The organism is Pseudomonas sp. MONT-RG-20F-20-E-7-02, assembly GCF_022662395.1.
Lineage (GTDB): Bacteria > Pseudomonadota > Gammaproteobacteria > Pseudomonadales > Pseudomonadaceae > Aquipseudomonas.
The window spans coordinates 109,650-224,992 of record NZ_JAKNQN010000006.1; the positions used below are offsets into that span (position 1 = coordinate 109,650).

Here is a 115,343-nt window from a genome sequence, read left to right on the forward strand (position 1 = left end):
TCCAGTCGGCAAAGTGCGGCCGGGCCGGTGCATTGCCGCTGTCGCCCAGTTCCTGCTGGATGGCGCGAGCGCCATCGAGCGCATTGGGCATGCCCTTAAGGCTGAGTTTGCGGCTTATTTCTTCGGACCGCAGCCAGCGGCCATCGTGCAATTGGGCGATGGCGGCGACTAACGCCGGGGCGTTTTGATCAAAGCCGTAGCCGAGCACATGAATGGTGGCGCCGCCCCAGGTGCAGGACAATTCCACGCCATTGACCAGTTGCATGCCCAGGGCCTGGGCCGCTTCGCGGGCTTCATCGAGGCCTTCGAGGGTGTCGTGGTCGGTCAACGACAGGACTCGCACGCCTTTTTCAAACGCACGCGCAACCAGTACCGCGGGCGCCAGGGCGCCGTCGGAGGCCGTGCTGTGGCAGTGCAAATCAACATTCACGGGAGTGTGTAACCTCAAGTCAGCTGGCGCTTTCGCTACCAAGGATGTTTGTTATTATGCCGCCACATCCAGCTTCTGGCTCTTACTGTGAAACAATTCATCGACTTCATCCCGCTTTTGCTGTTTTTCATCGTTACCAAACTCGACCCCAGGGTCATCGATATCGCCGGTCACGAACTGACGTTCGGGGGCATCTACAGCGCCACCGCCGTGCTGATCATCAGCTCTATCGTGGTCTACGGCGCCATCTTCATCTCCCAGCGCAAGCTGGAAAAAAGCCAATGGCTGACCCTCATCGCCTGCCTGGTCTTCGGTGGCCTGACCCTGGCCTTCCACAGCGAAACCTTCCTTAAATGGAAAGCCCCGGTGGTGAACTGGCTGTTCGCGCTGGTGTTTATCGGCAGCCACTTCATCGGTGATCGCCTGCTGATCAAGCGGATCATGGGCCATGCACTGACATTGCCGGACCCGGTGTGGACGCGTTTGAACGTGGCCTGGATCGTGTTTTTCCTGTTCTGCGGCGCCGCCAACCTGTTCGTGGCCTTTACCTTTCAAGCCTACTGGGTCGACTTCAAAGTCTTCGGTAGCCTGGGCATGACCGTCTTGTTCCTGATCGGCCAAGGCATCTACCTGTCGCGCCACCTGCATGACACCGCCCCTACCACGCCGAAAACCGAGGACTGACATGCTCTACGCCATCATCGCTACCGACGTTGCCAACTCGCTGGAAAAACGCCTGAGCGTGCGCCCGGCGCACCTCGAACGCCTGAAAGAGCTGCAAGCCGAAGGCCGTCTCGTACTGGCGGGCCCGCACCCGGCGGTCGACAGCAATGACCCGGGCGCGGCGGGTTTCACTGGCAGCCTGATCGTTGCCGAGTTCACCTCGCTGGCGGATGCCCAGGCCTGGGCCAAGGCCGATCCGTATATCGCGGCGGGTGTCTACGCCGATGTGGTGATCAAGCCGTTCAAGCAAGTCCTGCCTTGAACGCGCTGTCTTTAATAAAGCCGCGCCGAACCTAATCGGTTCGGCGCGCTCCTAATTGCTCATTATTCTCGGTAACCTGCCGACAACGTTCTGAATATTCGTGTGGAATCAGGAGTTCCGATGCGCTTACGTCAGTTGTGTCTGTTGGCAGTGTTAACGATCGGGGCTACGGCCCACGCTGAAGAAACCTCGAACACCGGCAGTTCCACGCCCCTGTCCTTGAGTGCCGGCAGCCAGATCACCGAATTGCAGCAGCGCTTGAAAGAAAGCGAACGCCTGCGTGAAGAACTGAGCAAGCAACTGCAAACTGCAGACGCTGCCCGCGAAAGCGCCCAACTGAGTCGCTTGCGCCAAGAGAACCAACGCCTCACCCAGCAACTCAAAGAAACACAGGGCGGCGCCTTGACCCGCTGGCTGACCGAACAACAGCAATGGTTTGTCACCGGTGGCGCCGTTGCACTGATCGCGTTGCTGTGCGGAATCTTCGCCAGCGGTGGGCACCGTCGCCGTCGACAATGGCTAAATTGAGTGAGTCATGAGCGAGCTGTTACTGATAGATGATGACCAGGAGCTCTGTGAGCTGCTGACCAGTTGGCTGAGCCAGGAAGGTTTCCAGGTGCGCGCCTGCCACGATGGCTTGAGCGCGCGCAAAGCCTTGGCCGACAGCGCCCCGGCGGCCGTGGTACTCGACGTGATGCTGCCCGACGGCAGTGGCCTGGAGTTGCTCAAGCAATTGCGCAACGACCACCCGGAACTGCCGGTGCTGATGCTCTCGGCCCGTGGCGAGCCACTGGATCGCATCCTCGGGCTGGAACTGGGCGCCGACGACTACCTGGCCAAGCCTTGCGATCCACGCGAGCTGACGGCGCGGCTGCGCGCCGTATTGCGCCGCAGCCACCCGGCTGCCGTGTCGACGCAGCTGGAGCTGGGTGACCTGTGCTTCAGCCCGGTGCGTGGCGTGGTGACGATCGATGAACAGGAGTTCGCCCTCACCGTCTCCGAAAGCCGCCTGCTCGAAGCCCTGCTGCGCCAGCCCGGCGAGCCGCTGGACAAGCAGGAACTGGCGCAGATCGCCCTGGGCCGCAAACTGACACTCTATGACCGCAGCCTGGACATGCACGTCAGCAACCTGCGCAAGAAAATCGGCCCACACCCGGATGGCCGGCCACGGATCGTGGCGCTGCGCAGTCGCGGCTACTACTACAGCCTCTAAACACAACACTATAAAGATGGTTCCCACGCTCCGCGTGGGAACGCCGCCTGGGACGCTCCGCGTCCCGTTGCGCATGGGTGACGCAGAGCGTCACGGTATGCATTCCCACGCGGAGCGTGGGAACGATCACCGGAGCGTGGGAACGATCAACTCACCCGTCTTGAAAGTTTTGTCAGCGCCCACCAAAAACCTCTTTACCCAAGCTTTACCCACACCTGACCGCCGCTGACCTTGATCTCCGTAATCTACTCACATCCGGACTCACCGGAATAGAGACAGGAGAATCACCATGCGCAAGACCCTTATCGCTTTGATGTTCGCCGCTGCCCTGCCCACCGTTGCCATGGCCGCAGCGCCAGAAGGCCCAGGCCCGATGGGCGGCCCTGAAGGCCACATGATGGGTGGCCCGGGCCACGGTGGTGAACACGGTCCGCGTGGCAAAGGCGGCCCCTTCAGCCAGCTCGACCTGAGCCGCGAACAACGCGAGCAAATCGGCAAGCTGATGGGCGAACAATGGCACGGTCGCAAAGAGATCGTCCGCAAGTACCTGGACAAACTGCCCGCCGCTGACCAGCAAGCCATGAAGAACGAAATGGCTGCCGCCAAGCAGAAAACCCAGTCTGACATCCGTGCCGTGCTGAAACCCGATCAACAGAAGAAATTCGACGAGATCGTCAAGAAACAAGCCGAGCGCCGTGCCGAGTGGAAGGAATTCCAGGCCTGGAAAGCCCAACAGCCGCAAAAAGCGCAATAATGCGTTAGCTTCACTCCCCAGCCCAGTGGCTTACGCCGCTGGGCTTTTCCTGCTTGAGGGTTTCCTGTGCGTTCATTGTTCTGGCGCATCCTGGCCAGTTTCTGGCTGGCCATCGCCCTGGTTGCCGGGTTGTCGATCCTGCTGGGGCATATGCTCAACCAGGACGCCTGGATTCTCAGCCGCCACCCTGGCCTCAACAACCTGGCGCAGGAGTGGACGCAACTCTACGAAGCCCAGGGCGAGGACGCTGCCCAGGATTTGCTGCAACAACGCAAGCGCCAGTACCACATCGACGTGCAAGTGCTGAATGAAAGCGGCGATCCGGTGGTGCGCGGCACCTTCCCGCGGCGTGCTGCAGCGTTTGAGGCCCGGCAGAATGACAGCAAGGACGGCCACCTGCCCTGGCGCCGCCTGACCGCTGAGTACACCAGCGAAAAAACCGGTGACACTTACCTGCTGATCTACCGCATCCCGCACCCGGAGCTGGACGAATGGCACCGCAGCAGCCTGACGTGGCCGTTGAGCGCGCTGGCGATTGCGCTGGTGGTGTTGACGCTGTTCAGCCTGCTGGTGACGCTGTCCATCACCCGCCCGCTCAGCCGCCTGCGCGGCGCGGTGCATGACCTCGGCCAGGCCACCTACCAGCAAAACAGCCTGGCGAAGTTGGCCAACCGGCGCGATGAGTTCGGCGTGCTGGCCACTGATTTCAACCGCATGGGCGCGCGCCTGCAAAGCCTGATCGGCAGCCAGCGCCAGTTGCTGCGCGACGTGTCCCACGAGTTACGCTCGCCGCTCGCCCGGCTGCGCATTGCCCTGGCCCTGGCCGAACGCGCCAGCCCCGAAGAGCGCGAACGACTCTGGCCACGCCTGACCCGCGAGTGCGACCGCCTGGAAGCGCTGATCAGCGAAATCCTGGTGTTGGCCCGCGTCGATGCCGACAACGCCAGCGCCGAAGACATCGACCTCAACCCGCTGCTCAAGACCCTGCAAAAAGACGCCCAGCTCAGCGCGCCGGAGCAGGTGGTGCAACTGAACGCCGAGGCCGACCTGCACCTCAAGGGCTGGCCAACCATGATCGAGCGCGCGGTGGATAACCTGCTGCGCAATGCCCAGCGCTTTAACCCGCCGGGGCAGCCGATAGAAATGCACGCCCATCGCGCGGGTGAAAGAATCTTCATCAGCGTGCGTGACCACGGCCCAGGCGTTGACGCCGAACACCTGAGCCAACTGGGTGAGCCGTTTTACCGCGCCCCCGGGCAAACCGCCCAGGGCCACGGTTTGGGCCTGGCCATCGCGCGGCGCGCCGCCGAACGTCATGGCGGCAGCCTGATCCTGGCGAACCATGCCGAGGGCGGTTTTATCGCCAGCATCGACTTGCCGTTGGTGCCGGGAGTTGTCACACCGGTGTGACGATCTTCTATAGTGGCCCTTCTCTAAACGGAGGGCCTTTGATGACTGACCTGCTGACTCCCATCCAAGCCGCACTCGATCTACCGCACACCCCGCTGACCTTTACAGAAGCCGGCGCCCTGCCCTCGGCCTTTGCCGTGACCGAACTGGCCAGCGCCAGCCTCGGTGCCGCCGGCCAAGCCGTCGCTCAACTGATCCAGCAACAGACCGGGCGCTTGCCCAGCGTCAGTGTCGACCGGCGCCTGGCCTCGTTCTGGTTTTCGTCCTCGCTGCGCCCGGTAGGCTGGCAAACGCCGCCGCTGTGGGACCCGGTAGCCGGCGACTACGCCTGCGCCGATGGCTGGATTCGCCTGCACACCAATGCGCCACACCACCGTGCCGCCGCCGAGCGGGTGCTGGGCAAGGTCAATGACCGCGCCGAGATGGCCAGCAAAGTTGCGGCCTGGAATGCCGCCGAACTGGAGCAAGCGATTGTCGATGCCGGTGGCTGCGCGGCGCAGATGCGTTCGTGGCAAGCCTGGCAAACCCACCCTCAAGGGCTGGCGGTGAACGCCGAGCCGTTGGTGCAGCGTGAGACCTTCGACACCACCACCGACAAACCCTGGCTTGGCTCGGTGGCGCGGCCACTGGCCGGCATCAAGGTGCTGGACCTGACGCGCGTATTGGCCGGTCCCGTTGCCAGCCGCTTCCTCGCTGGGCTCGGCGCCAATGTGCTGCGCATCGACTCACCGAGCTGGAACGAACCCGGCGTAGTGCCGGAAATGACCTTGGGCAAACGCTGCGCGCGCCTCGACCTGAAAAGCCCCGAGGGCCGAGAGGTGTTTGAAAGCCTGCTCAAGGACGCCGACATTCTGTTCCACGGCTACCGCGCCGACGCGCTGGAGCAACTGGGCTACACCGCCACGCAGCTGCAAACCCTCGCCCCCGGCCTGATCGACGTGAGCCTCAATGCCTACGGCTGGAGCGGCCCGTGGCGTAACCGCCGCGGCTTCGACAGCCTGGTGCAGATGAGCAGCGGGATAGCCGACGCGGGCATGGCCTGGAAGCAGTCGGATAAACCGGTGCCGCTGCCACTTCAAGCGCTGGATCACGCCACCGGGTATTTGATGGCGGCCAGCGCGCTTCAGGCATTGAGCGAACGCTTGAAATCCGGGCGTGGCGGGTCAGCGCGGTTATCGTTGGCGCGTACGGCGAAGTTATTGGTGGAGGCCGGGCAAGTGCCGGAGCAGCCAGCGTTGCGCGCCGAGGAGCCGGGCGATCAGGGCTTGGTGGTGGAGCAGACGGCCTGGGGCCAGGCCCATCGCCTGCTGGCGCCGGTGAGCATCAGCGGTACGCCGTTGCAGTGGGATTTGCCGGCGGGGGAATTGGGCTCGCATCGGGCTCAGTGGTGACCTGAAAACCGCAATCGCAGGCAAGCCAGCTCCCACAGTTAACCGAGTACCGTTCAAACAACTCAGTCAACTGTGGGAGCCGGGCTTGCCCGCGATGAGGCCCTCACAGGCGCTGCGCCGCTAAAAAGCCCAGCATCGCCGCCCAGTCATAGGGCAGCTGATACGCCAATCTCACAACGACAACACCCCGCTATACAGCCCATACGCCGCCAGCCCGGCGCCTGCGACCACGCAACTGAAAATGCCTTTTTCCAGGTGGGTGAACAAGGGCTGGCCCTGCTCGCGCTTGGCCAGGGCGAACAGGATCACGCCGGGCGCATACAGCAGCGCCGAGAGCAGCAGGTATTTCAAACCGCCGGCGTACAGCAGCCAAACGGCGTAGCCAAGCGCGACCAAGCCGACCAGTAAGTCCTTGCAACGTTGGCGCTGGGCGCCGTCATAGGTTTCGCCGCGCCCGCTGAGCAGCACCGCATACGCCGCCGACCACAAGTAGGGCACCAGAATCATCGACGAGGCCAGGTAGATCAACGTGGTGTAGGTGCTGTGGGAAAACAGCGTGATCACCAGAAAGATCTGGATCATCACATTGGTCAGCCACAGCGCATTGACCGGCACGCGGTTGGCGTTTTCCTTTTTCAGGAAGGCCGGCATGGTCTTGTCATGGGCGGTGGCGTAGAGGATTTCCGCACACAGCAGCGCCCAGGACAGCAAGGCGCCGAGCAACGACACCGCCAGGCCAATGCTGATCGCCATCGCCCCCCAAGGCCCGGCGATATGCTCCAGCACACCGGCCAGGGACGGGTTTTGCAATTGCGCCAGTTCCGGCTGGCTCATGATCCCCAGCGACAACACATTCACCAGCACCAGCAGCGCCAGCACACCGAGAAAGCCGATCACCGTGGCGCGGCCGACGTCCGAGCGTTTCTCGGCGCGCGCCGAATACACGCTGGCACCCTCGATGCCGATAAACACGAACACGGTGACCAGCATCATGTTGCGCACCTGATCAACCACACTGCCGAACTGTGGATTGCCCAAGCCCCAGATATCGCGGGTAAAGACATCCGCCTTGAACGCCACGGCGGCGATCACGATAAACATCAGCAACGGCACGATCTTCGCCACGGTGGTGACCTGGTTGATGAACGCCGCCTCCTTGATCCCGCGCAGCACCAGAAAGTGCACGGCCCACAACAACAGCGACGCGCAGCCGATGGCCACCGGCGTATTGCCCTGGCCGAACACCGGGAAGAAGTAGCCGAGGGTGCTGAACAGCAACACGAAGTAACCCACATTGCCCATCCAGGCACTGATCCAGTAACCCCACGCAGACGAGAAGCCCATGTAATCGCCGAAACCGGCCTTGGCGTAGGCATACACCCCGGAATCCAGCTCGGGTTTGCGGTTGGCCAGGGTCTGGAACACGAACGCCAGGGTCAGCATGCCGACGGCGGTGATCGCCCAGCCGATCAATATCGCGCCCACTTCGGCACGTGCGGCCATGTTCTGCGGCAAGGAGAAAATCCCCCCGCCGATCATCGAGCCCACCACCAGCGCTATCAGCGCGCTGAGCTTGAGTTTTTGGGCCGGTTGGGACATGAAGACTCCTGATAAAAATAGTTTGAGCTGACAACCGTGCACTCAACTAATTAATTCAGCGAGTGTAGCGTTTATTAAAGGCAGCGATAAAACCGTCACGCTCATAACGCAATGGCATGACACTTTATAAAGTTTAGGTTTATTTAGAATTTAAATAGGCAGGCACTTTGCCAGCCTTCGTCTATTTAGCGGCGCGTCCCGAAATAGTTTGCACATTCATTAAAAAGGGCTAGTTTCAAAGTCCACCCAAACGCACCAAACAATTAGCCACAACGCAGAGCCGCTCTGGGACGCGACTTTGCGAGGAACAGTATCGCCCGCGAATCTTACCCCTAAGTCATTAATTCACAATGGAATGTGCCAATGAAGTGATCTGAGTCAGCTGTTTGATTAGCGCACAGACTTATTCTGTGGTCTCTCTTCTCCTGCATTGGAGTCATGCAATGTCTGAATCTCCCGGAAAACTTCGATTAGGCGCGCTGGTTGCACTGGTCGTGGGCTCAATGATTGGCGGCGGGATCTTCTCACTGCCGCAAAACATGGCCGCCAGCGCCGATGTGGGTGCGGTGTTGATCGGTTGGGTGATTACCGCCATCGGCATGCTGACCCTCGCGTTCGTGTTCCAGACCCTGGCCAACCGCAAACCCGACATCGACGGCGGCGTGTACGCCTACGCCAAGGCCGGGTTCGGCGACTACATGGGTTTCTCGTCAGCCTGGGGCTACTGGATCAGCGCCTGGCTGGGCAACGTCGGTTATTTTGTGTTGCTGTTCAGCACCCTCGGTTACTTCTTTCCGGTTTTCGGCGAAGGCAACACGCCGGCGGCGGTGATTGGCGCGTCGGTACTGCTGTGGGCCGTGCACTTTCTGGTGCTGCGCGGGATCAAGGAAGCCGCGTTCATCAACCTGGTGACCACCGTCGCCAAAGTCGTGCCGCTGGTGCTGTTCGTGTTGATCGCGGTGTTCGCGTTCAAGCTGGACATCTTCACCGCTGACATCTGGGGCGTGAAAAACCCGGATCTGGGCAGTGTGATGAACCAGGTGCGCAACATGATGCTGGTCACCGTGTGGGTGTTCATCGGTATCGAAGGCGCGAGCATCTTCTCCTCCCGCGCAGAAAAACGCTCCGACGTCGGCAAGGCCACGGTGATCGGTTTTATCACTGTGTTGCTGTTCCTGATGCTGGTGAACGTGCTGTCCCTGGGGATCATGACCCAGCCGGAACTGGCCAAGTTGCAGAACCCGTCGATGGCCGCCGTGCTGGAGCATGTGGTCGGCCATTGGGGCGCGGTGCTGATCAGCGTCGGCTTGATCATTTCCTTGCTGGGCGCCCTGCTGTCGTGGGTGCTGCTGTGTGCGGAGATCATGTTCGCCGCCGCCAAGGACCACACCATGCCGGAGTTTCTGCGCAAGGAAAACGCCAACCACGTGCCGGCCAACGCCCTGTGGCTGACCAATGCCATGGTGCAGATTTTCCTGGTGATCACGCTGTTCTCCGCCAGCACTTACCTGTCGCTGATCTACCTCGCCACCTCGATGATCCTGGTGCCTTACCTGTGGTCGGCGGCTTACGCGTTGCTGCTGGCGGTGCGCGGCGAGACCTACGAAAACGCTCTGCGCGAGCGCAAGAAAGACCTGTTTATCGGCGCCATCGCGTTGATCTACGCGATCTGGCTGCTCTACGCCGGCGGCGTCAAATACCTGCTGCTGTCCGCCCTGCTGTATGCGCCTGGCGTGATCCTGTTCGCCAAGGCCAAGCATGAACTGGGCAAACCGATTTTCACCAACGTCGAGAAGCTGATTTTTGCCGCAGTAGTCATTGGCGCCCTGGTGGCTGCCTATGGCCTCTACGACGGCTTCCTGACTCTGTAACTTTTGTTCACTGGAGGATCTGTAATGACCACGGAAAAAGTGAAGTACGGCGTACATTCCGAAGCCGGCAAACTGCGCAAAGTCATGGTGTGCTCCCCAGGTTTGGCCCACCAGCGGCTGACCCCCAACAACTGCGATGAACTGCTGTTCGATGACGTGCTGTGGGTGGCCCAGGCCAAGCGCGACCATTTCGACTTCGTCACCAAAATGCGCGAGCGGGACATTGATGTGCTGGAAATGCACAACCTGCTGACCGACATCGTCGCCATCCCCGAAGCGCTGGACTGGATCCTGGAACGCAAGATCACCGCCAATACGGTGGGCCTGGGCCTGGTCGACGAAGTTGGCTCGTGGCTGCGCAGCCTGGAGCCGCGCAAAATCAGCGAGTTCCTGATTGGTGGCGTGTCGGCCGATGACCTGCCGGGCAGCTTTGGCGGCAAGACCATCGAGATGTTCCGCGACTTTCTGGGCCACGCCAGTTTCATTCTGCCGCCGCTGCCCAACACCCAATTCACCCGCGACACCACCTGCTGGATCTACGGCGGTGTGACGCTTAACCCGATGTACTGGCCGGCGCGACGCCAGGAAACCCTGCTGGCCTCGGCCATCTATAAATTCCACCCTGAGTTCACCAACGCCGACTTCCAGATCTGGTACGGCGACCCCGACCAGGAGCACGGCGCCGCCACGCTGGAAGGCGGCGACGTGATGCCGATCGGCAATGGCGTGGTACTGATCGGCATGGGCGAGCGCTCGTCCCACCAGGCCATCGGCCAACTGGCGCGCAACCTGTTCAAGAACAAAGCCGTGGAACGCGTGATCGTTGCCGGCCTGCCGAAATCCCGCGCGGCGATGCACCTGGACACAGTGTTCAGCTTCTGCGACCGCGACCTGGTCACCATCTTCCCCGAAGTGGTCAACCAGATCGTGCCCTTCACCCTGCGCCCGGATGAAAGCAAGCCGCACGGCATCGATATCCAACGGGAGAAAACCAACTTCCTCGAAACCGTCGCCGCCGCCCTCAACCTCAAGGCCCTGCGTGTGGTGGAAACCGGCGGCAACAGCTTCGCCGCCGAGCGCGAGCAGTGGGATGACGGCAACAACGTGGTGGCCGTGGAGCCTGGCGTGGTGATCGGTTACGACCGCAACACCTACACCAACACGTTGCTGCGCAAGGCCGGTGTGGAAGTCATCACCATCAGCGCCGGTGAACTCGGCCGTGGCCGTGGCGGCGGCCACTGCATGACTTGCCCGATCATCCGCGACCCAATCGACTACTAAGGAGATTCCATCATGGCTTTCAACATGCGCAACCGCAGCCTGCTGTCGCTGATGCACCACACCACGCGCGAGCTGCATTACCTGCTGGACCTGTCCCGCGACCTCAAACGCGCCAAATACACCGGCACCGAGCGTCCGCACCTGCAAGGCAAGAACATCGCGCTGATCTTCGAAAAAACCTCGACCCGCACCCGTTGCGCGTTCGAAGTGGCGGCCCATGACCAAGGCGCCCACGTCACCTACATTGACCCGGTGTCGTCGCAGATCGGCCACAAAGAAAGCATGAAAGACACCGCCCGCGTCCTGGGCCGTATGTTCGATGCCATCGAGTACCGTGGCTTTGAACAGGAAATCGTCGAAGAGCTGGCCAAGTTCGCCGGCGTGCCGGTGTTCAACGGCCTCACCGCCGAATTCCACCCCACCCAAATGATCGCCGACACCCTGACCATGCGCGAGCACAGCGACAAGCCGCTGCATGACATCAGCTACGCCTATCTGGGCGACGCGCGTTACAACATGGGCAACTCGCTGCTGATGATCGGCGCCAAGCTGGGCATGGATGTGCGCATCGGCGCGCCAAAAGCGCTGTGGCCACACGAGGATTTCATCAAGCAGTGCCAGGCGTTTGCCGAAGAGAGCGGCGCGCGTATCACCATCACCGAAGACCCGAAAGAAGCAGTGAAAGGCGTGGACTTCATCCACACCGATATCTGGGTGTCGATGGGCGAGCCGGTGGAAGCGTGGGACGAGCGCATCGAGCAACTGCTGCCGTACCAGGTCAACGCCAAGATGATGAAGGCCTCGGGCAACCCTCGGGTGAAGTTCATGCACTGCCTGCCGGCGTTCCATAACAGCGAAACCAAGGTGGGTAAGGACATCGCTGCACGCTACCCGAACCTGGCCAATGGCGTGGAAGTGACCGAAGAGGTGTTCGAGTCGCCAGCCAACATCGCGTTTGAGCAAGCGGAAAACCGCATGCATACCATCAAGGCGATTTTGGTGTCGGCGCTGGCGGATATCTAACCCTCACACTGATCGCTCCCACGCTCCGCGTGGGAACGCAGCCTGTGACGCTCCGCGTCACAAGAGCGGACGCAGAGCGTCCAGTGAGGCATTCCCACGCAGAGCGTGGGAACATCAACTTCAGAAGGACATTCTTTATGCGCATCGTCGTAGCCCTGGGCGGCAACGCCCTGCTCCGCCGTGGTGAACCCATGACCGCGGACAACCAACGCGCCAATATCCGCATCGCCACCGAACAGATCGCCAAGATCCACCCCGGCAACGAGCTGGTGATTGCCCATGGCAATGGCCCGCAAGTCGGCCTGCTGTCGTTGCAGGCGGCGGCCTACACCAGCGTGTCGCCGTACCCGCTGGACGTGCTGGGCGCCGAAACCGAAGGCATGATCGGCTACATCATCGAGCAGGAACTGGGCAACCTGCTGGACTTCGAAGTGCCGTTTGCCACACTGCTGACCCAGGTCGAAGTGGACGCCAACGACCCGGCGTTCAAGAACCCGACCAAGCCTATCGGCCCGGTGTACGCCAAAGCTGAAGCCGAGAAACTCGCCGCCGAAAAAGGCTGGGCCATCGCCCCGGACGGCGATAAATACCGCCGCGTGGTCGCCAGCCCACGCCCCAAACGCATCTTTGAAATCCGCCCGATCAAGTGGCTGCTGGAAAAAAGCGCCATCGTCATCTGTGCCGGTGGTGGCGGCATCCCCACAATGTATGGCGAAGACGGCAAGCTGCGCGGCATTGAAGCGGTGATCGACAAAGACCTGTGCTCATCACTGTTGGCCGCGCAACTGGACGCCGATTTGCTGGTGATCGCCACCGACGTCAACGCGGCCTTTATCGACTTCGGCAAGCCGACCCAGCAGGCGATCGGCCAGGCTCACCCCGACGAAATGGAAAAGCTCGGCTTCGCCGCCGGTTCCATGGGGCCCAAGGTGCAAGCCGCCTGCGAGTTTGCCCGCCAGACTGGCAAAACCGCCGTCATCGGTTCACTCTCGGACATCGAAGCCATTGTCCAGGGCAGCGCCGGCACACGCATCAGCACGGCAACACCTGGCATCACCTACCTGTGAAGTAGAGGAGAAACGCCTATGGCCACCTTTGAACCCGGTCACCTGCACGTCGAACGTCACGCGCTCAACAAGGATGATTACAGCTACAACCTGTGCATCGACTACGAAGTCAGCCAGGACCCAAAGGAAGGCAAGGGAATGCTCTTCAAGCTGCACGGTTCGGTGCAGGGCAAGGACCTCAAGGAGGAATTCTTTTTGCCTAAGGACCAGGCATTTGATTTCGCCCGGCATGCGATGAACATCGCGCAGAAATATGGCATGCCGAAGGTTGCGACGCTCAACGGCCAGATGCACAAGCAGTACGACTTGATGTTTGAGGATGTACGGCATCAGTTGGATGTGAAGGCGGGCGATCCGGTAAAGCCCGAGCACCTGGAGTAAGAACACCGTAACTCCAATGTGGGAGCTGGCTTGCCTGCGATGACGGCGGATCAGTCACCGAAAGTATCGGCTGACAAACCGATATCGCAGGCAAGCCAGCTCCCACATTTTTTGATCTCCACCACCTGTCAGGCATACTTGCCGTCTCCAGTTCCCCAGAATTGCTAGCCCCATGCGTATCCACGTCAGCTTCATCGACCGCGTCGGCATTACCCAGGAAGTCCTGGCCTTGCTCGGTGGGCGCAATCTCAACCTGGATGCGGTGGAGATGGTGCCGCCCAACGTCTACATCGACGCGCCGACCCTCAGCGCCGAGGTACTCGAAGAACTGCGTGATGCGCTGTTCAGCGTGCAAGGCGTGCAAGCAGTCACCGTGGTCGACATCCTTCCCGGCCAGCGCCGCCACTTGCAACTCGACGCCCTGCTGGCCGCGATGACCGACCCGGTATTGGCCCTGGACAGCGCGGGCAAGATCCTGCTGGCCAACCCGGCATTGATCGCGCTGTATGGCCGCGAACCCGCGGGTGAAAGTATCAGCGCGCTGTTCAATGACTCGGCGCTGCTGGAGACCTTGCTGGAGCATGGTTTTCGCCTGCCTTTGCGCGAAATCAGCGTCAACGGCCAGACCTTTTTGCTCGACGCCACGCCCATCACCGACGCCGGCGCCTTGCTGACGCTGTACCAGCCCAACCGCATCGGCGAGCAATTGTCGGCGCTGCACCATGACCATGCCGAAGGCTTTGATGCGCTGTTGGGCGAGTCCCCGGTGATCCGCACCCTCAAGGCGCGTGCGCAACGGGTGGCGGCACTGGATGCACCGTTGCTGATCCAGGGCGAAACAGGCACCGGCAAAGAGCTGGTGGCGCGGGCCTGCCATGCGATCAGCGCGCGCCACAGTGCACCGTTTTTGGCGCTGAACTGTGCGGCGTTGCCGGAGAACCTGGCCGAGAGTGAACTGTTTGGTTATGCCCCCGGCGCTTTTACCGGTGCCCAACGCGGCGGCAAGCCGGGGCTGATGGAGCTGGCCAACCAGGGCACGGTATTCCTCGATGAGATCGGCGAAATGTCGCCGTACTTGCAGGCCAAACTGCTGCGCTTTCTCAATGACGGCAGCTTCCGGCGCGTGGGCGGCGACCGCGAAGTGAAGGTCAATGTGCGCATTCTCAGCGCCACCCACCGCGACCTGGAAAAAATGGTCAGCGAGGGTACTTTCCGCGAAGACCTGTTCTACCGCCTCAACGTGCTCAACGTTGAAGTGCCGCCGCTGCGTGAACGCGGCCAGGACATCCTGCTGCTGGCCCGCTACTTCATGCAGCAGGCCTGCGCGCAGATCCAGCGCCCGGTGTGCCGCCTGGCGCCCGGCACTTACCCGGCGCTGCTGGGCAACCGCTGGCCGGGCAATGTGCGCCAGCTGCAAAACGTGATCTTCCGCGCCGCCGCCATTTGCGAAAGCAGCGTGGTGGACATCGGCGACCTGGACATCGCCGGCACCTCGGTAGCGCGCCAGAGCGACGGCGAAATCGACAGCCTGGAACAGGCGGTGGAAGACTTCGAGCGCAGCCTGCTGGAAAAGCTCTACGCCAGCTACCCCTCGACCCGCCAACTGGCGAGCCGCCTGCAGACTTCGCACACGGCGATTGCGCATCGGCTGCGCAAGTACGGCATTCCCAACAAGCCCTGACTGAATAAACGCTGATCAAAATGTGGAAGCCAGCTCCCACACAAACACCTCCCACATGGACGGCACTCCAGATTTTGGTCTGAGAACGACATCCAGTGTACTGAAAGCGCTACAGCGTAACGATATCGCTACAACCCTGTTTTTTGCGTGCCATGCAAGGCTTTGATCCACATAGGCTTTTTTTCACAGGCCCAGCTGTAGCGAAATCGCTACAGCAAAAACGTCCAGCGCCATTACCAATTTTATTAAGCCATTGATTTATAAAGGTTTAATAACGTTGGCCGCGATATTGCTAAGCAACTCCCCATTATTCCAATCCCGTCCACCAGACGAATCTGGCCTTGAGGAGTTTCCATGAGCGAGTTGCGTTTCACTGAAGATCACGAATGGCTGCGCGCCGAAGCCGATGGCAGCGTCACCGTGGGTATCACCGCTTTCGCGCAGAACGCGCTGGGTGATGTGGTTTTCGTGCAACTGCCGGAGTTGCAGTCCTACGCGAAGGGCGCAGAAGCCTCCACCGTTGAGTCGGTCAAGGCCGCGAGTGGCGTGTACATGCCGCTGGACGGCGAAGTTCTCGAAGTTAACGAAAAGCTCAGCGACAGCCCGGAGCTGGTCAACGAAGACCCGATGGGCGAAGGTTGGTTCTTCCGCTTTAAACCCGCTGATGCCAGTGCAGTGGCTAAGCTGTTGGATCAGGATGCGTACGACCGCCTGATCAAAGCCAACGCTGAAGCTTGAGGAGCGCGCCATGACCGTTAATCTCACTACCGCCAACGAATTCATCGCCCGCCATATCGGCCCACGCCAGGAAGACGAGCAGCAAATGCTCGCAAAGCTGGGCTTTGACTCCCTGGAAGCCCTGAGCGCCAGCGTGATCCCGGAAAGCATCAAGGGCACCAGCGTGCTCGGCCTGGAAGACGGCCTGAGCGAAGCCGAGGCCCTGGCCAAGATCAAGGCCATCGCCGGCAAGAACCAACTGTTCAAGACCTACATCGGCCAGGGCTACTACAACTGCCATACGCCCTCGCCGATCCTGCGCAACCTGCTGGAAAACCCGGCCTGGTACACCGCCTACACCCCATACCAACCCGAGATTTCCCAAGGCCGCCTGGAAGCGCTGCTGAACTTCCAGACCCTGATCAGCGACCTCACCGGCCTGCCGATTGCCAACGCCTCCCTGCTCGACGAAGCCACCGCCGCCGCCGAAGCCATGACCTTCTGCAAGCGCCTGAGCAAGAACAAGGGCAGCAACGCCTTCTTCGCCTCGATCCACAGCCACCCGCAAACCCTCGACGTGCTGCGCACGCGTGCCGAGCCGCTGGGCATTGACGTAGTGGTGGGCGATGAGCGCGAGTTGACCGACGTCAGCCCGTTCTTCGGCGCCCTGCTGCAATACCCGGCCAGCAACGGTGACGTGTTTGATTACCGCGAACTGACCGAGCGCTTCCACGCCGCCAACGCCCTGGTCGCCGTGGCCGCTGACCTGCTGGCCCTGACCCTGCTGACGCCTCCGGGCGAGTTCGGCGCCGACGTGGCCATCGGCAGCGCGCAACGCTTTGGCGTGCCGCTGGGCTTTGGTGGCCCGCACGCGGCGTACTTCTCCACCAAGGATGCGTTCAAGCGCGACATGCCGGGCCGCCTGGTCGGTGTGTCCGTCGACCGTTTCGGCAAGCCGGCCCTGCGCCTGGCCATGCAGACCCGCGAGCAACATATCCGCCGCGAGAAGGCCACCAGCAACATCTGCACCGCCCAAGTGCTGCTGGCCAACATCGCCAGCATGTACGCCGTGTACCACGGCCCGAAAGGCCTGACCCAGATCGCCAACCGTGTTCATCACCTGACCGCGATTCTCGCCAAAGGCCTCAGCGCTTTGGGCCTGAAGGTCGAGCAGGAACACTTCTTCGACACCCTGACCCTCAACACCGGCGCCCAAACCGCCGCCCTGCACGACAAGGCCCGCGCCCAGCGCATCAACCTGCGTGTGGTGGATGCTGAGCGTCTAGGCCTGTCGGTCGACGAAACCACCACCCAGGCGGATATCGAAGCCTTGTGGTCAATTTTCGCCGACGGCAAGGCACTGCCCGCCTTCGCCGAGGCTGAAAGCACGCTGCCGGCCGCGCTGCTGCGCCAGTCGCCGATCCTCAGCCACCCGGTGTTCAACCGTTACCACTCCGAAACCGAGCTGATGCGCTACCTGCGCAAACTGGCCGACAAGGACCTGGCGCTGGACCGCACCATGATCCCGCTGGGCTCGTGCACCATGAAGCTCAACGCCGCCAGCGAAATGATCCCGGTGACCTGGGCCGAGTTCGGTGCCCTGCACCCGTTCGCCCCGGCCGCGCAAAGCGCTGGTTACCTGCAGCTGACGTCCGAGCTGGAAGCCATGCTCTGCGCCGCCACCGGTTATGACGCTATCTCGCTGCAACCGAACGCCGGTTCCCAGGGTGAATACGCAGGCCTCTTGGCCATTCGTGCCTATCACCAGAGCCGTGGCGAAGAGCGCCGCGACATCTGCCTGATCCCGTCGTCGGCCCACGGCACCAACCCGGCGACCGCCAACATGGCCGGTATGCGCGTGGTGGTCACTGCCTGCGACGCACGCGGCAACGTGGATATCGAAGACCTGCGCGCCAAGGCCATCGAGCACCGCGAGCACCTCGCCGCGCTGATGATCACCTACCCGTCCACCCACGGCGTGTTCGAAGAAGGCATCCGCGAAATCTGCGGGATCATTCACGACAACGGCGGCCAGGTGTACATCGACGGCGCCAACATGAACGCGATGGTTGGCCTGTGCGCACCGGGCAAGTTCGGCGGCGACGTGTCCCACCTGAACCTGCATAAAACCTTCTGCATTCCTCACGGCGGTGGCGGCCCGGGCGTTGGCCCGATTGGCGTCAAGTCGCACCTCACGCCATTCCTGCCCGGCCATGCGGCCATGGAACGCAAGGAAGGCGCGGTATGCGCGGCGCCGTTCGGCAGCGCGAGCATCCTGCCGATCACCTGGATGTACATCAGCATGATGGGCGGCGCGGGCCTCAAGCGTGCTTCGCAGCTGGCGATCCTGAATGCCAACTACATTTCCCGTCGCCTCGAAGAGCATTACCCAGTGCTCTACACCGGCAGCAACGGCCTGGTGGCGCACGAATGCATCCTGGACCTGCGCCCACTGAAAGACAGCAGCGGCATCAGCGTCGACGACGTGGCCAAGCGCCTGATCGATTTTGGCTTCCACGCGCCGACCATGTCGTTCCCGGTGGCCGGCACCTTGATGATCGAGCCAACCGAAAGTGAATCCAAGGAAGAACTGGACCGCTTCTGTGACGCCATGATCGCCATCCGCGAAGAAATTCGCGCGGTGGAAAACGGCACCCTGGACAAAGACGACAACCCACTGAAAAACGCGCCGCACACCGCCGCTGAAATCGTCGGTGAATGGAGCCACCCGTACAGCCGTGAACAAGCGGTGTACCCGGTTGCGTCGCTGATCGAAGGCAAGTACTGGCCACCGGTTGGCCGAGTCGACAACGTGTTTGGCGATCGCAACCTGGTGTGTGCGTGCCCGTCGATTGAGAGCTACGCGTAACACTGACTGACGGAACAGGGTCAAGTGTGGGAGCTGGCTTGCCTGCGATGGCATCACCCGGGTCTACCTGATAGACCGGGGTGATGCCATCGCAGGCACGCCTGCTCCCACCTGGACCTCTTCCACAGTCAGGCCGAGTACACCCAACACATAATAAGAAACCGGAGAACAACCATGTCCCTTAGCGTGTTCGACCTGTTCAAGATTGGCATTGGGCCCTCCAGCTCCCACACCGTTGGCCCGATGCGCGCCGCCGCCCGATTTGTCGAAGGCCTCAAGCGCGACAACCTGCTTGGCGCCACCACCGGCATCAAGGTGGAACTCTATGGCTCGCTGGGCGCTACCGGCAAAGGCCACGGCAGTGACAAGGCCGTGCTGCTGGGCCTGGAAGGCGAACACCCGGACACCGTGAATACCGAAACTGTCGCCGCACGCCTCGCGCAGATGCGCAGCGATGGTCGTTTGAACCTGCTCGGCGAACACAGCATTGCGTTCAACGAGAAAGAACACTTGGCGATGATTCGCAAACCCCTCGCCTACCATCCCAACGGCATGATTTTTCGTGCCTTCGACGCCGCCGGCATCCAGATTCGCAGCCGCGAGTACTACTCGGTCGGCGGCGGTTTTGTGGTGGATGAAGACGCGGCCGGCGCCGACCGGATTGTCGAAGACACCACGCCGCTGACCTTCCCTTTCAAACACGCCAAGGACTTGTTGGGCCATTGCGCCACCTACGGGCTGTCGATCAGCCAGGTGATGCTGACCAATGAAAGTGCCTGGCGCCCGGAAGCGGAGACGCGCGCCGGCTTGCTGAAAATCTGGCAAGTGATGCAAGACTGCGTGGACGCCGGTTGTCGCAACGAAGGGATTCTGCCCGGTGGCTTGAAGGTCAAGCGCCGCGCCGCTGCTTTGCATCGCCAGCTGTGCAAGAACCCCGAATCAGCACTGCGCGACCCGCTGTCAGTGCTCGACTGGGTCAACCTGTACGCGCTGGCCGTCAACGAAGAAAACGCCAACGGCGGGCGTGTGGTCACCGCGCCCACCAACGGTGCGGCCGGGATTGTGCCGGCGGTGCTGCATTACTACATGCGCTTTATCCCCGGCGCGAACGAAGACGGCGTGGTGCGCTTTCTGCTCACCGCCGCCGCCATCGGCATTTTATACAAGGAAAACGCCTCGATCTCCGGCGCTGAAGTCGGTTGCCAGGGCGAAGTCGGCGTGGCCTGTTCGATGGCGGCCGGTGCGTTGTGCGAGGTGTTGGGCGGCAGCGTGTCCCAAGTCGAAAACGCCGCCGAAATCGGCATGGAACACAACCTCGGCCTGACCTGCGACCCGATTGGCGGGCTGGTGCAGGTGCCGTGCATCGAGCGCAATGCGATGGGCTCGGTCAAGGCGATCAATGCGGTGCGCATGGCCTTGCGCGGCGATGGGCAACATTTTGTGTCCCTCGACAAAGTCATCCGCACCATGCGCCAGACCGGCGCCGACATGAAAAGCAAATACAAGGAAACCGCCCGTGGCGGTTTGGCGGTCAACATTATCGAGTGCTGACGCCTAACAGCGCGTCCGCACGTTTTTCAGGAGCTGAATATGTCCACCGAAACCCTGTTGAAAACCCCACTGCATGCGCTGCACCTCGAATTGGGCGCGCGCATGGTGCCCTTCGCCGGTTACGACATGCCGGTGCAATACCCGCTGGGCGTGATGAAGGAACACCTGCACACCCGTGAACACGCCGGGTTGTTTGATGTGTCGCACATGGGCCAGATCCGCCTGACCGGCGCAAACGCCGCCAAAGCCCTGGAAACCCTGGTGCCCGTCGACATCATCGACTTGCCGGTTGGCATGCAGCGCTACGCCATGTTTACCAATGATCAGGGCGGCATTCTCGACGACCTGATGGTGGCCAACCTGGGCAACGACGAACTGTTCCTGGTGGTCAATGCCGCCTGCAAGGACCAGGACCTGGCGCACCTGCGCAAACACATTGGCGAGCAGTGCAGCATCGAGCCACTCTTCGAAGAACGTGCCCTGCTCGCCCTGCAAGGCCCGGCAGCGGTGAAGGTACTGGCGCGCCTGGCACCGGAAGTGACCAAGATGACGTTCATGCAGTTCGCCACCTTGCGCCTGCTGGGCGTGGACTGTTACGTCAGCCGCTCCGGCTACACCGGTGAAGACGGTTTTGAGATCTCTGTGCCCGCTGCCAATGCCGAGAGCCTGGCGCGCAGCCTGCTGGCCGAAACCGAAGTGCAGGCCATCGGCCTGGGCGCGCGTGACTCGCTGCGCCTGGAAGCCGGCCTGTGCCTGTACGGCCACGACATGAACACCGACACCACGCCGATTGAAGCCAGCCTGTTGTGGGCAATCTCCAAGGCCCGGCGCGCCGACGGTGCACGTGCCGGTGGCTTCCAGGGTGCCGACCGGATCTTCACCCAGCAACAAGCCGGTGTGAGCCGCAAGCGAGTCGGCCTGCTGCCCCAGGAACGCACCCCGGTGCGCGAAGGCGCAGAAATCGTCGACGAACACGGCACCGTGATCGGCAGCGTGTGCAGCGGCGGCTTTGGCCCGACCCTGGGCGGCCCGCTGGCCATGGGTTACCTGGACAGCGCCTTCAACGCACTGGACACCGAAGTGTCTGCGTTGGTACGTGGGAAAAAGGTGCCATTACGTGTAAGTAAAATGCCATTTGTACCGCAACGTTACTACCGTGGCTGATTGACTGTTTCTATAAGTAACGCGGTTGCGTTAACGTGCACTAAACTGTAACGCAACCGCCATAAAACAGTGCATTGACGATAGGCAATGTAATAGGCTCGCCCCTATAACAAGTGATCAACTCTATCGAATAAACGGGATCCACTTTGTTGCTCAAACAGTCACGAAGCCAAGCAAAACCTGGGCTTTTGGCAGGGCTTGTTTTTTCTCCATTAGTTGGCGTAAAGTTTGTTCACTGTGTTTGCATGGGTCGCTTTGAACCTGGACCTGGGCAGTAGCCAAAAGTTTGCTACAACCCGTTCGACGTCTCTTACTTTCCTGCAACTCAGCCCAGTACTCTTTCGTGTGAAAGGGGCTGTCATTAATTTTTAGCGTCAAAGGAAAGAAGAAAATGTCAGATCGTCAGAGCGGTACCGTCAAGTGGTTTAACGACGAGAAAGGGTTTGGTTTTATCACTCCAGAAAGCGGTCCGGATCTGTTCGTGCATTTCCGCGCTATTCAAGGCAACGGCTTCAAGAGCCTGAAAGAAGGCCAGAAGGTCACTTTCAAAGCTGTGCAAGGCCAGAAAGGCATGCAGGCTGACGAAGTACAAGCAGAAGGCTGATCCTTGCTGCGACAAAAAGCCCCTGATGGTGACATCAGGGGCTTTTTTATGTGCGTTTGCTCGTAAAATGGCTTTTTTCTCTAGAGAGACTGCCATGTCCAAACCCCTGCTGAGCCCCCAAGGCGACTTCCCCGCCGTTGGCCTGGGCCGTCGCCTGGCAGCGATGTTCTATGACTTTCTGCTGTGCACCGCCCTGCTGATCGTCACCGCGTTTATCTACAAGCTGGTGTGGATGGCGTTTATCGGCGAAGCCAAGATGCGCACGCTCACCGAATCCGGCGCGCTGGACGGTGACCCGCTGCTGTCGACGATTTTGTTTTTTGTATTGTTTGGTTTTTTTGCCAAGTTCTGGACCTATTCCGGGCAGACCCTGGGCATGCAGGTATGGGGCGTGCGCGTGCAAAACGCCGATGGCTCGCGGATCAGCCTGTGGCAGGCGCTGCTGCGCTTTGTGGTGTCGATTGCGTCATGGTTGTGCGTGGGGCTGGGGTTTATCTGGTCGCTGTTTGATAAGCACAAACGTAGCTGGCATGACATTTATTCGGATACGCAGTTGGTGCGTGTCCCGAAGCAGAAGAAATAATTCCAAACCACACAAAACAACTGTGGGAGCTGGCTTGCCTGCGATCAGGGTGGTTCAGTCACTGCACTATTGACTGATAGACCGCTATCGCAGGCAAGCCAGCTCCCACATTTTTTACTGTGTTTACAGCTTGTGTCAGGCGTTGCCAGCCAGTTTCAAGCGCGCAGCCTGAGTGAAATCCAGCATGCGCTTGAGCGGCCTTACCGCCTGCGGAATCACTGACGGCTCAACAAAGATCTCATTACTGCCCTCACGCAAACATTGCAGCGTGCGCTCCAGCGTATTCATTGCCATCCACGGGCAGTGTGCGCAACTGCGGCAAGCTGCGCCGTTGCCGGCGGTCGGCGCCTCAACGAAGACCTTGTCCGGGCACAACTGCTGCATCTTGTAGAAGATGCCGCGGTCGGTGGCGACGATAAAGGTCTTGTTCGGTAAGCGCTGGGCTGCGGCAATCAGTTGGCTGGTGGACCCTACGGCGTCCGCCAGCTCGATCACCGCCGTGGGCGACTCCGGGTGCACCAGGATCGCGGCGTCCGGGTACAGCGCCTTCATGTCTTCGAGCTGCTTGGACTTGAACTCTTCGTGGACGATGCACGCGCCGTCCCACAGCAACATATCCGCACCGGTCTGGCGCTGAATATAAGTGCCCAGGTGCTTGTCCGGGCCCCAGATAATTGTCTCGCCGTTGTCCATCAGGCTTTCGACGATTTCCAGCGCGCAGCTTGAGGTGACGACCCAATCCGCCCGGGCTTTGACCGCCGCCGAGGTGTTGGCATACACCACCACGGTGCGCTCGGGATGCTGGTCGCAAAACGCCGAAAACTCATCCACCGGGCAGCCCAGGTCCAGGGAGCACGTGGCTTCCAGGGTGGGCATGAGGATGCGTTTTTCGGGGGTAAGGATTTTGGCGGTCTCGCCCATGAAACGCACACCGGCGACCAGTACGGTCTTGGCCGGGTGGGCAGCGCCGAAGCGCGCCATTTCCAGGGAGTCGGAGACACAGCCGCCGGTTTCTTCGGCCAGGGCCTGAATCACCGGGTCGCAATAGAAGTGGGCGACCAGCACCGCGTCCTGAGCCTTGAGCTCGGCGGCGATGGCGGCACGCAGGCTCGCCTCTTCTTCGGCGCTCAGCGCCTTGGGCTGCTTGGCGTCGAGGTGGGCTTGGACCAGTAGGCGTTCGGAAATTTGCGTCATGTTCGCAAGACCTGCAGGCGCAGTAAGCGCGAAAGTCGAGTGTACCACCGGCTCTGGAGCCCTTCGGGCGCCGCCGGACGAAGTGATTGTGTTCATCAAGCACGGGTGAAGCTGCGCAAGGCTACAGAATATCGAATGGATTCAAAAGCCTAATCTGGCCTGCGCAGGCACGCTCACCGGGCAAAAAAAACGGGAAGGCGCATCACTGGGCCTTCCCGCTTTGATCACGCCGAACGTCAGCGCATCAGCACATCCGGATCGTTCTGCAACAGGATCGAGTCATGCATGTTGGCCAAGGCATCCTTCAAGGTTGACTGCTCCAGGGCATCCTTGGACTTTTTGCTCTGCTGGGCGGCGTGCTCAAGCAGCGCCAGGTAGTCGCGCCTGGTTGAGGCTTCCTTCGGCACCACGCTGTCTTGCACCCGGTTGCCCATCACGTACTTCTGCGTGTGGGTGTTCCGGGAAGCCGATTGGGTAACGGACGCATTTGTCAGTCGGCCATCTTTATAGGCGAAGGTTGCGGTGCTGCTGGCCTTGTCCTGCACTTGCACATACAGGTAATTCTGCGATTCGCGAGAGCCGTCAAAAACCGGCGGTTTGCCACCGTCGAGGCCTTTATGGAAGCTCGCCGACAGCAGCGATTGCTGGTTCTGGGTGACGCTGCGGTCGCCCGTGCTGCGGCCATTGACCTGGGTGTTCTGCGACACGTTGTAGGAAAAGCCCTCAACTTCCGACCGACGCATCGAATTGGGCGCGCCCGCCGCCTGCTTGATCGAGGCCTTGAAGTCAGCCAGACCCGTCAGCAAGCCTTTGTCGGTCGGGTTATTCGTCAGCGGGTTTGCAGTGCCAGCCCCGGGCGGATAGTTGCTGTTCATGGCGCTGAACGCGTCCTTGAACATGGCCATCAGGTCCGCGTTGGCACTGCCGCGCCGCTCGACGCGGTCGAACTGCGCCAGGTAAGTTTGCAGCGCCTTGGCCTGCTGCTTGGCATTGCCTAGGATCGCCGCGTTTCTCAGGTCCACCGTGAGGTCAATCTGACCCGCAGGGCCACTCATGCGCGTGGTACGGCTCACGCTGTCGGCATGAAAGGCCAGGGTAATGTCCTCAGCGTTCGAGGCCTTCACCTTGGCATTGAGGTCCACCGACGACAGCAGCTTGGCGTCGAACTGAGTCAGCCTGCTCAAGTCGAGTTTCGGCGGCACGGCGGTCAGCCCGTCGACCGAGGCCTGGAATGCGCTGCCCAACTGGCCGACGGCCTTGAGTTCATCGGCGGTCAACTCCCCGCCTTCTACGGTGGCCTGTACGCCCAGGCCATCTTTCTGGCTGGACAGGCTGAACGTCACCGTCTTGCCGCTGGCAGTCTTGATGCTGAGGCTGACTTGGTTATCGGCCTTGCTGTGCAGCAGCGTCTGGTCCGCCTTGATTGCATCGGTGTCGCCGGCGCGGTCAGCGGTGGTGTTGAGCAGCGACTGGGAAATAGCGGCACCGCCACCTTTGGTGAATTGGTCCACCAGCGCAGCGCCCAGCCCACTGTAGCGGCCGGCCGTAGTGACCGAGTGGAAGCTGGAGTTGATGGCCCAGGTGATCGAATCATCGCTGTTGTTTTCCCAGGTCCGCACGCTTTCCTGGCCGGGCAACAAGCCGTTTCGAGAATAGGTATCGACGACATCGGCTGGCGGATTGCCAAGGCTGACCACTGCGGAAGGCCGCGTCGGTGAGACGTCGACAGTGTTCGCCAGGGTGGCGGGAGGCGCGGTGGTCGCAGCCCGAACAATAAGGGGATTGGTCGCGATAACAGGCGTTAACGTAGTCATGACAGTCCATGTCTTAAAAGCTGAGTAGCTTTCAATCTAACCAACACGTGCCGTAAATGACAGCATTGATGTCAACAAAACTGGCAAAGAGCCATGCCAAAAAACTGGCTCTTCGCCGGATTGCATCGATCAGAAGCGGTAAGTCACCGAACCGCCAAACCCATTCGCGCTGTTTTCATACTTGGCGTCGTAGTTCAGCGCTAACTGAGGGTTGTTGTCGCGAACCTTGATCGGTTCTTCCTTCAGGTAGGAATAGGCCACGTCAAAGGTCAGGTTATCCACAGGCGTCCAGCCGGCACCCACGCTGAATACGGTACGGTCGCCCGTAGGAATACGTACAGAACGGTCGGTGTTGTTGGTCGGCGTCTCGTCCACCGAGAAGCCGGTGCGCAGCACCAGTTGTTTGTTGAGCTGATACGACAGGCCGATGGCATGGGACCACGTGTCGTGCCAGTGCTGCTCTTCGGTGATTGAGCCCAGGCCTGCCAGCTCAGCCGTAATATCCGACACGCCGGCGTTGTTCACCGTGATTTTCTTCAACTGGCTCCAGCGCGTGTAGGTGCTGCCCACGTAGAGGGTCAAGGCATCGGTCAACTGGTGAGTGACCGAGAAGTCCACGGAAGAAGGCGTGGTGACGTTCAGCTTGGCGTCATACTTTTGCGGCCCGCCGTCCAGCAGATCGGACAGCACGCCCGAGGCTTGGGTATGGCCGCTCAGGTGATACACCACTTGCGAATGGTAGGTGACGCCGATGCGGGTGCTGTCCAGCGCCTGCACCAGGATACCGGCGTTGAAGCCCATCGCGGTGTCATCGCCCTTGATCTTCACCGCTTCGGTGCCGAGGCCGAACGCCGGGACTTTGGAGTCCAGCTCGCCGCTGATCTTGTTGAAGGTCGGGCCGAAACCGACCGACACCTTGTCATTGAACGCGTAGCTGACGGTCGGCTGCACGGTGGTGACTTGAATCTTGCTCTTGTTGCCAAAGCCATTGCCCTGGAAGCTGTGTTCATAGTCGGTCACCAGGCCAAACGGTGCGTAAACCCCCAGGCCAAACGCCCAGTGCTCATCGATCGGCGTGACCAGGTAACCCATCGGCACGGCAATGCCAGGCACCATGTCGCCCTTGTTGGTGCCGGGGTTATCGACGCCGCCCTGGCTGGAGCTGGCGTCCTTGATATTGGTTTTGGCATCGAGGTAAGTCGCGCCGATGCTGACTTCATTGTGCTTGAGGCGGGACATGCCGGCCGGGTTACCGAACACCGTGCTGGCGTCATCGGCCGAGGAAGAACGCCCGGCGTAGCCCGTGCCCATTGAACTGACGCTTTGTTCATTGAGCGCAAAACCACCGGCGAGCAGTTGTGTAGAGGCGAGCGAAACGGAGAGCGCCAAGGCGCCTTTAAGAGTTTTGTTATTCATTATTAGGACTCGAATTATTGGGCAGCGCTGGGAAAACTACCAACCTTCGAGCGGAGCGTTTATGAAGAGTTTTTCATCTGCTGGATTGTCCGACAATCCCAGGCATTTCAAGGACTTTGGCGGTTTTTAGGCTTCATTTTATGACCTTTTAATCTGTTCGTGACTGCCCGGTTTTATCCGGCGTGCGCTTGCGCTATAAACGCCCCGATTAAGCGATTTCGCTGCAACAATCAAAAACGATCTTCGTCCATCCCCCGTCTCATCCTCCCCGAAAATACGTGGCTTATCAGGCATGCGCCTGCACCTTCGCACTAAAAATGTGCATTTATTTCCTGAATAACGCGGCATTCCTCACGTTTTATGTAATAAATCCTACAGCCGATGTAACAATCCGTTTAATGATGACTCAAGAGCGGCACACCTTGAGCTCACAGCTTGGCTCAGGGGCATGAATTGTGTGTATTTCTACGTTAAGGATGTCGAGTGCCAAACCAGCCCTCAACCCAACGCCTTTGCTGTATCCGCAGATGGAGTGTCGCCCTGCTCTGCCTGTGCGCGTTGCCGGTGGCCGCAGCCGATGGCCCGCAGCCCGGCCAGGAAACCCTGCGCTTGCAGCAGCAACAACAGCGCGACCTGCAACAGTTACAACTGGAGCAGCGCCAGCGGCAGATGCAACGCGGCAGTTTCGGTACGCAACCGGCCACGCCGGCCTTGCCCAACGCTGTCGACAAAGATGAACGCTGCTGGCCGCTCAGCGGTACACGCCTGGCCGGGGTCACGCTGTTCAACAGGGCCGAACTGAACAAACGCATCGAGCCCTACGTGGCGCCGTGCATGGGCGTCACCCAGATCAACCGCCTGCTGGCCGAGATCACCCAGCTGTATGTGGAAGCCGGCTATATCGCCAGCCGCCCGTACCTGATCAGCACGCCGGCCGCCGGGCTGCCGCTGGATATTCACGTCGAAGAAGGATACCTGGAAGCCATCGAACTGGCCGACCAGAGCCTGCCCGTGTCGTTAACCGGGGCATTTCCCGGAATGCTCGGCCAGCCGCTGAACCTGCGCGACCTGGAGCAAGGCCTGGACCAGCTCAACCGCCTGCGCTCGGTGGACCTCACCGCCGACATTGCTCCCGGCAGTGAACCTGGCGCCTCGCGCATCATCCTGCGCTCGCGCAGTACGGCCTCGCGCTGGGGCTTGGGACTTGGGCTGGACAACCTCGGCAGCGCCGGCACCGGGCGTGATCGCAATGCGATCAACCTGAGCCTGGACAGCCCGCTGGAGCTCAACGACTCGCTCAACCTGAGCTTCAGCGACACGCTCAACCACGGGCCGCGTTACAGCCGCAGCAACAGCCTGTTTTATGCCATCCCATACGGTTACTGGACTTACAGCCTGTTCGCCAGCCATGCCGAATACCGCTCGCCGTTCAAGCTCAGTCGCACCACCTTGTATAACAGCGGCCGCACCGATCAGGTCAGTTTGCGCACCGACCGCGTGCTGTGGCGCGACCAGGGCCATCAACTCAGCGCCAACCTGCAACTGGCCTACAAGGACGTCGACAGCTACCTGCAAAAGGTCCGCCTGGGCATCCAGAGCCCAACACTGACCGTGGCCGAGGCGGGCCTGAATCTGTTCTGGCTCAACAGCGCGGTGTGGAACCTCGACGTCAATTACGCCCAAGGCCTGACGTGGTTCGGTGCTGATCGCGATGCCGAGCAAACGCAAAAAAACCTGCCCCAGGCACAATTCCACAAGTACCGCGCCAACCTCACCCAATGGCGCAATGGCCAATGGCAGGGGCAACCGTGGCAATGGCAGAGCCAGCTGTCAGCGCAATACAGCCCGGACGCTTTGCCCGCCATCGAACAACTGCTGGGCACCGACGACTCGGCGGTGCGTGGCTACCGCGAATACAGCGCGTCCGGTGCCATCGGTGCGGTGTGGCGCAACACCTTGCGCCTGCCGCTCAACAGCGACCTGCCGATAAAAATCACCCCGCGCCTGGGCCTGGACAACGGTTGGGTCAAGCGCGAACACGGCGCCCAGGGCCAACGCCTGAGTGGCGCCAGCGTCGGGCTCAACCTGAGCTGGAAGAACCTGCAGCTCGACCTCGATTACCAACGCAGCCTCAACACACCCACAGGGTTTGGCCAGGAGCCGGAGGTGTGGCTGACGCGCCTTAGCGTGCAGATTTGATCTTGCACAGATGAGCTGACACATGATTAGCCTGAAATAACCGCCGTACCTGAGCACTACACCAGCGTTGCACCGAACAACGCACGTGGTGGATCAGCCAACACAGAGCGAATTTATTATGCCGACTGCCACACACGCGTTTCACCTTTCCCCTCAGGGCAAACTGCGCTGGGCCATCGCCAGCCTGTTCCTGCTGCCGCAGCTGGTGCTGGCCGGTGGCGTGACCGTCGTTGAAGGGCCTGGTGGCACGCCGCAGCTGCAAAACCAGGGCGGCGTGCCCATCGTCAACATCGTCGCGCCGAATGCCGGCGGCCTGTCCCACAACCAGTTTCTGGACTACAACGTCGACCGCCAGGGCGTGGTGCTGAACAACGCTTTGCAGGCGGGCCAATCGCAACTCGCCGGGCAGTTGGCAGCCAACCCGCAGTTCCAGGGCCAGGCGGCCAGCGTGATCCTCAACGAAGTGGTGAGCCGCAACGCCTCGGCCATCAACGGCGCGCAGGAGATTTTCGGCCGCGCCGCCGATTATGTGCTGGCCAACCCGAACGGCATTTCCGTGAACGGCGGCAGCTTCATCAACACCCCGAATGCCAGCCTGGTAGTGGGCCGCCCCGAGCTCAACGACGGCAAGCTGCAAGGTTTGAACACCCGCGATGCAAGCGGCCATCTGACGGTGCAAGGCCAGGGCCTGCAAAACGGCGCGGGCTCGATCCACCTGATCGCGCCGCACATCGACAGCGATGGGCGCCTCAGTGCGCGGGATCAATTGAACCTCACCGTCGGCCGCAATCAGGTCGACTACGCCAGCGGCCAAGTGCGTCAGGTCGACCCGGCGAGCAAGACCCAGGACCAACGCATCGACGCCCGCCTGTTCGGCGCGATGCAAGCCGGGCGTATCAATATCATCAGTACCGCCGAAGGCGCCGGCGTGCGTGTGGGCGCGGTGCAAGTGGAAGGCCGCGACGGCGTGAAGGTCAGCTCGGCCGGCGACCTCGACATCCGCGGCCAGGTGCACGCCGACAGCCTTGAGGCCACCCGCGCCGGCGTGCACAGCCGCCAGGGCGACGTTGACTTGCACAGCGCCAAGGACTTGAGCCTCGCCGCTGCGGACGTCAGCGGGCGCAACGTCAAACTCGACGCCAGCCGCAACCTGACCCTCAGCAGCCTGGAAAGCCGCAAGCTCCAGGAAAAGCGTGAACAGTGGAACAACAGCAACTTCCTGTTCACCTACGAAACCTATGACCGCACCACCACCGACAAGGACTCGCGCCAGCACGGCAACCATGTCGTCGCGCAACAGAATGCCGCGCTGTCGTCCGGTGCCAACACCACGATCACCGCCAGCAAAGTCGAAGCGGGCGACGCCTTGCGCGTCAACAGCGGCGCCGACCTGCAGGTGAACGCTGCCACCGAAACCCATGAAACCCGCGATCAAGGCAACCACCGCAAGCACCTGTGGAAGGCCAACTGGGACAAATCCAGCAGTGAACAACGCAGCGTCACCAGCAGCCTCAAGGCCGGCAAAACGCTGGACCTGACCAGCCAGCAGAAACTGCAGTTGCAGGGCGCCGAGCTGAAATCGGCGGGCGACATTCAATTGGCCGGCCGTCAGGTAGACATCGCCAGCGCCAGCCGCACCCAGCGCAGCAGCGACAACGCCTACGCCGGCGACCTCACGGGCGGCAGCTTCTTCGGCAAAAGCGGCGACGGTGACAAGGGCAAAACCTTGAACACCGGCAGCCAGGTGAATGCCGACGGCAAGTTGATCGTCAAGGCCGATGACGTGCGCATCAGCGGCAGCCAGGCGCGCGGCGGCAAACAGGCCAGCGTGATCAGCGACAAAGGCTCGCTGGTGATCGACGGCGTACAAGACACCTCCCACGACAATAGCTACAGCAACGACAGTAAGTTCTTCGGCATTACAAAGGATGAAAGCCGCAAGAACCTCAAGGACAGCACCACCGTCGCCAGCAACCTGCGCTCGGACAGTAACCTCAGACTGCAAAGCGCCAAGGACATCGAAGTCAGTGGCTCTCAAGTGGCCGCCACAGGTTCATTGCAGGCGCACGCCAAGGGCGATATCAAGGTCGCTTCGGCGCAAAACACCTCCAGCGATACCACCAGCACTCACACCCGTGGTTTCGATGGCTACGCCAAGGAAACCGCCGAAGGCAGCCGTCAGTACCGCGCGGGTGTCACCTACGAAAATCAACAGCAAACAGCTAAGACCGACACCACCCGGCAGCAGGCTGCCAGCCTCAGCGGTGGCAGCCTGGCCGTCACCGCGGGTGGCGATGTGAGCATCAAGGGCTCTGAGCTCAAGGCCACCCAGGGCGACGCGACCGTGAGCGGCAAAAACGTCGAGCTGCTGGCGGCGGATGACAGCACCCGCAACCAAACCGACACGACCACCACTGCGGGCGGCGTGTACTACACCGGTGGCCTGGACCGCGCTGGCAATGGTGCACAATTCAGCCATCAGAGCAGCGATGACACCCGCAACAAAACCACCGCGCAAACCAGCAATGTGGCGGCGGCCGGCAAGCTGACGATCAACGCCGGCAACACCCTGACCAGCCAAGGCGCGCAGGTCAAGGCCGGCTCCGAGTTGCCGGTCAACGCTGCCCAGGTCGATAACCAGGCGGCGCATAACACCGAGACCAGCACCCACAAGGAGAATGGCTGGACCGCCGATGTCGGCGCCAATGTCGAATACAAAGGCATCACCCGGCCGATCGAAAAAGCCGTCGAGGGCGTGGCCCAGGCCAAATTCCATCAGCCAGGTTTGCTCGATGCGTTCGAGCAGCCGAACGTCGGGCTGGATGTGGACGTCGGTCATACCCAAAAGACCCGCACACAGCAGGACAGCACCGCGGTGGTCAGCCAGTTCAGTGGTGGCACGGTACAGGTCAATGTCGCCAACACCGTGAAGGATCAAGGCACTCAATACCGCGCCAGCGAGGGCGGGCTCAAGATCAATGCCGGCGAGCACCTTGCCACCGCAGCCGCCAACACTCACAGCAGCAGCGAGCAAGGCGTGGACGCCAAGGCGGGCGTGCGGGTTTACACCACCACGGGTGAAGACTTGAATGTGCGCGGCAGCGGCACCGGCGGCAGCAGCGATGTGCGCGAATCAAGCAGCACGGCGGTGGTCGGCAGCTACGCCGGAGCTCAGGGTGTGAGCATTCAGACCCAAGGCGATGCACGCTATGAAGGCAGCCACTTCAACGGTGGCCAGGCAGGCGTCAACCTCAAGGCGGGGGGCGAATTGGCGCTGAACCAGGCCAGCGATACCCAACACAAAACCGACAACAGCCTGCGCGGCAGCGGCTCGTTGACGGTGGGCACAGCGCCGGGCAGCAAGGGTACGAACGTGAACCTGGGTGCCGGCGTTCAACTGGATAACAAGCGCCTCGACACCCAGGACAGCCAGGCACGTGTCGCGACGCTCCACGGCAACGGGCCGATCCAACTGAGCAGTGGCGGCGACATGACCCTGCAAGGCACTCAGATCGGCAGCAGCACCGCTAAGACCGGTGACATCAGCCTCAACGCCGGCGGCAAATTGAACCTGCAAGCGGCCACCGAAAACCATGTCAGCAGCGCCAGCAACCTGGGCGGCGGCTTGACGGTGGGCGCCGGCAAGACCAGCAGTGCCGAAAGCAGCGGTACAACCGGCAGCCTGAGCGCCAACTTCAACATCGGCAAGGTTTCCGAGAACGATCAGGGCGTAGTGGTCGGGCAATTGCACAGCAACGGCAACGTTACCCTCGCCAGTGGCGCTGACGCGGCGGATGCCATCCACCTGCAAGGCACCCAGGTAGTGGCCGACAGGGTCAACCTGGCGGCGCAAAACGGCGGCATTTTGCAAGAGTCGGCACAATCCACCCAGGCGCATAACAGCTGGGGCGTGACCTTGGGCGCAGGTGGCAGCGGCGGCAAAACAGCGCTGGCCGACGCCGGTGAACACGACACAGCCAAAACCCAGTACGGCATCAATGCGCGGGTCAAGGTCGACGTCGATCACCTGCAAGGTACCACCCAGCACGACAGCCTGATCAAGGCGAATAAGGTGGTGATCAACAGTGCCGGTGATACCCATCTGGCCGGTGCGCGGATTGAAGCCGAGCAGGTCAGCGGCAACGTGGGCGGCAACCTCGTCGTCGAGAGCCGCAAAGACCACGTCAGCAGCACCCAGGTCAACGTCGACACCCGGCTCGACGTCGAGAAAAACCAACCGGGTGTGGTCAACAAACTGGCCAAGGCCAGCGGCCCGCTCAAGGACAAGGTGCAAGCCAAGGCCGAGGGCGCGTTTGAAAAACACCGCGAAAAGCTGGAGAACGCTGTCGACAAGGGCACCGAGCACCTGGCCTCGGCCAAAGAGAGCGTGATCAACGCCAAGGAGCGCCTGGGCGAAAAACTCACCCGCAGCGGTAGCTACGACGTGAACCCCGAGCCCCGTGGCGCCTTTGGCACACGCGTGGATCAAGCCAAGGCTTACCTGGCGGACAAGAAGGACGCCGTGGGCACTCGCCTGTCCAACCTCAAGGAAAAAGTCTGGCCAAAAACCACGGACAGCTACACCGTCAGCGGCAAGAACACCACCGGCAGCTCGGTGGCCAATACCGCCGAAAACGTGCTGTTCGGCGACAAAAGTGGCGATACGTCCTACACCCCAACGTTGAATCTGGACGTCAGCCACGTGGTGAAAGACAGCGTCACCCAGGCGTCGGGCCTGCGCGGCACTCAGGGCGTCACTCTGCACGTGAGTGGCGAAACACGCCTCACGGGTGCGCAGATCAGCGCGGAAAAAGGCAAAGTCGACCTCGGCGGTTCCACGGTCAAGGCGACGACACTGGCCGGCAGCGACTACCGGGCCGATGTCGGGCTGAACCTGTCGAAATCACCGGTCAACCTGGCCTTGGGCGCCAAGGATGAACTGACCCGGAAACAGGACGACGCCACGCGTAAGGATCAGGCTTTCAACCTTGGGCCACTGCGAGTCGGCGGGCACAGTGACAGCCAGGTGTTGCAGGCCGGGATAGAGCAGAGCATCAACTAATTCGCACGGCGGCGGTGGGCGTGGGCAACCCACGTTCACCGGCGCAAACATTTCTAAATGTTTCTTCATAAAGCCAAACCGTCATTAAACAGACATATCTCAGGAATTAAATCGTCACGTCTTAGACAGGTGGACCTATCCACTTACCCCTTCCCTTGAGGTGTTGTCGTGATGTTGCCGACTAAAAAAAGTCTGTCTGTTCTGTTCGCTGCCCTGTGCTTGAGCGGCGTGGCCCACGCCACCGACGTTACCGGCGCCGGCTCCAGTTTCGTCTACCCGGTGCTGTCCAAGTGGTCGCAGGACTACAGCAAGAACTCCAGCAATCGCATCAACTATCAGTCGATCGGCTCCGGCGGCGGCATCGCCCAGATCAAGGCGGCCACCGTTGACTTCGGCGCCTCCGACGCCCCGCTGTCGGCCGATGAACTCAAAGCTGGCGGCCTGGGCCAGTTCCCCAGCGTGATTGGCGGCATCGTGCCGGTGATGAACGTCGAGGGCGTAGCGGCTGGCCAGTTGAAACTCGATGGCGACGTGCTCGCGAAGATTTTCCTCGGTGACATCAAGGCCTGGAACGACCCGGCCATCGCCGCCCTCAACCCTGGCTTGAACCTGCCGGTGGCGAACATCACCGTGGTGCACCGTTCCGACGGCTCGGGCACCTCGTACAACTTCACCAACTACCTGGCCAAAGTCAGTGACAGCTGGAAAGCCAAGGTGGGGTTCGGCACCACCGTGCCGTGGCCGGTCGGTGTGGGCGGCAAGGGTAACGAAGGCGTTTCGGCCTACGTGAAGCAGATCAAGAACTCCATCGGCTTTGTGGAATACGCCTACGCCCTGCAGAACAAAATGACCTATGCCCAACTGAAAAACGCTTCGGGGAAATTCGTCAAACCTGATGCCAAGGCATTCCAGGCCGCCGCAGATACCGCTGACTGGGCGAATGCCAAAGACTTCAACCTGATCATGACCAACGCCCCAGGCGAAGGCGCGTGGCCGATCACGGCGACCACCTGGATCATCATGTACAAGCAGCCGAAGAATGCCGAGCAAAGCCAGGCGGCGTTCAGCTTCTTCAAGTGGTCACTGGAAAAAGGCCAGCAACAGGCCGCGGCGCTGGACTACGTAGCCCTGCCGGACTCCCTGGTGTCGCGAATCGAAGGTTACTGGAAGTCTGACTTCGCCAACTGATTCGTCCTACGGCCGCCTTGCGCATTGACTGCGCAAGGCGGTGAGCACATCTGATATGAACGACACCGTCCAACCGCTGGTCATGACTTCTCACGCAGGCGACACCGCGGGCGACCGCCGTGCCACCCGCGATCAACGCCACGATCTGTGGTTTAAACGCTCGATGTTCGGCGCCGCCATGCTGGTGTTGGCATTGCTGGGTGCCATTGCGGCCTCGACCCTGTGGGGCGGCGGCTTGGCGTTCAAGACCTTTGGTTTCAGCTTTATCACCAGCACCGAATGGGATGCGGTGAACAACCACTTTGGCGCCGTGGTGCCGATTTACGGCACCTTGGTCACCTCCTTCCTGGCCTTGCTGATTGCGGTGCCGGTGAGTTTCGGCATTGCGATTTTTCTCACCGAGGTCGCGCCGCCCTGGCTCAAGATGCCGGTCGCGTCGGCGATTGAATTGCTCGCCGGTATTCCTTCGATCATCTATGGCATGTGGGGCTTGTTCGTGTTCGGGCCGTTTATGGCTGAGCACCTGTCGCCCTTGATCAACGACTACCTCGGCGCCCTGCCCTTTATTGGCTCGCTGTTCCAGGGCCCGCCGCTGGGGATCGGCATGTTGACTGCCGGGATTGTGCTGGCGGTGATGATCATGCCGTTTATCACCTCGGTGATGCATGAGGTGTTTCGCAGTGTGCCGACGCCATTGAAAGAATCGGCCTACGCGCTTGGCAGCACAACGTGGGAAGTGGTGTGGGACATCGTCTTGCCCTACACGCGCTCGGCCGTTGTCGGCGGGATCTTTCTCGGTTTGGGCCGTGCCCTTGGCGAGACCATGGCGGTGACCTTTGTACTGGGCAACGCCCAACAATTCTCCGCCTCGCTGCTGATGCCCAGCAGTTCGATTGCGTCCGTGATCGCCAACGAGTTCAGCGAGGCCTACACCGACCTGCACCGCTCCGCGCTGATCGCCTTGGGCTTCTTGCTGTTTATCGTGACTTTTGTGGTGCTGGCACTGGCGCGCCTGATGCTGATGCGCCTGTCGCGCAAGGAAGGGTTATGAACGCCAACGAACGCCTGTACCGAAAACGTGCGCTGAAAAACGCGGTTGCGATGTGCCTCAGTTGCGGCGCGACAGCCTTCGGCCTTTTGTGGCTGGCGTGGATTCTGCTGACCACCATCATCAATGGGTTCCAGGCCCTCAACCTGCGCCTGTTTACCCAGATGACGCCGCCGCCCGGCACCGAAGGCGGCCTGGCCAACGCGTTCTATGGCAGCGCATTGATGTCTGCCATCGCACTGTTGATCGGCACGCCCATTGGGTTGATGGCCGGTATCTGGCTGGCAGAGTTTGCACGCCACTCACGCCTGGGCACCACGGTGCGGTTTATCAACGACATCCTGCTGTCCGCACCTTCGATTGTGCTGGGTTTGTTTATCTACACCGGCGTGATCTTGCCACTCAACCTGCTGACCAATCACCAGGTTGGTTTTTCCGCCATCGCCGGCGCCTTGGCCCTGGCCCTGCTGGTGATTCCAGTGGTGGTGCGCACCACCGATGAAATGCTCCAACTGCAACCTTCCACCATGCGCGAGGCCGCGCTGGCACTGGGTGTGCCGCAATGGAAACTGACCTTGCAGATCGTGCTGAGAGCGGCCAAGGCCGGGGTAGTCACCGGCATCCTGCTGGCCCTGGCGCGAATCACCGGGGAAACCGCCCCGCTGCTGTTCACCGCCTTTGGCAACCAGTTCTGGAGCAGCAACCTGCTCAAGCCGATTGCCAGTGTGCCGGTGGTGATCTTCCAGTACGCCATGAGCCCGTTCGACGACTGGCACTCACTGGCCTGGGCCGGCGCCCTGGTGCTCACACTGTTCGTGCTGGTGCTCAGCCTGGCATCTCGCCTGATCCTTTTACGCAATAGGTCTCACTGATGGACGCTACCGGCATTGTTCCCGAAAAAACCAAAATCCAAGTGCGCGGGTTGGAGTTTTTCTACAACCACCAACGCTCGCTGAAATCCATCGACATCGACATTCCGGAAAAGCGCATCACCGCCATCATCGGCCCCTCCGGCTGCGGCAAGTCCACCTTGCTGCGCGTGTTCAACCGCATCTACTCGATGTACCCGAAGCAGGAAGCGCGTGGCGAAGTGCTGCTCAACGGCGAAAACATCCTCGCCCCCGGCTACTCGATGAACCGCCTGCGCAGCCACGTCGGCATGGTGTTCCAAAAGCCGGTGCCGTTCCCGATGTCGATCTACGACAACATCGCCTACGCCGTGCGCCACCACGAAAAACTCTCGCGCCGTGAGATGAACGACCGCGTCGAACAAGCCCTGCGCGGCGGCGCCCTGTGGGATGAAGTCAAAGACAAACTCAACCAGAGCGCCCAAAGCCTCTCCGGCGGCCAGCAACAACGACTGTGCATCGCGCGCACCATCGCGCTGCGCCCGCAGGTGTTGCTGCTGGACGAACCGACCTCAGCGCTCGACCCCATTTCCACCGGGCGCATCGAGCAATTGATCACCGAGCTTAAAACGCAGTACACGGTGATTATCGTGACCCACAACATGCAGCAAGCCGCGCGGGTGTCGGACAACACCGCGTTCATGTTCATGGGGGAATTGATTGAGTATGGCAATACGGACGAGATCTTCACCAAGCCGAAGATGAAGCAGACGGAGGACTATATTACGGGGCGGTTTGGCTAGTAGGCCCGACAGAGGGGCCACGGGCCGCCTGTTGCAGGCGGCTTTTTCACCAGGCAAAAAAAAACCCGGAAATCCTCACTTGCGTGGGCCTTCCGGATTTTCTAAACCGCCAAAAATGGTGGGTCGTGTGGGATTCGAACCTACGACCAATTGGTTAAAAGCCAACTGCTCTACCAACTGAGCTAACGACCCGCTGTGTGGTGGCGCGTATAATACTGATTTCTAAGGATTATTCAACACCTTATTTTAAATAAATCAGAAATAACGCGTTGGGTCAGCAATTCCGGCGGCTTGGAAGCCTTCTGCACGCAGTCGGCAGGCGTCACATTTCCCACAGGCGTGGCCGGCATTGTCTGCTTGGTAGCAGGAAACTGTCAGCGTGTAGTCGACACCAAGTCCTACACCAGCCTTCACAATATCCGCCTTGGTCATGTTCTGCAGCGGCGCCTGGATACGAAAGCCCTGCCCCTCTACACCGGCCTTGGTGGCCAGGTTGGCCATGCGCTCGAATGCCTCGACATACTCAGGGCGACAGTCCGGATAGCCGTTGTAGTCCAGTGCATTGACGCCGATGAAGATGTCGCGGGCGTTCAATACTTCGGCCCAGCCGAGGGCCAGCGACAGGAAGACGGTGTTGCGCGCCGGCACGTAGGTCAGCGGGATGCCTTCGCTGGGCGCCTCGGGTACGTCGATGCTGCTGTCGGTGAGCGCCGAACCGCCGATGCCATTAAGGTTGAGGCCGATGACCTTGTGCTCGACCACACCCAGGTCACGGGCGACACGCGCGGCGGCGTCCAACTCGGCACGGTGGCGCTGGCCGTAGTCGAAGCTCAGGGTGTAGCAGCTGTAGCCTTGAGCGCGGACCATGGCTACCAACGTGGCGGAATCAAGGCCACCGGAGAGCAGGATGACGGCACGTTTTTCATCGGCCATGTCAGCGCCCTGGCTCGTCATTCCACAGGTATTTATGCAACTGCAATTGCAGGCGCACCGGCAGGTTGTCCGCGACGACCCAGTCGGCCAGGTCGCGGGCGTTCAGGTCGTGATGGCTGGGTGAGAACAGCACCTCACCGGCGCGGCGGTCGAGGCCGTACTGGATCAGCTTGGAGGCCGCCCAGTCATAGTCGTCACGAGAGCAGATCACGAACTTGACCTGATCGTTGGCCGTCAGCAAGTCCATGTTCTCGTAGAGGTTGCGGTGCGCCTCTTTGGAACCTGGGGTCTTGAGATCGACTACCCGGCTCACGCGCGAGTCAACAGCCGAGATGTCCAGGGCGCCGCTGGTTTCCAGCGAGACCTCGTAACCGGCGTCACACAGCCGCTTGAGCAATGGGATGGCGTTGGGTTGGGCCAGCGGCTCGCCACCTGTCACGCAGACGTAGCGCGGCTTGAAGCCGGCCACTTGCTCGAGGATGTCGTCGAGGCTGCGCACGGTGCCGCCACTGAAGGCATAGGCGCTGTCACAGTATTGGCAACGCAAAGGACAGCCGGTCAGCCGTACAAATACGGTGGGCAGGCCAGCGGTTCGCGTTTCACCCTGTAACGAGTAAAAAACTTCGGTAATACGTAATGTGTCTTGCATAGTCGCCACGGGCGTAACAGCTAAACAGGCTGTCCGCCTCCGTCAGGCACTTCAAGGAATTTCGCAAACGCGTAAACCCCAGGAAGCGTGTTTCATAAAAGGGCGTGGATTCTAACGAAAAAACCCGCGCCAGGCGCGGGTTTCTTCTAAACGGGAAAGCATCGCTTACAAGCGTTGCAGATCTCGTTGAGCCAACTGGGCAGCGGACGTACCCGGATATTGGGCAACGACCTGCTGCAGAATGCCTTTGACCTTGTCGGTGTGACCCAGGCGGCGTTCTACGTCAGCAAGTTTGTACAGCGAATCAGGCACCTTGGCGTGCTTTGGGTAGAGCTGGCTGACCTTGGCAAACGCCTGGCCTGCGCCCTGCAGATCACCCTTGGCCAAGTTAACCTCGCCCAACCAGTACTGGGCATTGCCCGCGTATTGGCTGTTCGGGTATTTGCGCAGGAATGCGGTAAAAGCCTGGCTGGCCTTATCGAAATCCTTGGCTTTGATCAGGTCGAAGGCTGCATCGTAATACAGCTTTTCTTTGGCCGGATCACCCGGTTCGCTGCTGGCGGCAGGGGCTTGGCTTGCGGCCGCAGCCCCCGCTGCTGCACCACCGGCAGCGGCGCTTGGCGCGCTACCGGCAGAAGAATTATCAGGAGTGGCGGCTGGTGTTACGCCGGCTCCAATGCGTCGATCAAGATCCTGGTAACGCTCCAGGCCTTCTTGCTTCAGCTGGTTCACTTGATTCTGCAGAACTTCAATGGTGCCTTGTTGCTGGGACAATTGATCCTGCATGCGTTGCAGCTGGTTGAACAGTTCGCCCTGTGCCGAGGGAGCGGACGTAGCCGCTCCCCCAGCATAGGCGCCGTTCGTGCCATAACCCGCTGGCGGATAACTGCTCCCGCTATTGTTATAGCCAGAGTTGCTATCTTCCACAGGAACCGCAGCCCACACCGCAAGCGGGGCGAGGCTGAGAGCCAATACAGTTAGAGCACGACGGCACGTTCGCATGACGAATTACTTACGCAGTTCGACGCGACGGTTTTGAGCCCAGGACTGCTCGTCGTGGCCAGTAGCAACTGGACGCTCTTTACCGTAGGAAACCAGTTCCAGTTGGCCTGGAGCAACACCTTGCAGTACCAGGTAGCGCTGAACGGCTTTCGCACGACGCTCGCCCAGTGCCATGTTGTACTCACGAGTACCACGTTCGTCGGTGTTACCTTCCAGAACAACGCGAGCGCCGTTAGCTTTCAGGTCCTTCGCGTGAACGTCCAGAGCGCGCATGGCTTCTGGTTTCAGGTCCGAACTGTCGTATTCGAAGTAGAAAGTGGTGATAGCGCGCAGAGCAGCTTCTTCGCTCAGGGAGCCGTCAACTGCACCAGTGTTAGCGCCGTAACCAGCGTTTGGATCAACAGCTGCGCCTTCACCGGCATTGTCGCCGCCTTTAGACGAGCAACCAACGGCTACGGACAGAGCCAGAGCCAGAGCAGCAAACTTACCAAACTTCAGCATTTCCATCGTGAAACTCCTAATGAACCCCAGTGTGTTAAGTACTTCTTTTTGTAGCGCCGCGTCAGTTCAGGTAAGGGGACCAGGATGGTTCTCTGACTTCGCCTTGTGCGGTAGGAAGCGGGAGCCTTACGCGTCCATTAATGGACACGAGCATCAAGACTCCCCGGCCCTGCTGGCGGGTGGCGTAGATTACCATGGTGCCGTTGGGCGCAACAGTAGCTGACTCATCAAGGTTGGTATCTGTAAGGATTTTTACGGTTCCGCGCTGCAAATCCTGGGCCGCAACCCGGAAATTAGTGAAACCATCCTGACGGTGAATCATCACCAACGTCTTTTCATCAGCCGAAAGCTTAGGGTTGGCATTGTAGTTACCAATAAAGGTCACGCGCTCTGCACCACCGCCGCCTACGCTAGTTTTATAGATTTGTGGCTTGCCGCCCCGGTCGGAGGTGAAGTAGATGGTCGAACCATCCTTACCCCAGAACGGCTCGGTGTTGATGCCCGGGCCGCTGGTCACACGGCTGATCTGGCGCGAAGCCATGTTCATCACGTAGATGTCCGGGTTGCCGTCCTTGGACAGCACGAACGCCAGGCGCGAACCATCCGGCGACCAGGCTGGCGCACCGTTGAGGCCTTCGAAGTTGGTGATCTGCTCACGACGGCCGGTATCGATGTGCTGCACGAAGATGCGCGGGCGGCGCTGTTCGAACGACACATAGGCAATACGCTTGCCGTCTGGCGCGAAACGCGGCGACAGGATTGGCTCGCGCGATTGCAGCAAGGTCACAGCCCGTGCACCGTCGTAGTCCGAGCGCTGCAAGGTGTAACGAGTGTTGTCTACAGAGAAACGCTCAGCCGTTACATACAGCAGACGCGTCGAGAAAGCACCCTTGATACCGGTGAGCTTTTCAAACGACTGGTCGGAGATGTAGTGCGCCATGTCCCGCAGTTGTTCGGCGGTGCCCGATACGCTGCCGGTCAAGACCTGCTGCTCGGTGGCCACGTTGAACAACGTGTACTGGATCTGCAGGCGACCGCCGGCCGGCGTGATGCTGCCGACCATCAGGTACTGGGCGCCGACGGCTTTCCAGTCACGGAAGATGACTTCGCTGGCCTGGGTCGGCTGGCTGATCATGTTGCCTTTTGGAATCGGCGCGTAGTAACCGGAGTTGCGCAGGTCGTCACTGACGATCTGGGCCATGTCGTCCGGCAGCACGCTGCCGCCCTGCCAGCCGAACGGTACTACGGCGATCGGGGTGGCCCGATCGCTACCGCTGGTAACCAGGATGTTCTTTTCATCCGCCGCCGCTATCCCTGCCATACAGCAAATAACGACAAGCATTCCTCGAAGAAGGTTTCTCACAAGGCTAGATCCTCAGGTGTGAATGTCATCTTGAATGAACGATAGGGAGCGAAGTCGCTTGGTTTCATTCCCTGCATCTCGGTCAACCGGCCAATATTCTTGACCGCGGCAACCGCCGAACTGTCGAACGAACCGTCACCACTGGACTTGGCCACGCTGACCGAAGTCACCGTACCGTCCGGCAACATGCCGATCTGCAGCACTACTGTCATGCCTTTGCGTGCCGAAGGTGGACGTGTCCAGCCTTCCGCTGCCCGTGCCCGAATCAGGTCGTCGAAACTGCCCGCGACTTCGTCACCACGCTCATCGGCCAAGGCTTGCTGACGCTGAGGCGTGTCGGAAAGCAAATCTGCCAAGGCCTGGGCCTTTTTCTCTTCGGCGGATTTACGTGCTGCTTCCTGGGCCTTTTTCTTGCTGGCATCGGCGGCAGCTTTCTTCTTCGCGTCGTCGGCGACTTTCTTCTTCGCCTCGTCTGCTTCAGCTTTTTTCTTGGCGTCTTCGGCGGCTTTCTTCTTCGCGTCTTCGACTATCTTCTTCTTGGCCTCTTCAGCGGCCTTTTTCTTGGCCTCTTCTTCGGCAGCTTTCTTGGCTTCTTCTTCAGACTTCTTCTTGGCTATATCAGCCAATTGTTTCTCTTCGGCTTTTTTAGCTTCGGCAGCTTTTTCGGCTTTCTTGGCTTCATCAGCCTTTTTCGCCTCGTCAGCTTTCTTGGCTTCGTCAGCCTTTTTCGATTCCTCGGCCTTTTGAGCCGCCTCTTCTTTCTTTTGTTCCGCAGCAGCCTTCACCGCTTCCTGCTCGACCTTCTTCTGTTCCATCTGTTCGACTTCAGTCTGGCGCGCAGCCGACTTCTGGGCCTCACCCGCAATCTTCTGATTGGTCTGGGTGGTGGCCTGACTTTTCGATTTCAGCTGATACAGGGTCGCCTGCACGATCGGCTTGGCTGGCGGCAGGTCCGGGGTCATGGCAAAGCTGACGAACAGCATGCCAAACACCAGGACGTGCAGGGCAATTGCCCAGACGCTAGGCCAGAAGTAGCTTTCCGAGGCGGACGGCTCTCGCTGTTGCTGCATCAGGGCGCCTCGGTAATCAAGCCAACGTTACCCACGCCGGCCTTCTGCAGCCCGCCCATGGCGCCCATGACGGAGCCATAGTCGACCACTTTGTCGCCGCGAATGAACACCTGGGTGTGCTTGCCGCCTTCGTTGCCGGACCGAATGATCTTGGTCACGGCGTCGGTCATCTGCGGCAAGGTCATGGCCTTGTCCTGCTGTTTCTGGGTATCGACTTCGCTGCCAAGGTTCCAGTAATAGGTCTTGTCAGCCTTGATCGAAATGGTCAGGACCTGAGTGTTGTTGTCTTGCGGCAAGGCTTCGCTGGAAACCTTGGGCAGATCAACCTTCACGCCCTGATTGAGCATCGGCGCGGTCACCATGAAAATGACCAGCAGCACCAGCATCACGTCGATGTAAGGCACTACGTTCATCTCGGCGACCGGCTTGCGCTTTTTGCGAGCTCGAGCGATTAAAGCCATTGGGAATTACCTGCTTATTCTTCGCTGGTGTGCACTTTACGGTGCAGGATCGCCTGGAATTCGTCGGCGAAGGTGTAGTAACGGCTGATCAAGGTTTCGCCACGGGCGGCAAAACGGTTGTAGGCGATTACTGCGGGGATAGCAGCGAACAAGCCGATCGCGGTGGCGATCAGGGCTTCAGCGATACCCGGGGCCACGGTGGCCAGTGTCGCTTGCTGGGCCTGGGCCAGGCCGCGGAAGGAGTTCATGATCCCCCATACCGTACCGAACAGACCGATGTACGGGCTGACGGAACCGACGGTGGCGAGGAACGGCAGGCTCTGCTCCAGCTTCTCTTCTTCACGGGAAATGGCGACGCGCATGGCACGGGCCACGCCTTCCATGACTGCTTCCGGGTCAACGCCCGGTTGCTGGCGCAGGCGGGAGAACTCCTTGAAGCCGGCGCGGAAGATCTGCTCGACGCCCGAATCCGGGTCCGGGTTGCTGCCGGCCTGACGGTACAGTTTGGACAGGTCGATACCCGACCAGAAGCGCTCTTCAAAGCTCTCCAGGGCACGTCGACCGGCACGCAGCAAGTTGCTGCGCTGAAAAATCATGACCCAAGAGGTAACCGAAGCGGCTACCAGGACCAGCATCACCAGTTGAACCACAACACTGGCATTGCTGACCAGGCTCCACATGGAGGAATGGTCGACGACGGTAGGTTCCACGCTAAATCTCCTGCTTTGATTGTTTACCCGCGCCGCTTACGCCGGCAAAGGCCGCACGTAGAGCTTCGGGAATGGCCCGGGGTTTCAAACTATTGGTGCGCACACAGGCCACCAGGAACTGCCCCTCACAGAGCAGCGTTGCATCCGTTGCCCGCCTGACTTGCTGTTTAAAGCGCAGGCTGACACGGTTCAATTCGATTACTTCAGCGCTGACCAGCAACTCGTCGTCCAATCGCGCCGGTGCGTGGTAACGCGCCTCGCTGGAATGCACGACGAATAACAGGTCCTCCCCTGCCAGCTGGGATTGGGCAAAGCCCAGCTCCCGTAGCCGCTCGGTTCGAGCCCGCTCCATGAACTTGAGGTAGTTGACGTAATAAACGATGCCGCCGGCATCGGTGTCCTCGTAATAAACGCGACAGCGATGTGCGAACGACTGATCCCCGTTTTGCGCGCGCATACTCTAGTGCTTACTCCTCAGGTTGCCAATCCGGCTGGGCAACTGTTTTTGCATTCTATTCAGCATTTCTAACGACTGAATGACGACACCAGCCACTAGGACAGCACAAACTTCAGATAAATCGTCTGGCGTGGTGTTATTAATCGTCCACCGCATCGAGGAATTCGTCTACTACAGGCATCTCGCCCAATCGTGACGGAATGTTTAACCCGAAGTGCAAATAGGCGTGGCGCGTGACCACGCGGCCCCTTGGCGTACGCATGATGTAACCTTGTTGGATCAGGTACGGCTCCAGCACATCCTCAATGGTGTGACGCTCCTCGCTGATTGCCGCCGCCAGGCTGTCCACACCTACCGGGCCACCGTCGAACTTCTCGATCATGGTCAAGAGTAGACGTCGATCCTGGTGATCGAAGCCATGCTCGTCCACATCCAGCAGGTTCAAGGCCAGATCGGCCACGGCCTTGGTGATATGCCCCTTGGCCCGCACCTCGGCAAAGTCGCGCACGCGACGCAACAAACGGTTGGCGATTCGCGGCGTGCCACGTGCCCTGCGAGCGATTTCAAACGCGCCTTCCGGGTCCAGGGGCAAGCCGAGAATGCTCGCCGAACGGCTGACGATGGTGGCCAAATCCGCCGTGCTATAGAACTCTAGACGTTGAACAATGCCGAAACGGTCTCGCAACGGGTTGGTCAGCATGCCCGCACGGGTGGTTGCGCCCACCAGCGTAAAGGGCGGCAGGTCGAGTTTGATCGAGCGGGCCGCCGGGCCTTCGCCGATCATGATGTCGAGCTGGAAGTCTTCCATGGCCGGGTACAGTACTTCCTCGACGATAGGCGAAAGCCGGTGGATCTCGTCGATGAACAGCACGTCGTGCGGCTCAAGATTGGTCAGCAACGCCGCCAGGTCACCCGGACGCTCGAGCACCGGGCCGGAGGTGGACTTGATCGACACGCCCATTTCCTGGGCGATGATATTGGCCAGCGTGGTTTTACCCAGCCCCGGCGGGCCGAAGATCAACGTGTGGTCCAGAGACTCGCTGCGCCCGCGCGCGGCCTGGATGAACAACTCCATTTGCTCGCGCACGGTCGGCTGGCCGATATACTCGGCCAGGCTCAGCGGGCGGATGGCCCGGTCCTGGACTTCTTCACGGTCGCGCGGGCCGGTGGCCGCGATCAGACGATCAGCTTCAATCACTTAAATCATTCCCTTCAGGGCTCGGCGGATCATGTCTTCGCTGCTCAGGTTCTTGTCCTTGATGGCAGATACGGCTTTGCTGGCCTCCTGCGGCTTGTAGCCCAGGGAGATCAACGCGCTGACCGCATCGCTTTCGGCGCTGGTCACCTGGCCTGCCGGCATATCCGGCTGGTTCGGCACCAAGGCGAACATGCTCGGTACGACTTCCCAGGCTTTGAAGCGGTCCTTGAGCTCCACCAACAAGCGCTCGGCCGTTTTCTTGCCGACGCCCGGCACCTTGGTCAACGCCGAGGTGTCCTGGGCCGAAACCGCACGCACCAGTTCGTCCACCTCCAGGCTCGACATCAACGCCAGCGCAAGTTTGGGGCCTACGCCGTTCAGGCGAATCAGCTCGCGGAAGAAGTCGCGGTCGCGCTTGCCAATAAAACCATAAAGCAATTGCGCGTCTTCGCGCACCACCAAATGGGTGTGCAGGGTCAGCGGCTCGCCGACCGACGGTAGACGGTACAGCGTGGTCATGGGCACTTCCAGCTCATACCCCAACCCGTTTACATCCAGAATCAGGTGCGGCGGCTGTTTTTCAGCCAGGGTGCCGCGCAAGCGTCCAATCACGGTTCAAATCCTTAAAGCTTGGGGTCAGATAAGGCCTGACCGGAAATAACGATTGCGCTGATGCTATCAGAGACGCAGGCGACCGCCACGACTGCGTGCCGTGCCCAGACCATGCGGCAACAGGCTTGAGCGGGTATGCGCATGGCAAATGGCAATGGCCAGGGCATCGGAGGCGTCAATTTGTGGTTTTGAGGTGAGCTTGAGCATGTGCATGACCATCATCTGCACCTGTTCCTTATTCGCCGCGCCGGTGCCGACCACGGCCTGCTTGACCTGAGTGGCGGTGTATTCGGCGATTTCCATGCCTTCCTCGGCGCCGGCGACGATGGCGGCGCCTCGCGCCTGGCCAAGTTTTAACGCAGAGTCGGCGTTCTTGGCCATGAACACCTTTTCAATGCCCATGGTCACCGGCCCGTAGGTCTGGATCACTTCACGCACGCCGCGATAGACGATCTGCAGGCGCTCGGCCAACTCGCCCGCACCAGTGCGGATGCAGCCCGAGGCAACGTACACACAGCCGCGCGGGGTCTGTTGCACCACGCCAAAACCGGTGATGCGCGAACCGGGGTCGATACCTAGGATTAAAGTCATAACGCCTGCGAAGTGGAAAAAACACAATTCTTGCGACCAACATAGATCGAATGTGGGGGCTGGCTTGCCTGCGATGCAGACACCTCGGTGGTTCTGTCAAACCGAGGTGATGCTATCGCAGGCAAGCCAGCTCCCACCCAAGCCAGTCCCCACAGTGGAGGGGCGTGATGCTTAGGTGAGTTGTTCTGCGACAGATTCCGGGATATCGGCGTTCGAGTACACGTTCTGCACATCATCCAGGTCTTCAAGCATATCCAGCATCTTCAGCACTTTCTGCGCACCGTCCAGGTCCAGCTCGGCGCTGGTGGTCGGCAGCATCACGATTTCCGCGTCGGTGCCTTTGAAACCGGCGGCTTCCAGGGCGTTGCGCACCGCATAGAAGCCGGCGAACGAGGTGAATACGTCGATGGAACCGTCTTCGTTGGTCACCACGTCGTCGGCATCGGCCTCCATCGCGGCTTCGATCAGCGCATCTTCATCCACGCCCGGCGCGAAGGAGATTTGGCCCTTGCGCTCGAACAGGTAGGCCACCGAGCCGTCGGTGCCCAGGTTGCCGCCGCATTTGCTGAACGCGTGACGCACGGCTGCCGCAGTACGGTTGCGGTTGTCGGTCATGCACTCGACCATCACCGCCACGCCGCCCGGGCCGTAGCCTTCGTAGCTCAGCTCGACCATATCGTCAGTGTCGGCCGCGCCGGCACCACGGGCCACGGCGCGATCGATGATGTCGCGGCTCATGTTGGCGCCCAAGGCCTTGTCCAGCGCCAGGCGCAGGCGCGGGTTGGAGCCCGGGTCACCGCCACCCTGACGGGCAGCGACGGTCAGTTCGCGAATCCACTTGGTGAAGATCTTGCCTTTCTTGGCATCCTGACGCTCTTTGCGGTGCTTGATGTTCGCCCACTTGGAATGGCCAGCCATAACACAACTCCGAAATTCTCTAGAAACCTTAACAATCCCACCCCAGGCAGGAATTCCCTCTTTTAAACGCAAAGGCGCATCCGAAGATGCGCCTTTTTGACTGCTTACAACCTTATCGCGCTTTCACGCAGCAGCCTTACTCAGCCTTCGGCGTCTCGCGCAGACGGATGTGCAGTTCGCGCAGCGCCTTGGCATCCACCACGCCCGGAGCCTGGGTCATCACGTCCGCAGCACTCTGGGTTTTCGGGAAGGCGATCACTTCACGGATCGACTGGGCGCCGGTCATCAGCATCACCAGACGGTCCAGGCCAAACGCCAGGCCACCGTGCGGCGGCGCGCCGTACTTCAGGGCGTCGAGCAGGAAGCCGAACTTCTCTTCCTGTTCCGCTTCGTTGATGCCCAACAGACGGAATACCGCTTGCTGCATCTCCTTGCGGTGGATACGGATCGAGCCGCCACCCAGCTCGGTGCCGTTCAGGACCATGTCGTAGGCTCGCGACAGCGCGCCTGCGGGGTTGGCTTCCAGCTCTTCAGGCGAGCACTTCGGCGCGGTGAACGGGTGGTGCAAGGCGCTGAAGCTGCCGTCGTCGTTCTCTTCGAACATCGGGAAGTCGACCACCCACATTGGGGCCCACTTGCAGGTCAGCAGGTCCAGGTCGTGGCCCAGCTTGATGCGCAGCGCGCCCAGGGCTTCGCTGACGATCTTGGCCTTGTCGGCACCGAAGAACACGATGTCGCCGTCAACCGCGCCGACGCGGTCCAGGATCGCGTTCAGGTTGTCGAGCGGGATGTTTTTCACGATCGGCGATTGCAGGCCGTCAACGCCACTGGCGCGCTCGTTGACCTTGATGTACGCAAGGCCTTTGGCACCGTAGATGCCGACGAACTTGGTGTAGTCGTCGATCTGCTTGCGCGGCATGCTCGCGCCGCCAGGCACGCGCAGGGCGGCGATGCGGCATTTCGGGTCGTTGGCCGGGCCGCTGAACACCTTGAAGTCGACTTCTTTGAGCTGGTCGGCCACGTCCACCAGTTCCAGCGGGTTACGCAGGTCTGGCTTGTCGGAACCGTAGCGGCGCATGGCTTCTTCGAAGGTCATGTGCGGGAATTCGCCGAACTCCAGGTCCAGCACTTCCTTGAACAGGTTGCGGATCATTTGTTCGGTCAGGCCCATGATCTCTTTTTCATCGAGGAAGCTGGTCTCGATGTCGATCTGGGTGAATTCAGGCTGGCGGTCGGCACGCAGGTCTTCGTCACGGAAGCACTTGGCGATCTGGTAGTAACGGTCGAAGCCGGCCACCATCAGCAGCTGCTTGAACAATTGCGGCGATTGCGGCAAGGCGAAGAAGGAACCGGCGTGGGTACGGCTCGGCACCAGGTAGTCACGCGCGCCTTCCGGGGTGGCCCGGGTGAGGATCGGCGTTTCGACGTCAAGGAAGCCGTTTTCGTCGAGGAAGCGGCGGATGCTGGTGGTCATGCGCGAACGCAGACGCAGCTTCTCGGCCATTTCCGGGCGACGCAGGTCCAGGAAGCGGTAGCGCAGGCGAGTTTCTTCGCCCACGTCGGAGTATTCGTTGAGCGGGAACGGCGGGGTTTCCGACTCGTTCAGCACTTCCAGCTCGTAGCCCAGCACTTCAATACCGCCGGACGCCATGTTCTTGTTCACGGCACCGGCCGGACGCAGGCGCACCTTGCCGGTGATTTTCACGACGTATTCGCTGCGCACGCGGTCGGCGGCGGCGAAGCTCTCGGCGCGGTCCGGGTCGAACACCACTTGGGCCAGACCATCACGATCACGGATATCGAGGAAGATCACCCCGCCGTGGTCGCGGCGACGGTGAACCCATCCGCAAAGGGTGATTTCCTGACCTTCCAGGGTCTCGTTCAGTTGGCCGCAATAGTGGCTGCGCATCATGGTAGTGGTTTCACTTCTCGTAATTCGAAATTCGGTGGAGGCTCGCCTCGTCACCGTACAGTTAAGCAGGGGACGGATAATGCAGGAGCCTGCGCGTAGAGTTCAACTCAGTCTGCTTTGTCGCCGCCTGCCAGGTTTTTCTTGGCGCCGGTCTTGAAGTCGGTCTCGTACCAGCCACCGCCGCTCAGGCGGAAGCCCGGCATGGACAACATCTTCTTCAGCTCAGGTGCCTGGCAGGCAGGGCAATCGACCAGCGGCGCGGCGCTGATCTTCTGAATGGCTTCCAACTGATGACCACAGGAAGCACATTGATAGTCGTACATGGGCATGGAGATGTCTCGGCGATCAGATCATTACTGCGCCACGCCCTGCCCTGTGGATAAACACCAGGCATGCGCAGCAAAGCGCGGGATTATATCTGGTAAATCGAGGCAGCGCAGCCGGCTTTCTGCCCCAAGGCCGGCCCACCTCAACGGCGGGCCGGCTGTGCAACCGCCGGATTAATCGGCACTCATCGGGGTAGTGCAGGCTTTTAATACGTGAACCACGCACACCACCCTGACCAATCCGCTGAAGTTCTTCACCCCTCCGTAACGCAAATGCACTTCCCGGTCGACATACGACAGCAACGCACTGACTGAGCAGGCATTGATCCTGGCGATCTCCGTGAGGATATTCCAGTAGATCTGCTCAAGCCGCAGGCAGGTGGAAAACCCGTTGAGCCTGACCGACCGGGACAATGGCTTGGCCAGTCCCATATCGAACCCTTTTGCAAAGGGGTCGACCTTTATCTTATGAAAACCACAGGTTTCCATCACTCCATTACCCACTGCGCGTGACATACACCTGACACTCCATTGCCAAACAACAGCCCACGGGTTTCTCCCATGGAACAGTGGGTCTATAAAACAGCAGGATGCGAGGGGCGACCAGAAGACAGGGAGTCGGTAGTCGTAGGACAACGCCAGGAAGCGCGGGGAAACCACTGAGCGGCGCCAGGGCGGCGCCACTCAGGTGTAGATTTACTGGTTTTCGAGCAGAGAACGCAGCATCCACGCGGTTTTTTCATGAACCTGCATACGTTGGGTCAGCAAATCCGCCGTTGGCTCATCGCTGACTTTATCGAGCAGCGGGAAGATGCCGCGCGCGGTACGCGTCACTGCCTCCTGGCCCGCCACCAACTGCTTGATCATCTCTTCGGCGCTGGGCACACCCTCTTCTTCCTTGATCGAAGACAGACGGGCGTAGATCGAATAGGCACCCGGCGCCGGGAAACCCAGGGCACGGATACGTTCGGCAATGGAGTCCACTGCCAGCGCCAGTTCGTTGTACTGCTCTTCAAACATCAAGTGCAGCGTACGAAACATGGGGCCCGTGACGTTCCAATGGAAGTTGTGGGTTTTCAAATACAGTACATAGGTATCGGACAGCAGCCGTGAAAGTCCGTCGACGATGGATTTACGGTCTTCTTCACTGATACCAATATCGATTGCCATGTTTTTCCCCTTCAATTGACGAGCATTCATTGATCAGGTGCAGGACCACTCTAGCAAGAGTGCCGGCTATATGCAGCCCGACATACACCGCCGGCGTGCGGCAAATCGCCCCTTCTACGCATGCATCTGCCGGTCACGTGACAGCGGCATGCAAGCCTTTGCGCAGAGCAGGAAAACGCTAAAAATGCTGCTCAAAAATCCTGCACCTGTCTAGGACAAGTGTTTGCCGCAGAAATGCCAACGCGCTCGCAACACCCCGAAATGCTTGATTTGAGTAGGCACAGCCTTTGCTGTTAAATAGACGTCGTGTGGTGCGCCGTTTATTTCTGCGGCGCGCCACATAGGCTGATACCCGTGCACGTGCCCAACGCCTCCCATTGTTCAGAAGCGAACCGTGCCAGTCAGCTCTTCCTTGTGATCCTTCTTAACGTGAGTTAATCAAAATGTTGAAAATCGTCCACCTGCTAACGGGCGTTGCAGCGTTGCTGCTGTCCTTTATACCGAGCTTGCAACAGGGAAGCCCTCCCTACCTGGAACAACACGACGCTCTGTACCTGGCCTTGTTCGGCCTTCTTAACCTGACGCTGGCACCGGTGATCCCTTACTGGAACAAAGGCACGCGTCATCAACTGCAAAACCTGGTCAGCGCGCTGCTGGTACTGACCGTTGTCGTTCAAACCCTCACCCTCCTCGCACCGATGCCTGAAGTCGGCGGCCACCCGGCCATCCTGCTCAGCCTGGTGATTGCTGTGGTCGCCATCGTTCTTCACCTGGCCATCAGCTTCTACCGTTCGTCCCCTGCCGCTGCGTCGCAAAACTACGACATGACCAACCGGGATACCGGGACCGTCAAGTGGTTCAACACCTCCAAAGGCTTCGGCTTTATTTCCCGCGATTCGGGCGACGATATCTTCGTCCATTTCCGGGCCATCCGCGGCGAAGGTCATCGCGTTCTGGTCGAAGGCCAGCGCGTGGAGTTCTCCGTCATGAACCGCGACAAGGGCCTGCAAGCCGAAGACGTGATCGCGGCATTGCCGCGTCGCTGATTCCCACCCTCGGCGCAATAAAAAACCGCGATCCAGCCCTGCTGGATCGCGGTTTTTTTATGCGCGCTTTAATAATGCGGCGGCGGCGCCTCTTCTTCGGATGACTCGAACTGGCCACCCATTTCTTCCTGGCGCTTGAGCAGCGCCTTCATCTGCAGTTGCAGACGCTCAACCGCGCGCTGCTGGGTGACTAGGATGTCATTGAGGGTCTCGATGGTGTCGTCCTGAAACGCCAGGCGGCTTTCCAGGTCGTTGACGCGGTCTTGCAGGTCCATGGTTCAGTCCTGGGTAAAGATGAAGTCGGCAGGCAATAACGCGCGCAGTCGGGTGCGAAGCGCCGCCACTTGCTCTTCGGTATACGGCCGGGCCGGGTGCTTGCCCCAGACCGGTGCCGGCCAGGCGGCATCGTCGCGCTTACGCACAATCACGTGCACATGCAACTGGCTGACAACGTTACCCAGCGCACCGATGTTCATCTTGTCGGCCACCAGGCCTTCATTAAGCACTCGCGCCAAGGCGGTTGTTTCTTGCCACAGCGTCTGTTGATCGGCGACATCCAGCTGAAACACTTCACTGATACCGTCGACGCGCGGCACCAGGATGAACCAGGGGTAATTCGAGTCATTGGACAGCAGCAGGCGACAGAGCGGGAAGTCACCCATGACCAGTGTGTCTTGTTGCAGGCGTTGATCTAAGGCGAACACGCGGGCACTCCGTTCGGCAGGTCGATATCAGGCGCCCAGCATACCCTCGATGCAAGCAGATAAAAAATCTGCACCCTTTAGAGGCAGTCGAATATTTGAGCTACGCTAAATCGGGCCTCAGCGGGATGCACCAAAATGACCCACCTGTGCTTCAAAGGGATCCGCCAACTACCCACTCAGCGGGGTGAACCGGTAACGTTTTGCTCTGGCACAGGTTTTATGTACCTGCTCACAGGTGAAATACCCGGGCGTCAAGCCCAAACCAAACGACGTAAAAAGCCCGTGCTTATGCGGTTTTTACACTGCCGTAACGTTTTTCACGAAAAAATGACATTCGGTTACCGCTTTGTGCACGCTTGTTGCATTCACACCCGTATCGTCGGCAACGGCACCCGTTTGGAAGCAGGTGTTTCGCGATAAAAGAACAGCAGCGTTTGAATGCGCACCAAGGAAGAGTTCAAACTTCGACAGGGGTCTGAAAACAGCATTTAAGTTGTCAGCCCTGTCACATTAGGGCTGTGAATTTGCGACATGGAACTAGCAATTTACGACAGCCTCGTAAAGAAGCTGAAAGGATAGATGAGTCAGTATCGTCAATAGGGTCTGCGTGATATAACTTTGCGCCGACACAAAAAAGAAAGAGCCGCCCAGATAAAAATACAGGTGGGACGGCAGTACTCTTCCTAAAACCAAAGGAGCAAATCACGATGCGCGTGATGAAGTGGAGCATGATCGCCCTGGCTGTTTCAGCCGGCACCTCGCAGTTCGCAATGGCGTCCGCCCAAGATGATTCCAAGGGCTTTGTAGACGACAGTACTTTCAGCATCAATACCCGTGCGCTGTATTTCAGCCGCGATATCCGTAACGAACCAGGTGGCGGCTACAAACCCGTCAAACCGGGCAGTACTGAACGCAAAAGCATCTCCGAAGAATCAGGCCTTGGCTTCAATGCCCTGTACCAATCGGGCTTTACCCAAGGCACCATCGGTGTCGGTGTAGACGTTATTGGCTTGCTGGGCGTCAAGCTCGACAGTGGTCGGGGTCACGCCGGTACCGGCCTGTTCCCTAACGGTGCTGACGGCCGTGCCCAGGACGATTACTCCAAAGGCGGCGGCGCAATCAAGTTCCGTTTCTCTGACACCGTGCTGAAAATCGGTGATCAGTACACCACCGCACCGGTCTTCGCGTCCGATGACAGCCGTCTGCTGCCAGAGCTGCCACAAGGTATCTCGATCACCAGCAACGAAATCAAGGGCCTGAAACTGGAAGGCGGTCACTTCACGGCCTCCACTGCGCAAAACGCGACTTATCATGACAGCCTGGGCCTGAAGGAAACCAACTTCATCGGCGGCGTCTACGCGTTCACCCCAGAGTTGACCGGTAGCCTCTACTACGCAAAAACCGAAGACTACTGGAAGAAGACCTACGCCAACGTCAACTGGACCCATGCCCTCAGCAAGGAACAGTCGCTGGCCTTTGACTTCAACATCTACAGCACCAAAAGTGATGGCGAAGGTCTTGTTCGCGCAGAAAAAGACAACACCACCAAGCTCGACAACCGTGCCTACAGCTTGCAGGGCGCGTACACCATCGACGCTCACACCTTTACCCTGGCCTACCAGAAGGTTACCGGTGATGGCGACTACGGTTATGGCGTAGACGGCGGCGGCACGATCTTCCTGGCCAACTCCGTCGCTCGTTCTGACTTCAACGCCGAAGGCGAAAAATCCTGGCAAGCTCGTTACGACCTGAACATGGCCACTTTCGGCATTCCAGGCCTGAGCTTCATGACGCGTTATGTCACGGGTAGCGGCGCCGACAACGGTGTCACTAACAACGCGAAAGAGTGGGAACGCGACATCGAAGCCAAGTACGTGATCCAGAGCGGCCCGGCTAAAGACCTGAGCCTGCGTCTGCGTCAAGCGACTTATCGCTCCAGCGATGCGGTTTACTACGGTTCGGCCTCCTTGGACGAACTGCGTCTGATCGCGCAATACCCGCTGAATATCTTGTAATTAGCCGTTTAATTACAACGATGGCTTAAGGCTTCGGCCTTAAACAAAAAAGCCGCTCCCCTGTTTACAAGGGGGCGGCTTTTTTTGTTGCAACTTTATTACCTTGGAAAAATAACTAGCAAGCTAACTAACGAGATTAATCGTCAGCTTCGAACCTGACCTATTGGCCAAGTTCGATACACTTTAACGCTTAGTTATTTCGCCGCCGGTTCCTGCATCACGCGAATAACTCGCTGCGGAAACGGAATATCAATCCCCGCGCCTTTCAAGCGATCACGCGCCAGTTCATTAAGCATAAACACCACGTCCCAGTAATCTGACGTCTTGGTCCAGCAGCGCAAAGACACGGTGATCGAACTGTCACCCAAGGTCGACACCACAGCAACTGCCGCCGGATCTGCCAATACACGCGGGTCTTTCGCCAGCTCCAACAGCACTTCGCGGGCCTTCTGCAGGTCGGCTTCATAGTCGACACCCACGTCAAACACCACCTTGCGGGTCGGCTGACGGTTGGTGTTGGTGATGAGGCCGTTGGACAGGCTGCCGTTCGGGATGATCACGGTTTTGTTGTCGCCGGTGCGCAACACGGTGTGGAAGATCTGGATGCTGTCGACGGTACCGGACGTGCCTTGTGCTTCGATCCAGTCACCAATGCGGAACGGACGGAACAACAGGATCAGCACGCCACCGGCGAAGTTCGCCAGGCTGCCTTGCAATGCCAGGCCGATTGCCAGCGTGGCGGCACCAATCGCGGCCACGAACGAGGTTGTTGCCACGCCGATCATCGAGGCTACGTTGACCACCAGCATCACTTTGAGCGCGATGTTGGCAAGGTTAGTGATGAAGTGTTGCAGGGCCAGGTCGGCGTTACGCAGTGCCAGCAAACGCCCGACGCGGTGGGTCAACACGTTGATCAGCCACCAACCGATGGCCAGCGTGACCACGGCCAGCAAAAAGCGGCTGCCATATTCCATGATCATCGGGAGCCAAGACTCAGAGGTCTTGATCAGGTGATCCACTTCAGCGTTCAAATCCATCTATCTTCTCCTGTTGCGCGGATGTGCGGCTTTATTGACTGCCTTAAAACGCAAATGAGCCCCGAAGGGCTCAAGTGTAGGCACTGTTTCCGGGGCGTGGGACGTCAAAAACGCCCACAGGTTCCCCAATGTGCCATCAGTCGCGGAAGTTATTGAACTGCAGCGGCATGTCGAAGGTCTTGGCGCGCAGGGCGGCGATGGCTTCCTGCAAGTCATCACGTTTCTTGCCGGTCACACGCACCTGCTCACCCTGGATGGCAGCCTGGACTTTCAGCTTGGCATCCTTGATGTGGGCGACGATTTTCTTCGCCAGCTCTTTGTCGATGCCTTCCTTGAGTACCGCTTCCTGCTTCATCAGCTTGCCGGAGGCGTAAGCATCCTTGATTTCAAGGCACTGCGCGTCGATCTTGCGCTTGACCAGGGACAGCTTGAGGATCTCGATCATCGCTTCCAGCTGGAAATCGGCTTCAGCGGTCAGGTTGACGGTCAGTTCCTTTTCCTTGAATTCGAAGCTGCCCTTGCCTTTCAAGTCATAGCGACGGTCCAGTTCCTTGACGGCGTTCTCGACGGCGTTGGTGACTTCGTGTTTGTCCAGTTCGGATACCACGTCGAACGAAGGCATGTCATTTCTCCAATATAAGGGGCGGGCTCAGTAGAGATGGAGCGCGCCCGAGCTAAAATGCCGAGGCATTATAGCGGTTCTTTCGCCCCGTTCACTGTGAGCGACCCCACGGAGCACAATCTGATGTCGACCACCTGGCACATTCTCGGCGCCGGCAGCCTGGGCACACTCTGGGCCACGCGCCTGGCCCGCGCGGGCGTACCGGTGAAACTGATCCTGCGCGATGCTGCGCGCCTGGCCAGCTATCAGGCAGGCCCCGGGCTGACGCTGGTCGAACACGGCGTAGAACACACCTACCCGGTGATCGGCGAAACGCCCGACAGCCCCGAGCCGATACAGCGCCTGCTGGTGGCGTGCAAAGCCTACGACGCCCAAAGCGCCATCGCACAGCTGCAACATCGCTTGGTGCCGGACGCCGAACTGATCCTGTTGCAAAACGGCCTCGGCAGCCAGGACGCGGTGGCCGCGCAGCTTCCCAAGGCGCGCTGCCTGTTTGCTTCCAGCACCGAAGGCGCGTTTCGCGACGGCGATTGGCGCGTCGTGTTTGCCGGCCATGGCTACACCTGGCTGGGGGACGTTGGCCACCCGACTCCACCGTTGTGGCTGGACGACCTGCACGCCGCCGGCATTCCCCACGAATGGAGCACCGAAATTCTGACACGCCTGTGGCGCAAGCTGGCCTTGAACTGCGCCATCAACCCACTGACCGTGCTTTACCAGTGCCGCAACGGCGGCCTGCAAGCGCATCAATGTGAAGTCGCGACCTTGTGCGCCGAGTTAACCGAGCTGCTTGAATGTTGCGGCCAACCGGCGGCCGCCGAAGATTTGCACAGCGAAGTAGAACGGGTGATCCAGGCCACTGCCGCCAATTACTCTTCCATGTATCAGGACGTGGCCAACGCCCGGCGCACCGAAATCAGCTACCTGCTGGGCTATGCCTGCGCGGCGGCGGCCCGCCACCAATTGGTACTGCCGCATCTGCAACAAGTGCAAGCGCGCCTGGTCGAGCACTTGCGCGCACGCGGATTGGCCAGCGACTGAGGCACGCGCTACCCTGCCTACCTGTCTATCACCTGGGAAAACCCTGATGCCACTGCGCCAGCGTCTTGAAAATCTACCGGTAGGGCAGAAACTGCTGGCGGCCCTGCTGGTGTTGTTGACCACCGTGTTGCTGGTGGCCAACCTGACGTTTATCAGCGCCGCCTATTGGATCTCCCAGGAAAGCATGGCGCCCCAGGCCTTGCAGGCCATTGGGCGCCTGGTGTCGAACCCGTCCCTGGCCGGTGAGGCCCTGGAATCCCCGGCCAAGGCCGAAGCCCTGCTCAATGAGCTGACCAGCTACTCGCCCCTGCGCGCGGCGGCGTTGTACGACGGCGACGGCAACCGCCTGGCGCAGATGCAACACGGCAATCGCCTGCAGTTGCCGGAAAACTACCGGCATATCGAAGCCTGGCGTGTTACCGAGTTTCGCAGTAACCAGGTCATCACCCTGCCCCGCACCGGCCAGCCTTCCGGGCATTTGCTGTTGGTGGCCAGCAGTGAGCTGCCGATGGCCTTCTACACCGGCACGCTGACCGCCAGCCTGGGCATTCTGATTTTCAGTGTGTTGCTCTGGCTGATCATCGCCCGGCAGATCAAACGCCTGATCACCCGCCCGATCCACGAACTGGAAGAACTCTCGCGCCAGGTCACCCGCGAAGAAAACTACGCCCTGCGCGCCGGGCGCGGCAACCGTGATGAAATTGGCAGCCTGGCCGAAGCGTTCAACACCATGCTGTCGCGCATCGAGGCCCGCGAGCAGCAGCTCAAGCGTGCGCGCGATGATTCCCAGGCAGCCTACGACCAAGCACAGGGATTGGCCGAAGAAACGCGTCACACCAACCGCAAGCTGGAACTGGAAGTCCAGGTGCGCAGCAAGATCGAGAAGAAACTCACCGGTTTCCAGAATTACCTGAACAGCATTATCGACTCGATGCCCTCGGCGCTGATCGCCCTCGATGAGCAGCTCTACGTAACCCAGTGGAACCAGGAGGCCAGTGCACTTTCCGGCACGCGCCTGGATGAGGCGCTGAACCAGCCGATCTTCCTCGCGTTCCAGCCCCTCAAGCCCTACTTGCCGCAAATCAAGGCCACGGTTGAGCAACACACGGTGGAACGGATTGAGCGCGTCACCTGGATCAAGGATGACGAGGCCAAGCATTACGCCCTGACGTTCTACCCGCTGATGGGCGGCGCCGGGCGCGGCGTGGTGATTCGTATCGACGACATCACCCAGCGCCTGTCCCTGGAAGAAATGATGGTGCAGTCGGAAAAAATGCTCTCCGTCGGCGGCCTGGCTGCGGGCATGGCCCATGAAATCAACAACCCGTTGGGCGCGATCCTGCACAACGTGCAGAACATCCGCCGGCGCTTGTCACCCGACCTGCCGAAGAACCTGGAACACGCCGAACAGGTGGGCGTCGAGCTGGACACCGTCAACCGTTACCTGCACAGCCGCGAAGTGCCGCAACTGCTCGATGGCATTCAGCAAGCCGGCGCGCGGGCGGCGAAGATCGTCACCCATATGCTCAGTTTCAGCCGCCTCAGCAATCGCCAGATGGCGCCCTGTGATTTGCCCGCCCTGATCGACCAAGCGGTAGAAATTGCTGGTAACGACTTCGACCTGACCATAGGTTTCGACTTCAAGGGCCAGGCGATCATCCGCCAGTTCGACCCGCAACTCGGCCCGGTGCCGGGCACCGCCAACGAGCTTGAGCAAGTGTTGCTCAACCTGCTGAAAAACGCCGCTCAAGCCATTCACTTGCGTGAAGACGACCGCGAACCCGGGCGCATTATCCTGCGCACCCGCCTCAACCCGCCCTGGGCGGAGATCCAGGTGGAAGACAACGGCATCGGCATGAGCGAAAACGTGCGCAAACGGACCTTCGAGCCGTTCTTCACCACCAAGGAAATCGGCCAAGGCACCGGGCTTGGGCTGTCGGTGTCGTATTTCATCATCACCAACAACCACAAGGGCCAGATGGAGGTGCACTCCACCCTCGGCCAAGGCACTTGCTTCACCCTGCGCCTGCCGTTGGCCGGCAGCCAGATTCCATCCTTTGACCTGACTCAACTGGAGCAATGACCATGGGCTTTCGCCTGTCGAAGATCTACACGCGTACCGGCGACAAAGGCGAGACCGGCCTCGGCGACGGCCGCCGCGTGCCCAAGGACCACCCGCGGGTGGAAGCCATTGGCGAGGTGGATACGCTGAACAGCCAGTTGGGCTTATTGCTGGCCAACCTTGAAGAGCAAAGCGGCAAGCACCCGCAACTGAACGAGGTGATCGAGGTGCTCACACCTTGCCAGCATCGGTTGTTCGACTTGGGCGGTGAACTGGCGATGCCGGTGTACAAGGCACTGAATGCAGCGGAAGTCGATCGGCTGGAAGCGGCGATTGATCGCTGGAACGAGGAAGTCGGGCCGTTGGAGAACTTCATCCTGCCCGGTGGCTCGGCGCTGATCGCCCAAGCCCACGTGTGCCGCAGCCTGGCGCGCAGCGCGGAGCGGCGGTGTCAGCAGTTGAATACGCTGGAGCCGTTGGAAGGCGTGGGGTTGGCGTATATCAATCGGCTGTCGGATCTGTTGTTTGTCGCGGCACGGGTGATTGCCAAGCGCCAGGGTGTGGCTGAGGTGTTGTGGCAGGCGGCCGCAAAACCCCACTAAGATCGTAAGATCGTTCCCACGCTCTGCGTGGGAATGCCTCTTGTGACGCTCCGCGTCACGCTTTGGGACGCGGAGCGTCCTGGGCTGCATTCCCACGCAGAGCGTGGGAACGATCATCAGACCTGCGGCCAGAACGCCCGAATGCCTGCCACACCCTGAGCCCCAGCTTCCCAAGCCTGTTCCCGCTCAGCCGGCCCAACGCCGCCCAACAGAAACACCGGCTTGCTGAACCCACTGATCAGCTGCGCCGCCTGCTCCCAACCCAACGGCTGGGCATCCGGATGCGTCTGGGTCGGCTGCACCGGTGACAGCGTGACAAAATCCACGTCCATCATTTCTGCCAGCGCCAGCTCTTCGGCGTTATGACACGACGCCGCCAACCAACGATCCTTCGGCAGCGGGCGGCCCTTGCTCGCGTATTTGCGCAACTGCGCCGCAGTCATATGCCAACCAGCGGCAGGGAAATCCCCCAGCCACTCGAACGGCCCTTTGAGCATCAGTTGCGCCTTACCGGCACACAAGCCAACAGCGTCCACCGCCAGGTCACGATATTTGGGGTCGTAGCCGTTAGGTGCACGCAATTGGATCAGCTTGATGCCACCGGCAATGGCTTTCTGAATACCGCGCAGCAATGTCGGGGTTTCCAGCTCGCCCGGGGTGATCAGGTACTCAGCCGGTAGCCGCGCCGCCGCAACGATCGGAGCGTTGGCCGCCGGGAATGCATAGTTGATCAAATCCCGTGGAGCCACCCATTCCAACGGCTGCCCTTCGGCACCATGGGGCTCGCCGCTAAAGGCCGAGACTTCCCAGACATCCAGCAACACCTGTTTATCCGGGTAGTCATGTTGCACCTTGATCAGCGGCCGCGCCGTGGTGACCTGAATGCCCAGCTCTTCCTGCAATTCGCGGGACAGCGCAGTGGCGACCGATTCATCGGCCTCCACCTTGCCGCCGGGAAACTCCCAGAGGCCGCCCTGGTGTTGGGTATCGGCGCGGCGCGCCAGCAGAATCCTGCCATCGACGCCACGGATCACCGCTGCTGCTACATGCACTCGTTTCACCGCGCTATCCTCTTGGCTGTCAGGTGCGGTATTCCGCATTGATCTTCACGTATTCGTGGGACAGGTCGGTGGTCCAGATGGTTTCGCTGCACTCGCCGCGCCCCAACTCGATGCGGATGGTGATTTCTTCCTGCTGCATCACCGCCGAACCCTGGGCTTCGGTGTAGGTTTCGGCGCGGGCGCCACGGCTGGCAATGCACACGTCGCCCAGGAACACGTCGATCTTGCTCACGTCCAGGTCCGGCACACCGGCACGGCCCACGGCAGCAAGGATGCGACCCCAGTTCGGGTCAGAGGCAAACAGCGCCGTCTTGATCAGTGGCGAGTGGGCCACGGTGTAGCCGACATCCAGGCATTCCTGGTGGTTGCCGCCGCCGTTGACTTCAACGGTGACAAACTTGGTCGCGCCTTCGCCATCACGCACGATGGCCTGGGCCACGTCCATGCACACTTCAAACACCGCCTGCTTCAATGCAGCGAACAGCGGGCCTTCGGTGGAGGTGATTTCCGGCAGGTTGGCCTGGCCGGTGGCGATCAGCATGCAGCAGTCGTTGGTCGAGGTATCGCCGTCGATGGTGATGCGGTTGAACGACTTGTTGGCGCCGTCCAGCATCAGGCGCTGCAACACGTCACGGGAAACTTTGGCGTCGGTGGCAATGTAGCCGAGCATGGTGGCCATGTTCGGGCGGATCATCCCCGCGCCTTTGCTGATACCGGTCACGGTGATGGTCACACCGTCGTGTACGAACTGACGGCTCGCGCCTTTGGGCAGCGTGTCGGTGGTCATGATGCCGGTAGCGGCGGCAGCCCAGTTATCCACCGACAAATCATCCAGCGCGGCTTGCAATGCGCCTTCGATTTTTTCCACGGGCAGCGGCTCGCCGATCACACCGGTGGAGTACGGCAGCACTTGGCTGGCGTCCACGCCGGTCAACTGGGCCAACTTGGCGCAGGTGCGCGCAGCCGCCACCAGGCCAGGCTCGCCGGTGCCGGCGTTGGCATTGCCGGTGTTGGTCAACAGGTAGCGGATCGAACCGGCAACGCGTTGCTTGGCCAGGATCACCGGCGCCGCGCAGAACGCGTTGAGGGTGAACACACCCGCGACCGTCGAGCCCTCGGCACAGCGCATCACCACCACATCCTTGCGCCCCGGGCGCTTGATGCCGGCCGAAGCGATACCGAGTTCAAAACCGGCAACCGGGTGCAATGTGGGCAAAGGACCAAGACCAACAGCCATGAATGCGCTCCTTAAAAATTAGGTGATGTCTGTGCCGTCGTGTCGACGGTGAAATTAATGGCAAAACGCCGCGACGGCAGAAGCCGGTCGCGGCGCGGGGTATTGCAGCGTCAGGCAAAAACCTTAGTTGATTTCGCCGTGGCAGTGTTTGAACTTCTTGCCCGAACCGCACCAGCACAGTTCGTTGCGGCCCAGCTTCTGGTCATTGCGAACCGGGGTTTGAGCCAAGGCCACATCGACCTCTTCACCCAATACTTCCGGCGCTTCCAGGCCCGGTGCTTCGTCGTGCTGGAACTGCATGCGCGCAGCCAGTGCTTCGGCTTCCTGGCGCAGGCGAGCTTCTTCCTCGATCGGGTCTTCGCGACGTACCTGAACGTGGGACAGCACGCGAATCGAATCGCGCTTGATCGAATCCAGCAGCTCGGAGAACAGCGTGAACGACTCGCGCTTGTACTCTTGCTTCGGGTTCTTCTGGGCGTAGCCACGCAAGTGGATACCGTGACGCAGGTGGTCCATGGTCGACAGGTGGTCTTTCCACAGGTCATCCAGTACACGCAGTACGATTTGTTTCTCAAAGGTGCGCAGTGCTTCGGCACTCGCTTGCTCTTCTTTTTCGTTGTACGCGGCCAGCAGCTCGGTCATCAGCTTCTCGCGCAGCGTCTCTTCGTACAGGTGGTCGTCTTCGTCCAGCCATTGCTGAACCGGCAAGTCCACACCGAAGTCGCTCTTCAACGCCGCTTCCAGACCGGCAACATCCCACTGCTCAGGCAGGGACTGTGGCGGAATGTGTGCGCTGACGGTGGCGTTGAGCACGTCCTGACGGAAATCAGCGATGGTTTCGCCAATGTTGTCGGCGGCCAGCAACGTGTTACGCATGTGATAGATCACTTTACGCTGTTCGTTGTTGACGTCATCGAACTCGAGCAGTTGCTTACGAATGTCGAAGTTGCGGCCTTCAACCTTGCGCTGGGCCTTCTCGATGGCGTTGGTCACCATACGGTGCTCGATCGCTTCACCGGACTGCATGCCCAGGGCTTTCATGAAGTTCTTCACCCGGTCCGAGGCGAAGATGCGCATCAGGCTGTCTTCCAGCGACAGGTAGAAACGGCTGGAACCAGCGTCACCCTGACGACCGGCACGACCACGCAGTTGGTTGTCGATACGGCGCGATTCATGACGCTCGGACGCGATCACCTGCAGGCCACCGGATTCCAGCACGGCCTGGTGACGTTTCTGCCAGTCGGCCTTGATCTGGGCGATTTGCTCGGGGCTTGGGTTTTCCAGCGCCGCGACTTCCACTTCCCAGTTACCGCCCAACAGGATGTCAGTACCACGACCGGCCATGTTGGTGGCGATAGTCAGTGCGCCTGGGCGACCGGCCTGGGCGATGATCTCGGCTTCTTTTTCGTGGAACTTGGCGTTCAGTACCTTGTGCTCGATACCTTCCTTGTTGAGCAGGTTGGACACGTGCTCGGAGGTTTCGATAGTGGCGGTACCCACCAGGATCGGACGGCCCTGGGCCATGCCGTCCTTGATGTCGTTGATGATTGCCGCGTATTTCTCTTCGGCAGTCAGGAACACCAGGTCGTTGAAGTCTTTACGCGCCAGCGGCTTGTTCGGCGGGATCACCATCACGGCCAGGTTGTAGATCTGGTGGAATTCGAACGCTTCGGTGTCGGCCGTACCGGTCATGCCGGACAGCTTGTTGTACAGACGGAAGTAGTTCTGGAAGGTAGTGGACGCCAACGTCTGGCTTTCGGCCTGGATGTTGAGCCCTTCCTTCGCTTCGATGGCCTGGTGCAGGCCTTCGGACAAACGACGACCCGGCATGGTACGGCCGGTGTGTTCGTCAACCAGGACGACCTGGCCGTCCTGCACGATGTATTCGACGTTGCGATGGAACAGCTTGTGGGCGCGCAGGCCGGCATACACGTGGGTCAACAGGCCCAGGTTGTGCGCCGAGTAGAGGCTTTCGCCTTCTGCCAGCTCGCCGATCTGGGTCAGCATCTCTTCGACGAACTGGTGACCGGCTTCGTTGAGTTCGACCTGGCGGGTCTTCTCGTCGATGCTGAAGTGACCTTCTTTGGTCACCACGCCTTCCACTTCCTCGATGTGCTGCTCCAGACGCGGGATCAACTTGTTGATCTCGGTGTACAGGCGCGAGCTGTCTTCGGCCTGGCCGGAGATGATCAGCGGGGTACGGGCTTCGTCGATGAGGATGGAGTCGACTTCGTCGATCACGGCAAAATTGAGTTCGCGCTGGAATTTTTCTTCCATGCTGAACGCCATGTTGTCGCGCAGGTAGTCGAAACCGAATTCGTTGTTGGTGCCGTAAGTGATGTCGGCGGCGTACGCAGCGCGCTTCTCTTCCGGCGGCTGGAACGGCGTTACCACGCCGACGGTCAGGCCGAGGAATTCATACAGCGGGCGCATCCAGTTGGCGTCCCGGCGAGCCAGGTAGTCGTTCACCGTCACAACGTGCACGCCCTTGCCGGACAGTGCGTTGAGGTAAACACCCAGGGTTGCCACCAGGGTCTTGCCTTCACCGGTACGCATTTCGGCAATCATGCCTTCATGCAAGGTCATGCCGCCGATCAACTGGACGTCGAAGTGGCGCATGCCCATGACACGCTTACCGGCTTCACGGGCGACCGCAAAGGCTTCGGGAAGCAGCTTGTCGAGGGTTTCACCTTTGGCTATGCGGGCCTTGAACTCTTCGGTCTTGGCGCGCAATTGCTCGTCCGAAAGGGCAACCATCTGCTCTTCGAAGGCATTGACCAGCTGCACCGTTTTGAGCATGCGTTTAACTTCGCGCTCATTCTTGCTTCCAAAAAGTTTCTTTAACAAAGGCGCAAACATATCGGCAGGTTCTTCCACACATAGGGATGGAGGGCGCACCGTCAGTGGCCCGAGCAGCCCTCACGGCCGCATGCGAACGCGCATTCTACCCGGAATCGTGGGTGAGGAAAGTGGCGTTATTCCCCGATGCTGGCATGGCGCTGTGAGAGGGCCTGTTTAAAATAAGGGCTTTTGCTGGAACTTCAACCCATGGAGCGCAGAAGTTACCTATTGATTTCACGGGCAAAGGCCTGTTATCGCATTGCCTGGGGGCGCACAGGCGCTTTCTGCTAAGATGGCGGCTCTGTTACTTAAGGTGTCTAGACATGGCATTTCGCCCTCTTACAGCCCGCGCGCCAAGCGTGTTGCTCCGCGAAGCCAAACCGTTGAAAGCCATCTTCGGCCACGCGCAACGCCTGGGCCATTTGCAACGCTTGGTCGAAAGCCAGCTGCAACCTGCCGCACGAGAACATTGCCATGTCGCGTCCTGGCGTGAAGGCAATTTGCTGTTAATTGTCACCGACGGCCATTGGGCGACCCGTTTGCGCTACCAGCAAAAACGCCTGCAGCGACAATTGATGGTATTTGATGAATTTGCCAGTTTGACCCGTATTCAGTTCAAGGTGCAGCCACCCACCGTGCAGCAAGGCGCAGTGGGGCACACGATCAACCTGTCGGTGACGGCCGCCGAAACCATCCAGGCGACGGCCGATGGGATCAGCGACCCGGGCCTGCGCGCAGCCCTGGAGCGGTTGGCCGCGCACGCCAAGACCAAAGCCTGAGCCCCTATTTACGCTTGCTGCCGCCCAGCAACGAGCCCAATAACCCTCTTACCAGTTGCCGCCCCATCTGATTGGCGGCCTGTTGCATGGCTGACTTGAGTGCCTTGCCAGCCGCCGTGCCCAAAAACGCGCCGGCCCTGTCGGTAAAGCTCGGTTCTTCAGTGGAGGGTTTAGCCTCTTCGGTCGGCCCAAGGTCCTTGCGCGCCATCAACACTTCATAGGCCGACTCGCGGTCAATGGGCTTGTCGTAACGCCCCAGCAGCGGCGAACTGGCGATCAGTGCCGCGCGTTCGGCCTCACTGAGTGGCCCGATTCGCGATTGCGGCGGCGCAACCAGCACGCGCTGGACGACCTCCGGCGTGCCCTTCTCCTGCAACGTGCCCACCAGCGCCTCACCCGTGCCCAGTTCAGTCAGCACCGACAACGTATCGAACGCCGGGTTGGGCCGGAAACCGTCGGCGACCGCACGCAGGGACTTCTGCTCTTTCGTGGTGAACGCACGCAAGCCGTGCTGGATACGCAGGCCGAGTTGCGCCAATACCGTGTCAGGCAAATCACCTGGGGACTGAGTGACAAAGTACACACCCACGCCTTTAGAGCGAATCAACCGCACCACTTGCTCAAGACGATCCTGCAGCGCCTTCGGCGTGTCGGCAAACAACAAATGCGCCTCGTCGAAAAACAGTGCCAGCAGCGGCTTGTCGGCATCGCCGCTCTCCGGCAATTGCTCGAACAGCTCGGCCAGCAGCCATAACAGGAAGGTCGCGTAGACCTTCGGTGCCTCATGCACCAGGCGGCTGGCGTCGAGCAAGTGGATGCGCCCACGGCCGTCACTGGCCGGTTGCAAAATATCCTCGAGTTGCAGCGCCGGCTCGCCAAACAAGGCTTCGGCACCTTGCTGTTCCAGCACCGCCAGGCGCCGCAACAGCGCCTGGCTGGAACCGGTGGTCATCAGCGCCGCGTCGTCACCGAGCAGTTCCGGGTGATAGCGCAAGTGGTTGAGCAATGCCTTGAGGTCTTTAAGGTCGAGCAGCAACAGGCCTTCGCGGTCTGCCACTTTGAAGGTGGCATACAGTGCCGATTGTTGGCTGTCAGTGAGCTCCAGCAGGCTGCCGAGCAATAACGGCCCCATTTCGCTGATGGTGGTGCGAAGCGGATGACCCGACTGCCCGTGAATATCCCACAGCGTTACCGGATAGGCCTTTGCCGTGTAGTTAAGGAAAGGCATACCCGCGATGCGCTCGGCGACTTTACCTTGAGGGTTGGCCGCAGCGCCCAACCCGCACAAGTCGCCCTTGATGTCAGCGGCGAACACCGCCACGCCCGCATCACTGAAGGCCTCCGCCAGGCGCTGCAACGTAACGGTCTTGCCTGTGCCGGTGGCACCGGCGATCAACCCATGGCGGTTGGCCAGGCGCATGGCCTGGGCGATTGGCTGGCCATCGAGGCCGGCGCCGATAAGCAGTTGCGAGGAGTCAGGCATTTCGTCACCTTTGATTAATCTTTAATGCCGCCAGGTCGATATAGAGCGATGTATGACCCACAAAGTCTAAAAATAGGTCAGATAGCTCCTACAGGGACCAACAGAGCTATCACAAGAAGTATCACACCTTTTTTGACGCTGTCATTTTGCGCGTCCCATAAGGACGCGCTTCGGATATTAAGACCTTAGCGGACCCTACAAGCCATGAATAAAAACCTGCGCTTCAGCCACAAAATCCTGCTTGCAGCCTCCCTTATCGTCATCGCCGCCTTCGCGCTGTTTACCCTCTATAACGACTACCTGCAACGCAACGCGATTCGCGACGACCTCAATAACTACCTGCATGAAATGGGCGACGTCACGGCCAGCAATATCCAAACCTGGCTCAACGGGCGCATTGCCCTGGTGGAAAACGCCGCACAAAACATCGCCATCAATCCCGAACCCAGTGTGGTTGCCGGCCTGCTTGAGCAGAAAGCCCTGACCTCCGCGTTCATGGCCACCTACGTCGGCGACAGCAAAGGCGCCTTCACCATCCGCCCCGACACCAAGATGCCGGACGGCTTCGACCCGCGCGTTCGCCCCTGGTACAAGGGCGCCCAAAGCAGCAACGGTTCGACCCTGACCGAACCCTACATTGACGCCGCTACCGGCCAGTTGATTATTTCCGTGGCCACCCCGAGCACCACCAAGGCTGGCCAGAGCGTCGGCGTGGTGGGCGGCGACCTGAGCCTGCAAACCCTGGTGGATAACATCGGCGCGTTGAATTTCGGCGGCATGGGCTATGCGTTCCTGGTCAGTGCTGACGGCAAAGTGCTGGTGCACCCGGACAAAAACCTGGTGATGAAGACCCTGGCTGACGTGTACCCGAAAAACACGCCGAAGATCAGCGCGGACTTCAGCGAAGTCCAGGCCAACGGCAAGGACAACATCGTGACCTTCACGCCGATCAAGGGCTTGCCTTCGGTGAACTGGTACCTGGGTATTTCAGTAGATAAAGACAAATCCTTCGCCATGCTCAGCGAATTCCGCACCTCGGCGGTGATCGCCACGCTCATTGCCGTGGTGATCATCATTGCGCTGCTGGGCATGTTGATCCGCGTGCTGCTGCAACCCTTGCACGTGATGACCCGCGCCATGCAAGACATCGCCGATGGCGAGGGCGACTTGACCCGCCGCCTGACCATTCAGAACAACGACGAATTCGGCAGCTTGGGTAACGCCTTCAATCGCTTCGTGGAGCGAATTCATACGTCGATTAGGGAAGTGTCCTCGGCCACTGAGCAGGTCAACGAAGTCGCCTTGCGCGTGGTCAGCGCGTCCAATTCGTCGATGGTCAATTCCGACGAGCAGGCCAACCGTACCAACAGCGTCGCCGCCGCCATCAACGAGTTGGGTGCCGCTGCCCAGGAAATCGCACGCAATGCCGCACAAGCCTCCAACCAGGCCAGCGATGCGCGGCACCTGGCCGAGGACGGCCAACAGGTGGTTGATCGCAATATCAAGGCGATGACTCAACTGTCGGCGATGATCAGCGCGTCGAGCAGCAATATAGAAGCGCTTAACAGCAAGACCGTGAACATCGGGCAAATTCTGGAAGTGATCACCAGCATCTCGCAACAAACCAACCTGCTGGCACTTAACGCCGCGATCGAAGCGGCGCGTGCCGGGGAAGCCGGGCGCGGGTTTGCGGTGGTGGCCGATGAGGTGCGCAACCTGGCCCATCGCACTCAAGAGTCGGCGCAACAAGTGCAGAAGATGATTGAAGAACTGCAAGTCGGCGCCCGGGAGTCGGTCAGCACCATGAGTGAAAGCCAGCGTCACAGCCAGGACAGCGTGGAAATCGCTAACCTGGCCGGAGAGCGCTTGAACAGCGTGACCCAGCGCATTGGCGAGATCGACGGCATGAACCAGTCGGTCGCCACGGCCACCGAGGAACAAACCTCGGTGGTGGAGTCGATCAATATGGACATTACCGAGATCAACACCCTCAACCAGGAAGGCGTGGAAAACCTGCACTCAACCCTGCGCGCCTGCACCGACCTGGAACAACAGGCGGCACGCTTGAAGCAACTGGTGGGCAGTTTCCGCATCTGACCTGCGTGCCCGCCGGCTGATACGACGGCGGGCAGACTAGTCTTGCGAGGGCTCGGGTTTACCGTGCTCACGCTCCCACAGCTCGGCGGCACCGGGAAACTCGGTACCGTCCTCAGCGTCCAGGTCATCCGGGTCAAATCGGCTCAAACACCCCTCCCCCAGCGTCGCCGGGGCTTTGGAGGTGGCTTTGTCGAGTGGATCGCTCATCGATCAATCCTCAATGGCAGGCAAAGAAAAAGGGCCTGGGACGATTTAACGCCCAGGCCCTTTATTCTTCAATCGTTCAAAACGCGATTATCAGAACACCACGGTTTTGTTGCCATGCACCAGCACGCGGTCTTCCAGGTGATAACGCAGCCCACGGGCCAGCACCATCTTCTCGACGTCACGGCCGAAACGCACCATGTCTTCGATGCTGTCGCTGTGGCTGACACGCACCACGTCCTGCTCGATGATCGGACCGGCGTCCAGTTCTTCGGTAACGTAGTGGCAAGTGGCGCCAATCAACTTCACGCCACGCAGCGAGGCTTGGTGGTAAGGCTTGGCCCCCACAAACGACGGCAGGAAGCTGTGGTGAATGTTGATGACCTTGCCGGCGTATTCGCGGCACAGTTCCGGCGGCAGAATCTGCATGTAGCGCGCCAGCACCACAACATCCGCCTCATGCTGCTTGACCAGGCGGGAGACTTCGGCAAATGCCGGTTCCTTGTCCTGCGGATTGACCGGCACGTGGTAGTACGGAATGCCATGCCATTCGACCATGCTGCGCAGGTCGTCATGGTTGGAAATCACGCAGGCGATCTCACAGTCCAGCTCATCGCTGTGCCAGCGGTGCAGCAGGTCGGCCAAACAGTGAGACTCACGGCTGGCCATCAGCACGACGCGCTTTTTCTGCTCGGTGTCGGTGATGTGCCAGGTCATCGAAAACTCTTCGGCGATCGGCGCAAACGCCTCACGGAAGGCTTCAAGACCAAAGGGCAGCGTGTCGGCACGAATTTCGTGACGCATGAAAAACCAACCGCTGAGATCATCCGAGTGATGGCTCGCCTCGGTGATCCAGCCGTTGTGGGAGGCCAGAAAGTTACTGACTTTGGCAACGATGCCAACCCGGTCCGGGCAAGCAATCACCAGCCGAAAAGTGCGCATTAGGGGGGAACTCCAGAACTTCGCAAAGGCCGCCATTCTAGCGATTACGCAGAAAAACTGCAGTATTCCTTGCGCCTTATTCTGCCCGCGCGCCCTGGCTACAGCCCTTAATAGCGTAAGGTTTTACTACCGCTATATGTCTGTACAACGTCGAGCACGGGCAGTTATCGGAAAATAACCGAGATTATCTTTACGCTTGGCACCTACTAATTAACTCGATTGCGTAGCCTCGCTACAAACATTCAACGTAATTCACATAAATACGTCCTTAAATGTTTACTTGAGGTAATTGCCTGACTATTATTAGCCCACTTCCCCTGTCAATCAGCGCTCTACATAAGGTAGTCCACATGTCTCTGATCAACGAATACCGTGCCACCGAAGAAGCTATCAAAGAGCTGCAAGCCCGTTTGAAGAACCTGTCCCAAGACGACAAGCTGCAAACCGAGCTGGAATTCGAAGGTAAACTGCGCACCCTGATGGGTGAATACTCCAAATCCCTGCGTGACATCATCGCGCTGCTGGATCCAGAGTCGAAAGTTAAAGCACCGCGTGGCGCTGTAAAAACTACCGGCACCAAGCGTGCTCGCAAGGTCAAGCAATACAAGAACCCGCACAATGGCGAAGTGATTGAAACCAAAGGTGGCAACCACAAAACCCTGAAAGAGTGGAAAGCCAAGTGGGGCGGCGACGTCGTTGAAGGCTGGGCTACCCTGCTGGGCTAAGCCTGGTCAGGCACTTGCCTGATATGCAGCACATTAAAAACGCCAGCTTGCTGGCGTTTTTTATTTCCGATAATTCTGCAATTGCCTGACTACAGCGCCAGGCGAGCCGCTAATGAATCGGCATACTCCTGCCATTGATCAAGCACCTGGCACTGAAACGATGTAGCACTAAGGGCCAACTCCTCACGCGCCTGTTTAAATGCCAAAAGGGTATTGGGCGCGCCCCACTCCGGATTCGACAAACGTTGCTGGCAAAAAAGTTTCCAGCGCTGTTGCTCCTCGCTGTTCAAGGTGTCAGGAAAGTTGCGTGCGCGGTAGCGAAATAACAGTTCAGGCAATCGATGATCATCAAAAGGCCACTGCTGCTGCGCTAGATGTGCCGGTTCAGCCAACCGGACTTGTTCGCATAAACGACGGTCGCGATCACCTATAAAACCGTCATAGAGCTGCTGCTCAGGATCTGCACTCGGCGCAAAATCTTCCTCGGCGTAAATGGCCGCCAACTTATCGCGCCAAACTTCCTGTGCGTCAGTTAGTCGCAGCGCCCGCGCCTGGCACGCCGCCATATCCAACTGCAGGCGCTCGGCATCCTGTGCCCGCAGCACATTCAAAGGGGCAACCACCGGGCAGCGGTTGATATGCACCAACTTGAGCGGAACCGGCAGTTCACCCTCCGCCAGATCATCGCGCCGCGTGTAGAGACGTTCGCGCAAGGTAGCGGCGTCCAGGTCCAGCAACCCCTGCGGGTCGAGCCCCAGGTCACAGACAATAAGCGCATTACGGTTGCGCGGGTGCCAAGCCAGAGGCAGCACCACGCCCAAGTAATGACGCTCGGCGGAAAAACGCCCGGAAATATGCACCATGGGTTGCAGCAGGCGTATCTGATCCATCACCCGCTGCTTACTGCGCAACTGAAACAGCCAGTCGTACAGCTTCGGCTGTTTCTCCCGGACCAAACGGGCCAGTGCAATGGTGGCTCGCACGTCCGACAAGGCATCGTGAGCCTGGCCATGATCAATCCCATTGGCCTCGGTCAAGCGCTCAAGTTTAAGGGTGACGCGCCCGTCCTGCTCCGGCCAGACGATACCTTCGGGGCGCAGCGCATAGGCTGTGCGCACGACATCGATCAAATCCCAGCGACTGTTGCCGCCCTGCCATTCACGGGCGTAGGGGTCAAAAAAGTTGCGGTACAGGCTGTAGCGCGTCATTTCATCGTCAAAACGCAGGGTGTTGTAGCCGGCGCCACAGGTGCCTGGCGCGGCCAGCTCGGCGTGCACGCGGGTCATGAAGTCGGCTTCGGCCAACCCCTTTTCCGCCAGAACACCGGGGGTGATACCGGTAATCGCGCAAGCGGCCGGGTGAGGCAGGATATCGTCGCTGGGCTGACAATAAAGATTGATCGGCGGGCCGACCTCGTTGAGTTCGAGATCGGTACGAATACCGGCGACCTGCAGCGGGCGATCGCTGCGCGGGTTAATGCCGGTGGTTTCATAGTCGTACCAGAAAATGGAGGTCACGGGCTGTTCCTGTACTGAAGACCGTCAAAGTCTAGGCGCTGCGAGGCGTCCTGGGCCAGCGATAGATGACCTGTACAAACATCCAGTAAAATCTGGAAGGGTTGCTTCCACCGTCGACACTGCTAGCATCCGTGTCTCTGAACCGCCTCGCACTGCCAAGGATCGCAATGCCATCACCCCCGTTGGATACCCGCTATCAGATCGAGACCCCAGAGGGTATTGATCTGCCCCTGCGCCCGGCAGGTCTTCTGCCACGCGTCCTGGCCTTTGCTTTCGACCTGGGCGTGCGTGGGCTGATCATGGGTATCCTGCTCGTGCCTTTGGCCCTGCTGGGCAATATCGGCATCGGCCTGGGCTCATTGCTGCTGTTCCTGGTCAGTTGGTGGTACATGGTCCTGTTCGAGGTGCTCAATCAGGGCTGCTCCCCTGGCAAACAAGTCATGGGCCTGCGGGTGGTGCAGGACGACGGCACACCTGTCGGCTGGTCCGCATCACTGATCCGCAACCTGCTGCGCTTCGTCGATATGCTGCCCTTCGGTTACTTCCTCGGCGCCATCAGTTGTCTGCAACATCCTCATTTCAAGCGCCTCGGCGACTTGGCCGCCGGCACGCTGGTGGTCTACCGTGAACAGCCACTGCTGCGCCCTCAGATTCCTCAAGCTGGCGCCCTGCGACTGCCCTTTGCCCTGGACCTGAGCGAGCAACGCGCCATCCTCGGCTTCGCCGAACGCCAGGCTGAGCTGTCGAGCGAACGGGTGCATGAACTGGCCTCAATCCTCGCCACGCCCCTGCAAGTGTCGCCGGCGCGGGCCGTGGAACAGCTCAATGGTGTGGCCCGTGGCTTGTTGGGGCCGACATGAAACAGAGCCAGTTCGAAAGCCGTCACCAGGCCCAATGGGAAGCCTTCACCGAGCAACTCAAGCAGTTGGAGCAGGGTAAAGCCAAGCCGAGTGACGTGGCTGATTTTCCCCATCACTATCGACGTTTATGCCAGCACCTGGCCCTCGCCCAAGAGCGCGGCTACAGCAGTTACCTGGTAGATCCGCTGCAGCAACTTGCCCTGCGTGGCCATCAACAGTTGTACCGTCACCGCAGCCAGCTGGGCGCGAATGTATTGGCCTTCATTCTGGCCGGCTTCCCGCGGCTGGTGCGTGAACAGTGGCGCTTCGTCCTGATCGCCAGCCTGCTGTTCTTTGGCAGCCTGGCGGGCATAGCCCTGCTGGTTTACATGTTTCCCGACCTGATCTACAGCATCGTCAGCCCCCAGCAGGTCGCCGAAATGCAAAGCATGTACGACCCGGACGCCAGCCGCCTGGGCCGCGCTGCCGAGCGCGCCTCCAGCGAAGACTGGATGATGTTTGGCTACTACGTGATGCACAACATCGGCATTGCCTTCCAGACCTTCGCCGCCGGCCTGCTATTTGGCCTGGGCAGCGTGTTCTTTCTGATTTTCAACGGCTTGATCATTGGAGCTGTCTCCGGCCACCTGACCGAAATTGGCTATGGCCAGACCTTCTGGTCATTTGTCATCGGCCACGGTGCATTCGAGCTGAGCGCCATCGCCTTAGCCGGCGCGGCGGGCTTGCAACTGGGTTGGGCGCTGATCGCTCCGGGGCCGCTGGCTCGCAGCGAATCCCTGCGCCTGGCGGCACGCAAAAGCGTGCAGATGCTCTGTGGCGTCATGGTGTTCCTGCTGATTGCGGCCTTTATTGAAGCGTACTGGTCTTCCACCACATCGATCGCCCCCTGGGTCAAATACCTCGTCGGCGCTGCGCTTTGGCTCATGGTCGTCACCTACCTGACCCTTGCTGGACGGACCCGCCATGCGCCTGAGTGACGCCAGCGTGGTGATTCGCCCGCGTACCGCCTGGGAAGCCATGGACCTTGGCGTATTAATGGCCCGGGAACATCGCCTGCTGTTGATGAGCAGCTGGGCGCTGGTGAGCCTGCCGGTGTTTGCCTTGCTCACCGTCTTGCTTTGGGAACACCCGTCCATGGCGATGTTCGTGTTCTGGTGGCTCAAGCCGGCTTTCGATCGCTTGCCGCTGTACATCCTGTCCAAGGCCCTGTTTGGAGAAACGCCGCGTCTCAAAGACGCCGTACGCCATTGGCCACGACTGCTGAAAAACCAGTTGCTGGTCAGCCTGACCTGGCGACGACTCAGCCTGAGTCGCAGTTTCGTGTTGCCGGTCAGCCAACTCGAAGGCCTCGGTGGCCAGGCACGCCAGCAACGTCTGGGGGTACTGCTGCAACGCAACGCCGGTGCCGCGCGCTGGCTGACCATCATCGGCGTACACCTGGAAATCGGCCTGTGGTTTGGCTGCATGGCGATGTTTTATCTGTTTATACCGGATCAGGTTGAGCTGGATTGGGACTGGCAACGCCTGGCGCTTGGCACGGGATCGAACTGGCTGTGGCTGGAACACCTGACCAATGCCTTCTACGCCCTGATCCTGGTGTTCTGGGAGCCGATCTATATTGCCTGCGGTTTCAGCCTGTACCTCAATCGTCGCACCGTGCTGGAAGCCTGGGACCTGGAGCTGGTATTCCGTCGACTGCGCCAACGCCTGAGCAGTGTCGCGCCGCTGCTACTGCTGGTTGTCGGGCTGTTGCTGCTACCGTCGAGCCCGCCGGCCATGGCTGGCGACTCAAACGCACGCACGCCACTCAGTACTCAGGCTGCCGCCCAATCGATCAAGACCGTGCTGGAGCAGCCCCCGTTCAAAAACCCGGAAACCGTCACGCGTTATCGTTTTGGTGATGAAAAGCCTGCGACTAAAAACAAAACGCACGGTGACGGCAAATTACCAGCCTGGCTTGAGTCGCTGCTGGACAGCCTCAACAGCAACACCTTCAAACATGTCGGCCAGGGCTTGGAAGTTATCCTTTGGAGCCTGGTGATCGGTCTCTTGGCCCTGCTGCTCTGGCGCTACCGAGACTGGCTGCGCGCCTTTGTCGGCTGGCGCCCGCAGGCCAGCCCTAAACTCACCAAGCCAGCCCCTGCGCAGTTGTTCGGCCTGGAACTGGGTGTCGAGACGTTGCCGGAAGACATCGCCAGTACCGCCGAGCAACTGTGGCTCACTCAGCCACGGGAAGCCCTTGGCCTTCTGTATCGAGGCCTGCTCAGTCGATTGCTGCATGACTACAGCCTGCCACTGAAAAGCGCCGATACCGAAGGCCAGGTGCTGGAGCGCATTCACCAGCTGCATCAACCGCAGCTGCTGGCGTTCAGTGCAGAATTGACCCGTCACTGGCAGAACCTCGCCTACGGTCACCACCTGCCTCCAGCCTCAGTCCAGCAGAAACTCTGCACCGATTGGCGCGCGTTGTTCAGTTCGGGGGCCGCCCAATGAACCGCCCATTAGGCTGGATCGGAGTACTGCTGGCCTGCCTGCTGGGAGCCGGAGCCCTTTATGCCTGGCACAAGGCAATCCCTTATGACGAAGTGGTGGATCGCGGCCCTTCGCCCCAGGCCCGGCAGAACCCCTATCTGGCCGCCGAGCATTTTCTACGTGAGCAAGGTTTGGCCGTTGAGCATGCCAACAACCTTGAACGACTCACCCAACTCCCGGCCAAAGGCAATAGCCTGCTGATCCTGGGCGAACGCAGCAACATGACCCCGCGCCAAGTGGATCAACTGTTGGGCTGGACCAAGTCGGGTGGGCACCTGCTGGTGGTTGCCGAAGCGTTATGGGATGAAGAAACAGGCAAGAGCGGCGACCTGCTGCTTGACCGTTTGAACATCCACCAACTGATGAGTGACGTCCCTGACGAGCCGGCCTCCCCGCGCAAAAAGAAAGCGGCTCCGGATCTGACCAAGCTCTACGTCGACAATGAAACGGCCCCGGCCTATTTCAGCTTCGATACCGCCTTCAACCTTACCGACCCCAAACACGTCGCACAGTTTTCCGCGAATAGCGCCAAGGCCAGCCACCTGATGCAACTCGACTTCGGCAACGGCACCGTGACGGTTGTGACCGACAGTGACCTGTGGAAAACCCCGGCCATCGGCAAACACGACAACGCCTGGCTGCTGTGGTATCTCAACCAAGGCACTGACGTGACCTTGCTGTTCAACAGTGACGTAGACAATTTACTGACCCTGTTGCTGCGCTATTTCCCCCAGGCCCTGGTGGCATTTGTTGCGCTGATTGCCCTGGCACTGTGGCAGGCCGGCATGCGCCAAGGCCCTATCCAGGCGCCGGCGCCCAAGGCTCGCCGGCAGTTGCAGGAACACTTGAAGGCCAGCGCCGACTTCCTGCTGCGCCGCAGTGGCCAAGGCCCACTCCTGCAAGCCTTGCAGCGTGACGTCCAACGCGCTGCAAGACGGCGTCACCCAGGCTTTGAACACCTCGAAACCGCTGAACAGTGGCAGGTGCTCGAACGCCTGACGCGCCAACCCTTCCACGTCATTAGTCAGGCCCTCGGCCCACTCCCGGCAAAACGGCTCAGCAGCGCCGATTTCTGCCGTCAGGTGGCTTGCCTGCAAACTCTCAGGAATGCCCTATGAGCGATTTTCCAGCAGCCACGGCTCCGACCAGCGAAACCCTTCAACACGCCAGTGGGCAGGCGCAAGCCCTGCGCGTTGAACTGCGTAAGGCAGTGATCGGCCAGGACCAGGTGATTGACGACGTACTCACCGCTCTGATCGCCGGCGGCCACGTCCTGCTCGAAGGCGTACCGGGCCTGGGCAAGACGCTGCTGGTACGCGCCTTGGCCCGGTGTTTCGGGGGCGATTTCGCGCGTATCCAGTTCACGCCGGACCTGATGCCCAGCGATGTCACCGGGCATGCCGTCTACGACCTGCATACCGAACAGTTCAAACTGCGCAAGGGGCCGCTGTTCACGCATTTGTTGCTGGCCGACGAAATCAACCGCGCCCCGGCCAAGACTCAGGCCGCCCTGCTCGAAGCCATGCAGGAACGCCAGGTCACCCTCGAGGGCGAGGCGCTGCCTATCGGCCAGCCGTTCATGGTGCTGGCGACGCAAAACCCCATCGAGCAGGAAGGCACTTACCCTCTGCCCGAGGCCGAGCTGGACCGGTTCATGCTCAAAGTACGCATGGACTACCCCGATGCACAGCAGGAGCTGGAGATGGTGCGCGAGGTGACCCGCTCATCCAGGGCGGACATGCTCGATGTGCAACCGCTGCGCACCGTGCTGCAAGCCGAGGACGTACTGCGATTGCAGCAGATTGCCAGTGAACTGCCGTTGGATGAACAGGTGCTCGACTACGCCGTGCGCCTGGCGCGGGCCACACGCACCTGGCCTGGGCTGGCTATCGGCGCCGGCCCTCGGGCGTCCATCGCACTGGTTCGCGGTGCCCGCGCCAGAGCCTTGTTACGCGGGGGTGAATTTGTCATCCCGGACGACATCAAGGGCTGTGCGCTGGCGGTATTGCGTCACCGGGTGCGCATTGCACCGGAGTTGGACATCGACGGCCTTGAGGTCGACCAGGTGCTCAAGCAGTTGCTGGACCAGATTGCAGCGCCGCGGCAGTGACGTGCCCATGAAGCCGACCCGACTGCTGCTGGCCTGGCTCGGTGCGCTACTGGGCCTGAACACCTTGCTCGGCGTTGCCGCAGCATTGCAGTTCAAGGTGCCCGACACCCTGCATTCGGTCGCCTGGGGCCTGCTGCTGGCGCTGTTGCTGCTGACCCTGCTGGATGCTGCACGCTTGCGTCGGCGCCCTCCTGTGCAAGTGCAACGGCAAATGCCCGGCAGCCTGGCGCTCGGACGCTGGGGTGACGTTCGCCTGATACTCACCCACAACTACCCGCAGCCACTGACGGTGCAGGTGTTCGATCACGTCCCGGACGGCCTGAGCATGGAAAACCTGCCTCAGTCCATCGAACTGCGCCCCGGTGAACGCAGTGAGTTGGGTTATCGGCTACGCCCCCTGCGGCGTGGGCACTTCCGTTTCAGCCGTTGTGAAATTCACCTGCCCAGCCCCTTTGGGCTCTGGTCAGCACGACGTTTTATTGAAGTTAACGATACAACCCGCGTCTACCCGGACTTCGCCCGGCTGTACGGCGCGCAGCTGCTGGGTGTGGATAACTGGCTGAGCCAACTCGGTGTGCAACAACGTCAGCGCCGGGGGTTAGGGCTGGAATTCCATCAACTGCGTGAATTTCGCGAAGGCGACAGCCTGCGCCAGATAGATTGGAAGGCCACCGCCCGCCAACGCACGCCCATCGCCCGCGAATACCAGGATGAGCGCGACCAGCAAATTGTGTTCATGCTTGATTGCGGCCGACGCATGCGCAGCCAGGATGACGAGTTATCGCACTTCGACCACGCGCTTAACGCATGCCTGCTGCTCAGCTATGTCGCACTGCGCCAGGGTGATGCCGTGGGTCTGTGCACCTTTGCCGGTGACCAGCCACGCTACCTGGCGCCGGTCAAGGGTAGCGGCCAGTTGAACCTGCTGCTTAATGCGGTGTACGACCTGGATACCACCCGGCGCAGCGCGGACTACCAGGCCGCCGCCAGCCAACTGCTGGCTCGGCAGAAACGCCGGGCGCTGGTAATCGTGGTCACCAACCTGCGCGATGAGGACGATGAAGCACTGCTGACAGCGGTGAAGCGCATCAGCCGACAGCATCGTGTATTGGTGGCCAGCCTGCGCGAGGAGGTGCTTGATCAACTGCGCCAGGCCCCCGTGCAGACCTTGCCCGAGGCACTGGCTTATAGCGGCACGGTGGACTACCTCAATACGCGTAACGAACTCCACGACCGGCTGAGCGCGCATGGGTTGTCCGTAGTGGACACCTCACCTTCGGCGCTGGGTGCCGCACTGGTGACGCGTTATCTGGGCTGGAAGAAAGCTGGCGTATTTTGAGCGCGAGTGTACGACCAGGTTCGGGCAACCACAACCGAACCGGGCCGACAACACACAGTGCCTAGGCGGATGCCTGCAAGGGATCAAAACTGAAGTAATTCAACAAGGCGGTGATCAGTTGCCCGTACTCTTCACACGCATCAATCACGCTGAACCCGGAGTCATAATACTGAGGATTGATGTCCTCATGGCTCCACAAGCAGGTCGCGGTAAGGTCAATGGCCTGGAGTTCGCCGTCCGGCCCAGGCACTTTCAGGCGCAACTCGAAGTCCACATCGACCATCATGGGCAATTGGCTGATCAACATCAGCCCGTTCTCGGAAACATTGCCAAGAAAGCCGATAGGCTTGTCGGTAAGACGATTGAACACCTGCAAGTAGCAATGTAACTGGTGCCGCTCGATCCTTCGGTGGGTAACCATGTGAGATCGCCATCCAATGGCCATGTTTTGGCCGTGCCAGTGATTCGGAACGAGCCGATGGCTCGCTCTCCCTGGATCTCGGTGTGACAACGTAAAGCGTTATGGTCACTAAAACAGCTGCCGAATCCGGGCCTCGCATTCGTTTGAATAGAAACTTGTACAAACGAACAATCAAAGAATAGCCCAAGACTGGCGTCGGGCCAGCTACAGCATGACAAATATCCTTACAAAGACGCTGGCCGTGGCTGCGCTACGCTGGCGCCAGGGTAATGGCCCAATTGCTGCAGGGTGTCCAGCCGCGCACGCGCACGAAAAGCGTATTCACTCGTCGGGTACTGACTGATGATGAATTGATAGGTTTGTACGGCGTCCACGAACAACTTCTGCCGTTCCAGGCATTGTCCGCGCAACATCGAGACCTCCGGTTGTACGTAACGACGGGTACGGCTCTCACGGTCGACCTGGGACAATTCCAGGGTGACGCGCTCGCAATCACCCACCCCATAGGCGCGGTAAGCATTGTTCAAATGGTGGTCCATCGACCAGCGGGTACAGCCGACAACACTGACGGCCAGGGCAGCAACGAGCAAAATTCGCATGGGGGTTCTCCTGTCTTGAGCAGTGTATCGACCCCTCGTCGAAAATCTTCAAGGATGTTCGTCGATTCAACCGCTGCAAAAACAAGCCAATCGTCGATAAGTAGTGCAAACGAACAATGACTACAACGAAAGAGCATAGTAGCCTTCTCCAGCGCTTGAACTCAGGAGTCTGTGCATGTCCGTCCGTCGCACCAAAATCGTCGCCACCCTTGGCCCGGCCAGCAACTCGCCGGAAGTCCTCGAACAGCTGATTCTGGCTGGTTTGGACGTTGCCCGTCTGAACTTCTCCCACGGCACCCCGGACGAGCACAAGGCTCGCGCCAAGCTGGTGCGTGACCTGGCCGCCAAGCACGGCCGTTTCGTGGCACTGCTGGGTGACCTGCAAGGCCCGAAAATCCGTATCGCCAAATTCGCCAACAAGCGGATCGAACTGAAGATCGGTGACAAGTTCACCTTCTCCACCAGCCACCCGCTGACCGACGGCAACCAGGAAATCGTGGGTATTGACTACCCGGACCTGGTGAAAGACTGCGGCGTCGGTGACGAACTGCTGCTGGACGACGGCCGCGTTGTAATGCGCGTCGACACTGCGACCCCGACCGAGCTGCACTGCACCGTGATCATCGGCGGCCCGCTGTCCGACCACAAAGGCATCAACCGCCGCGGTGGTGGCCTGACGGCGCCGGCCCTGACTGAAAAAGACAAGGCCGACATCATTCTCGCCGCCGAAATGGAAGTGGACTACCTCGCCGTGTCCTTCCCGCGCGACGCTGCCGACATGGAATACGCGCGTAAACTGCGCGACGAAGCTGGCGGCACCGCCTGGCTGGTAGCGAAGATCGAACGCGCCGAAGCCGTCGCCGATGACGAAACCCTCGACGGCCTGATCAAGGCTTCCGACGCTGTGATGGTTGCCCGTGGCGACCTGGGCGTGGAAATCGGTGACGCCGAGCTGATCGGCATCCAGAAGAAGATCATCCTGCACGCACGCCGCCACAACAAAGCGGTGATCGTGGCGACCCAGATGATGGAGTCGATGATCCAGAACCCAATGCCGACCCGTGCTGAAGTGTCTGACGTGGCCAACGCCGTGCTCGACTACACCGACGCCGTGATGCTCTCGGCTGAAAGTGCTGCCGGCCCGTACCCATTGGAAGCGGTGCAAGCCATGGCGCGTATCTGCCTCGGCGCTGAAAAGCACCCGACCAGCAAGACCTCCAGCCACCGCATTGGCAAAGAGTTCGAAAGCTGCGACCAGAGCATCGCCCTGGCTGCGATGTACACCGCGAACCACTTCCCGGGCGTTAAAGCGATCATCGCCTTGACCGAAAGTGGCTACACGCCGTTGATCATGTCGCGTATCCGTTCCTCGGTGCCGATCTACGCGTTCTCCCCGCACCGCGAAACCCAGGCCCGCGCGGCCATGTTCCGTGGCGTGTACACCGTACCGTTCGATCCGGCTTCGTTGCCGCCGCATGAAGTCAGCCAAGCTGCCATCGACGAGCTGATCAAGCGCGGCGTGGTGGAGAAAGGCGACTGGGTCATCCTGACCAAGGGCGATAGCTACCACACCATCGGCGGCACCAACGGCATGAAGATCCTGCACGTTGGCGACCCAATGGTCTGAGTGACAGGCTGAAAAACAAAAGCCCCGCCATGTGAATGGCGGGGCTTTTTGCATTTCAAGCTGACGGGTGTGTTGAGTTTGGGGCCTCATCGCAGGCAAGCCAGCTCCCACAGGGGATTGCGGTCGACTGTGGGAGCCGGGCTTGCCCGCGATGGCGTCATCAGCGCCGGGCGATAAAACCCGACAACGCCGCAATCGCCTCCGGCGACCTCAAACGCTGGGTAAACAACGCCCCCTCTTCCTCAATCACCTGCCGCAACTGGTCGCGATCAACACTCTTCATCAGTTGCTTGCTCACCTGCACCGCCCCCGGCGCCAGCGTTTCAAAGCGTTCAGCCACTTCCCGCGCCTTGGCCAATGCCGCCTCACCACTGCCCAACGCCTCGGTGGCAATGCCCCACGCCGCCGCTTGCTCACCGGTAAACCCTTCGCCCAGCAGCAACAGCTCAGCCGCCTTGGCATGCCCGAGCAGACGCGGCAGGATCAAGCTGGAGCCAAACTCGGGGCACAGCCCCAAGTTGACAAACGGCATGCGCAAACGCGCATCGCGGCTGATATACACCAGGTCGCAATGCAGCAACAGGGTCGTACCAATGCCCACCGCCGCGCCGGCGACAGCGGCGATCACCGGCTTGCGGCAGTTGAGCAGGCTTTTCATAAAGTGAAACGGTGGGCTGTCGAGGTCGCTGGGCGGCTGTTCGAGAAAGTCGCCGATGTCATTACCGGCGGTAAAACACTCACTGCTGCCTTGAATCAGCACGGCACGAACAGCGGCATCCGCATCGGCCTGCTCCAACGCTTCGGCCAATTGGGTGTACATGGTCCGGGTCAGGGCGTTTTTCTTGTTGGGCCGATTGAGCTGCAGAATCAGCAGCCCGCGTTCGCGTTGTTGAAGAATGGCGTCGGTCATGGCGGATCTCGCGGCTGTCGAATTCAGCGCTCAACCACGGGGCAGGAACACATCGGCCAGCAGTTGATTACGCGGCAGTCCCGCCAGGAACAAGCGCTTGGAAAACGCCTCGACGCTGGCAGGGTGCCCGCAGAGTAAGGCCAGAGTTTGCCGCGAAACAAGCCGTAGTTGCGCCAATGCCTGGGTCAACTCCGCCGCCGTCCACAGCTCCACGCTCAGGTTGGGATGCTGCGCAGCCAGCTGCGCCAGGGGCTCGGACAAGTAGTGGGCGTCGGCATCATGGGCCAGGTGAATCACGCGGATGGCGCCCTGATGATCCTGACGCAGGGCCTCACGCAGCACGCCCCACAAAGGCCCAAGGCCAGTGCCCGAGGCCAGCAGCCAGAGTGGCCGCGATTGCCAGTCGGGGTCGTATTGCAGCGCGCCTCCTCTCAATTCGCCCAATCGCAGGCTGTCTCCTGCCTGCAACTGCCGGGCAATATCGCTGAACTCACCGGGCAGACGGCAATCGAGGTGAAACTCCAGGAACGGATCTTCCTGGGGCAGACTGGCCAACGAATAGGGGCGCGCCACCTGCCCCGCCCACAGCACCAGATGCTGCCCGGCCCGATAACGCAATCCACGCTCCGGTTGCAGCCGCAGGCGCAGCACGTTCGCCGTCAGCCAATCGGCGCCGACCACCTTGGCGGCCAAACCGTCACGCAGCGGGTCAAACGTCTCAACCTGCAGATCCCCGCTGACCTGGCACTGGCAGGCCAGACGCCAGCCGTCCTGGCGCTGCGCGGGGGTCAGGGCGTCGGGTTGCTTGTCCTCGACCTGCCCCTGGCAACGCACCAGGCACGCATGGCAACTGCCCGCCCGGCAACTGTAAGGCACGGCCACACCCGCCAGATTCAGGGCGTCCAGCAGGTTGCTGCCGGTGGCTACCGACCAATGGCGTTCGCCGACGTGCAGTTCAGGCATATAAGGTCTCTATCAGAAGGGCTGCGTACAGGGAATCATGCCCTACAGAGTTTGACCATAGTCGGGTGTATCAGCCACCGCGCCGGGTTATACTGCCGCGCCTTTTTAGCGTCGCGCCAACAATACTTGCTCTTCTTGGCGACGCGCCTTGGAAAGGTGGCTTCAGCCGACCGATGCAACACTGAAGCCACCTTTATTGAATGTTCCCGTCTTATAGAGGAGCGCGACTCATGACCGTGATCAAGCAAGACGACCTGATTCAGAGCGTTGCCGACGCCCTGCAATTCATTTCCTACTACCACCCCGTTGACTTCATCCAGGCGATGCACGAAGCCTACCTGCGCGAAGAATCGCCAGCAGCCCGTGACTCCATCGCGCAGATCCTGATCAACTCGCGCATGTGCGCCACCGGCCATCGCCCGATCTGCCAGGACACCGGTATCGTTACCGTGTTCGTGCGCGTGGGCATGGACGTACGTTGGGACGGCGCCACCATGGGCCTGGACGACATGATCAACGAGGGCGTGCGTCGCGCCTACAACCTGCCGGAAAACGTCCTGCGTGCATCGATCCTCGCCGACCCGGCCGGCGCGCGCAAAAACACCAAGGACAACACCCCGGCCGTGATCCACTACTCCATCGTCCCGGGTAATACCGTGGAAGTGGACGTGGCGGCCAAGGGCGGCGGTTCCGAGAACAAGTCGAAAATGGCCATGCTCAACCCGTCCGACTCAATCGTCGACTGGGTGCTCAAGACCGTTCCGACCATGGGCGCCGGCTGGTGCCCACCGGGCATGCTCGGCATCGGCATCGGCGGCACCGCCGAGAAGGCCGCAGTCATGGCCAAGGAAGTGTTGATGGAATCCATCGACATCCACGAGCTGAAAAAGCGCGGCCCGCAGAACCGTATCGAAGAGATGCGCCTGGAGCTGTTCGAGAAGGTCAACCAACTGGGCATCGGCGCCCAGGGCCTGGGTGGCCTGACCACCGTGCTCGACGTGAAAATCATGGACTACCCGACCCACGCAGCCTCGCTGCCGGTGTGCATGATCCCCAACTGCGCCGCCACCCGTCACGCGCACTTCGTGCTCGACGGTTCCGGCCCGGCGTCGCTGGAAGCGCCACCGCTGGACGCCTACCCGGAAATCGTCTGGGAAGCCGGCCCATCGGCCCGTCGCGTCAACCTCGACACCTTGACCCCGGAAGAAGTGCAGAGCTGGAAGCCGGGCGAGACCGTGTTGCTCAACGGCAAGATGCTCACCGGCCGCGACGCTGCGCACAAGCGCATGGTCGAGATGCTGAACAAGGGTGAAACCCTGCCGGTGGACCTCAAGGGTCGCTTCATCTACTACGTCGGCCCGGTTGATCCGGTGCGCGAAGAAGTGGTTGGCCCTGCCGGCCCGACGACCGCGACGCGGATGGACAAGTTCACCCGTCAGATCCTCGAACAAACCGGCCTGCTGGGCATGATCGGCAAATCCGAGCGTGGCCCGACCGCGATCGAAGCGATCAAGGACCACAAGGCTGTGTACCTGATGGCCGTGGGCGGCGCCGCTTACCTGGTGGCGCAAGCCATCAAGAAGTCCCGCGTTGTCGCCTTCGCCGAGCTGGGTATGGAAGCGATCTACGAGTTCGACGTGAAAGACATGCCGGTCACCGTTGCTGTCGACAGCAAGGGCGAATCCGTGCACATCACCGGTCCTGCCATCTGGCAGAAAAAGATCAGTGAAAGCCTGGCGGTAGAAGTGCAGTAAGCACCTCACTGCAAGTAAAAAGGCGACTGCGGCCCCACGGCCCAGTCGCCTTTTTTTATGGCGAACTCGGTCATGTGGGAGCTGGCTTGCCTGCGATGCAGACACCTCGGTACATCAGGCACACCGGGCTGATGCCATTGCAGGCGAGCCAGCTCCCACACAAGCGTGCTCGCCACAAGTTCCAGGCCGCTCATGCTATGGTGCTCGCCCCTTACCGTGCCTGTTCATCACCGTATGATCGCGATCCCACGCCCGTTGCGCCTGACCTTCTACTCCCTGCTGATCATCGCTGGTGCGGTGCTGGCCGCGGCCTTGGCCACTCGCCATGCCGAACGCCAGGCCCTGGTCGATGACGCCGCTCGCGCCAATCAACAGCTCACGCTCTATGGCAACTCCCTGCACACGCTGATCGAACGCTACCGCGCCCTGCCCGCCGTGTTGGCGCTGGATTCGGAGATGATCAGCGCGTTGAAAAAACCGGTGGATGCCACGACTCAGGACGTGCTTAACCGCAAGTTGGAGCGCATCAACGGCGCCGCACAGTCTTCCACGCTCGAACTGATGGACAGCACCGGCCTGGCCGTGGCCGCCAGCAACTGGAACCTGCCGAGCAGTTATGTCGGACACAACTATGCGTTTCGCCCTTATTTCAGCCAGACCTTGAGCCAGGGCACCGGGCGTTTTTATGCCGTCGGCGTAACCACCGGGATTCCAGGTTACTTCCTCTCCAGCGCAGTGGTCGACGAGCACGACCAGTTCCTCGGCGCCATGGTCGTGAAGCTGGAATTCCCTGAACTCGAACGCGAATGGGCCCAGGGCAATGACCTGCTGCTGGTCAGCGACGCGCGCGGCATTGTGTTTATCGCCAATCAACCAGGCTGGCGTTACCGCAACCTGCGACCGCTGTCGGCCAGTGACCTCGCCGAGCTCAAGGCCACCCGCCAGTACGACAAAAAACAACTGCAGCCGTTGGAAACCAGCACCCTGCAGCGCTTCGACGAAAACAGCCACCTGATGCGCGTCAATGGCCCCGACGGCAATGCCAATTACATCTGGGAATCGCTGCCGCTGAAGGCCGAAGGCTGGACGCTGCACCTGCTGCGCAAACCCCAATTTGCCTTTGAAGACCAACGCAACGCCGGCCTCGCCGCCGCCGGGTCGTGGTTGGCCCTGGTGTTTCTGGTGCTGTTCCTGACCCAGCGCTGGCGCCTGGCCCGCCTGCGCCAACGCAGCCGCGAAGAGCTGGAGCAGTTGGTCGAGGAACGCACCCAGGCGCTGCGCACGGCCCAGGATGGTCTGGTGCAATCGGCCAAGTTGGCTGCATTGGGCCAGATGTCCGCCGCCCTCGCCCACGAAATCAATCAACCGCTGACCGCGCAACGCATGCAGTTGGCGACCTTGCGCCTGCTGCTGGACCATGGCCGCGTGGACGATGCCTATCAGGCACTGACGCCGCTGGACGATATGCTCACACGCATGGCGGCACTCACCGGCCACCTCAAGACCTTCGCGCGCAAAAGCCCGAGCGGCCTGCGTGAAAAGCTGGATTTGGCCACCGTGGTCGACCAATCCCTGCACTTGCTCGATGCACGCCTGCGCGACGAAGCCATCGGCGTGGTGCTGGACCTGACGCGCCCCGCCTGGGTACGCGGCGACGCGATCCGCCTGGAACAGGTGCTGATCAACCTGCTGCGCAACGCCCTCGACGCGATGGCCGACAAGCCGCGCAAACGCCTGGAAATCCGCCTGCACGCCGACCAACAATTGTGGCGGCTGACCGTCAGCGACAGCGGCGGCGGGATTGCCGAAGAACACTTGAACAGTGTGTTCGACCCGTTCTTTACCACCAAACCCGTGGGCGACGGCCTCGGCCTTGGGCTGGCGGTGTCCTACGCTATCGTGCATGAATTGGGCGGGCGCCTGCTCGCCGGCAACCGTGGCGACGGCGCCGTGTTTACCCTGACCTTGCCCATTGCGCTGGAGAAACCCGACCTATGTTGAATGCAGTGATTGTGGTCGATGACGAAGCCAGTATTCGCACGGCTGTCGAACAATGGTTGAGCCTGTCGGGGTTTGCCGTGCAGCTGTTCAGCCGCGCCGAGGAATGTTTGGCGCAACTGCCCAAGGATTTCCCCGGCGTGATCTTGAGCGACGTGCGCATGCCCGGCCTCAGCGGCCTGGAGTTGTTGGCCGAAGTACGGCGCCGCGATGCCGACCTGCCGGTGATATTGCTCACCGGCCACGGCGATGTGCCGATGGCGGTGGAAGCCATGCGCGACGGTGCCTACGATTTTCTGGAAAAACCCTTCAGCCCGGACGCCTTGCTCAATAGCCTGCGCCGCGCGTTGGACAAACGCGGGCTGATCCTGGAGAACCGTCGCCTGCATCAACAGGCCGACCATCGAGCGCAGCTGGAGTCGAGCCTGCTCGGCGTGTCCCGCAGCTTGCAGAATTTGCGCCGCCAGGTGCTGGACCTGGCGAGCTTGCCGGTCAATGTGTTGATCCGTGGCGAGACTGGCAGCGGCAAGGAATTGGTCGCGCGCTGCCTGCATGATTTCGGCCCGCGCGCGAAAAAGCCGTTTGTAGCGCTCAACTGCGCCGCCATCCCCGAGCAGCTGTTTGAAGCCGAATTGTTTGGCCACGAAAGTGGCGCGTTCACCGGCGCCCAGGGCAAGCGCATCGGCAAGTTGGAATACGCCCACGGCGGCACGCTGTTCCTGGATGAAATCGAAAGCATGCCGCTGGCCCAGCAGGTAAAGCTGCTGCGCGTGTTGCAGGAGCAGAAGCTGGAGCGACTGGGTTCCAACCAAAGTATTCACGTGGATTTACGCATTATCGCCGCGACCAAGCCGGACCTTCTAGAAGAGGCGCGCGCCGGGCGTTTTCGCGAAGACCTGGCCTACCGCCTGAACGTCGCGCAACTGCGCCTGCCACCGCTGCGCGAGCGCCGCGAAGATATTCCGCTGCTGTTCGACCACTTTGCCCACAGCGCCGCCGAGCGTCTGGGCCGCAGCGCCGAACCCTTGAGCGGTGCGCAGCTGGGGCGGTTGCTCAGCCATGATTGGCCGGGCAATGTGCGCGAACTGGCCAACGTCGCCGAACGCCAAGTGCTGGGCCTGGGTGAACCTGAGCCGGAAGGTATCGAGGCCGGGCAATCGCTGGCGGCGCAGCAGGAGGCATTTGAAGCGCATTGCCTGAAAGCGGCGCTGGTTCGGCACAAAGGTGATATCAAGGCGGTGCTGGCGGAGTTGCAACTGCCGCGTCGCACCTTTAATGAAAAGATGCAGCGGCATGGGTTGGTGCGGGATACCTTCCTGTAGGCCATTTTCTGTGTTGTTTTCACAGGCGCCATCGCAGGCAAGCCAGCTCCCACATCTTGATTTGTGAACACATTCAAATGTGGGAGCTGGCTTGCCTGCGATGAGGGCCGCCGCCATAAGCGGATTTCCGCTCATCCCCCTCAAACCATCAGCAACTTTCCGCTCAAAAATATTCTGAAACCCTTCTAAACCGGGCCTTCATCTACCTGGCACAGCTTCTGCTATAGCCGAACCAGGCAGCGTTCGCGCCGCTCCACAAAAACAATTAGATGAAGGATCCTTCAATGGATAACTCCAACACCTTGCCTTTGGGGTCGGCGGCTGTGCCGGCCAAAGAACGCACGACGTCCAGCCGGATCAAATCGATCTTCAGCGGCTCCGTCGGCAACATGGTCGAGTGGTATGACTGGTACGTCTACGCCGCCTTCTCGCTGTACTTCGCCAAAGCCTTCTTCCCCGCCGGCTCCTCCACCGCCCAGTTGATGAACACCGCCGCGATCTTCGCCGTGGGCTTTATCATGCGCCCGATCGGTGGCTGGCTGATGGGCCTCTACGCCGACTACAAGGGCCGCAAGGCCGCGCTGATGGCCTCGGTCTTGCTGATGTGCTTCGGCTCGCTACTGATCGCGCTGACCCCGGGTTACGACACCATCGGCATCGGCGCGCCGATCCTGCTGGTGTTCGCGCGTTTGCTGCAAGGCCTGTCGGTGGGTGGCGAGTACGGCACCTCGGCGACCTACCTGAGTGAGATGGCGACCAAGGAACGTCGCGGTTTCTTCTCCAGCTTCCAATACGTAACCCTGATCTCCGGCCAGCTCATCGCCCTGGCGGTACTGATCGTGCTGCAGCAAGTGCTGACCACCGAGCAGTTGTATGCCTGGGGCTGGCGCATCCCGTTCGCCATCGGCGCCTTGTGCGCAGTGGTCGCGCTGTTTCTGCGTCGCGGCATGGAAGAAACCGAGTCGTTCACCAAAAAGGAAAAAGCCAAGGAAAGCGCCATGCGCACCTTGATGCGCCACCCCAAGGAAGTGTTGACCGTGGTCGGCCTGACCATGGGCGGCACCCTGGCGTTCTACACCTACACCACCTACATGCAGAAATACCTGGTGAACACCGTCGGCATGAGCATCTCCGACTCCACCACCATTTCGGCCGCCACGCTGTTTCTGTTCATGTGCCTGCAACCCTTGGTCGGCGGGCTGTCCGATAAAGTCGGCCGGCGCCCGATCCTGATCGCCTTCGGCATCCTCGGCACGCTGTTCACCGTGCCGATCCTCACCACCCTGCACACCATCCAAAGCTGGTGGGGCGCGTTCTTCCTGATCATGGCGGCGCTGATCATCGTCAGCGGCTACACCTCGATCAACGCAGTGGTGAAAGCTGAACTGTTCCCGACCGAAATTCGCGCCCTCGGCGTGGGCCTGCCGTATGCGCTGACCGTGTCGATCTTCGGCGGCACCGCTGAATACATCGCGCTGTGGTTCAAGAGCATTGGTATGGAAACCGGTTACTACTGGTATGTGACGGCGTGTATTGCCGTGTCGCTGGTGGTCTACGTGACCATGAAGGACACCCGCAAGCACTCTCGTATCACCACGGACTAAAGGTTTAACGCGGTAAAAATGTGGGAGCGGGCTTGCTCGCGAAAGCGCAGTGTCAGTCGATACATCAGTGACTGATAGACCGCATTCGCGAGCAAGCCCGCTCCCACATTTAGTTCTTTAGCGTTTCCAAAAAAGCGTCAGGTCAGCTCTACAGACTGCTGACGACCATACCGGCGCTGCGCATACGACGCCCCCGCAATCATCACCACCAGCACTGCCGCCAACACCGCCGATGAACCGATGGTGCCGAAATCCAGCCCGCCCTTTTCGTGGGGCTTGGTAAGGAAGTCGCCCAGGGTCGCGCCGAACGGCCGGGTCAGCACAAATGCCACCCAGAACAACAGCACCGACGACAGTTGGGTGAAGTATTTGAGTGCCACCACTGCCGCAATGGCCGCGCCGATCAGCAAGGCGCCCCCGGCAAAGCCGAGCCCCGAGTCGTCCGCCAGGAAGTCGCCCAGCGCGGTGCCCAAGGTGTTGGAGAACAGAATCGCCATCCAGTAAAACAGCTCACCGCGAAACGTCTGGACCTTGTTCACGTTCAGCGAGTCGCCGCTCAAACGCCACAGCGCAAAGATGATCATCAGGATCACGATCAGGATCATCGACCCCGCGGCATATCCCAGGCCGAGCGTGCGGTCCATGAAGTCAGACATGGTGGTGCCGGCCGTGCTGGTGGACAGGATCACCAGCCAATACAGCACCGGGTTGTAGGTTTTCGACCAGAGTTGCGTCACCAGGGTGACGAAAAACACGCTGATCAGGATCATCGAGCTGATGGCGTAGCCGACGTTCAAGGTCATCGACAGCAAATCCCCGGCCGTTTCGCCCAGGGTGGTTGCGCAGATTTTCATGACCCAGAACGCCAGGGTGATCTGAGGAAGTTTGTTCATGGTGCAGAAGGCTCCGAAGCTCAGTCTTTCATTGGGCCGACTTATAGGGGTGTCGACCTGGGGCGCAGACTGAACGCAGGGCCGTGAAAAATAGGTGGGCAATCAATGAAAATTCCATACGGCCAATGGAAATTCGCCGTTATGGCTTGCACTATGGCTACCTCCCAGAACCCCGCTGCAGGAACCCCGGCCCATGTCTGACGATATCCACTTCTACGAACCCGCCAACGGCCACGGCCTGCCCCACGATCCGTTCAATGCCATCGTCGGCCCACGGCCAATTGGCTGGATTTCTTCCCATGACCGCGAAGGCCACCTGAACCTGGCGCCTTACAGCTTCTTCAACGCGTTCAACTACATTCCGCCGATCATTGGGTTTTCCAGTGTCGGGCGCAAAGACAGCCTGAACAACATCGAACAGACCGGCGAGTTTGTATGGAACCTGGCCACTCGCCCGCTGGCCGAGCAGATGAACCAGAGCTGCGCGGCGGTCTCGCCGCAGGTGAATGAATTCGAGCTGTCGGGCCTGACGCCGGTCGCCTCGAAAATCGTCGGCGTGCCGCGCGTGGGCGAAAGCCCGGTGTCGTTCGAATGCAAGGTGACGCAGATCATTCAGCTACAGCGTGCGGACAAAGAGTTGGTGCCAAGCTGGCTGGTGTTAGGCGAGGTGGTCGCGGTGCACATTGCCAAATGGCTGCTCAAGGACGGGATCTACGACACCGCCGCTGCCGAGCCGATCTTGCGCGGTGGTGGGCCGGCGGATTACTTCCAGTTGGGACCGGAGGCGTTGTTCAAGATGTATCGCCCTCGCTGATTGAAATACCGCCGAACAAACACCACAGATCCATGTGGGAGCCGGGCTTGCCCGCGATGAGGGCCTAACAGCCGACTTATTGGCTGGCTGACACTCCGCTATCGCGGGCAAGCCCGGCTCCCACATTTGATCGGTGGTGGTGTTCAGCTAGCAGCTGTTGCCCAAGTCAGTTGCCCTTCGTCGTCCACATCGACCAACCGCTGCAATTGCGCGGCAGCCGCATCGTCGGCGTCGTCAGCGGTCTTGAACGTCTGTCCTTCAAGGATCTTGTGAAACTTGGGTGCGCCCATACCATCGAGTGCCTTGACGGCAATGGCAGCGCTGTAGCCACCTTCTTCTTCACGCACCAAGGCGGAAACGGCTTCGTGGTGGGCAAACTCTTTACGTGCCATGTTGCAGGTCCTGGCCAATGGAAAGTCGGCCATTCTAACCGTTAACCGGCCAGTTGCAGGTACTCGCCGTAGGCATGCGCGGCGGATGCATCGGTGAAGGTCTGGAAGTCCATGCTGCGCACGACCATGTCGTTCAACAGCTCGGTAAAGATCATCAGCGCCGGAGAATTGAAGTAGGCGCTCATCGCCTGCTCGCTGCTCCAGAAGCCCGAGACCAGCCATACATCGGGATCGACCTGGGAATGCTGCAACGAGAATTGCAGGCAACCCTGCGCCTGACGGCCAGGTTCGATCAAACTGCTCAAGCGTGCACCGAGTTCGGTGCTGCACCCGGTACGGGCACGGATAAAGGCCATATGGCTCGCGGGAATGGGGGTGGACATGTTCGACTCTCCCGTTGAGAAGTGATGCTCGGCAAGCACTGTGAGGGCGTGTTGCCACAGGATCAAAGATAACGGCGCGGGTGTGGGCGCGGTTAGTCAATTCCTGCAGGCTTATTGCACAATCCTGCGAGAAGCGTAGATAAGACGTTTGGCCCCCAGGGTTTATTCCAGGCCCATGCTCAGTGTTTCAGGCACAGGACAGGCCAGGTACTTGCCTGATTCGCGACCTCTCGCAGGATCAGGCAAGGATTGTGCAGAATCGACGTAACACTTTTTCGAAAGCCGCCGCTAAGCTGGGCCCACCAAACAAGCGTGTAGAGGACACCCCATGTCGTCGCCGGACCTCAAGCCCATTCCCCTCGATGCCGAGATGGAAAAACAGCGCGCCGAACTCGCCGGTATCGTGCATCGGCATACCTGGGAAGACGGTTCCTACGGCACGGCGATCACCTCGCTGTTTCTCAACCGCCACAACACGCCGCGCGACTTTATGCCGGTGCTGGTGGAGCCGGCGCTGTGCATCCTCGCCAGCGGCAGCAAGGAAGTACGCCTGGCCGACGAGATCTTTGCCTACGACCCACTCAACTATCTGGTGTTCTCGGTTGCGATGCCGGTGGCCGGGCGGATCATCGACGCCACGCCGGAAGACCCGAACCTGTCAGTGCGCATCAATATCGACCCGGCGCAACTGACGGCACTGATCGCCGAGGCCGGCCCAATGGGCGTGCCCTCCCGCCCGACATCGCGCGGCATGTATGTCGACCGCATCGACACCCAACTGCTGGATGCCGTGCTGCGCCTGGCGCGCCTGCTGGACAGCCCCAAAGACATTGCGATGCTGGCGCCGTTGATCAACCGCGAGATTCTGTATCGCCTGCTGCGTGGGCCGCAGGGTTATCGGCTGTATGAAATCGCCGTGGCCAACAGTCAGAGCCATCGTGTGAGCCAGGCGATCAAGTGGTTGAACGGCAACTATGAACAGCCACTGCGTATTGATGACCTGGCCAAGGAAGTGAACCTCAGCGTCTCGACCTTGCACCACCGTTTCAAGGCGATCACCGCCATGAGCCCGCTGCAATACCAGAAGCAACTGCGCTTGCAGGAAGCGCGGCGGCTGATGATTGCCGAAGGGCTGGAAGCCTCGGCGGCCGGGTATCGGGTCGGGTATGAAAGCCCGTCGCAGTTCAGCCGGGAGTACAGCCGGTTGTTTGGGGCGCCGCCCTTAAGAGACTTGGCCAGATTGCGCCAAAGCATCTGACTCACCGCAAGTATCATTGTGGGAGCTGGCTTGCCAGCTCCCACATTTGAACCTCAGTGTGCTTTAGTCCAGGGTTCGCGGGAGCTGCAAGGTCACTCGCAAACCACCCTCACGCAAATTCTGCAAACTCACCTCGCCGCCATGGCTGTGGGCAATGTTGCGCGCAATGCCCAAGCCCAAGCCATAACCCTGTTGCTGGCCGGCCAGGCGAAAGTGCGGTTCAAACACTTGCTCCAGGCGCTGTTCCGGAACACCTGGCCCTTCATCATCAACGTGCAAGATGAACAACACACCATCATCTTCGATATGCAAATGCGCGTTCTGCCCATACTTCAAGGCGTTGTCGATCAGGTTGCCGATGCAGCGCTTGAGCGCCAGCGGCTTGCCTGCGTACGGCGCCACGGCTCGCCCGTCCTGGGTGATGCGGCCGTTGCCGTTGGGCGCCAGGTACGGCTCCACCAGGCAATCGAGCACGTGATTGAGGTCGACCGGCTCAATGTTTTCGTGGATGTCGGTGTCTTTTACGCACTGCAGCGCGCCTTTGACCAACAACTCCAACTCGTCCAGGTCGCGGCCGAATTTGGTTTGCAGGTTTTCGTCTTCGAGCAGTTCCACGCGCAGGCGCAGGCGCGTAATCGGCGTGCGCAAATCGTGGGAAATGGCGCTGAACAATTGGCTGCGCTCGGTCAGGTAACGGCTGATGCGTTCGCGCATGGCGTTGAACGCACGCCCCACTTCCACCACTTCACTGCCGCCGCCTTCGGCCACCGGCTCCACGTCCGCGCCCAGCGACATGTCCCGCGCCGCCCGCGCCAGGCGCTTGAGCGGCCGGCTCTGCCAGTGCACCAACAGACCGATAAACAGCAGCAGGAAGCCACTGGTCAGCACGATAAACCACACCTGCTGCGACGGCAGGCCTTGTTCTTCAAGGCTGGTGTAGGGTTCAGGCAGCAGCGAGGCGATGTACAGCCATTCGCCGGGCGCCAGCTGGATCTGCGTCACCAGCACCGGCGGGTTTACCGGCTCCAGGGTCAACGCGTAATGCGCCCAGGAACGCGGCAGCTCATCGAGCTTCAAACCGGCGTTGAAAATACGCAGGTCTTCGGCACTGACGAACTCCACCGAGATATGCACGTCGCCGCCCAGGGTCTGGCGCAACACTTCATCCACGGCTTGCAGCACCGCCTGCTTGCGCGGGGTCTGCGGCAATATCTGCATGTCCAGGGGGCGGTCGTTGAGGGTCACCACAAAGCGCGTGCCGCCCATGCTGCGCAGCTGGTCCAGCACTAACGGCCGGTAAGCCACCGGCAGCGAACGGAAATAACTCACGCTGGCCGTCATCGAGTGCGCAAGGCTGCGGGCGCTGGTGACCAGGCCTTCGAGCTGGGTGGCACGCAATTGCGAAACCCAAATCACGCTGGAGAGTGTTTGGGCGAACAGCACCGCGAGCAAGGTCAGCAGCAGCATGCGCCCCAGCAGTGAACGCGGCACCGGGAAGCGGCGGCGGCGTTCAGTTACATGCTCAGTGGGCATTGCCGGCAACCACGCTGGCTGCCAGTTGATAACCGCTGCCGCGCACGGTGCGGATCAGCCGAGGGGGTTTTTCGGTGTCGCGCAGGCGTTGGCGCAGGCGGCTGACGGCCATGTCGACGATACGGTCCAGCGGCATCAGGTCGCGGCCACGGGTGGCGTTGCCGATGGTGTCGCGGTCGAGAATCTGTTGGGGGTGGTCGAGAAACAATTTAAGCAGGGCAAAGTCGGCGCCGGAGAGAATCACCTCTTCGCCGTCGATGTGAAACAGGCGATGACTGATCATGTCCAGGCGCCATTCATCGAACACCCACACATCGCCACCGCTGCTGCGCTCCTGGCCAAACTGGGCACGGCGCAACAGGGCCTTGATCCGCGCTTGCAGCTCGCGGGGGCTGAACGGCTTGCCGATGTAGTCGTCGGCGCCCAGCTCCAGACCGATCACGCGGTCGGTTTCGTCGGAGCTGGCAGTGAGCATGATGATCGGCACCTGCGCCTGGCGCGGGTGCTGGCGAATCCAGCGGCAGAGGCTGAAACCGTCTTCGTCGGGCAACATCACATCAAGAATGACCAAGTCACACGGCGCCTCGTTCATCGCCTGGCGGAACCCCGCACCATCCGACACGCCACGCACCTGGAAGCCGGCGCGACTGAGGTAGGTTTGCAGCAATTCGCGGATTTCCTGGTCGTCGTCGACGAGGAGAATCGATTTACTGATTACGCTCACGGGGTCCTCCTTGTTGTTATGGCCAAGCTTAAGTCATTTGTTGCCCTTGAGGCCCCTTTCGCGAGCAAGCCAGCTCCCACATTTGGAATGCATTTCAAAATGTGGGAGCTGGCTTGCCTGCGATGAGGCCATCAGCCCCTACGCAAAAGCCTGTTCAAGCGCCACACCCGCCCCGGTCAACCCGGAATACGGCGCCGTCACCAACCACACCGGAATGCCTTTGAAGTAGTCGCTCATGCAGCCTTTGTCGCTAAAACTCTTGGCAAAATCGCTGTTGATAAAGAAGTCGGCAAACCGTGGAATCACCCCACCCACGATATACACCCCACCGCGCCCACCGGTGGTCAGTACGTTGTTACCCGCCACACGGCCCAGCCAGATGCTGAACTGGTTCAAGACTTCCATTGCCACCGGGTCGCCGGCCAATCCCGCCGCCGTAATGGCTTCGGGCGTGTCCAGCACCGGGGTATGGCCGTCGACCGCGCAAATGGCGCGGTATACACGGGGCAGGCCGCCACCGCTTAACGCGGTTTCGGCACTGACATGGCCGATTTCAGTGTAGATGTGCTGCCACAGCTGGGTTTCACGCGGGCTGCTCAGCGGCAGGTCGACATGCCCGCCCTCGCCCGGCAGCGCCGCGTAACGGCCTTCGCCCAGGTCCAGCAAGGTGCCGACGCCCAGGCCGGTGCCAGGGCCGATTACCACGGCTGGGCGCCACGGCTCCGGGGTGCCTTCGCAGACCACGCGGAATTCGTCGGGCTTGAGGCGCGTCATGCCCAGGGCCATGGCGGTGAAGTCGTTGACCAGCAGCAGCTCATCCACTTGCAGGGTTTTGCAGAATGCAGTTTTGCTCAGGCGCCAGTGATTGTTGGTGAATTTAAATTCATCGCCACTTACCGGCCCGGCGACCGACAGGCACACCGCGCCGATGTCGCCGATTTCCAGGCCTTCTTCCTTGAGGTAGACCTTGATGGCCTCCTCAGGGCTGGTGTGATCCGCCGTGGCATGCACGCGAATCGAGTGCGGCGCCTGATCCCGCCACAACGCAAAACGGGCGTTTGTACCGCCAATATCACCGACCAGCGCAAGCTTCACTTAAGCGTCTCCAAGGCAGAGGTAAAGGCGCTGGCGCCCTGCTCTGCGGAGCTTGCGGCCAAGCGCATAAATGCAAACAGCTCGCGACCGGCCCCCACGTTATTGCCCAACAGGCCCGTGGCAGGCGTGCGCGCTGCAAATTCTTCGGCGTCCACCTTAAGCTCCAAGGTGCCTTTGACGCCATCGACGCGAATGATATCGCCATCTTTGACCCGCGCCAGCGGCCCGCCGCTCTGAGCTTCGGGGTTGACGTGGATCGCGGCGGGAATCTTACCCGACGCGCCGGACATACGCCCGTCTGTCACCAACGCCACTTTAAAGCCACGGTCCTGCAACACACCGAGGAACGGCGTCATTTTGTGCAGTTCCGGCATGCCATTGGAGCGCGGGCCCTGGAAGCGCATCACGGCGACAAAGTCTTTTTCCAACTCGCCGGCCTTGAACGCATCCGCCAGGTCCTGTTGATCCTGGAACACTACGGCCGGTGCTTCGACAATCTGGTGTTCCAGGGCCACGGCTGAGACTTTCATCACGCCACGGCCGAGGTTGCCTTCCATCACACGCAAACCACCTTCCGGCGAGAACGCGCGGGCCACCGGGCGCAGGATGGTTTCATCGAGGCTTTCGATCGGGCCTTCACGCCAGACCAGTTCACCGTCGACCAGGAAGGGTTCCTGGGTGTAGCGGCTCAGGCCGTGACCGGCCACGGTGTTGACGTCGTTGTGGAGCAGCCCTGCTTCGAGCAGTTCGCGAATCAGGAACGACATGCCGCCCGCGGCCTGGAAGTGGTTGATGTCGGCTTTGCCGTTCGGGTACACGTGGGACAGGGTCGGCACCACCTCGGAGAGGTCGGCCATGTCCTGCCAGGTCAGGATGATGCCCGCCGACATGGCGATGGCCGGCATGTGCAGGGTGTGGTTGGTGGAACCGCCGGTGGCGTTGAGCGCGACGATGGAGTTGACGATGGATTTTTCGTCGACGATCTCGCCGATCGGCGTGAAGTTGCCGTTGGCCTTGGTCAGGCGTGTGACCTGGTGCGCGGCCTCGCGGGTCAGCGCGTCACGCAGCGGCGTGTACGGGTTGACGAACGAGGCGCCCGGCAAGTGCAGGCCCATCACTTCCATCAACAGCTGGTTGGTATTGGCGGTGCCGTAGAAGGTGCAGGTGCCGGGGCTGTGGTAGGACTTCATCTCCGATTCCAGCAGCTCTTCGCGAGTGGCCTTGCCTTCGGCGTAACGCTGGCGCACGTCGGCCTTCTGCTTGTTGGAGATGCCCGAGGGCATCGGGCCGCCCGGTACGAAGATCATCGGCAGGTGGCCGTAGCGCAGCGCGCCCATCATCAGGCCAGGGACGATCTTGTCGCAGATGCCCAGCATCAGCGCCGCGTCGAACATGTTGTGGGACAGCGCTACCGCCGTGGACATCGCGATGACTTCACGGCTGAGCAGGCTCAGCTCCATGCCGGGCTCGCCTTGGGTCACGCCGTCGCACATGGCGGGCGTACCGCCGGCGAACTGGCCGACCGAGCCGACTTCACGCAGGGCTTTTTTGATCTGTTCTGGGAAATGTTCGTACGGCTGGTGCGCCGAGAGCATGTCGTTATATGACGAAACAATTGCCACGTTGGCGGCATTCATCATGCGCAGGCTATTTTTATCTTCAGTGCCACAACCGGCTACGCCGTGGGCGAAGTTGGCGCATTGCAGCTTACCGCGCATCGGGCCGTCGCTGGCGGCGCCGCGAATGAGCGCAAGGTAAGCCTCGCGGGTTGCACGACTGCGGGCGATAAGCCGTTCGGTGACCTCAATAACGCGGGGATGCATGTGTAGAACTCCAGGCTAACGGATGTGGCGACCTGAGTGTCTATGCTGATCAAACGCCCGCAGCGCATGGGATGGCAGGGTGTCGTTTGGATCATCGGACCAGTTGATTCAGGTCACTCGTTGTAGATTGAACAAAATATTGCCACTAAAAAGGCTTGTTTTCTATTTTTATGCGAATAATCTTGTAATTCTTACAACAAATCGACGACAGGCACTTTCCAATGACTCTTCGTATCGCAATCAATGGTTTTGGCCGTATCGGCCGTAATGTCCTGCGCGCACTGTATACCCAAGGCTACCGCCAGGATTTGCAGATCGTCGCCATCAATGATCTGGGCGACAGTTCGATCAATGCCCACCTGCTCAAATACGACACCGTACACGGTACTTTCGAAGCAGAGGTTGCCCACGATCAGGAAAGCCTGACCGTCAATGGTGACCGGATCGCCGTAAGCGCCATCCGCAACCCGGCCGACCTGCCGTGGGCTGCGCACAAGATCGACGTGGTATTCGAATGCACCGGTCTGTTCACCGACCGTGACAAGGCTGCCGCGCATATTACCGCCGGCGCGCGCAAGGTGATCATCTCGGCCCCGGCCAAGGGCGCCGACGCCACGGTGGTCTATGGCGTAAACCATGACATTTTGCGTCAATCCCACCAGATCATCTCCAACGCCTCTTGCACCACCAACTGCCTGGCGCCGGTCGCCCAGGTGCTGCATCGCGAACTGGGTATCGAAAACGGCCTGATGACCACGATTCACGCCTACACCAACGACCAGAACCTGACCGACGTCTACCACACCGACCCGTACCGCGCGCGCTCAGCCACCCAGAACATGATCCCAAGCAAGACCGGCGCCGCTGAAGCGGTCGGCCTGGTGCTGCCGGAACTGGCAGGCAAGCTGACCGGCATGGCGGTGCGCGTGCCGGTGATCAACGTGTCGCTGGTCGACCTCACCGTGACACTGAAGAAAGAAGCCACGGCCGAGCAAGTCAACGCCCTGCTCAAAGAAGCCAGCCAGCACTCGAAAATCCTCGGCTACAACACCCTGCCGCTGGTTTCCAGTGACTTCAACCATAACCCGCTGTCGTCGATCTTCGATGCCAACCACACCAAAGTCAGTGGCAAATTGCTGAAAGTGCTGGCCTGGTACGACAACGAGTGGGGCTTCTCCAACCGTATGCTGGATAACTGCCTGGCGCTGTGTAACGCCGAGTAAGCAGGCAACGCAGCGAGATCGTTCCCACGCTCTGCGTGGGAATGCCGCTTCGACGCTCCGCGTCCCGCTGTTAAGTGGCGACGCGGAGCGTCACAGGAATGCATTCCCACGCTGAGCGTGGGAACGAGCAGCAGGGTTCTTCGTGCCATCTCAAAGTGCCACTTGCCATTTGAGTTGATGATAAGCATTATCATTAACTGCATATCGGTCTGGTATCACTGTGAGCCAATCTCGCTTCAACCAAGTCTTTCTCACCCAACGGGTGATTCTGCTACGCACCTTGCAGCGGATGGTGAATAACCACAGCACCGCCGAGGACCTGTTGCAGGAAACCTACCTGCGCGTCACCCGGGCCCTCAGCGAGCGGCCGATTGATCACCTCGAACCCTTCGTCTACCAGACGGCGCGCAACCTGGCGCTCGACCACCTGCGTTCGCGTCGGATTCAAGCCCGCACGCTGCAGGAAGATGTCCCGCTGGACGTACTGCAAAGCGTCGCCGCCCCCATCAGTACGCCCGAAGACGCGACACAGGCCGAGCAACTGCTCGAACACCTGAGCGTCAGCCTCGGTCAGTTGAGCGCCCGTCAGCAGCAGATTTTCATCCTCAGCCGCCTGCATGGCTGCAGCTATCAGGAGATTGCCGACCAGTTGCAAGTGTCCTTGAGCACCGTGCAAAAGGAACTGAAATTGATCATGGCCATCTGTGTAGGTGTGGCCGAGCGGCTGGATCAGCCTTAAGATTCACCCGACAGATGTGTCGATCCAGGCCGCAAAAAAGACGAATAGAACGTGGCGAAGACCCGAGGAACACCGTGACGGACCCGAATAAACTGCGCGCCCATGAGCTGGCTCATGAGGTGTTGCAAGACACGGCCATGGACCAAGCCCTCGACTGGCTGATCGCCTTGCAGTGCCCGCAACCCGGGCAGCAGGCGGAGTTCGACGCCTGGCTGGCCGCTGACCCGACGCATGCCCACGCCTTCAACAAAGCCCAGGCCGCCTGGGGTGGCGCGCCCGTGCACAGTGCCGCTGTGGCCCTGGCTGCGCCGCGCAAACCGAGCGCCTGGCGCCGGGTCAAGCCGCACTGGAAACCATTGGCCACCGCCGCCGTGCTGCTGATCGGCCTGTTCAGCTTCAGCAACCTGCCCGTGCGCCTGCAAGCCGACCACCTCACCGTGGTCGGCGAACGCCAGCGCCTGCAATTGGACGATGGCTCCAAAGTGCTGCTGAACACCAACTCGGCGTTTTCCAGCAGCATCAAGGACCACCAGCGCGTCGCCCGCCTGTATCAGGGCGAGGCGTTTTTCGAGATAGCCCCCAACCGTGGCCTGCCGCTGGAGATCGACGCCGGCCCCGTGCGTGCCAGCGTGCGTGACACCGACTTCGCCGTGCGTTACCTCAACGGTGAAGCGCAAGTGCAGGTGCAGCGTGGTGATGTCGACCTGAGCAACACCTTCGACGATGCCCGTGTGCGCCTGCGCGCTGGCGAGAGTATCCGCATCGGCCCCAAGGGCTTCGGACAACCCGCCAAGCTGGATGTGAGCAAGGATCTGGCCTGGGTCCAGGGCCGCCTGGTGTTTGAAAACTGCCCGATGAGCGAAGTGCTGGCCGAGCTGCGCCGCTATTACCCCGGCTGGATCGTCAACACCAACGACAAACTGGCCAGCGTGGCCGTCACCGGCAACTACCGCCTCGACCAGCCGCTGGACGTAGTGCGCTCACTGGCACACATCACCTCGGCCAAGCTTTCGGAATACCCGGCGCTGGTCATCTTGAACTAAATGAGAATTATTTTTACTCGATGCTAACCGGCGATACGTCTCGTTATAGCCAATGCAACTGATTCCTATTTGATTCGGTTCGCAACTATAAGATTCGTACCTCCGGAGCGCTCTCGATGTCCTCTCGTTTCAACCGCCGGTCTTCTTCGCCCGTCCTGTCCCTGCTGACCGCCGCCATCCTGCTGGCCAGCGCGCCGGCGATGGCCGCCACGGCCGCCGAGCCGGTCGCCCGCAGCCACGGCAACTACAACTTCAGCATCGAGCAGCAGCCACTGGTCTCGGCACTCAACGCCTTTACCCGCGTGACCGGCTGGCAAGTCGGCCTGCCGGCAGAGCTGGGCCAGGGTGTGTCATCCCCTGGCGTGCGCGGCCCGCTGTCGCCGGAAAAAGCCCTGGACCGGCTGTTGGTGGGGACCAACCTGAGCTACCGCAAACTGGGCAATAACAACATCGTGCTGGAAAAACGCGCCGCAGGCAGCGTGCTCAACCTGCAACAGGTGACCATCAGCGCCACGCGCAACGAGCAGGCCGTCGACAGCGTGCCGAGCACCGTCACCGTGCATGATCGCCAGGAACTGGACCGCCAGAACGTCAACACCATCCGTGAACTGGTGCGCTACGAGCCCAACGTATCGGTCGGCGGCGCCGGCACCCGCGCCAGCAACGCGGGCTACAACATTCGCGGCATCGACGGCGACCGCATCCTCACGCAGGTGGACGGCGTCGAAGTGCCGGATAACTTCTTCAACGGCCCCTACGCCAAGACCCGCCGCAACTACGTCGACCCGGAAATCGTCAAGCGCGTGGAAATCCTGCGTGGCCCCGCCTCGGCCTTGTACGGCAGCAGCGCGATTGGCGGCGCGGTGAGTTATTTCACCCTCGACCCGGACGACATCATCAAGCCCGGCCAGGATGTCGGCGCCCGCCTGAAAACCGGCTACAGCTCTGCTGACGACAGCTGGCTGACCTCCAGCACCGTCGCCGGCCGCGTGCAGGACTTCGACGGTTTGCTGCACCTGAGCCAGCGCAATGGCCACGAAATGGAGTCCTACGACGGCAACAACGCCACCGGCCTGGCCCGCACCGGCGCCAACCCGGAAGACGCGCGCACCACCAATATTCTCGCCAAGCTGGGCTGGAATTATGGCGATGACAACCGCCTGGGCCTGACCTACGAGAAGTTCAAGGATGATCGCGACGTCGACCTGAAAAACGCCGTGGGCGGGCCGTTCGTTGGTGGTCGAGGCTTCAACTTCTATCGCGGCCGTTCGGGTAACGACACCATCACCCGTGAGCGCTTCGGTATCGAAAACCGCTTCGCGCTCGATTCGCCGATTGCCGATCAGATCAAAACCAGCCTCAATTACCAGATCGCCAAGACCGACCAGACGACTGCCGAGATCTACCAACCGTCGCGTCGCGTATTGCGTACTCGCGAAACCCTGTACGAAGAAAAACAGTGGGTCTTCGACGCCCAACTGGACAAAGCCTTCAGCCTCGGTGAAACCGATCACCAAGTGACCTATGGCACCACACTCAAGCAGCAGAAAGTCACCGGCTCCCGGGAAGGTGCCGCGACGTGCCTGGCGGTCGGCGGGGGTTGCACGGCTATCGGCGCGCCCAGCCCTTCGGCCAGCGACAGCGTGAAAAAATCCAGCGACTTCCCGGACCCGACCATCAACACCTACTCGCTGTTCGCCCAGGACCAGATCACCTGGAACAAATGGACCTTCCTGCCCGCCGTGCGCTACGACTACACCCAGCTCAAGCCAAAGCTGACCCAGGAGTTTCTCAACACCGTAAACCCGACCGGCGCCTACCCGGTCAGCGACAAGGAAAAAACCTGGCACCGTGTGACGCCCAAGTTCGGCCTGACCTATGCCCTGACCGACCAATACACCTGGTTCGGTCAATACGCCGAGGGCTTCCGCACCCCGTCGGCCAAGGCGCTGTATGGTCGCTTTGAAAACCTCAACCTGGGCTACACCGTCGAGCCAAACCCGAACCTCAAGCCGGAAACCAGCAAAGGCATCGAAACCGGGATTCGCGGCAATTTCGACGAAGGCTCCTTCGACATCGCGGTGTTCTACAACAAGTACCGTGACTTTATCGACGAAGACGCCTCGGTCGCCGGCGGCGATATCCAAACCTTCGAAGCCAACAACATCAAGCACGCCACCATCAAGGGGATTGAAGCCAAGGGCCGCCTGAACCTCGACGCCTTCGGCGCACCACAAGGCCTCTACACCCAGGGTTCGGTCGGCTACACCTATGGCCGCAACGACGACAACGGCGAGCCGCTCAACAGCGTCAACCCGCTTAAAGGCGTGTTCGGCCTGGGCTACGAGCAAGAGCAATATGGCGCGCTGGTCAGCTGGACGCTGGTGAAGAAACAGAACCGTGTCGACAGCACCACATTCCACGCACCGGATGGCAGCACCAGCGCCCCGTTCAAAACCCCAGGCTTCGGCATCGTCGACCTGACCGGCTACTACAAAGTCACCAACGACGTGACCATCAACGGCGGCCTCTACAACCTCACCGACAAGAAGTACTGGAACTGGGATGACGTGCGCAGCTACGACGGCGTCGGCGAAGCGGGTGTGACCGCGCCGGCCAACCTCGACCGCCTGACCCAGCCGGGCCGCAACTTTGCGATCAACCTGATCTGGGACATCTGATCGCGCTTGCCCCAAATGCCGCCCTCCTCACCTCGCCGGAATTTCAGCGGCGAGGTGAGGATTTTTTACTGTGCCGCGTCTTCTTGTTCGTCTAGTTGATAACAGCTCTCTTTAGGGCACCCAGGCGCTACTCTTCTCAAGGACTTTTTCGATGACCGCTTCTCCTACCGCAGAACGCCCAAGCCTGCGCTCCCAGCGCCTGAACCAAATCACCAACGCGCCACATACCAAGCTCGATGCGCTGGTCAAAGCCCACGCCCCGTTCGAAACCCAAGCCAACTTCGCCCGCTTCGTGGTCGCGCAATACCTGTTCCAGTCGGAACTGGTGGCGCTGTACAACGACCCTGAGTTGATCAAGATCGTCCCGGACCTGGCCGAGCGCTGCCGCGCCGAAGCCGCCAAGCTGGACCTGGGCGACCTGGACACCGAAGTGCCTGCACCGGTTGCCGGCGCCGTGAAAAACCCGAGCAAGGCCGAAGCCCTGGGCTGGCTGTTCGTGTCGGAAGGCTCCAAACTGGGCGCTGCCTTCCTGATCAAGCGCGCCGTGGGCCTGGGCCTGAGCGAAACCTTCGGCGCCCGCCACCTCGGCGAGCCGGCCGGTGGCCGTGCTGAAGGCTGGAAGCGCTTTACCCGCACCCTCGACGGCCTTGAGTTCAGCGCCGAAGAAGAAGCGGCGGTAGAAAAAGGTGCAATCGACGCGTTTGTGCGCTTCACCGTGCTGCTGGAACAGGCGTACGCTAGCGCGCCTGAATTGGCGTAAATGTTCCGATAAACACCGGCTCAATGTGGGAGCTGGCTTGCCTGCGATGGCGGACTGCCTGTCTATACATAGGTGCCTGGCCCACCGCTATCGCAGGCAAGCCAGCTCCCACAGTTGAGCGCATTTCAGTTCGGATAATGTGTAAACCCTCCCAGCAGATAAGCGTCAGCATGCCCGGCAAAACCCAATCCACCTCAAAAATCGCCCAGCTCCTCTTCGGCCTGCTGGCCTACGTCAGCCTGGGCATTGGGTTGGTGGCGATTGTGATACCGGGTTTGCCCACCACTGAATTCATCCTGCTCGCCGCCTGGGCCGCGACCAAAAGCTCGCCGCGCCTGAGTGCCTGGCTGGAAAACCACAGACTGTTCGGCCCGATCCTGTTCAATTGGCGCAACGGCAAGATCATCGCGCGCCGTGCAAAAATCAGCGCCACCGTGAGCATGCTGCTGTGCGCCGGCTTGATGCTGGTGATGCTCGATCACGGCTGGCCGATCTACCTGGCGATTGCCGGGATGAGCCTGGGCAACCTGTGGATCTGGTCACGCCCGGAACGGCTCGCAACGCCCGTATAGCGAGGCGTGTAGTCTTTTACCTACCGCTCATCGCCTGCCCCTCATGAAACATCTAGTTACGCCGATGTTCCGGACATAAGCGCCGAATGGACTTGGCTCGCCCTGCTTGCAGGTCAACAAGTCCAATCGCGAGTGAACCTATGTTCGACACCCTCTCTATCCGCTTGAAAATCGTGCTGCTGTCGGGCCTCTGCCTGGTTGGGGTGATCGCGCTGATCGTCGGCATCAACCTCTACGAGGCCGACCAGAACAACCGCATGGTCAGCGAATCCAGCTCGCGCATGCTTACCACCAGTGTGCAGAACCTGTTGCAGGCCAAGGCCGGCGAACAGGCCGTACAGCTGCAGAAAACCTTTGGTGAAAACCTGGTCGTGATCACAGCATTGGCCGACCAGATCAAAGGCCTGCGCACCACAGCCGCCAAACGCGGGCTGGAAGCGGGCGCACTGCGTGAAGAACTCAACCAGAGCCTCAAGACCGCGTTCGAGCGCAACAGCAAGGTGCTGGGCATCTGGCTGTCGTTCGAACCCAATGGCCTGGATGGCAGGGACAGCGAGTTTGTCGACGACAAAGCCCGCGTCTCCAACGAAAAAGGTCGCTTCTCCAGCTACTGGAGCCGCGCCGCCGGTGAAGGCCTGAACACGGTGATGGTCGAGGAAGACCTGACCAAGACCACGCTCAACCTCAGCGGTACGCCCTACAACATTTGGTACACCTGCCCACGGGACACGCGCAACGTTTGCCTGCTGGACCCGTATTCCGACGAAGTGGCCGGCAAGCAGGTGCTGATGACCACGATCTCGCTGCCATTGATCGTCGACGGCAAGGTCATTGGCGTGGTCGGTATCGACCTGGCCCTGAATACCTTGCAAGCGGTGACGGACGCGGCACAAAAAGAACTGTTCGACGGTGCGGCGCACTTGGAGATTCTGTCCAGCACCGGGCTGATCGCGGCCTACAGCGGTGAGCCCGCGCGCGTGGGTAAAAACCTGATCGACACCCTGGGCGCCGAGGGCAAGGAGATCGTGCAACTGTTGGCCAACGACACGCGCACGATCCGCGAGCAAGACGACACGATCCGCGCCGTGTACCCGGTCAAGCCGATTGCCGACGCCAAGTCCTGGGGCATCGTGATCAAACTGCCGAAAAACGTGATGCTGGCCGACACCTTGAAACTGCAAGGCGTACTCGACAAAGCCCAGGCGGCCGGCATGCTCAAGGCCTTGCTGGTCGGCGCCACCGCTGCCTTGCTGGGCTTATTGCTGATCTGGCTGACCGCCACCGGCGTGACCCGCCCGATCAATACCGTGGCGGCAATGCTGAAGAATATCGCCAGCGGCGAAGGCGACCTCACCCAGCGCCTGACCTACTCGAAGAAAGACGAACTGGGCGAGCTCGCCAACTGGTTCAACCGTTTCCTCGACAAGCTGCAACCGACCATCGCGCAGATCAAGCAAAGCATCACCGAGGCACGTGGCACGGCGGATCAGTCTTCGGCCATCGCGCGCCAGACCAGTGAAGGCATGCAGGTGCAGTTCCGCGAAATCGACCAGGTCGCCACCGCTTCCAACGAAATGAGCGCCACCGCCCACGACGTCGCCAACAGCGCCTCCAATGCCGCCAGCGCAGCACGCGGTGCGGACCAGTCGGCACGTGACGGCATGGCGATCATTGAACAGAGCACCCGCGACATCACTACCCTTGCCGAGGAAGTCAGCAAAGCCGTGGGCGAAGTTGAAGCCCTGGCGGTGAACAGCGAGCAGATTGGCTCGGTGCTGGAAGTGATCCGCAGCATTGCCGAGCAGACCAACCTGTTGGCGCTCAACGCCGCCATCGAAGCAGCGCGCGCCGGGGAAAGCGGGCGTGGGTTTGCGGTGGTGGCCGACGAAGTGCGCAACCTGGCCAAACGCACCCAGGATTCGGTGGAAGAAATTCGCCTGGTGATCGAACGTATCCAAAGCGGTACCCGCGGCGTGGTGGCGACCATGCATTCCAGCCAACACCAGGCCCAGAGCAACGCCGGGCAGATCCATCAAGCCGTGCAAGCGCTGGGCAAGATCAGCGATGCAGTGACGGTGATCAGCGATATGAACCTGCAAATCGCCAGCGCCGCCGAGCAACAAAGCGCCGTGGCTGAAGAGGTCAACCGCAATGTGTCGGCGATCCGCACCGTGACCGAAACCCTCACCGGCCAGGCCACCGAGTCGGCGGCCATCAGCAGCCAGTTGAATGCCCTGGCCAGCCAGCAGATGAAGCTGATGGATCAGTTCAAGGTGTAACACCACTCCCGAAACCAATAGAGGTCGCTGTGGGAGCCGGGCTTGCCCGCGATGGCGGTGGGTCAGTCCATACCTTTATGGCTGACCCACCGCCATCGCGGGCAAGCCAGCTCCCACATAGAGCAGAACTGTGGTGGCTTAGCGGCCAGGCCACGCCTGAACAAACGCCGCCACATCCTCTTTCTGTGCAACACGCGGCGGGTTCTGCGGCGTCCCCAGGTAAAGGAAGCCAATCACTTCCTCATCCGCCGTCAGCCCCAGGCCTTTCGCCACGTGGGCCGAGTAAGACAACTCCCCCGTACGCCACACCGCGCCGATCCCCTGTGCATACGCCGCCAACAGAATACCGTGGGCCGCACACGCGGCCGCCAGCAGTTGCTCGGATTTCGGCACCTTGAAATGCTCTTGCAGGCGGGCAATCACCACCACCACCAACGGTGCGCGCAGCGGGCCGTTCTGCGCTTTGTCGATGACAGCTTGCGGGGCGTCGGCGTCCTGCAGGCGCGCCGCTTCAGCCAACAATGTCCCCATCTGCTCACGGGCGGCGCCTTCCACGGTGAGGAAACGCCAAGGGCGCAACTGGCCGTGGTCCGGCGCGCGCATGGCGGCGGCGAACAGCACGTCGCGCTGCTCCTGGGTCGGTGCCGGTTCCAGCAAACGCGGCACGGAAACACGGTTGAGCAAAGCGTCGAGAGCCTGCATTGGCCACCTCCAGAGAAAAATGTGCGGCCATTCTAGCGGGAATGACTCGGATTCGACCAAACGATAATTGCTCTTATTCAAACCGCCCTGCCCTGTTAGACTTTGCGACCTAATTTTCGGCCTCCGTTCAGGAATTTCGATGTTCCGTTCGCTATTTCGCCTGTGCGCAGCATTGATGGCCTTGAGCCTGACGGCCTGCGATGACGCTCCACGCTTCACCAAGGCAGAGCCGGGTGAAGCGCGAGCCGGCGGCGCGACGACGGTAAACAAGCGCGACCAGAACGCGTTTTCCCTGCCCTCGGCCAACCTGGCACCCACCCGCCGCCTGGACTTCAGTGTCGGCAACAGCTTCTTTCGCAGCCCGTGGGTGATCGCGCCGTCCACCACCACTGCGCGCGACGGCCTTGGCCCACTGTTCAACACCAACGCCTGCCAGAACTGCCATATCAAGGATGGCCGTGGCCACCCGCCGTTGCCGGACGCGCCGAATGCAGTGTCGATGCTGGTGCGTCTCTCTATCCCGGATGCTGCGCCCTACGCCAAGCTCATCGAACAGCTCGGCGTAGTGCCCGAGCCGGTCTACGGCGGGCAATTGCAAGACATGTCGGTGCCGGGCGTGGCGCCGGAAGGCAAGGTGCGGGTCGACTACACGCCGGTCAACGTGACGTTCAAGGACGGCACGGTGGTCGAGTTGCGCAAGCCGGAGCTGCAAATCACCCAGCTCGGCTATGGCCCGATGCATCCAGATACACTTTTCTCGGCGCGCATCGCCCCGCCAATGATCGGCCTGGGCTTGCTCGAAGCCATCAGCGACGCCGATGTGCTGCGCAACACCGACCCGAAAACCGCCGACAAAGAAGCCCTCGTCGGCCGCGCCAATTGGGTCTGGGATGACGCCCAGCACAAAACCGTGCTCGGGCGTTTCGGCTGGAAAGCCGGGCAACCCAACCTCAATCAACAAAATGTTCACGCGTTTTCTGGTGATATGGGCCTCACCACGTCCCTGAGACCCTTTGATGACTGCACCGACGCCCAAGTCGCCTGCAAACAGGCGCCTAACGGTAACGGCCCCGATGGCGAGCCGGAAGTCAGCGATAACATCCTGCGCCTGGTGCTGTTCTACACCCGCAACCTGGCCGTGCCGGTGCGCCGCGGCGTCGACACGCCGCAGGTGCTGGCCGGTAAAAACCTGTTCTACCAGGCCGGTTGCCAGGGCTGTCACAAACCGACGTTCACCACGGCCGCCAACGCTGCCGAACCCGAACTGGCCAATCAAGTGATTCGCCCTTACAGCGACCTGCTGTTGCACGACATGGGCGAAGGCCTGGCCGACCACCGCAGCGAATTCAAGGCCGGTGGCCGCGACTGGCGCACGCCGCCGTTGTGGGGCATTGGCCTGACACAGACCGTCAGTGGCCACACTCAGTTTTTGCATGATGGCCGCGCCCGCAACCTGCTCGAAGCCGTGCTCTGGCATGGCGGTGAAGCACAGGCGGCACAGCAGCATGTGTTGTCCTTTAATGCCGAGCAGCGTGCCGCGTTGCTGGCGTTCCTGAATTCTCTATAAGATTTGCCCCAATTACCGAAGGGAGCTCGACATGTTTCGTCCCAAGTTATTGTTCACCAGCCTGGCCGCCTTAGCCCTCGGCGCCTGCTCGCCGCAGGACCCGCAAGCGGTGACCTCGGCGGCCATCGCCAAGCAAGTGATTCTGCCGACCTACAGCCGCTGGGTTGAAGCCGACCGCCAATTGGCCGTGAGCGCGCTGGCCTACTGCCAGGGCAAGGAAAGCCTGGACACCGCGCGCGCCGACTTCCTCCACGCGCAAAAAGCCTGGGCCGAACTGCAACCGCTGCTGATCGGCCCACTGGCCGAGGGCAACCGCTCGTGGCAAGTACAGTTCTGGCCGGACAAGAAAAACCTGGTCGGCCGCCAGGTCGAGCAACTGGTCACCGCCCAGCCGCAGATCGACGGCGCCGCATTGGCCAAATCCAGCGTGGTGGTACAGGGCCTGTCGGCCTACGAATACATCCTCTACGACGCCAAGACCGACGTCGCCGACGAAGCTCAGAAGGCCCGCTACTGCCCGCTGCTGGTGGCCATCGGCGAACGCCAGAAAGCCCTGGCTGAAGAGATCCTGGCGAGCTGGAACAGCACCGACGGCATGCTCGCGCAGATGACCAAGTTTCCGAACCAGCGTTACGCCGATTCCCACGAAGCCATCGCCGATCTGCTGCGCGTGCAAGTGACCGCGCTGGATACGCTGAAGAAAAAACTCGGCACGCCGATGGGCCGCCAGACCAAGGGCATCCCGCAGCCGTTCCAGGCCGATGCGTGGCGCAGCCAGTCGTCCCTGCAAAGCCTGCAGGCCAGCCTGGCCGCCGCCCAGACCGTATGGGCCGGCGTCGACAACAAAGGCCTGCGTGGCTTGTTGCCGTCGGACCAAAAACCATTGGCCGACAAGATCGACGCTGCCTATGCCGCTTCACTGAAACTGTTCGCCAGCAACCAGCGCACGCTGAATGAACTGCTGGCCGACGACGCTGGCCGTCAGCAGCTCAACGACATTTACGACAGCCTCAACGTAGTCCACCGCTTGCACGAAGGCGAGTTGGCCAAGGCGCTGGGCATCCAACTGGGCTTTAACGCCAACGACGGTGACTGATGATGCTCAGGCGACAGGCTTTGGCGGTGGGTAGCGTGCTGCTCAGTGCAATCACACTGGGTGGCTGGACGCTGTTCAAGCAAAAGGGCTCAAAGAGCCCGTTGCTGCTGTCGGCGCGCGATGATGTGGATGGCAAACACTATGCCGTGGGTTATCACCTGGACGGCAAGCAAGTGTTTGCCACCCAGGTTGGCCAGCGGTGCCACGACATCATCAACCACCCGACGCTGCCGATTGCGCTGTTCGTCGCCCGACGTCCGGGCACAGAGAGCTACCTGATCAACCTGCGTGACGGCGCGCTGCTGCAGACCATTACCTCGAATGCCAATCGCCATTTTTATGGCCATGCGGTCATCCACAAGAGCGGCGACTGGCTGTATGCCACCGAGAACGACACATCCGACCCCGGCCGTGGGTTGCTGGGTGTGTATAAGTTCGAAGGTGAGCGGCTGGTGCACACTGGGGAAATTTCCACCCACGGTATCGGCCCGCACCAGGTGTCATGGATGCCTGACGGTGAGACCTTGGTGGTCGCCAACGGTGGCATTCGCACCGAGGCTGAAAGCCGGGTGGAGATGAACCTCAACGCCATGGAGCCGAGCCTGGTGCTGATGCACCGCGACGGCAGCCTGATCAGCAAGGAAACCCTGGGGCAGCAAATGAACAGCGTGCGCCATATGGGGATTGCCGGCGACGGCACCATCCTCACGGGGCAGCAGTTTATGGGCGCGTCTCAGGAGCGCTCCGAGTTGCTGGCAATCAAGCGGCCAGGGCAGCCGTTTGTGGCGTTTCCGGTGGCCGATGAGCAGTTGCAGGCCATGGGGCATTACACCGCCAGCGTTGCGGTACACAGTGAGTTACGGCTGGTGGCGTTGACTGCGCCACGGGGCAATCGCTTTTTTATCTGGGACATGGACAGCGGCGAGCTGCGCCTGGATGGGCCGTTGCCCGACTGCGCCGGGGTTGGCGCGGTAGCGGACGGTTTTGTGGTGACGTCAGGCCAGGGGCGCTGCCGCTTTTATGACTGCCGCCAGCAGCCGTTGGTGGCTAAACCGTTAGAGCTGCCGTCGGGGTTTTGGGATAACCACTTGCACTTGGTTTGACATCAGCACGCTCGTTCTCCCGCGCGGGAACGAGCCTTCATGCGGTTGTAGATGCTTTCAGCGAACACCGCTGGCCAAGAGCGATTCATGTTCAGCTCTATTCTGGAATAACGCTTATTTCCATATCGAATTAAAAACTGTCATTTCTCACAGTACACCGCTATCTCTTCCATCGTTATGGTGTCGGGGCAGTCACTATTGGCTACTGTTCGCAGTAGTTGAGATTGGATACTTAAAAGGAATTACAGTATGAAACAACTAATCCTCGCGGCCTGCCTACTGATGTCAACTCAGGTATTTGCCGCAACTCTCGAATATTTCCCTTCACCCAATGACGACGTGAGAAATAATCGCCCTATAGGCGTTATGCCGGAGATGCCAAAAGATGGCCCATTGGCGTATCGGTTAGATAATTCAACTATGGGGTTTGCAGAAAAACTAACTTTACCCAAAAAGTCGAATGATTCTAACAGCGCTGTGATGGTACTAAACAGAGCGGATAAATCTACCTTTATCAACACGGACAATAGTTCTCTTCCGAAGCCTCTGGAAATCAAGCCGAATCACGGAGTCTTGGTGAGCTTTGACAA

At 60.5% G+C, this 115,343-nt stretch carries 102 protein-coding genes and 1 tRNA gene (2 of these 103 cut by a window edge); 57 read left to right on the forward strand and 46 right to left on the reverse strand.

What is annotated here, in order from left to right:
- Positions 1 to 430, reverse strand: the beginning of a protein-coding gene (locus L8I05_RS18380) for a PHP domain-containing protein (RefSeq protein WP_159959410.1). The gene continues 434 nt to the left of window position 1, outside the view; only the first 430 of its 864 coding nucleotides appear in the window; its start codon is at positions 428 to 430; its stop codon lies off the left edge, out of view.
- Positions 431 to 517: 87 nt separating this feature from the next.
- Here L8I05_RS18380 and L8I05_RS18385 point away from each other — a divergent pair, with 87 nt between their 5' ends.
- The 7 genes from L8I05_RS18385 to L8I05_RS18415 all read left to right on the forward strand — a co-directional run bounded on the left by L8I05_RS18385 (position 518) and on the right by L8I05_RS18415 (position 6,183).
- A complete protein-coding gene (locus L8I05_RS18385) occupies positions 518 to 1,114 on the forward strand; it encodes a septation protein A (RefSeq protein ID WP_106578415.1) in 597 nt (198 codons plus the stop codon).
- 1 nt (position 1,115) lies between these two features.
- Complete coding sequence (locus L8I05_RS18390) at positions 1,116 to 1,415, forward strand: YciI family protein (protein ID WP_242170813.1); 300 nt, start codon at positions 1,116 to 1,118, stop codon at positions 1,413 to 1,415.
- Between the two features lie 120 nt (positions 1,416 to 1,535).
- A complete protein-coding gene (locus L8I05_RS18395; RefSeq protein ID WP_242170815.1) occupies positions 1,536 to 1,943 on the forward strand; it encodes a translation initiation factor 2 in 408 nt (135 codons plus the stop codon).
- A gap of 7 nt (positions 1,944 to 1,950) precedes the next feature.
- A complete protein-coding gene (locus L8I05_RS18400) occupies positions 1,951 to 2,628 on the forward strand; it encodes a response regulator transcription factor (RefSeq protein ID WP_119741452.1) in 678 nt (225 codons plus the stop codon).
- 289 nt (positions 2,629 to 2,917) lie between these two features.
- Positions 2,918 to 3,382 carry an LTXXQ domain protein gene (locus L8I05_RS18405; protein ID WP_242170818.1) on the forward strand — a complete coding sequence of 155 codons (465 nt, stop codon included), beginning with the start codon at positions 2,918 to 2,920 and terminating at the stop codon, positions 3,380 to 3,382.
- A 66-nt stretch (positions 3,383 to 3,448) separates the two neighbouring features.
- Positions 3,449 to 4,792: a HAMP domain-containing sensor histidine kinase gene (locus tag L8I05_RS18410; RefSeq protein WP_242170821.1), complete on the forward strand. Its 1,344-nt coding sequence runs from the start codon at positions 3,449 to 3,451 to the stop codon at positions 4,790 to 4,792.
- Positions 4,793 to 4,833: 41 nt separating this feature from the next.
- A complete protein-coding gene (locus L8I05_RS18415) occupies positions 4,834 to 6,183 on the forward strand; it encodes a CoA transferase (RefSeq protein WP_242170824.1) in 1,350 nt (449 codons plus the stop codon).
- A gap of 171 nt (positions 6,184 to 6,354) precedes the next feature.
- Here L8I05_RS18415 and arcD (L8I05_RS18420) read toward each other — a convergent pair whose 3' ends face one another.
- On the reverse strand, positions 6,355 to 7,782 hold the full coding sequence (arcD, locus tag L8I05_RS18420) for an arginine-ornithine antiporter (RefSeq protein WP_242170826.1): 1,428 nt from the start codon (positions 7,780 to 7,782) through the stop codon (positions 6,355 to 6,357).
- Between the two features lie 443 nt (positions 7,783 to 8,225).
- Between arcD (L8I05_RS18420) and arcD (L8I05_RS18425) the strand changes: the two genes are divergently transcribed.
- The 12 genes from arcD (L8I05_RS18425) to L8I05_RS18480 all read left to right on the forward strand — a co-directional run bounded on the left by arcD (L8I05_RS18425) (position 8,226) and on the right by L8I05_RS18480 (position 22,574).
- Complete coding sequence (arcD, locus tag L8I05_RS18425) at positions 8,226 to 9,653, forward strand: arginine-ornithine antiporter (protein ID WP_242170829.1); 1,428 nt, start codon at positions 8,226 to 8,228, stop codon at positions 9,651 to 9,653.
- 24 nt (positions 9,654 to 9,677) lie between these two features.
- Positions 9,678 to 10,934, forward strand: coding sequence for an arginine deiminase (arcA, locus tag L8I05_RS18430; RefSeq protein WP_177017003.1), 1,257 nt, complete (start codon positions 9,678 to 9,680; stop codon positions 10,932 to 10,934).
- A gap of 12 nt (positions 10,935 to 10,946) precedes the next feature.
- Complete coding sequence (locus L8I05_RS18435; protein WP_027605559.1) at positions 10,947 to 11,957, forward strand: ornithine carbamoyltransferase; 1,011 nt, start codon at positions 10,947 to 10,949, stop codon at positions 11,955 to 11,957.
- A gap of 137 nt (positions 11,958 to 12,094) precedes the next feature.
- Positions 12,095 to 13,024 (forward strand): carbamate kinase, encoded by a 930-nt coding sequence (arcC, locus tag L8I05_RS18440; protein ID WP_242170831.1) that lies wholly within the window; start codon positions 12,095 to 12,097, stop codon positions 13,022 to 13,024.
- 18 nt (positions 13,025 to 13,042) lie between these two features.
- Positions 13,043 to 13,405: a DUF5064 family protein gene (locus tag L8I05_RS18445; protein WP_159959430.1), complete on the forward strand. Its 363-nt coding sequence runs from the start codon at positions 13,043 to 13,045 to the stop codon at positions 13,403 to 13,405.
- A 172-nt stretch (positions 13,406 to 13,577) separates the two neighbouring features.
- The gene (locus tag L8I05_RS18450; RefSeq protein ID WP_242170834.1) at positions 13,578 to 15,086 is read left to right on the forward strand and encodes a sigma-54-dependent transcriptional regulator; all 1,509 of its coding nucleotides are present in this window, start codon (positions 13,578 to 13,580) and stop codon (positions 15,084 to 15,086) included.
- Between the two features lie 354 nt (positions 15,087 to 15,440).
- Positions 15,441 to 15,824 carry a glycine cleavage system protein GcvH gene (gene gcvH / locus L8I05_RS18455; RefSeq protein WP_177017005.1) on the forward strand — a complete coding sequence of 128 codons (384 nt, stop codon included), beginning with the start codon at positions 15,441 to 15,443 and terminating at the stop codon, positions 15,822 to 15,824.
- A 10-nt stretch (positions 15,825 to 15,834) separates the two neighbouring features.
- The gene (gene gcvP, locus L8I05_RS18460) at positions 15,835 to 18,672 is read left to right on the forward strand and encodes an aminomethyl-transferring glycine dehydrogenase (protein ID WP_242170835.1); all 2,838 of its coding nucleotides are present in this window, start codon (positions 15,835 to 15,837) and stop codon (positions 18,670 to 18,672) included.
- Between the two features lie 174 nt (positions 18,673 to 18,846).
- Positions 18,847 to 20,223: an L-serine ammonia-lyase gene (locus tag L8I05_RS18465; protein WP_177017007.1), complete on the forward strand. Its 1,377-nt coding sequence runs from the start codon at positions 18,847 to 18,849 to the stop codon at positions 20,221 to 20,223.
- A gap of 39 nt (positions 20,224 to 20,262) precedes the next feature.
- A complete protein-coding gene (gene gcvT, locus L8I05_RS18470) occupies positions 20,263 to 21,387 on the forward strand; it encodes a glycine cleavage system aminomethyltransferase GcvT (protein WP_242170837.1) in 1,125 nt (374 codons plus the stop codon).
- A 391-nt stretch (positions 21,388 to 21,778) separates the two neighbouring features.
- Positions 21,779 to 21,991: a cold-shock protein gene (locus tag L8I05_RS18475; RefSeq protein WP_034109143.1), complete on the forward strand. Its 213-nt coding sequence runs from the start codon at positions 21,779 to 21,781 to the stop codon at positions 21,989 to 21,991.
- Positions 21,992 to 22,085: 94 nt separating this feature from the next.
- Positions 22,086 to 22,574, forward strand: coding sequence for an RDD family protein (locus L8I05_RS18480; RefSeq protein WP_242170839.1), 489 nt, complete (start codon positions 22,086 to 22,088; stop codon positions 22,572 to 22,574).
- A gap of 135 nt (positions 22,575 to 22,709) precedes the next feature.
- Here the strand turns inward: L8I05_RS18480 and nadA are convergent, their stop codons facing one another.
- From nadA to L8I05_RS18495, 3 genes are all read right to left on the reverse strand, one after another.
- Positions 22,710 to 23,768 (reverse strand): quinolinate synthase NadA, encoded by a 1,059-nt coding sequence (nadA, locus tag L8I05_RS18485; RefSeq protein ID WP_122542851.1) that lies wholly within the window; start codon positions 23,766 to 23,768, stop codon positions 22,710 to 22,712.
- A 236-nt stretch (positions 23,769 to 24,004) separates the two neighbouring features.
- A complete protein-coding gene (locus L8I05_RS18490; protein ID WP_242170841.1) occupies positions 24,005 to 25,582 on the reverse strand; it encodes a lactate dehydrogenase in 1,578 nt (525 codons plus the stop codon).
- Between the two features lie 129 nt (positions 25,583 to 25,711).
- Positions 25,712 to 26,998 carry an outer membrane protein transport protein gene (locus L8I05_RS18495; protein WP_159959445.1) on the reverse strand — a complete coding sequence of 429 codons (1,287 nt, stop codon included), beginning with the start codon at positions 26,996 to 26,998 and terminating at the stop codon, positions 25,712 to 25,714.
- A 483-nt stretch (positions 26,999 to 27,481) separates the two neighbouring features.
- On the opposite strand from L8I05_RS18495, the gene L8I05_RS18500 reads away from it, so the two are divergent.
- The 6 genes from L8I05_RS18500 to pstB all read left to right on the forward strand — a co-directional run bounded on the left by L8I05_RS18500 (position 27,482) and on the right by pstB (position 38,146).
- The gene (locus tag L8I05_RS18500) at positions 27,482 to 29,197 is read left to right on the forward strand and encodes a ShlB/FhaC/HecB family hemolysin secretion/activation protein (RefSeq protein ID WP_242170843.1); all 1,716 of its coding nucleotides are present in this window, start codon (positions 27,482 to 27,484) and stop codon (positions 29,195 to 29,197) included.
- A gap of 118 nt (positions 29,198 to 29,315) precedes the next feature.
- Positions 29,316 to 34,259: a hemagglutinin repeat-containing protein gene (locus L8I05_RS18505; protein WP_242170845.1), complete on the forward strand. Its 4,944-nt coding sequence runs from the start codon at positions 29,316 to 29,318 to the stop codon at positions 34,257 to 34,259.
- Positions 34,260 to 34,430: 171 nt separating this feature from the next.
- Positions 34,431 to 35,447 (forward strand): phosphate ABC transporter substrate-binding protein PstS, encoded by a 1,017-nt coding sequence (gene pstS, locus L8I05_RS18510; RefSeq protein WP_242170847.1) that lies wholly within the window; start codon positions 34,431 to 34,433, stop codon positions 35,445 to 35,447.
- A gap of 55 nt (positions 35,448 to 35,502) precedes the next feature.
- Positions 35,503 to 36,498 carry a phosphate ABC transporter permease subunit PstC gene (gene pstC, locus L8I05_RS18515; RefSeq protein WP_242170849.1) on the forward strand — a complete coding sequence of 332 codons (996 nt, stop codon included), beginning with the start codon at positions 35,503 to 35,505 and terminating at the stop codon, positions 36,496 to 36,498.
- On the forward strand, positions 36,495 to 37,367 hold the full coding sequence (gene pstA / locus L8I05_RS18520; protein ID WP_159959455.1) for a phosphate ABC transporter permease PstA: 873 nt from the start codon (positions 36,495 to 36,497) through the stop codon (positions 37,365 to 37,367). Before pstC ends, pstA begins: the two co-directional genes overlap by 4 nt.
- Positions 37,367 to 38,146 (forward strand): phosphate ABC transporter ATP-binding protein PstB, encoded by a 780-nt coding sequence (gene pstB / locus L8I05_RS18525; RefSeq protein ID WP_242170851.1) that lies wholly within the window; start codon positions 37,367 to 37,369, stop codon positions 38,144 to 38,146. The genes pstA and pstB overlap by 1 nt, the downstream gene beginning before the upstream one ends.
- A gap of 116 nt (positions 38,147 to 38,262) precedes the next feature.
- Here the strand turns inward: pstB and L8I05_RS18530 are convergent.
- The 18 genes from L8I05_RS18530 to L8I05_RS18615 all read right to left on the reverse strand — a co-directional run bounded on the left by L8I05_RS18530 (position 38,263) and on the right by L8I05_RS18615 (position 52,019).
- Positions 38,263 to 38,338, reverse strand: a tRNA-Lys gene (locus tag L8I05_RS18530).
- Positions 38,339 to 38,401: 63 nt separating this feature from the next.
- Positions 38,402 to 39,079, reverse strand: a complete 678-nt coding sequence (queC, locus tag L8I05_RS18535) for a 7-cyano-7-deazaguanine synthase QueC (protein ID WP_174245646.1) — start codon at positions 39,077 to 39,079, stop codon at positions 38,402 to 38,404.
- 1 nt (position 39,080) lies between these two features.
- Positions 39,081 to 39,728 carry a 7-carboxy-7-deazaguanine synthase QueE gene (queE, locus tag L8I05_RS18540; protein WP_159959461.1) on the reverse strand — a complete coding sequence of 216 codons (648 nt, stop codon included), beginning with the start codon at positions 39,726 to 39,728 and terminating at the stop codon, positions 39,081 to 39,083.
- 165 nt (positions 39,729 to 39,893) lie between these two features.
- On the reverse strand, positions 39,894 to 40,730 hold the full coding sequence (gene ybgF, locus L8I05_RS18545; RefSeq protein WP_177017016.1) for a tol-pal system protein YbgF: 837 nt from the start codon (positions 40,728 to 40,730) through the stop codon (positions 39,894 to 39,896).
- A 6-nt stretch (positions 40,731 to 40,736) separates the two neighbouring features.
- Positions 40,737 to 41,237, reverse strand: coding sequence for a peptidoglycan-associated lipoprotein Pal (gene pal / locus L8I05_RS18550; protein WP_003209827.1), 501 nt, complete (start codon positions 41,235 to 41,237; stop codon positions 40,737 to 40,739).
- A 55-nt stretch (positions 41,238 to 41,292) separates the two neighbouring features.
- On the reverse strand, positions 41,293 to 42,573 hold the full coding sequence (tolB, locus tag L8I05_RS18555) for a Tol-Pal system beta propeller repeat protein TolB (RefSeq protein WP_032865998.1): 1,281 nt from the start codon (positions 42,571 to 42,573) through the stop codon (positions 41,293 to 41,295).
- Between the two features lie 17 nt (positions 42,574 to 42,590).
- Positions 42,591 to 43,664 carry a cell envelope integrity protein TolA gene (tolA, locus tag L8I05_RS18560; protein WP_159959465.1) on the reverse strand — a complete coding sequence of 358 codons (1,074 nt, stop codon included), beginning with the start codon at positions 43,662 to 43,664 and terminating at the stop codon, positions 42,591 to 42,593.
- Positions 43,664 to 44,116 (reverse strand): protein TolR, encoded by a 453-nt coding sequence (gene tolR / locus L8I05_RS18565; protein ID WP_161630238.1) that lies wholly within the window; start codon positions 44,114 to 44,116, stop codon positions 43,664 to 43,666. The genes tolA and tolR overlap by 1 nt, the downstream gene beginning before the upstream one ends.
- A gap of 23 nt (positions 44,117 to 44,139) precedes the next feature.
- Complete coding sequence (gene tolQ / locus L8I05_RS18570; RefSeq protein ID WP_003209819.1) at positions 44,140 to 44,835, reverse strand: protein TolQ; 696 nt, start codon at positions 44,833 to 44,835, stop codon at positions 44,140 to 44,142.
- A gap of 1 nt (position 44,836) precedes the next feature.
- Entirely contained in the window at positions 44,837 to 45,292 is a 456-nt protein-coding gene (ybgC, locus tag L8I05_RS18575) for a tol-pal system-associated acyl-CoA thioesterase (protein WP_071484353.1), read from the reverse strand.
- A 139-nt stretch (positions 45,293 to 45,431) separates the two neighbouring features.
- A complete protein-coding gene (ruvB, locus tag L8I05_RS18580) occupies positions 45,432 to 46,490 on the reverse strand; it encodes a Holliday junction branch migration DNA helicase RuvB (protein ID WP_003193867.1) in 1,059 nt (352 codons plus the stop codon).
- On the reverse strand, positions 46,491 to 47,102 hold the full coding sequence (gene ruvA, locus L8I05_RS18585) for a Holliday junction branch migration protein RuvA (protein ID WP_242170854.1): 612 nt from the start codon (positions 47,100 to 47,102) through the stop codon (positions 46,491 to 46,493).
- A gap of 66 nt (positions 47,103 to 47,168) precedes the next feature.
- Positions 47,169 to 47,693, reverse strand: coding sequence for a crossover junction endodeoxyribonuclease RuvC (gene ruvC / locus L8I05_RS18590; protein WP_016975450.1), 525 nt, complete (start codon positions 47,691 to 47,693; stop codon positions 47,169 to 47,171).
- 171 nt (positions 47,694 to 47,864) lie between these two features.
- Positions 47,865 to 48,611, reverse strand: coding sequence for a YebC/PmpR family DNA-binding transcriptional regulator (locus L8I05_RS18595; protein WP_242170856.1), 747 nt, complete (start codon positions 48,609 to 48,611; stop codon positions 47,865 to 47,867).
- Between the two features lie 136 nt (positions 48,612 to 48,747).
- Complete coding sequence (gene aspS, locus L8I05_RS18600; RefSeq protein ID WP_242170859.1) at positions 48,748 to 50,523, reverse strand: aspartate--tRNA ligase; 1,776 nt, start codon at positions 50,521 to 50,523, stop codon at positions 48,748 to 48,750.
- Between the two features lie 107 nt (positions 50,524 to 50,630).
- Positions 50,631 to 50,852, reverse strand: a complete 222-nt coding sequence (locus L8I05_RS18605; protein ID WP_017139808.1) for a zinc ribbon domain-containing protein — start codon at positions 50,850 to 50,852, stop codon at positions 50,631 to 50,633.
- Positions 50,853 to 51,023: 171 nt separating this feature from the next.
- A complete protein-coding gene (locus L8I05_RS18610) occupies positions 51,024 to 51,365 on the reverse strand; it encodes a ribbon-helix-helix domain-containing protein (protein WP_159959471.1) in 342 nt (113 codons plus the stop codon).
- 180 nt (positions 51,366 to 51,545) lie between these two features.
- The gene (locus L8I05_RS18615; protein ID WP_003193874.1) at positions 51,546 to 52,019 is read right to left on the reverse strand and encodes a Dps family protein; all 474 of its coding nucleotides are present in this window, start codon (positions 52,017 to 52,019) and stop codon (positions 51,546 to 51,548) included.
- Positions 52,020 to 52,462: 443 nt separating this feature from the next.
- Between L8I05_RS18615 and L8I05_RS29525 the strand changes: the two genes are divergently transcribed.
- Positions 52,463 to 53,065: a cold-shock protein gene (locus L8I05_RS29525; RefSeq protein WP_083356990.1), complete on the forward strand. Its 603-nt coding sequence runs from the start codon at positions 52,463 to 52,465 to the stop codon at positions 53,063 to 53,065.
- Between the two features lie 68 nt (positions 53,066 to 53,133).
- Here the strand turns inward: L8I05_RS29525 and L8I05_RS18625 are convergent, their stop codons facing one another.
- Both L8I05_RS18625 and L8I05_RS18630 read right to left on the reverse strand, forming a co-directional pair.
- Entirely contained in the window at positions 53,134 to 53,340 is a 207-nt protein-coding gene (locus L8I05_RS18625; protein WP_159959473.1) for a SlyX family protein, read from the reverse strand.
- 3 nt (positions 53,341 to 53,343) lie between these two features.
- On the reverse strand, positions 53,344 to 53,769 hold the full coding sequence (locus tag L8I05_RS18630) for an HIT domain-containing protein (RefSeq protein WP_242170861.1): 426 nt from the start codon (positions 53,767 to 53,769) through the stop codon (positions 53,344 to 53,346).
- A gap of 707 nt (positions 53,770 to 54,476) precedes the next feature.
- On the opposite strand from L8I05_RS18630, the gene L8I05_RS18635 reads away from it, so the two are divergent.
- Positions 54,477 to 55,784, forward strand: a complete 1,308-nt coding sequence (locus tag L8I05_RS18635) for an OprD family porin (protein WP_197626919.1) — start codon at positions 54,477 to 54,479, stop codon at positions 55,782 to 55,784.
- A gap of 194 nt (positions 55,785 to 55,978) precedes the next feature.
- Here L8I05_RS18635 and L8I05_RS18640 read toward each other — a convergent pair whose 3' ends face one another.
- Positions 55,979 to 56,821: a mechanosensitive ion channel family protein gene (locus L8I05_RS18640; RefSeq protein ID WP_159959479.1), complete on the reverse strand. Its 843-nt coding sequence runs from the start codon at positions 56,819 to 56,821 to the stop codon at positions 55,979 to 55,981.
- Between the two features lie 136 nt (positions 56,822 to 56,957).
- Positions 56,958 to 57,443 (reverse strand): YajQ family cyclic di-GMP-binding protein, encoded by a 486-nt coding sequence (locus L8I05_RS18645; RefSeq protein ID WP_003175814.1) that lies wholly within the window; start codon positions 57,441 to 57,443, stop codon positions 56,958 to 56,960.
- A 123-nt stretch (positions 57,444 to 57,566) separates the two neighbouring features.
- On the opposite strand from L8I05_RS18645, the gene L8I05_RS18650 reads away from it, so the two are divergent.
- The 3 genes from L8I05_RS18650 to L8I05_RS18660 are packed head-to-tail and all read left to right on the forward strand — an operon-like array spanning position 57,567 to position 61,148.
- Positions 57,567 to 58,484, forward strand: a complete 918-nt coding sequence (locus L8I05_RS18650) for a putative 2-dehydropantoate 2-reductase (RefSeq protein ID WP_242170863.1) — start codon at positions 57,567 to 57,569, stop codon at positions 58,482 to 58,484.
- A gap of 46 nt (positions 58,485 to 58,530) precedes the next feature.
- The gene (locus L8I05_RS18655; RefSeq protein WP_242170865.1) at positions 58,531 to 60,567 is read left to right on the forward strand and encodes a HAMP domain-containing sensor histidine kinase; all 2,037 of its coding nucleotides are present in this window, start codon (positions 58,531 to 58,533) and stop codon (positions 60,565 to 60,567) included.
- A gap of 2 nt (positions 60,568 to 60,569) precedes the next feature.
- The gene (locus tag L8I05_RS18660) at positions 60,570 to 61,148 is read left to right on the forward strand and encodes a cob(I)yrinic acid a,c-diamide adenosyltransferase (protein WP_159959485.1); all 579 of its coding nucleotides are present in this window, start codon (positions 60,570 to 60,572) and stop codon (positions 61,146 to 61,148) included.
- A 116-nt stretch (positions 61,149 to 61,264) separates the two neighbouring features.
- Here the strand turns inward: L8I05_RS18660 and L8I05_RS18665 are convergent, their stop codons facing one another.
- The 3 genes from L8I05_RS18665 to secA form a co-directional block, all read right to left on the reverse strand.
- Complete coding sequence (locus L8I05_RS18665) at positions 61,265 to 62,209, reverse strand: Nudix family hydrolase (RefSeq protein ID WP_242170867.1); 945 nt, start codon at positions 62,207 to 62,209, stop codon at positions 61,265 to 61,267.
- Between the two features lie 19 nt (positions 62,210 to 62,228).
- Positions 62,229 to 63,446 carry a bifunctional glutamate N-acetyltransferase/amino-acid acetyltransferase ArgJ gene (gene argJ / locus L8I05_RS18670; protein WP_032895495.1) on the reverse strand — a complete coding sequence of 406 codons (1,218 nt, stop codon included), beginning with the start codon at positions 63,444 to 63,446 and terminating at the stop codon, positions 62,229 to 62,231.
- 123 nt (positions 63,447 to 63,569) lie between these two features.
- Positions 63,570 to 66,305, reverse strand: coding sequence for a preprotein translocase subunit SecA (gene secA / locus L8I05_RS18675; protein WP_159959491.1), 2,736 nt, complete (start codon positions 66,303 to 66,305; stop codon positions 63,570 to 63,572).
- A 305-nt stretch (positions 66,306 to 66,610) separates the two neighbouring features.
- Here secA and L8I05_RS18680 point away from each other — a divergent pair, with 305 nt between their 5' ends.
- Entirely contained in the window at positions 66,611 to 67,066 is a 456-nt protein-coding gene (locus L8I05_RS18680) for a DciA family protein (RefSeq protein WP_242170869.1), read from the forward strand.
- A 4-nt stretch (positions 67,067 to 67,070) separates the two neighbouring features.
- Here L8I05_RS18680 and L8I05_RS18685 read toward each other — a convergent pair whose 3' ends face one another.
- Positions 67,071 to 68,549, reverse strand: a complete 1,479-nt coding sequence (locus L8I05_RS18685) for a helicase HerA-like domain-containing protein (protein WP_242170871.1) — start codon at positions 68,547 to 68,549, stop codon at positions 67,071 to 67,073.
- Between the two features lie 204 nt (positions 68,550 to 68,753).
- Between L8I05_RS18685 and L8I05_RS18690 the strand changes: the two genes are divergently transcribed.
- A complete protein-coding gene (locus L8I05_RS18690; RefSeq protein WP_242170873.1) occupies positions 68,754 to 70,646 on the forward strand; it encodes a methyl-accepting chemotaxis protein in 1,893 nt (630 codons plus the stop codon).
- Between the two features lie 36 nt (positions 70,647 to 70,682).
- On the opposite strand, the gene L8I05_RS18695 is transcribed toward L8I05_RS18690, so the two are convergent.
- Entirely contained in the window at positions 70,683 to 70,853 is a 171-nt protein-coding gene (locus L8I05_RS18695) for a hypothetical protein (RefSeq protein WP_174245647.1), read from the reverse strand.
- A 90-nt stretch (positions 70,854 to 70,943) separates the two neighbouring features.
- Positions 70,944 to 71,792: a formyltetrahydrofolate deformylase gene (purU, locus tag L8I05_RS18700; protein WP_005790961.1), complete on the reverse strand. Its 849-nt coding sequence runs from the start codon at positions 71,790 to 71,792 to the stop codon at positions 70,944 to 70,946.
- 350 nt (positions 71,793 to 72,142) lie between these two features.
- Here purU and mvaT point away from each other — a divergent pair, with 350 nt between their 5' ends.
- Entirely contained in the window at positions 72,143 to 72,517 is a 375-nt protein-coding gene (gene mvaT, locus L8I05_RS18705; protein ID WP_005790963.1) for a histone-like nucleoid-structuring protein MvaT, read from the forward strand.
- 89 nt (positions 72,518 to 72,606) lie between these two features.
- Here mvaT and sbcB read toward each other — a convergent pair whose 3' ends face one another.
- The gene (gene sbcB / locus L8I05_RS18710) at positions 72,607 to 74,034 is read right to left on the reverse strand and encodes an exodeoxyribonuclease I (RefSeq protein WP_242170875.1); all 1,428 of its coding nucleotides are present in this window, start codon (positions 74,032 to 74,034) and stop codon (positions 72,607 to 72,609) included.
- Between the two features lie 167 nt (positions 74,035 to 74,201).
- Here sbcB and L8I05_RS18715 point away from each other — a divergent pair, with 167 nt between their 5' ends.
- The 6 genes from L8I05_RS18715 to L8I05_RS18740 are packed head-to-tail and all read left to right on the forward strand — an operon-like array spanning position 74,202 to position 80,875.
- Positions 74,202 to 74,894, forward strand: coding sequence for an RDD family protein (locus tag L8I05_RS18715; RefSeq protein ID WP_159959503.1), 693 nt, complete (start codon positions 74,202 to 74,204; stop codon positions 74,892 to 74,894).
- Positions 74,891 to 75,871, forward strand: a complete 981-nt coding sequence (locus L8I05_RS18720) for a stage II sporulation protein M (protein WP_242170878.1) — start codon at positions 74,891 to 74,893, stop codon at positions 75,869 to 75,871. The genes L8I05_RS18715 and L8I05_RS18720 overlap by 4 nt, the downstream gene beginning before the upstream one ends.
- On the forward strand, positions 75,858 to 77,387 hold the full coding sequence (locus L8I05_RS18725) for a DUF4129 domain-containing protein (protein WP_242170880.1): 1,530 nt from the start codon (positions 75,858 to 75,860) through the stop codon (positions 77,385 to 77,387). The genes L8I05_RS18720 and L8I05_RS18725 overlap by 14 nt, the downstream gene beginning before the upstream one ends.
- Positions 77,384 to 78,544 (forward strand): DUF4350 domain-containing protein, encoded by a 1,161-nt coding sequence (locus tag L8I05_RS18730; RefSeq protein ID WP_242170882.1) that lies wholly within the window; start codon positions 77,384 to 77,386, stop codon positions 78,542 to 78,544. The genes L8I05_RS18725 and L8I05_RS18730 overlap by 4 nt, the downstream gene beginning before the upstream one ends.
- On the forward strand, positions 78,541 to 79,536 hold the full coding sequence (locus L8I05_RS18735) for a MoxR family ATPase (RefSeq protein ID WP_242170884.1): 996 nt from the start codon (positions 78,541 to 78,543) through the stop codon (positions 79,534 to 79,536). Before L8I05_RS18730 ends, L8I05_RS18735 begins: the two co-directional genes overlap by 4 nt.
- Before the next feature lie 7 nt (positions 79,537 to 79,543).
- Entirely contained in the window at positions 79,544 to 80,875 is a 1,332-nt protein-coding gene (locus tag L8I05_RS18740) for a DUF58 domain-containing protein (RefSeq protein WP_242170886.1), read from the forward strand.
- Between the two features lie 61 nt (positions 80,876 to 80,936).
- Here the strand turns inward: L8I05_RS18740 and L8I05_RS18745 are convergent, their stop codons facing one another.
- On the reverse strand, positions 80,937 to 81,296 hold the full coding sequence (locus L8I05_RS18745) for a PilZ domain-containing protein (protein ID WP_242170888.1): 360 nt from the start codon (positions 81,294 to 81,296) through the stop codon (positions 80,937 to 80,939).
- 224 nt (positions 81,297 to 81,520) lie between these two features.
- Entirely contained in the window at positions 81,521 to 81,895 is a 375-nt protein-coding gene (locus L8I05_RS18750; RefSeq protein ID WP_159959517.1) for a tetratricopeptide repeat protein, read from the reverse strand.
- Positions 81,896 to 82,070: 175 nt separating this feature from the next.
- On the opposite strand from L8I05_RS18750, the gene pyk reads away from it, so the two are divergent.
- The gene (pyk, locus tag L8I05_RS18755) at positions 82,071 to 83,522 is read left to right on the forward strand and encodes a pyruvate kinase (RefSeq protein WP_242170890.1); all 1,452 of its coding nucleotides are present in this window, start codon (positions 82,071 to 82,073) and stop codon (positions 83,520 to 83,522) included.
- A gap of 160 nt (positions 83,523 to 83,682) precedes the next feature.
- Here the strand turns inward: pyk and L8I05_RS18760 are convergent, their stop codons facing one another.
- Positions 83,683 to 84,432 carry an enoyl-CoA hydratase-related protein gene (locus tag L8I05_RS18760; protein ID WP_242170892.1) on the reverse strand — a complete coding sequence of 250 codons (750 nt, stop codon included), beginning with the start codon at positions 84,430 to 84,432 and terminating at the stop codon, positions 83,683 to 83,685.
- Between the two features lie 30 nt (positions 84,433 to 84,462).
- The gene (locus L8I05_RS18765) at positions 84,463 to 85,395 is read right to left on the reverse strand and encodes an iron-sulfur-binding ferredoxin reductase (protein WP_242170896.1); all 933 of its coding nucleotides are present in this window, start codon (positions 85,393 to 85,395) and stop codon (positions 84,463 to 84,465) included.
- A gap of 230 nt (positions 85,396 to 85,625) precedes the next feature.
- Here L8I05_RS18765 and L8I05_RS18770 point away from each other — a divergent pair, with 230 nt between their 5' ends.
- From L8I05_RS18770 to L8I05_RS18785, 4 genes are all read left to right on the forward strand, one after another.
- A complete protein-coding gene (locus L8I05_RS18770) occupies positions 85,626 to 87,149 on the forward strand; it encodes a fumarate hydratase (protein WP_010208051.1) in 1,524 nt (507 codons plus the stop codon).
- A gap of 234 nt (positions 87,150 to 87,383) precedes the next feature.
- Positions 87,384 to 89,150, forward strand: coding sequence for an ATP-binding protein (locus L8I05_RS18775; protein ID WP_242170898.1), 1,767 nt, complete (start codon positions 87,384 to 87,386; stop codon positions 89,148 to 89,150).
- On the forward strand, positions 89,144 to 90,469 hold the full coding sequence (locus tag L8I05_RS18780; protein ID WP_177017034.1) for a sigma-54 dependent transcriptional regulator: 1,326 nt from the start codon (positions 89,144 to 89,146) through the stop codon (positions 90,467 to 90,469). Before L8I05_RS18775 ends, L8I05_RS18780 begins: the two co-directional genes overlap by 7 nt.
- A gap of 284 nt (positions 90,470 to 90,753) precedes the next feature.
- Positions 90,754 to 92,073 carry an MFS transporter gene (locus L8I05_RS18785; protein ID WP_159959531.1) on the forward strand — a complete coding sequence of 440 codons (1,320 nt, stop codon included), beginning with the start codon at positions 90,754 to 90,756 and terminating at the stop codon, positions 92,071 to 92,073.
- A 137-nt stretch (positions 92,074 to 92,210) separates the two neighbouring features.
- Here L8I05_RS18785 and L8I05_RS18790 read toward each other — a convergent pair whose 3' ends face one another.
- Positions 92,211 to 92,966 carry a hypothetical protein gene (locus L8I05_RS18790; protein WP_242170899.1) on the reverse strand — a complete coding sequence of 252 codons (756 nt, stop codon included), beginning with the start codon at positions 92,964 to 92,966 and terminating at the stop codon, positions 92,211 to 92,213.
- A gap of 193 nt (positions 92,967 to 93,159) precedes the next feature.
- On the opposite strand from L8I05_RS18790, the gene L8I05_RS18795 reads away from it, so the two are divergent.
- A complete protein-coding gene (locus L8I05_RS18795) occupies positions 93,160 to 93,780 on the forward strand; it encodes a flavin reductase family protein (RefSeq protein ID WP_197626894.1) in 621 nt (206 codons plus the stop codon).
- A gap of 143 nt (positions 93,781 to 93,923) precedes the next feature.
- Here the strand turns inward: L8I05_RS18795 and L8I05_RS18800 are convergent, their stop codons facing one another.
- Together L8I05_RS18800 and L8I05_RS18805 are read right to left on the reverse strand one after the other, a co-directional pair.
- Positions 93,924 to 94,205, reverse strand: coding sequence for a hypothetical protein (locus L8I05_RS18800; RefSeq protein WP_242170901.1), 282 nt, complete (start codon positions 94,203 to 94,205; stop codon positions 93,924 to 93,926).
- Positions 94,206 to 94,213: 8 nt separating this feature from the next.
- The gene (locus L8I05_RS18805; protein WP_016975490.1) at positions 94,214 to 94,555 is read right to left on the reverse strand and encodes an antibiotic biosynthesis monooxygenase family protein; all 342 of its coding nucleotides are present in this window, start codon (positions 94,553 to 94,555) and stop codon (positions 94,214 to 94,216) included.
- A 328-nt stretch (positions 94,556 to 94,883) separates the two neighbouring features.
- On the opposite strand from L8I05_RS18805, the gene L8I05_RS18810 reads away from it, so the two are divergent.
- Entirely contained in the window at positions 94,884 to 95,813 is a 930-nt protein-coding gene (locus L8I05_RS18810; protein WP_242170903.1) for an AraC family transcriptional regulator, read from the forward strand.
- 63 nt (positions 95,814 to 95,876) lie between these two features.
- Here L8I05_RS18810 and L8I05_RS18815 read toward each other — a convergent pair whose 3' ends face one another.
- The 4 genes from L8I05_RS18815 to edd form a co-directional block, all read right to left on the reverse strand.
- Positions 95,877 to 97,346: an ATP-binding protein gene (locus L8I05_RS18815; RefSeq protein ID WP_277931830.1), complete on the reverse strand. Its 1,470-nt coding sequence runs from the start codon at positions 97,344 to 97,346 to the stop codon at positions 95,877 to 95,879.
- A complete protein-coding gene (locus L8I05_RS18820) occupies positions 97,336 to 98,070 on the reverse strand; it encodes a response regulator transcription factor (RefSeq protein WP_078738901.1) in 735 nt (244 codons plus the stop codon). Before L8I05_RS18820 ends, L8I05_RS18815 begins: the two co-directional genes overlap by 11 nt.
- A 138-nt stretch (positions 98,071 to 98,208) precedes the next feature.
- The gene (locus L8I05_RS18825) at positions 98,209 to 99,165 is read right to left on the reverse strand and encodes a glucokinase (protein WP_242170905.1); all 957 of its coding nucleotides are present in this window, start codon (positions 99,163 to 99,165) and stop codon (positions 98,209 to 98,211) included.
- On the reverse strand, positions 99,162 to 100,988 hold the full coding sequence (gene edd, locus L8I05_RS18830; RefSeq protein ID WP_242170907.1) for a phosphogluconate dehydratase: 1,827 nt from the start codon (positions 100,986 to 100,988) through the stop codon (positions 99,162 to 99,164). Before edd ends, L8I05_RS18825 begins: the two co-directional genes overlap by 4 nt.
- Positions 100,989 to 101,209: 221 nt before the next feature.
- Between edd and gap the strand changes: the two genes are divergently transcribed.
- The 7 genes from gap (at position 101,210) to L8I05_RS18865 (ending at position 110,285) form a co-directional block, all read left to right on the forward strand.
- Positions 101,210 to 102,211: a type I glyceraldehyde-3-phosphate dehydrogenase gene (gene gap / locus L8I05_RS18835; RefSeq protein WP_159959549.1), complete on the forward strand. Its 1,002-nt coding sequence runs from the start codon at positions 101,210 to 101,212 to the stop codon at positions 102,209 to 102,211.
- 220 nt (positions 102,212 to 102,431) lie between these two features.
- A complete protein-coding gene (locus L8I05_RS18840) occupies positions 102,432 to 102,950 on the forward strand; it encodes a sigma-70 family RNA polymerase sigma factor (RefSeq protein ID WP_056858662.1) in 519 nt (172 codons plus the stop codon).
- A 74-nt stretch (positions 102,951 to 103,024) separates the two neighbouring features.
- Entirely contained in the window at positions 103,025 to 103,993 is a 969-nt protein-coding gene (locus L8I05_RS18845) for a FecR domain-containing protein (protein WP_242170910.1), read from the forward strand.
- 116 nt (positions 103,994 to 104,109) lie between these two features.
- Complete coding sequence (locus tag L8I05_RS18850) at positions 104,110 to 106,674, forward strand: TonB-dependent receptor (protein ID WP_242170912.1); 2,565 nt, start codon at positions 104,110 to 104,112, stop codon at positions 106,672 to 106,674.
- A gap of 151 nt (positions 106,675 to 106,825) precedes the next feature.
- The gene (locus tag L8I05_RS18855; protein WP_242170914.1) at positions 106,826 to 107,434 is read left to right on the forward strand and encodes a biliverdin-producing heme oxygenase; all 609 of its coding nucleotides are present in this window, start codon (positions 106,826 to 106,828) and stop codon (positions 107,432 to 107,434) included.
- 170 nt (positions 107,435 to 107,604) lie between these two features.
- Positions 107,605 to 108,006, forward strand: a complete 402-nt coding sequence (locus tag L8I05_RS18860) for a YbaN family protein (protein ID WP_242170917.1) — start codon at positions 107,605 to 107,607, stop codon at positions 108,004 to 108,006.
- Between the two features lie 140 nt (positions 108,007 to 108,146).
- The gene (locus tag L8I05_RS18865; protein WP_242170919.1) at positions 108,147 to 110,285 is read left to right on the forward strand and encodes a methyl-accepting chemotaxis protein; all 2,139 of its coding nucleotides are present in this window, start codon (positions 108,147 to 108,149) and stop codon (positions 110,283 to 110,285) included.
- Between the two features lie 138 nt (positions 110,286 to 110,423).
- Here L8I05_RS18865 and L8I05_RS18870 read toward each other — a convergent pair whose 3' ends face one another.
- Positions 110,424 to 110,987 (reverse strand): NAD(P)H nitroreductase, encoded by a 564-nt coding sequence (locus tag L8I05_RS18870; protein WP_242170921.1) that lies wholly within the window; start codon positions 110,985 to 110,987, stop codon positions 110,424 to 110,426.
- Between the two features lie 139 nt (positions 110,988 to 111,126).
- Here L8I05_RS18870 and L8I05_RS18875 point away from each other — a divergent pair, with 139 nt between their 5' ends.
- From L8I05_RS18875 to L8I05_RS18890, 4 genes are all read left to right on the forward strand, one after another.
- Positions 111,127 to 112,554: a di-heme oxidoredictase family protein gene (locus L8I05_RS18875; protein WP_242170923.1), complete on the forward strand. Its 1,428-nt coding sequence runs from the start codon at positions 111,127 to 111,129 to the stop codon at positions 112,552 to 112,554.
- Positions 112,555 to 112,585: 31 nt separating this feature from the next.
- Positions 112,586 to 113,650, forward strand: a complete 1,065-nt coding sequence (locus tag L8I05_RS18880) for an imelysin family protein (RefSeq protein WP_159959559.1) — start codon at positions 112,586 to 112,588, stop codon at positions 113,648 to 113,650.
- A gap of 2 nt (positions 113,651 to 113,652) precedes the next feature.
- The gene (locus L8I05_RS18885) at positions 113,653 to 114,753 is read left to right on the forward strand and encodes a DUF1513 domain-containing protein (protein ID WP_242171178.1); all 1,101 of its coding nucleotides are present in this window, start codon (positions 113,653 to 113,655) and stop codon (positions 114,751 to 114,753) included.
- Positions 114,754 to 115,002: 249 nt separating this feature from the next.
- Positions 115,003 to 115,343: the 5' portion of a hypothetical protein gene (locus L8I05_RS18890; RefSeq protein ID WP_242170925.1), read on the forward strand. The gene runs 94 nt beyond the window's last position; only the first 341 of its 435 coding nucleotides appear in the window; its start codon is at positions 115,003 to 115,005; its stop codon lies off the right edge, out of view.

What these genes read in the sequence shown, in the direction of transcription:
- arcD (WP_242170829.1), top strand. Translation starts at nt 8,226, where the DNA reads ATGTCTGAATCTCCCGGAAAACTTCGATTAGGCGCGCTGGTTGCACTG.
- L8I05_RS18465 (WP_177017007.1), top strand. Translation starts at nt 18,847, where the DNA reads ATGTCCCTTAGCGTGTTCGACCTGTTCAAGATTGGCATTGGGCCCTCC.
- L8I05_RS18615 (WP_003193874.1), bottom strand. Translation starts at nt 52,019, where the DNA reads ATGGCAATCGATATTGGTATCAGTGAAGAAGACCGTAAATCCATCGTC.
- L8I05_RS18505 (WP_242170845.1), top strand. Translation starts at nt 29,316, where the DNA reads ATGCCGACTGCCACACACGCGTTTCACCTTTCCCCTCAGGGCAAACTG.
- L8I05_RS18400 (WP_119741452.1), top strand. Translation starts at nt 1,951, where the DNA reads ATGAGCGAGCTGTTACTGATAGATGATGACCAGGAGCTCTGTGAGCTG.
- L8I05_RS18795 (WP_197626894.1), top strand. Translation starts at nt 93,160, where the DNA reads ATGTCTGACGATATCCACTTCTACGAACCCGCCAACGGCCACGGCCTG.
- L8I05_RS18870 (WP_242170921.1), bottom strand. Translation starts at nt 110,987, where the DNA reads ATGCAGGCTCTCGACGCTTTGCTCAACCGTGTTTCCGTGCCGCGTTTG.
- L8I05_RS29525 (WP_083356990.1), top strand. Translation starts at nt 52,463, where the DNA reads ATGTTGAAAATCGTCCACCTGCTAACGGGCGTTGCAGCGTTGCTGCTG.
- L8I05_RS18800 (WP_242170901.1), bottom strand. Translation starts at nt 94,205, where the DNA reads ATGGCCGACTTTCCATTGGCCAGGACCTGCAACATGGCACGTAAAGAG.
- gcvT (WP_242170837.1), top strand. Translation starts at nt 20,263, where the DNA reads ATGTCCACCGAAACCCTGTTGAAAACCCCACTGCATGCGCTGCACCTC.
- nadA (WP_122542851.1), bottom strand. Translation starts at nt 23,768, where the DNA reads ATGACGCAAATTTCCGAACGCCTACTGGTCCAAGCCCACCTCGACGCC.
- secA (WP_159959491.1), bottom strand. Translation starts at nt 66,305, where the DNA reads ATGTTTGCGCCTTTGTTAAAGAAACTTTTTGGAAGCAAGAATGAGCGC.
- aspS (WP_242170859.1), bottom strand. Translation starts at nt 50,523, where the DNA reads ATGATGCGCAGCCACTATTGCGGCCAACTGAACGAGACCCTGGAAGGT.
- L8I05_RS18875 (WP_242170923.1), top strand. Translation starts at nt 111,127, where the DNA reads ATGTTCCGTTCGCTATTTCGCCTGTGCGCAGCATTGATGGCCTTGAGC.
- L8I05_RS18725 (WP_242170880.1), top strand. Translation starts at nt 75,858, where the DNA reads ATGCGCCTGAGTGACGCCAGCGTGGTGATTCGCCCGCGTACCGCCTGG.
- L8I05_RS18660 (WP_159959485.1), top strand. Translation starts at nt 60,570, where the DNA reads ATGGGCTTTCGCCTGTCGAAGATCTACACGCGTACCGGCGACAAAGGC.
- queE (WP_159959461.1), bottom strand. Translation starts at nt 39,728, where the DNA reads ATGCAAGACACATTACGTATTACCGAAGTTTTTTACTCGTTACAGGGT.
- pstS (WP_242170847.1), top strand. Translation starts at nt 34,431, where the DNA reads ATGTTGCCGACTAAAAAAAGTCTGTCTGTTCTGTTCGCTGCCCTGTGC.
- L8I05_RS18750 (WP_159959517.1), bottom strand. Translation starts at nt 81,895, where the DNA reads ATGCGAATTTTGCTCGTTGCTGCCCTGGCCGTCAGTGTTGTCGGCTGT.
- L8I05_RS18645 (WP_003175814.1), bottom strand. Translation starts at nt 57,443, where the DNA reads ATGCCTTCGTTCGACGTGGTATCCGAACTGGACAAACACGAAGTCACC.
- L8I05_RS18745 (WP_242170888.1), bottom strand. Translation starts at nt 81,296, where the DNA reads ATGGTTACCCACCGAAGGATCGAGCGGCACCAGTTACATTGCTACTTG.
- edd (WP_242170907.1), bottom strand. Translation starts at nt 100,988, where the DNA reads ATGCATCCCCGCGTTATTGAGGTCACCGAACGGCTTATCGCCCGCAGT.
- L8I05_RS18855 (WP_242170914.1), top strand. Translation starts at nt 106,826, where the DNA reads ATGACCGCTTCTCCTACCGCAGAACGCCCAAGCCTGCGCTCCCAGCGC.
- L8I05_RS18775 (WP_242170898.1), top strand. Translation starts at nt 87,384, where the DNA reads ATGATCGCGATCCCACGCCCGTTGCGCCTGACCTTCTACTCCCTGCTG.
- arcD (WP_242170826.1), bottom strand. Translation starts at nt 7,782, where the DNA reads ATGTCCCAACCGGCCCAAAAACTCAAGCTCAGCGCGCTGATAGCGCTG.
- L8I05_RS18880 (WP_159959559.1), top strand. Translation starts at nt 112,586, where the DNA reads ATGTTTCGTCCCAAGTTATTGTTCACCAGCCTGGCCGCCTTAGCCCTC.
- L8I05_RS18605 (WP_017139808.1), bottom strand. Translation starts at nt 50,852, where the DNA reads ATGCCCATGTACGACTATCAATGTGCTTCCTGTGGTCATCAGTTGGAA.
- queC (WP_174245646.1), bottom strand. Translation starts at nt 39,079, where the DNA reads ATGGCCGATGAAAAACGTGCCGTCATCCTGCTCTCCGGTGGCCTTGAT.
- L8I05_RS18405 (WP_242170818.1), top strand. Translation starts at nt 2,918, where the DNA reads ATGCGCAAGACCCTTATCGCTTTGATGTTCGCCGCTGCCCTGCCCACC.
- L8I05_RS18695 (WP_174245647.1), bottom strand. Translation starts at nt 70,853, where the DNA reads ATGAGCGATCCACTCGACAAAGCCACCTCCAAAGCCCCGGCGACGCTG.
- L8I05_RS18720 (WP_242170878.1), top strand. Translation starts at nt 74,891, where the DNA reads ATGAAACAGAGCCAGTTCGAAAGCCGTCACCAGGCCCAATGGGAAGCC.
- L8I05_RS18495 (WP_159959445.1), bottom strand. Translation starts at nt 26,998, where the DNA reads ATGAATAACAAAACTCTTAAAGGCGCCTTGGCGCTCTCCGTTTCGCTC.
- L8I05_RS18770 (WP_010208051.1), top strand. Translation starts at nt 85,626, where the DNA reads ATGACCGTGATCAAGCAAGACGACCTGATTCAGAGCGTTGCCGACGCC.
- purU (WP_005790961.1), bottom strand. Translation starts at nt 71,792, where the DNA reads ATGCGCACTTTTCGGCTGGTGATTGCTTGCCCGGACCGGGTTGGCATC.
- argJ (WP_032895495.1), bottom strand. Translation starts at nt 63,446, where the DNA reads ATGGCTGTTGGTCTTGGTCCTTTGCCCACATTGCACCCGGTTGCCGGT.
- L8I05_RS18445 (WP_159959430.1), top strand. Translation starts at nt 13,043, where the DNA reads ATGGCCACCTTTGAACCCGGTCACCTGCACGTCGAACGTCACGCGCTC.
- L8I05_RS18740 (WP_242170886.1), top strand. Translation starts at nt 79,544, where the DNA reads ATGAAGCCGACCCGACTGCTGCTGGCCTGGCTCGGTGCGCTACTGGGC.
- L8I05_RS18610 (WP_159959471.1), bottom strand. Translation starts at nt 51,365, where the DNA reads ATGTCACGCGCAGTGGGTAATGGAGTGATGGAAACCTGTGGTTTTCAT.
- L8I05_RS18785 (WP_159959531.1), top strand. Translation starts at nt 90,754, where the DNA reads ATGGATAACTCCAACACCTTGCCTTTGGGGTCGGCGGCTGTGCCGGCC.
- L8I05_RS18680 (WP_242170869.1), top strand. Translation starts at nt 66,611, where the DNA reads ATGGCATTTCGCCCTCTTACAGCCCGCGCGCCAAGCGTGTTGCTCCGC.
- L8I05_RS18790 (WP_242170899.1), bottom strand. Translation starts at nt 92,966, where the DNA reads ATGAACAAACTTCCTCAGATCACCCTGGCGTTCTGGGTCATGAAAATC.
- L8I05_RS18475 (WP_034109143.1), top strand. Translation starts at nt 21,779, where the DNA reads ATGTCAGATCGTCAGAGCGGTACCGTCAAGTGGTTTAACGACGAGAAA.
- L8I05_RS18435 (WP_027605559.1), top strand. Translation starts at nt 10,947, where the DNA reads ATGGCTTTCAACATGCGCAACCGCAGCCTGCTGTCGCTGATGCACCAC.
- arcA (WP_177017003.1), top strand. Translation starts at nt 9,678, where the DNA reads ATGACCACGGAAAAAGTGAAGTACGGCGTACATTCCGAAGCCGGCAAA.
- L8I05_RS18885 (WP_242171178.1), top strand. Translation starts at nt 113,653, where the DNA reads ATGCTCAGGCGACAGGCTTTGGCGGTGGGTAGCGTGCTGCTCAGTGCA.
- L8I05_RS18415 (WP_242170824.1), top strand. Translation starts at nt 4,834, where the DNA reads ATGACTGACCTGCTGACTCCCATCCAAGCCGCACTCGATCTACCGCAC.
- L8I05_RS18735 (WP_242170884.1), top strand. Translation starts at nt 78,541, where the DNA reads ATGAGCGATTTTCCAGCAGCCACGGCTCCGACCAGCGAAACCCTTCAA.
- L8I05_RS18395 (WP_242170815.1), top strand. Translation starts at nt 1,536, where the DNA reads ATGCGCTTACGTCAGTTGTGTCTGTTGGCAGTGTTAACGATCGGGGCT.
- gcvP (WP_242170835.1), top strand. Translation starts at nt 15,835, where the DNA reads ATGACCGTTAATCTCACTACCGCCAACGAATTCATCGCCCGCCATATC.
- L8I05_RS18640 (WP_159959479.1), bottom strand. Translation starts at nt 56,821, where the DNA reads ATGGATTTGAACGCTGAAGTGGATCACCTGATCAAGACCTCTGAGTCT.
- L8I05_RS18780 (WP_177017034.1), top strand. Translation starts at nt 89,144, where the DNA reads ATGTTGAATGCAGTGATTGTGGTCGATGACGAAGCCAGTATTCGCACG.
- L8I05_RS18715 (WP_159959503.1), top strand. Translation starts at nt 74,202, where the DNA reads ATGCCATCACCCCCGTTGGATACCCGCTATCAGATCGAGACCCCAGAG.
- pstB (WP_242170851.1), top strand. Translation starts at nt 37,367, where the DNA reads ATGGACGCTACCGGCATTGTTCCCGAAAAAACCAAAATCCAAGTGCGC.
- pal (WP_003209827.1), bottom strand. Translation starts at nt 41,237, where the DNA reads ATGGAAATGCTGAAGTTTGGTAAGTTTGCTGCTCTGGCTCTGGCTCTG.
- gcvH (WP_177017005.1), top strand. Translation starts at nt 15,441, where the DNA reads ATGAGCGAGTTGCGTTTCACTGAAGATCACGAATGGCTGCGCGCCGAA.
- tolA (WP_159959465.1), bottom strand. Translation starts at nt 43,664, where the DNA reads ATGCAGCAACAGCGAGAGCCGTCCGCCTCGGAAAGCTACTTCTGGCCT.
- L8I05_RS18850 (WP_242170912.1), top strand. Translation starts at nt 104,110, where the DNA reads ATGTCCTCTCGTTTCAACCGCCGGTCTTCTTCGCCCGTCCTGTCCCTG.
- L8I05_RS18480 (WP_242170839.1), top strand. Translation starts at nt 22,086, where the DNA reads ATGTCCAAACCCCTGCTGAGCCCCCAAGGCGACTTCCCCGCCGTTGGC.
- L8I05_RS18650 (WP_242170863.1), top strand. Translation starts at nt 57,567, where the DNA reads ATGTCGACCACCTGGCACATTCTCGGCGCCGGCAGCCTGGGCACACTC.
- L8I05_RS18690 (WP_242170873.1), top strand. Translation starts at nt 68,754, where the DNA reads ATGAATAAAAACCTGCGCTTCAGCCACAAAATCCTGCTTGCAGCCTCC.
- L8I05_RS18815 (WP_277931830.1), bottom strand. Translation starts at nt 97,346, where the DNA reads ATGCCCACTGAGCATGTAACTGAACGCCGCCGCCGCTTCCCGGTGCCG.
- pstA (WP_159959455.1), top strand. Translation starts at nt 36,495, where the DNA reads ATGAACGCCAACGAACGCCTGTACCGAAAACGTGCGCTGAAAAACGCG.
- L8I05_RS18450 (WP_242170834.1), top strand. Translation starts at nt 13,578, where the DNA reads ATGCGTATCCACGTCAGCTTCATCGACCGCGTCGGCATTACCCAGGAA.
- L8I05_RS18860 (WP_242170917.1), top strand. Translation starts at nt 107,605, where the DNA reads ATGCCCGGCAAAACCCAATCCACCTCAAAAATCGCCCAGCTCCTCTTC.
- gap (WP_159959549.1), top strand. Translation starts at nt 101,210, where the DNA reads ATGACTCTTCGTATCGCAATCAATGGTTTTGGCCGTATCGGCCGTAAT.
- L8I05_RS18760 (WP_242170892.1), bottom strand. Translation starts at nt 84,432, where the DNA reads ATGACCGACGCCATTCTTCAACAACGCGAACGCGGGCTGCTGATTCTG.
- arcC (WP_242170831.1), top strand. Translation starts at nt 12,095, where the DNA reads ATGCGCATCGTCGTAGCCCTGGGCGGCAACGCCCTGCTCCGCCGTGGT.
- L8I05_RS18625 (WP_159959473.1), bottom strand. Translation starts at nt 53,340, where the DNA reads ATGGACCTGCAAGACCGCGTCAACGACCTGGAAAGCCGCCTGGCGTTT.
- pstC (WP_242170849.1), top strand. Translation starts at nt 35,503, where the DNA reads ATGAACGACACCGTCCAACCGCTGGTCATGACTTCTCACGCAGGCGAC.
- ruvC (WP_016975450.1), bottom strand. Translation starts at nt 47,693, where the DNA reads ATGACTTTAATCCTAGGTATCGACCCCGGTTCGCGCATCACCGGTTTT.
- L8I05_RS18805 (WP_016975490.1), bottom strand. Translation starts at nt 94,555, where the DNA reads ATGTCCACCCCCATTCCCGCGAGCCATATGGCCTTTATCCGTGCCCGT.
- L8I05_RS18765 (WP_242170896.1), bottom strand. Translation starts at nt 85,395, where the DNA reads ATGCCTGAACTGCACGTCGGCGAACGCCATTGGTCGGTAGCCACCGGC.
- L8I05_RS18635 (WP_197626919.1), top strand. Translation starts at nt 54,477, where the DNA reads ATGCGCGTGATGAAGTGGAGCATGATCGCCCTGGCTGTTTCAGCCGGC.
- pyk (WP_242170890.1), top strand. Translation starts at nt 82,071, where the DNA reads ATGTCCGTCCGTCGCACCAAAATCGTCGCCACCCTTGGCCCGGCCAGC.
- L8I05_RS18490 (WP_242170841.1), bottom strand. Translation starts at nt 25,582, where the DNA reads ATGACTACGTTAACGCCTGTTATCGCGACCAATCCCCTTATTGTTCGG.
- L8I05_RS18810 (WP_242170903.1), top strand. Translation starts at nt 94,884, where the DNA reads ATGTCGTCGCCGGACCTCAAGCCCATTCCCCTCGATGCCGAGATGGAA.
- L8I05_RS18390 (WP_242170813.1), top strand. Translation starts at nt 1,116, where the DNA reads ATGCTCTACGCCATCATCGCTACCGACGTTGCCAACTCGCTGGAAAAA.
- ybgF (WP_177017016.1), bottom strand. Translation starts at nt 40,730, where the DNA reads ATGCGAACGTGCCGTCGTGCTCTAACTGTATTGGCTCTCAGCCTCGCC.
- L8I05_RS18595 (WP_242170856.1), bottom strand. Translation starts at nt 48,611, where the DNA reads ATGGCTGGCCATTCCAAGTGGGCGAACATCAAGCACCGCAAAGAGCGT.
- L8I05_RS18655 (WP_242170865.1), top strand. Translation starts at nt 58,531, where the DNA reads ATGCCACTGCGCCAGCGTCTTGAAAATCTACCGGTAGGGCAGAAACTG.
- ybgC (WP_071484353.1), bottom strand. Translation starts at nt 45,292, where the DNA reads ATGCGCGCGCAAAACGGGGATCAGTCGTTCGCACATCGCTGTCGCGTT.
- L8I05_RS18865 (WP_242170919.1), top strand. Translation starts at nt 108,147, where the DNA reads ATGTTCGACACCCTCTCTATCCGCTTGAAAATCGTGCTGCTGTCGGGC.
- L8I05_RS18730 (WP_242170882.1), top strand. Translation starts at nt 77,384, where the DNA reads ATGAACCGCCCATTAGGCTGGATCGGAGTACTGCTGGCCTGCCTGCTG.
- L8I05_RS18685 (WP_242170871.1), bottom strand. Translation starts at nt 68,549, where the DNA reads ATGCCTGACTCCTCGCAACTGCTTATCGGCGCCGGCCTCGATGGCCAG.
- mvaT (WP_005790963.1), top strand. Translation starts at nt 72,143, where the DNA reads ATGTCTCTGATCAACGAATACCGTGCCACCGAAGAAGCTATCAAAGAG.
- tolB (WP_032865998.1), bottom strand. Translation starts at nt 42,573, where the DNA reads ATGCTTGTCGTTATTTGCTGTATGGCAGGGATAGCGGCGGCGGATGAA.